The sequence below is a fragment of the Microbacterium sp. F2E genome (assembly GCF_020905435.1).
Taxonomy (GTDB): domain Bacteria; phylum Actinomycetota; class Actinomycetes; order Actinomycetales; family Microbacteriaceae; genus Microbacterium; species Microbacterium lacticum.
Window position 1 is genome coordinate 55,834 of the sequence record NZ_JAJJIB010000002.1, and the last position, 109,923, is coordinate 165,756.

Annotated in this window: 115 protein-coding genes, 1 tRNA gene and 3 pseudogenes (2 of these 119 cut by a window edge); 65 read left to right on the plus strand and 54 right to left on the minus strand. The window is 71.8% G+C overall.

What is annotated here, in order from left to right; translation table 11 throughout:
• A protein-coding gene (locus LOK55_RS02435) for an ATP-dependent RecD-like DNA helicase (RefSeq protein WP_229934090.1) crosses the window boundary here: on the plus strand, nt 1-120 show its final stretch. Its footprint begins 1,284 nt before the window's first position; the window shows 120 of its 1,404 coding nt (coding positions 1,285-1,404); its start codon lies beyond the left edge, outside the window; its stop codon occupies nt 118-120.
• 28 nt (nt 121-148) lie between these two features.
• Here the strand turns inward: LOK55_RS02435 and LOK55_RS02440 are convergent, their stop codons facing one another.
• Together LOK55_RS02440 and LOK55_RS02445 are read right to left on the minus strand one after the other, a co-directional pair.
• A complete protein-coding gene (locus tag LOK55_RS02440; protein WP_229934091.1) occupies nt 149-814 on the minus strand; it encodes a heme oxygenase (biliverdin-producing) in 666 nt (221 codons plus the stop codon).
• A 127-nt stretch (nt 815-941) separates the two neighbouring features.
• Complete coding sequence (locus tag LOK55_RS02445) at nt 942-1,253, minus strand: DUF2470 domain-containing protein (RefSeq protein WP_196324563.1); 312 nt, start codon at nt 1,251-1,253, stop codon at nt 942-944.
• Nucleotides 1,254-1,360: 107 nt separating this feature from the next.
• Between LOK55_RS02445 and LOK55_RS02450 the strand changes: the two genes are divergently transcribed.
• Nucleotides 1,361-2,632 (plus strand): serine hydrolase, encoded by a 1,272-nt coding sequence (locus LOK55_RS02450; RefSeq protein WP_229934092.1) that lies wholly within the window; start codon nt 1,361-1,363, stop codon nt 2,630-2,632.
• Nucleotides 2,632-3,522, plus strand: coding sequence for a DMT family transporter (locus LOK55_RS02455; RefSeq protein ID WP_229934093.1), 891 nt, complete (start codon nt 2,632-2,634; stop codon nt 3,520-3,522). The genes LOK55_RS02450 and LOK55_RS02455 overlap by 1 nt, the downstream gene beginning before the upstream one ends.
• A 226-nt stretch (nt 3,523-3,748) precedes the next feature.
• Here the strand turns inward: LOK55_RS02455 and LOK55_RS02460 are convergent, their stop codons facing one another.
• The 4 genes from LOK55_RS02460 to LOK55_RS02475 all read right to left on the minus strand — a co-directional run bounded on the left by LOK55_RS02460 (nt 3,749) and on the right by LOK55_RS02475 (nt 4,663).
• Nucleotides 3,749-3,901, minus strand: coding sequence for a hypothetical protein (locus LOK55_RS02460; RefSeq protein ID WP_229934094.1), 153 nt, complete (start codon nt 3,899-3,901; stop codon nt 3,749-3,751).
• A gap of 9 nt (nt 3,902-3,910) precedes the next feature.
• The gene (locus LOK55_RS02465; RefSeq protein WP_229934095.1) at nt 3,911-4,186 is read right to left on the minus strand and encodes a hypothetical protein; all 276 of its coding nucleotides are present in this window, start codon (nt 4,184-4,186) and stop codon (nt 3,911-3,913) included.
• Between the two features lie 153 nt (nt 4,187-4,339).
• Nucleotides 4,340-4,413, minus strand: a tRNA-Gly gene (locus tag LOK55_RS02470).
• Nucleotides 4,414-4,462: 49 nt separating this feature from the next.
• A complete protein-coding gene (locus tag LOK55_RS02475) occupies nt 4,463-4,663 on the minus strand; it encodes a hypothetical protein (RefSeq protein WP_229934096.1) in 201 nt (66 codons plus the stop codon).
• A gap of 157 nt (nt 4,664-4,820) precedes the next feature.
• On the opposite strand from LOK55_RS02475, the gene LOK55_RS02480 reads away from it, so the two are divergent.
• Together LOK55_RS02480 and dcd are read left to right on the plus strand one after the other, a co-directional pair.
• Complete coding sequence (locus tag LOK55_RS02480; protein WP_229934097.1) at nt 4,821-5,234, plus strand: NADPH-dependent FMN reductase; 414 nt, start codon at nt 4,821-4,823, stop codon at nt 5,232-5,234.
• Between the two features lie 68 nt (nt 5,235-5,302).
• Entirely contained in the window at nt 5,303-5,908 is a 606-nt protein-coding gene (dcd, locus tag LOK55_RS02485; protein WP_141380438.1) for a dCTP deaminase, read from the plus strand.
• A 15-nt stretch (nt 5,909-5,923) separates the two neighbouring features.
• On the opposite strand, the gene LOK55_RS02490 is transcribed toward dcd, so the two are convergent.
• Nucleotides 5,924-6,127 carry a hypothetical protein gene (locus LOK55_RS02490; protein ID WP_141380439.1) on the minus strand — a complete coding sequence of 68 codons (204 nt, stop codon included), beginning with the start codon at nt 6,125-6,127 and terminating at the stop codon, nt 5,924-5,926.
• A 242-nt stretch (nt 6,128-6,369) separates the two neighbouring features.
• On the opposite strand from LOK55_RS02490, the gene LOK55_RS02495 reads away from it, so the two are divergent.
• Nucleotides 6,370-8,094 carry a BCCT family transporter gene (locus LOK55_RS02495; protein WP_308066627.1) on the plus strand — a complete coding sequence of 575 codons (1,725 nt, stop codon included), beginning with the start codon at nt 6,370-6,372 and terminating at the stop codon, nt 8,092-8,094.
• 13 nt (nt 8,095-8,107) lie between these two features.
• Here LOK55_RS02495 and LOK55_RS02500 read toward each other — a convergent pair whose 3' ends face one another.
• Nucleotides 8,108-9,568 carry an MFS transporter gene (locus LOK55_RS02500; protein WP_229934098.1) on the minus strand — a complete coding sequence of 487 codons (1,461 nt, stop codon included), beginning with the start codon at nt 9,566-9,568 and terminating at the stop codon, nt 8,108-8,110.
• 100 nt (nt 9,569-9,668) lie between these two features.
• Between LOK55_RS02500 and LOK55_RS02505 the strand changes: the two genes are divergently transcribed.
• Nucleotides 9,669-11,432, plus strand: coding sequence for a DEAD/DEAH box helicase (locus tag LOK55_RS02505; protein ID WP_229934099.1), 1,764 nt, complete (start codon nt 9,669-9,671; stop codon nt 11,430-11,432).
• 76 nt (nt 11,433-11,508) lie between these two features.
• On the opposite strand, the gene LOK55_RS02510 is transcribed toward LOK55_RS02505, so the two are convergent.
• Both LOK55_RS02510 and LOK55_RS02515 read right to left on the minus strand, forming a co-directional pair.
• A complete protein-coding gene (locus LOK55_RS02510; RefSeq protein ID WP_229934230.1) occupies nt 11,509-14,319 on the minus strand; it encodes an FAD-binding and (Fe-S)-binding domain-containing protein in 2,811 nt (936 codons plus the stop codon).
• A 59-nt stretch (nt 14,320-14,378) separates the two neighbouring features.
• Nucleotides 14,379-15,740: an L-lactate permease gene (locus LOK55_RS02515; protein ID WP_308066631.1), complete on the minus strand. Its 1,362-nt coding sequence runs from the start codon at nt 15,738-15,740 to the stop codon at nt 14,379-14,381.
• Between LOK55_RS02515 and LOK55_RS02520 the strand changes: the two genes are divergently transcribed.
• The 8 genes from LOK55_RS02520 (at nt 15,658) to LOK55_RS02555 (ending at nt 23,840) form a co-directional block, all read left to right on the plus strand.
• Nucleotides 15,658-16,326 (plus strand): GntR family transcriptional regulator, encoded by a 669-nt coding sequence (locus LOK55_RS02520; RefSeq protein WP_229934232.1) that lies wholly within the window; start codon nt 15,658-15,660, stop codon nt 16,324-16,326. The two genes, LOK55_RS02515 and LOK55_RS02520, sit on opposite strands and share 83 nt — an antisense overlap.
• A gap of 154 nt (nt 16,327-16,480) precedes the next feature.
• The gene (dnaK, locus tag LOK55_RS02525) at nt 16,481-18,349 is read left to right on the plus strand and encodes a molecular chaperone DnaK (protein ID WP_229934100.1); all 1,869 of its coding nucleotides are present in this window, start codon (nt 16,481-16,483) and stop codon (nt 18,347-18,349) included.
• A gap of 8 nt (nt 18,350-18,357) precedes the next feature.
• Nucleotides 18,358-18,930: a nucleotide exchange factor GrpE gene (locus LOK55_RS02530; RefSeq protein ID WP_141380458.1), complete on the plus strand. Its 573-nt coding sequence runs from the start codon at nt 18,358-18,360 to the stop codon at nt 18,928-18,930.
• Between the two features lie 8 nt (nt 18,931-18,938).
• Complete coding sequence (locus LOK55_RS02535; RefSeq protein ID WP_196382834.1) at nt 18,939-19,931, plus strand: DnaJ C-terminal domain-containing protein; 993 nt, start codon at nt 18,939-18,941, stop codon at nt 19,929-19,931.
• Nucleotides 19,932-19,933: 2 nt separating this feature from the next.
• Complete coding sequence (locus tag LOK55_RS02540) at nt 19,934-20,374, plus strand: heat shock protein transcriptional repressor HspR (RefSeq protein WP_279073291.1); 441 nt, start codon at nt 19,934-19,936, stop codon at nt 20,372-20,374.
• The gene (locus LOK55_RS02545; RefSeq protein ID WP_229934101.1) at nt 20,371-21,279 is read left to right on the plus strand and encodes a ribokinase; all 909 of its coding nucleotides are present in this window, start codon (nt 20,371-20,373) and stop codon (nt 21,277-21,279) included. Before LOK55_RS02540 ends, LOK55_RS02545 begins: the two co-directional genes overlap by 4 nt.
• 44 nt (nt 21,280-21,323) lie before the next feature.
• Nucleotides 21,324-22,268, plus strand: a complete 945-nt coding sequence (locus LOK55_RS02550; protein ID WP_229934102.1) for a hypothetical protein — start codon at nt 21,324-21,326, stop codon at nt 22,266-22,268.
• Between the two features lie 150 nt (nt 22,269-22,418).
• A complete protein-coding gene (locus tag LOK55_RS02555; RefSeq protein ID WP_229934103.1) occupies nt 22,419-23,840 on the plus strand; it encodes an HNH endonuclease signature motif containing protein in 1,422 nt (473 codons plus the stop codon).
• A 78-nt stretch (nt 23,841-23,918) separates the two neighbouring features.
• On the opposite strand, the gene LOK55_RS02560 is transcribed toward LOK55_RS02555, so the two are convergent.
• Nucleotides 23,919-24,527, minus strand: coding sequence for a hypothetical protein (locus LOK55_RS02560; RefSeq protein WP_229934104.1), 609 nt, complete (start codon nt 24,525-24,527; stop codon nt 23,919-23,921).
• Nucleotides 24,528-24,769: 242 nt separating this feature from the next.
• On the opposite strand from LOK55_RS02560, the gene LOK55_RS02565 reads away from it, so the two are divergent.
• Both LOK55_RS02565 and LOK55_RS02570 read left to right on the plus strand, forming a co-directional pair.
• A complete protein-coding gene (locus LOK55_RS02565; protein WP_229934105.1) occupies nt 24,770-25,993 on the plus strand; it encodes a glycosyltransferase in 1,224 nt (407 codons plus the stop codon).
• A gap of 4 nt (nt 25,994-25,997) precedes the next feature.
• Nucleotides 25,998-27,086: a glycosyltransferase family 1 protein gene (locus LOK55_RS02570; protein WP_229934106.1), complete on the plus strand. Its 1,089-nt coding sequence runs from the start codon at nt 25,998-26,000 to the stop codon at nt 27,084-27,086.
• A 79-nt stretch (nt 27,087-27,165) separates the two neighbouring features.
• Here the strand turns inward: LOK55_RS02570 and LOK55_RS02575 are convergent, their stop codons facing one another.
• Nucleotides 27,166-27,633, minus strand: a complete 468-nt coding sequence (locus LOK55_RS02575; protein WP_196382839.1) for a hypothetical protein — start codon at nt 27,631-27,633, stop codon at nt 27,166-27,168.
• A 248-nt stretch (nt 27,634-27,881) separates the two neighbouring features.
• Here LOK55_RS02575 and LOK55_RS02580 point away from each other — a divergent pair, with 248 nt between their 5' ends.
• Nucleotides 27,882-28,868 (plus strand): GlxA family transcriptional regulator, encoded by a 987-nt coding sequence (locus LOK55_RS02580; protein WP_229934107.1) that lies wholly within the window; start codon nt 27,882-27,884, stop codon nt 28,866-28,868.
• A gap of 10 nt (nt 28,869-28,878) precedes the next feature.
• Here the strand turns inward: LOK55_RS02580 and LOK55_RS02585 are convergent, their stop codons facing one another.
• Nucleotides 28,879-29,217 carry a hypothetical protein gene (locus tag LOK55_RS02585; RefSeq protein ID WP_229934108.1) on the minus strand — a complete coding sequence of 113 codons (339 nt, stop codon included), beginning with the start codon at nt 29,215-29,217 and terminating at the stop codon, nt 28,879-28,881.
• 219 nt (nt 29,218-29,436) lie between these two features.
• On the opposite strand from LOK55_RS02585, the gene LOK55_RS02590 reads away from it, so the two are divergent.
• Nucleotides 29,437-31,662, plus strand: coding sequence for an ATP-dependent Clp protease ATP-binding subunit (locus tag LOK55_RS02590; RefSeq protein WP_229934109.1), 2,226 nt, complete (start codon nt 29,437-29,439; stop codon nt 31,660-31,662).
• Nucleotides 31,663-31,767: 105 nt separating this feature from the next.
• On the plus strand, nt 31,768-32,655 hold the full coding sequence (locus tag LOK55_RS02595; RefSeq protein WP_229934110.1) for a UbiA family prenyltransferase: 888 nt from the start codon (nt 31,768-31,770) through the stop codon (nt 32,653-32,655).
• A 30-nt stretch (nt 32,656-32,685) separates the two neighbouring features.
• Here the strand turns inward: LOK55_RS02595 and LOK55_RS02600 are convergent, their stop codons facing one another.
• From LOK55_RS02600 to LOK55_RS02615, 4 genes are all read right to left on the minus strand, one after another.
• Entirely contained in the window at nt 32,686-33,894 is a 1,209-nt protein-coding gene (locus LOK55_RS02600) for an NAD(P)/FAD-dependent oxidoreductase (protein ID WP_229934111.1), read from the minus strand.
• Nucleotides 33,891-34,652 carry a methyltransferase domain-containing protein gene (locus tag LOK55_RS02605; protein ID WP_229934112.1) on the minus strand — a complete coding sequence of 254 codons (762 nt, stop codon included), beginning with the start codon at nt 34,650-34,652 and terminating at the stop codon, nt 33,891-33,893. The genes LOK55_RS02600 and LOK55_RS02605 overlap by 4 nt, the downstream gene beginning before the upstream one ends.
• 23 nt (nt 34,653-34,675) lie before the next feature.
• Nucleotides 34,676-36,097, minus strand: coding sequence for a type III polyketide synthase (locus LOK55_RS02610; protein ID WP_229934113.1), 1,422 nt, complete (start codon nt 36,095-36,097; stop codon nt 34,676-34,678).
• 136 nt (nt 36,098-36,233) lie between these two features.
• Nucleotides 36,234-36,800 (minus strand): nitroreductase family protein, encoded by a 567-nt coding sequence (locus tag LOK55_RS02615; protein WP_229934114.1) that lies wholly within the window; start codon nt 36,798-36,800, stop codon nt 36,234-36,236.
• A gap of 172 nt (nt 36,801-36,972) precedes the next feature.
• Between LOK55_RS02615 and rraA the strand changes: the two genes are divergently transcribed.
• From rraA to LOK55_RS14005, 3 genes are read left to right on the plus strand one after another with little or no spacing between them, the layout of a single operon-like run.
• Entirely contained in the window at nt 36,973-37,443 is a 471-nt protein-coding gene (rraA, locus tag LOK55_RS02620) for a ribonuclease E activity regulator RraA (protein WP_196324026.1), read from the plus strand.
• Between the two features lie 54 nt (nt 37,444-37,497).
• Nucleotides 37,498-38,205 (plus strand): hypothetical protein, encoded by a 708-nt coding sequence (locus tag LOK55_RS02625; RefSeq protein ID WP_229934115.1) that lies wholly within the window; start codon nt 37,498-37,500, stop codon nt 38,203-38,205.
• On the plus strand, nt 38,193-38,318 hold the full coding sequence (locus LOK55_RS14005; RefSeq protein ID WP_268252209.1) for a hypothetical protein: 126 nt from the start codon (nt 38,193-38,195) through the stop codon (nt 38,316-38,318). Before LOK55_RS02625 ends, LOK55_RS14005 begins: the two co-directional genes overlap by 13 nt.
• Nucleotides 38,319-38,322: 4 nt before the next feature.
• Here LOK55_RS14005 and LOK55_RS02630 read toward each other — a convergent pair whose 3' ends face one another.
• From LOK55_RS02630 to LOK55_RS02645, 4 genes are all read right to left on the minus strand, one after another.
• Entirely contained in the window at nt 38,323-39,465 is a 1,143-nt protein-coding gene (locus tag LOK55_RS02630; protein ID WP_374107606.1) for an ABC transporter permease, read from the minus strand.
• Nucleotides 39,462-40,346 carry an ABC transporter ATP-binding protein gene (locus tag LOK55_RS02635; RefSeq protein WP_229934116.1) on the minus strand — a complete coding sequence of 295 codons (885 nt, stop codon included), beginning with the start codon at nt 40,344-40,346 and terminating at the stop codon, nt 39,462-39,464. The genes LOK55_RS02630 and LOK55_RS02635 overlap by 4 nt, the downstream gene beginning before the upstream one ends.
• 171 nt (nt 40,347-40,517) lie before the next feature.
• The gene (locus LOK55_RS02640) at nt 40,518-41,291 is read right to left on the minus strand and encodes a response regulator transcription factor (RefSeq protein ID WP_229934117.1); all 774 of its coding nucleotides are present in this window, start codon (nt 41,289-41,291) and stop codon (nt 40,518-40,520) included.
• Entirely contained in the window at nt 41,288-42,682 is a 1,395-nt protein-coding gene (locus LOK55_RS02645) for a sensor histidine kinase (protein ID WP_229934118.1), read from the minus strand. The genes LOK55_RS02640 and LOK55_RS02645 overlap by 4 nt, the downstream gene beginning before the upstream one ends.
• A gap of 153 nt (nt 42,683-42,835) precedes the next feature.
• On the opposite strand from LOK55_RS02645, the gene LOK55_RS02650 reads away from it, so the two are divergent.
• Nucleotides 42,836-44,230, plus strand: a complete 1,395-nt coding sequence (locus tag LOK55_RS02650; RefSeq protein WP_229934119.1) for a hypothetical protein — start codon at nt 42,836-42,838, stop codon at nt 44,228-44,230.
• 4 nt (nt 44,231-44,234) lie between these two features.
• The gene (locus LOK55_RS02655) at nt 44,235-44,789 is read left to right on the plus strand and encodes an NADPH-dependent FMN reductase (protein WP_229934120.1); all 555 of its coding nucleotides are present in this window, start codon (nt 44,235-44,237) and stop codon (nt 44,787-44,789) included.
• Nucleotides 44,790-44,806: 17 nt separating this feature from the next.
• On the opposite strand, the gene LOK55_RS14195 is transcribed toward LOK55_RS02655, so the two are convergent.
• Genes LOK55_RS14195 through LOK55_RS02675 form a run of 4 tightly spaced genes read right to left on the minus strand, consistent with a single transcriptional unit; the run spans nt 44,807 to nt 49,177 of the window.
• Nucleotides 44,807-45,241 (minus strand): helix-turn-helix transcriptional regulator, encoded by a 435-nt coding sequence (locus LOK55_RS14195; RefSeq protein ID WP_229934121.1) that lies wholly within the window; start codon nt 45,239-45,241, stop codon nt 44,807-44,809.
• Between the two features lie 41 nt (nt 45,242-45,282).
• The gene (locus LOK55_RS02665) at nt 45,283-46,122 is read right to left on the minus strand and encodes an exodeoxyribonuclease III (RefSeq protein WP_196324021.1); all 840 of its coding nucleotides are present in this window, start codon (nt 46,120-46,122) and stop codon (nt 45,283-45,285) included.
• Between the two features lie 59 nt (nt 46,123-46,181).
• On the minus strand, nt 46,182-47,630 hold the full coding sequence (gene pntB, locus LOK55_RS02670; RefSeq protein WP_229934122.1) for a Re/Si-specific NAD(P)(+) transhydrogenase subunit beta: 1,449 nt from the start codon (nt 47,628-47,630) through the stop codon (nt 46,182-46,184).
• The gene (locus LOK55_RS02675; RefSeq protein WP_229934123.1) at nt 47,627-49,177 is read right to left on the minus strand and encodes a Re/Si-specific NAD(P)(+) transhydrogenase subunit alpha; all 1,551 of its coding nucleotides are present in this window, start codon (nt 49,175-49,177) and stop codon (nt 47,627-47,629) included. The genes pntB and LOK55_RS02675 overlap by 4 nt, the downstream gene beginning before the upstream one ends.
• A gap of 133 nt (nt 49,178-49,310) precedes the next feature.
• Between LOK55_RS02675 and pyrE the strand changes: the two genes are divergently transcribed.
• On the plus strand, nt 49,311-49,898 hold the full coding sequence (gene pyrE, locus LOK55_RS02680) for an orotate phosphoribosyltransferase (RefSeq protein WP_141380598.1): 588 nt from the start codon (nt 49,311-49,313) through the stop codon (nt 49,896-49,898).
• A 95-nt stretch (nt 49,899-49,993) separates the two neighbouring features.
• Here the strand turns inward: pyrE and LOK55_RS02685 are convergent, their stop codons facing one another.
• Both LOK55_RS02685 and LOK55_RS02690 read right to left on the minus strand, forming a co-directional pair.
• Nucleotides 49,994-50,140 (minus strand): hypothetical protein, encoded by a 147-nt coding sequence (locus tag LOK55_RS02685; protein WP_229934124.1) that lies wholly within the window; start codon nt 50,138-50,140, stop codon nt 49,994-49,996.
• Nucleotides 50,137-50,454 carry an SRPBCC family protein gene (locus LOK55_RS02690; RefSeq protein ID WP_229934125.1) on the minus strand — a complete coding sequence of 106 codons (318 nt, stop codon included), beginning with the start codon at nt 50,452-50,454 and terminating at the stop codon, nt 50,137-50,139. The genes LOK55_RS02685 and LOK55_RS02690 overlap by 4 nt, the downstream gene beginning before the upstream one ends.
• Nucleotides 50,455-50,470: 16 nt before the next feature.
• Between LOK55_RS02690 and LOK55_RS02695 the strand changes: the two genes are divergently transcribed.
• Nucleotides 50,471-50,806 carry a helix-turn-helix transcriptional regulator gene (locus tag LOK55_RS02695; protein ID WP_229934126.1) on the plus strand — a complete coding sequence of 112 codons (336 nt, stop codon included), beginning with the start codon at nt 50,471-50,473 and terminating at the stop codon, nt 50,804-50,806.
• A 15-nt stretch (nt 50,807-50,821) separates the two neighbouring features.
• On the opposite strand, the gene LOK55_RS02700 is transcribed toward LOK55_RS02695, so the two are convergent.
• The 4 genes from LOK55_RS02700 to LOK55_RS02715 form a co-directional block, all read right to left on the minus strand.
• Nucleotides 50,822-51,670: a universal stress protein gene (locus tag LOK55_RS02700; RefSeq protein WP_229934127.1), complete on the minus strand. Its 849-nt coding sequence runs from the start codon at nt 51,668-51,670 to the stop codon at nt 50,822-50,824.
• A 155-nt stretch (nt 51,671-51,825) separates the two neighbouring features.
• Nucleotides 51,826-52,005, minus strand: a complete 180-nt coding sequence (locus LOK55_RS02705; protein WP_229661546.1) for a hypothetical protein — start codon at nt 52,003-52,005, stop codon at nt 51,826-51,828.
• Nucleotides 52,005-52,166 carry a hypothetical protein gene (locus tag LOK55_RS02710; RefSeq protein WP_170214238.1) on the minus strand — a complete coding sequence of 54 codons (162 nt, stop codon included), beginning with the start codon at nt 52,164-52,166 and terminating at the stop codon, nt 52,005-52,007. The genes LOK55_RS02705 and LOK55_RS02710 overlap by 1 nt, the downstream gene beginning before the upstream one ends.
• Nucleotides 52,163-52,972, minus strand: coding sequence for an HAD-IIA family hydrolase (locus tag LOK55_RS02715; RefSeq protein ID WP_229934128.1), 810 nt, complete (start codon nt 52,970-52,972; stop codon nt 52,163-52,165). The genes LOK55_RS02710 and LOK55_RS02715 overlap by 4 nt, the downstream gene beginning before the upstream one ends.
• Nucleotides 52,973-53,013: 41 nt before the next feature.
• Between LOK55_RS02715 and LOK55_RS02720 the strand changes: the two genes are divergently transcribed.
• A complete protein-coding gene (locus LOK55_RS02720; RefSeq protein ID WP_229934129.1) occupies nt 53,014-53,970 on the plus strand; it encodes an SDR family NAD(P)-dependent oxidoreductase in 957 nt (318 codons plus the stop codon).
• Between the two features lie 388 nt (nt 53,971-54,358).
• On the opposite strand, the gene LOK55_RS02725 is transcribed toward LOK55_RS02720, so the two are convergent.
• Together LOK55_RS02725 and LOK55_RS02730 are read right to left on the minus strand one after the other, a co-directional pair.
• Nucleotides 54,359-55,003: a metal-dependent transcriptional regulator gene (locus LOK55_RS02725; RefSeq protein WP_141380592.1), complete on the minus strand. Its 645-nt coding sequence runs from the start codon at nt 55,001-55,003 to the stop codon at nt 54,359-54,361.
• Between the two features lie 10 nt (nt 55,004-55,013).
• A complete protein-coding gene (locus LOK55_RS02730; protein WP_229934130.1) occupies nt 55,014-56,333 on the minus strand; it encodes an Nramp family divalent metal transporter in 1,320 nt (439 codons plus the stop codon).
• Between the two features lie 164 nt (nt 56,334-56,497).
• Here LOK55_RS02730 and LOK55_RS02735 point away from each other — a divergent pair, with 164 nt between their 5' ends.
• Complete coding sequence (locus LOK55_RS02735; protein WP_229934131.1) at nt 56,498-57,139, plus strand: RNA methyltransferase; 642 nt, start codon at nt 56,498-56,500, stop codon at nt 57,137-57,139.
• A gap of 21 nt (nt 57,140-57,160) precedes the next feature.
• On the opposite strand, the gene LOK55_RS02740 is transcribed toward LOK55_RS02735, so the two are convergent.
• On the minus strand, nt 57,161-58,597 hold the full coding sequence (locus LOK55_RS02740) for an ATP-binding protein (protein WP_229934132.1): 1,437 nt from the start codon (nt 58,595-58,597) through the stop codon (nt 57,161-57,163).
• Nucleotides 58,598-58,649: 52 nt separating this feature from the next.
• Nucleotides 58,650-59,969: an MATE family efflux transporter gene (locus LOK55_RS02745; RefSeq protein ID WP_229934133.1), complete on the minus strand. Its 1,320-nt coding sequence runs from the start codon at nt 59,967-59,969 to the stop codon at nt 58,650-58,652.
• A gap of 101 nt (nt 59,970-60,070) precedes the next feature.
• On the opposite strand from LOK55_RS02745, the gene LOK55_RS02750 reads away from it, so the two are divergent.
• The 3 genes from LOK55_RS02750 to LOK55_RS02760 are packed head-to-tail and all read left to right on the plus strand — an operon-like array spanning nt 60,071 to nt 65,088.
• A complete protein-coding gene (locus LOK55_RS02750) occupies nt 60,071-61,888 on the plus strand; it encodes a lipase family protein (protein WP_229934134.1) in 1,818 nt (605 codons plus the stop codon).
• 60 nt (nt 61,889-61,948) lie between these two features.
• On the plus strand, nt 61,949-63,949 hold the full coding sequence (locus LOK55_RS02755) for a M13 family metallopeptidase (protein WP_229934135.1): 2,001 nt from the start codon (nt 61,949-61,951) through the stop codon (nt 63,947-63,949).
• Nucleotides 63,946-65,088 (plus strand): serine hydrolase, encoded by a 1,143-nt coding sequence (locus LOK55_RS02760; protein ID WP_229934136.1) that lies wholly within the window; start codon nt 63,946-63,948, stop codon nt 65,086-65,088. The genes LOK55_RS02755 and LOK55_RS02760 overlap by 4 nt, the downstream gene beginning before the upstream one ends.
• Nucleotides 65,089-65,213: 125 nt before the next feature.
• On the opposite strand, the gene purU is transcribed toward LOK55_RS02760, so the two are convergent.
• The 3 genes from purU to LOK55_RS02775 all read right to left on the minus strand — a co-directional run bounded on the left by purU (nt 65,214) and on the right by LOK55_RS02775 (nt 69,203).
• Nucleotides 65,214-66,095, minus strand: a complete 882-nt coding sequence (gene purU / locus LOK55_RS02765; RefSeq protein WP_229934137.1) for a formyltetrahydrofolate deformylase — start codon at nt 66,093-66,095, stop codon at nt 65,214-65,216.
• 112 nt (nt 66,096-66,207) lie between these two features.
• Entirely contained in the window at nt 66,208-67,398 is a 1,191-nt protein-coding gene (locus LOK55_RS02770; RefSeq protein ID WP_229934138.1) for a cobalamin-independent methionine synthase II family protein, read from the minus strand.
• Between the two features lie 323 nt (nt 67,399-67,721).
• Complete coding sequence (locus LOK55_RS02775; protein WP_229934139.1) at nt 67,722-69,203, minus strand: peptide MFS transporter; 1,482 nt, start codon at nt 69,201-69,203, stop codon at nt 67,722-67,724.
• A gap of 378 nt (nt 69,204-69,581) precedes the next feature.
• Between LOK55_RS02775 and LOK55_RS02780 the strand changes: the two genes are divergently transcribed.
• The 3 genes from LOK55_RS02780 (at nt 69,582) to LOK55_RS02790 (ending at nt 70,998) form a co-directional block, all read left to right on the plus strand.
• Nucleotides 69,582-69,977 (plus strand): hypothetical protein, encoded by a 396-nt coding sequence (locus tag LOK55_RS02780; protein WP_229934234.1) that lies wholly within the window; start codon nt 69,582-69,584, stop codon nt 69,975-69,977.
• A gap of 92 nt (nt 69,978-70,069) precedes the next feature.
• Nucleotides 70,070-70,519 carry a MarR family winged helix-turn-helix transcriptional regulator gene (locus LOK55_RS02785; protein WP_229934140.1) on the plus strand — a complete coding sequence of 150 codons (450 nt, stop codon included), beginning with the start codon at nt 70,070-70,072 and terminating at the stop codon, nt 70,517-70,519.
• A 56-nt stretch (nt 70,520-70,575) separates the two neighbouring features.
• The gene (locus LOK55_RS02790; RefSeq protein ID WP_141381048.1) at nt 70,576-70,998 is read left to right on the plus strand and encodes an organic hydroperoxide resistance protein; all 423 of its coding nucleotides are present in this window, start codon (nt 70,576-70,578) and stop codon (nt 70,996-70,998) included.
• A 52-nt stretch (nt 70,999-71,050) separates the two neighbouring features.
• Here the strand turns inward: LOK55_RS02790 and LOK55_RS02795 are convergent, their stop codons facing one another.
• Nucleotides 71,051-72,562 carry a flotillin family protein gene (locus LOK55_RS02795; protein ID WP_229934141.1) on the minus strand — a complete coding sequence of 504 codons (1,512 nt, stop codon included), beginning with the start codon at nt 72,560-72,562 and terminating at the stop codon, nt 71,051-71,053.
• Nucleotides 72,563-72,627: 65 nt separating this feature from the next.
• Between LOK55_RS02795 and LOK55_RS02800 the strand changes: the two genes are divergently transcribed.
• On the plus strand, nt 72,628-73,005 hold the full coding sequence (locus LOK55_RS02800; protein ID WP_229934142.1) for a DUF4870 domain-containing protein: 378 nt from the start codon (nt 72,628-72,630) through the stop codon (nt 73,003-73,005).
• On the opposite strand, the gene LOK55_RS02805 is transcribed toward LOK55_RS02800, so the two are convergent.
• Both LOK55_RS02805 and LOK55_RS14200 read right to left on the minus strand, forming a co-directional pair.
• Nucleotides 72,998-73,255, minus strand: a complete 258-nt coding sequence (locus LOK55_RS02805; protein ID WP_229934143.1) for a DUF5996 family protein — start codon at nt 73,253-73,255, stop codon at nt 72,998-73,000. The genes LOK55_RS02800 and LOK55_RS02805 overlap by 8 nt on opposite strands.
• 79 nt (nt 73,256-73,334) lie before the next feature.
• Nucleotides 73,335-73,793 (minus strand): annotated as a pseudogene (locus LOK55_RS14200) (DUF5996 family protein); the annotation flags it as partial.
• Between LOK55_RS14200 and LOK55_RS02815 the strand changes: the two are divergent.
• The gene (locus tag LOK55_RS02815) at nt 73,762-75,150 is read left to right on the plus strand and encodes a glycine--tRNA ligase (protein WP_229934235.1); all 1,389 of its coding nucleotides are present in this window, start codon (nt 73,762-73,764) and stop codon (nt 75,148-75,150) included. The pseudogene LOK55_RS14200 and the gene LOK55_RS02815 overlap by 32 nt on opposite strands.
• Nucleotides 75,151-75,229: 79 nt before the next feature.
• Here LOK55_RS02815 and LOK55_RS02820 read toward each other — a convergent pair whose 3' ends face one another.
• From LOK55_RS02820 to LOK55_RS02840, 5 genes and pseudogenes are all read right to left on the minus strand, one after another.
• On the minus strand, nt 75,230-75,778 hold the full coding sequence (locus LOK55_RS02820; protein WP_229934144.1) for a GNAT family N-acetyltransferase: 549 nt from the start codon (nt 75,776-75,778) through the stop codon (nt 75,230-75,232).
• Nucleotides 75,779-75,972: 194 nt separating this feature from the next.
• Entirely contained in the window at nt 75,973-76,815 is an 843-nt protein-coding gene (locus tag LOK55_RS02825; RefSeq protein ID WP_229934145.1) for a hypothetical protein, read from the minus strand.
• Nucleotides 76,816-76,976: 161 nt separating this feature from the next.
• Nucleotides 76,977-77,543 (minus strand): HhH-GPD-type base excision DNA repair protein, encoded by a 567-nt coding sequence (locus LOK55_RS02830; protein ID WP_229934146.1) that lies wholly within the window; start codon nt 77,541-77,543, stop codon nt 76,977-76,979.
• A 37-nt stretch (nt 77,544-77,580) separates the two neighbouring features.
• On the minus strand, nt 77,581-78,330 hold the full coding sequence (locus LOK55_RS02835; RefSeq protein ID WP_229934147.1) for a uridine kinase: 750 nt from the start codon (nt 78,328-78,330) through the stop codon (nt 77,581-77,583).
• Between the two features lie 8 nt (nt 78,331-78,338).
• Nucleotides 78,339-78,434, minus strand: a pseudogene (locus LOK55_RS02840) (Fe-S cluster assembly protein HesB); the annotation flags it as partial.
• Between LOK55_RS02840 and LOK55_RS02845 the strand changes: the two are divergent.
• Nucleotides 78,433-78,981, plus strand: a complete 549-nt coding sequence (locus LOK55_RS02845; RefSeq protein WP_229934148.1) for a GNAT family N-acetyltransferase — start codon at nt 78,433-78,435, stop codon at nt 78,979-78,981. The pseudogene LOK55_RS02840 and the gene LOK55_RS02845 sit on opposite strands and share 2 nt — an antisense overlap.
• A 10-nt stretch (nt 78,982-78,991) precedes the next feature.
• Here the strand turns inward: LOK55_RS02845 and LOK55_RS02850 are convergent, their stop codons facing one another.
• The 3 genes and pseudogenes from LOK55_RS02850 to LOK55_RS02860 form a co-directional block, all read right to left on the minus strand.
• The gene (locus LOK55_RS02850; protein ID WP_229934149.1) at nt 78,992-79,249 is read right to left on the minus strand and encodes a type II toxin-antitoxin system RelE/ParE family toxin; all 258 of its coding nucleotides are present in this window, start codon (nt 79,247-79,249) and stop codon (nt 78,992-78,994) included.
• Between the two features lie 9 nt (nt 79,250-79,258).
• Nucleotides 79,259-79,507: a type II toxin-antitoxin system Phd/YefM family antitoxin gene (locus LOK55_RS02855; RefSeq protein ID WP_229934150.1), complete on the minus strand. Its 249-nt coding sequence runs from the start codon at nt 79,505-79,507 to the stop codon at nt 79,259-79,261.
• 53 nt (nt 79,508-79,560) lie between these two features.
• Nucleotides 79,561-79,659: pseudogene (locus LOK55_RS02860) on the minus strand (Fe-S cluster assembly protein HesB); the annotation flags it as partial.
• A 104-nt stretch (nt 79,660-79,763) separates the two neighbouring features.
• Between LOK55_RS02860 and LOK55_RS02865 the strand changes: the two are divergent.
• The 7 genes from LOK55_RS02865 (at nt 79,764) to LOK55_RS02895 (ending at nt 84,679) form a co-directional block, all read left to right on the plus strand.
• Nucleotides 79,764-80,171, plus strand: a complete 408-nt coding sequence (locus LOK55_RS02865; protein WP_229934151.1) for a GNAT family N-acetyltransferase — start codon at nt 79,764-79,766, stop codon at nt 80,169-80,171.
• Between the two features lie 176 nt (nt 80,172-80,347).
• Entirely contained in the window at nt 80,348-81,979 is a 1,632-nt protein-coding gene (locus LOK55_RS02870) for an NAD(P)/FAD-dependent oxidoreductase (protein WP_229934152.1), read from the plus strand.
• Between the two features lie 96 nt (nt 81,980-82,075).
• Nucleotides 82,076-82,471: a hypothetical protein gene (locus tag LOK55_RS02875; protein ID WP_229934236.1), complete on the plus strand. Its 396-nt coding sequence runs from the start codon at nt 82,076-82,078 to the stop codon at nt 82,469-82,471.
• A 1-nt stretch (nt 82,472) separates the two neighbouring features.
• The gene (locus tag LOK55_RS02880) at nt 82,473-82,883 is read left to right on the plus strand and encodes a phage holin family protein (protein WP_229934153.1); all 411 of its coding nucleotides are present in this window, start codon (nt 82,473-82,475) and stop codon (nt 82,881-82,883) included.
• Nucleotides 82,873-83,145, plus strand: a complete 273-nt coding sequence (locus LOK55_RS02885) for a hypothetical protein (RefSeq protein WP_229934154.1) — start codon at nt 82,873-82,875, stop codon at nt 83,143-83,145. Before LOK55_RS02880 ends, LOK55_RS02885 begins: the two co-directional genes overlap by 11 nt.
• Nucleotides 83,146-83,334: 189 nt before the next feature.
• The gene (locus LOK55_RS02890; RefSeq protein ID WP_141380056.1) at nt 83,335-84,138 is read left to right on the plus strand and encodes a uroporphyrinogen-III synthase; all 804 of its coding nucleotides are present in this window, start codon (nt 83,335-83,337) and stop codon (nt 84,136-84,138) included.
• A gap of 85 nt (nt 84,139-84,223) precedes the next feature.
• Nucleotides 84,224-84,679, plus strand: a complete 456-nt coding sequence (locus tag LOK55_RS02895) for a hypothetical protein (RefSeq protein ID WP_229934155.1) — start codon at nt 84,224-84,226, stop codon at nt 84,677-84,679.
• A 48-nt stretch (nt 84,680-84,727) separates the two neighbouring features.
• Here LOK55_RS02895 and LOK55_RS02900 read toward each other — a convergent pair whose 3' ends face one another.
• Together LOK55_RS02900 and LOK55_RS02905 are read right to left on the minus strand one after the other, a co-directional pair.
• On the minus strand, nt 84,728-85,567 hold the full coding sequence (locus tag LOK55_RS02900; RefSeq protein WP_229934156.1) for an ABC transporter permease: 840 nt from the start codon (nt 85,565-85,567) through the stop codon (nt 84,728-84,730).
• Nucleotides 85,564-86,718, minus strand: coding sequence for an ATP-binding cassette domain-containing protein (locus tag LOK55_RS02905; RefSeq protein ID WP_229934157.1), 1,155 nt, complete (start codon nt 86,716-86,718; stop codon nt 85,564-85,566). Before LOK55_RS02905 ends, LOK55_RS02900 begins: the two co-directional genes overlap by 4 nt.
• 114 nt (nt 86,719-86,832) lie before the next feature.
• On the opposite strand from LOK55_RS02905, the gene LOK55_RS02910 reads away from it, so the two are divergent.
• From LOK55_RS02910 to LOK55_RS02925, 4 genes are read left to right on the plus strand one after another with little or no spacing between them, the layout of a single operon-like run.
• On the plus strand, nt 86,833-87,924 hold the full coding sequence (locus tag LOK55_RS02910) for an enoyl-CoA hydratase/isomerase family protein (RefSeq protein WP_229934158.1): 1,092 nt from the start codon (nt 86,833-86,835) through the stop codon (nt 87,922-87,924).
• A gap of 29 nt (nt 87,925-87,953) precedes the next feature.
• Entirely contained in the window at nt 87,954-88,196 is a 243-nt protein-coding gene (locus LOK55_RS02915) for a hypothetical protein (protein ID WP_229934159.1), read from the plus strand.
• The gene (locus LOK55_RS02920; RefSeq protein ID WP_229934160.1) at nt 88,193-88,531 is read left to right on the plus strand and encodes a hypothetical protein; all 339 of its coding nucleotides are present in this window, start codon (nt 88,193-88,195) and stop codon (nt 88,529-88,531) included. Before LOK55_RS02915 ends, LOK55_RS02920 begins: the two co-directional genes overlap by 4 nt.
• Nucleotides 88,532-88,539: 8 nt before the next feature.
• The gene (locus tag LOK55_RS02925) at nt 88,540-89,517 is read left to right on the plus strand and encodes a DnaJ domain-containing protein (protein WP_229934161.1); all 978 of its coding nucleotides are present in this window, start codon (nt 88,540-88,542) and stop codon (nt 89,515-89,517) included.
• Between the two features lie 21 nt (nt 89,518-89,538).
• Here LOK55_RS02925 and LOK55_RS02930 read toward each other — a convergent pair whose 3' ends face one another.
• The gene (locus LOK55_RS02930; RefSeq protein WP_229934162.1) at nt 89,539-90,270 is read right to left on the minus strand and encodes a TetR/AcrR family transcriptional regulator; all 732 of its coding nucleotides are present in this window, start codon (nt 90,268-90,270) and stop codon (nt 89,539-89,541) included.
• Nucleotides 90,271-90,348: 78 nt separating this feature from the next.
• Between LOK55_RS02930 and LOK55_RS02935 the strand changes: the two genes are divergently transcribed.
• Nucleotides 90,349-90,888 (plus strand): YaeQ family protein, encoded by a 540-nt coding sequence (locus LOK55_RS02935; protein WP_229934163.1) that lies wholly within the window; start codon nt 90,349-90,351, stop codon nt 90,886-90,888.
• Nucleotides 90,889-90,984: 96 nt separating this feature from the next.
• On the opposite strand, the gene LOK55_RS02940 is transcribed toward LOK55_RS02935, so the two are convergent.
• Nucleotides 90,985-91,398, minus strand: coding sequence for a hypothetical protein (locus tag LOK55_RS02940; protein WP_229934164.1), 414 nt, complete (start codon nt 91,396-91,398; stop codon nt 90,985-90,987).
• Between LOK55_RS02940 and LOK55_RS02945 the strand changes: the two genes are divergently transcribed.
• The 15 genes from LOK55_RS02945 (at nt 91,333) to LOK55_RS03015 (ending at nt 109,445) form a co-directional block, all read left to right on the plus strand.
• Nucleotides 91,333-92,022 (plus strand): SDR family oxidoreductase, encoded by a 690-nt coding sequence (locus tag LOK55_RS02945; protein WP_229934165.1) that lies wholly within the window; start codon nt 91,333-91,335, stop codon nt 92,020-92,022. The genes LOK55_RS02940 and LOK55_RS02945 overlap by 66 nt on opposite strands.
• Entirely contained in the window at nt 92,019-92,534 is a 516-nt protein-coding gene (locus LOK55_RS02950; RefSeq protein ID WP_229934166.1) for a glutaminase, read from the plus strand. Before LOK55_RS02945 ends, LOK55_RS02950 begins: the two co-directional genes overlap by 4 nt.
• Before the next feature lie 177 nt (nt 92,535-92,711).
• Nucleotides 92,712-94,922, plus strand: a complete 2,211-nt coding sequence (glgX, locus tag LOK55_RS02955; protein ID WP_229934167.1) for a glycogen debranching protein GlgX — start codon at nt 92,712-92,714, stop codon at nt 94,920-94,922.
• Nucleotides 94,923-94,927: 5 nt separating this feature from the next.
• Nucleotides 94,928-97,474: a malto-oligosyltrehalose synthase gene (gene treY, locus LOK55_RS02960; protein ID WP_229934168.1), complete on the plus strand. Its 2,547-nt coding sequence runs from the start codon at nt 94,928-94,930 to the stop codon at nt 97,472-97,474.
• Nucleotides 97,475-97,599: 125 nt separating this feature from the next.
• Entirely contained in the window at nt 97,600-99,255 is a 1,656-nt protein-coding gene (locus LOK55_RS02965; RefSeq protein ID WP_229934169.1) for a TIGR04028 family ABC transporter substrate-binding protein, read from the plus strand.
• Between the two features lie 6 nt (nt 99,256-99,261).
• Nucleotides 99,262-100,326: an ABC transporter permease gene (locus tag LOK55_RS02970; RefSeq protein ID WP_229934170.1), complete on the plus strand. Its 1,065-nt coding sequence runs from the start codon at nt 99,262-99,264 to the stop codon at nt 100,324-100,326.
• Entirely contained in the window at nt 100,323-101,195 is an 873-nt protein-coding gene (locus LOK55_RS02975; protein WP_229934171.1) for an ABC transporter permease, read from the plus strand. The genes LOK55_RS02970 and LOK55_RS02975 overlap by 4 nt, the downstream gene beginning before the upstream one ends.
• The gene (locus LOK55_RS02980; RefSeq protein ID WP_229934172.1) at nt 101,192-102,943 is read left to right on the plus strand and encodes an ABC transporter ATP-binding protein; all 1,752 of its coding nucleotides are present in this window, start codon (nt 101,192-101,194) and stop codon (nt 102,941-102,943) included. Before LOK55_RS02975 ends, LOK55_RS02980 begins: the two co-directional genes overlap by 4 nt.
• A complete protein-coding gene (locus LOK55_RS02985) occupies nt 102,940-104,022 on the plus strand; it encodes a putative FMN-dependent luciferase-like monooxygenase (protein ID WP_141380071.1) in 1,083 nt (360 codons plus the stop codon). The genes LOK55_RS02980 and LOK55_RS02985 overlap by 4 nt, the downstream gene beginning before the upstream one ends.
• On the plus strand, nt 104,019-104,699 hold the full coding sequence (locus tag LOK55_RS02990; protein ID WP_229934173.1) for a CMD domain protein: 681 nt from the start codon (nt 104,019-104,021) through the stop codon (nt 104,697-104,699). The genes LOK55_RS02985 and LOK55_RS02990 overlap by 4 nt, the downstream gene beginning before the upstream one ends.
• Nucleotides 104,696-105,310, plus strand: a complete 615-nt coding sequence (locus LOK55_RS02995; RefSeq protein WP_141380073.1) for an alkylhydroperoxidase domain protein — start codon at nt 104,696-104,698, stop codon at nt 105,308-105,310. Before LOK55_RS02990 ends, LOK55_RS02995 begins: the two co-directional genes overlap by 4 nt.
• Nucleotides 105,311-105,376: 66 nt before the next feature.
• The gene (locus tag LOK55_RS03000) at nt 105,377-106,024 is read left to right on the plus strand and encodes a VOC family protein (RefSeq protein ID WP_229934174.1); all 648 of its coding nucleotides are present in this window, start codon (nt 105,377-105,379) and stop codon (nt 106,022-106,024) included.
• Nucleotides 106,021-106,722 (plus strand): hypothetical protein, encoded by a 702-nt coding sequence (locus LOK55_RS03005; protein ID WP_229934175.1) that lies wholly within the window; start codon nt 106,021-106,023, stop codon nt 106,720-106,722. Before LOK55_RS03000 ends, LOK55_RS03005 begins: the two co-directional genes overlap by 4 nt.
• 53 nt (nt 106,723-106,775) lie before the next feature.
• Nucleotides 106,776-108,560, plus strand: a complete 1,785-nt coding sequence (gene treZ / locus LOK55_RS03010; RefSeq protein WP_229934176.1) for a malto-oligosyltrehalose trehalohydrolase — start codon at nt 106,776-106,778, stop codon at nt 108,558-108,560.
• A gap of 63 nt (nt 108,561-108,623) precedes the next feature.
• Nucleotides 108,624-109,445 carry a tryptophan-rich sensory protein gene (locus LOK55_RS03015; RefSeq protein ID WP_229934177.1) on the plus strand — a complete coding sequence of 274 codons (822 nt, stop codon included), beginning with the start codon at nt 108,624-108,626 and terminating at the stop codon, nt 109,443-109,445.
• 15 nt (nt 109,446-109,460) lie between these two features.
• Here LOK55_RS03015 and LOK55_RS03020 read toward each other — a convergent pair whose 3' ends face one another.
• Nucleotides 109,461-109,923, minus strand: partial view of a GMP synthase gene (locus LOK55_RS03020; protein WP_229934178.1) — the 3' portion only. The gene runs 263 nt beyond the window's last position; the window shows 463 of its 726 coding nt (coding positions 264-726); its start codon lies beyond the right edge, outside the window — the gene reads right to left on this strand; it ends in the stop codon at nt 109,461-109,463.

A 109,923-nucleotide genomic window follows, 5' to 3' on the forward strand; every position in this document is an offset into this window, starting at 1 on the left:
CTCTCACGGCTGACCTCGCTGGACGGCCTCTACCTGACGCGTCCGCTGCGGCCGAGCGACATCCTCGTCGACGCCGACGTCCGCCGCTTCATGGCCGGCGTGCGCGCGTCGGGGTTCTGACCCGGGGCATCCCCCGCGTGGGCGCGGGTCAGGCGACGGTGGCGGTGGATGCCTCGGCCTTGGCCGCGGCGAGGTCGACGAACAGGTCGGTGTTGAACTGGTACGCCAGGAGCACCTCGTCGATGACGCGCTCGGCCTCGACGGCATCCCACGGCGCGGCGTCGAGCTGCTCGCGGTAGACGTCCTTGAACGCGGCCGGGTCGGCGATCTCGTCGAAGACGTAGAACCCGATGCCGTTGGAGCCGAGCTCGAACTGGCGCGCCATGATCTTGCCGATGAACTGGCCGCCCGAGAGGTCGCCGAGGTAGCGGGTGTAGTGGTGTGCGACGAAGCCCCCGGGCCAGGTCGAGGCGACCTCCTCGATGCGCGCGACGTAGCGCTCGGTGGCCGGCAGCGGGGTGATGCGGCTGCGCCAGTCGTCGCCGATCAGGTAGGCGAGGTCGGCCTCGAGGGCCGGGAGGCGCGTCAGCTTCTCGGTGATGAACGGGGCCGCGATTGGGTCATCCCGCATCGCGTCGGCCGCCGTCTCGAGCGTCTCGTAGATGAACCAGTGCTGCGCGACGAGGGCGACGTAGTCGTCGCGGGTGCCGTTTCCGCGCATGAGATCGCTCATGAAACCGGCGCCTTCGCTGCCGGAATGGGCGTTGCGCGAGCGCTCGCGCAGGGCGGTCGAGAACGGGACGAGCTCAGCCATGACCGTCAGCATAGCTGAAACTAAGGCTCAACTAACCTGAAGGTTTCGAAGGAAAACGCCCAGGGTCGCCGAGGGGCCCGGGGTCGGCGGCCGGGGCGGCCCCCGGCGCACGGATCAGCGCACGAGGTCAGTCGTGCGGACGGGGCTCCACGCCGAGCCGCGCGCAGGCGGCGTCGTAAAGGGCGACGATCTCTCGGCGCACCTCGCGGCGTTCGGTGATCTCGCCGCCGGGCCACGGCACGCGGATGACGTCTTCGGCGCCGTCGGCGGTGATCACATGCCACTGGCCGGCGGCGCCGTCGAAGGTCGTCATCGTCGAGGAGATCACGTCGGGCAGCGGCGAGAAGGCGCGGGCGATCAGCAGGTTGTCGTCGGTGTGGTCATCGTTCATGTGGCCGAGCACGCCCGCGAGGGCGGCGTCGTCGAAAGTGTGCGGCATCCGCTCAGCCTATGCACCCCGCCGGCGGCGGGACCGCGCCGGGCACCCCGGATGCACGGTCGCGGCGCGGGCATGATCTACGCTGGTGAGGACTATCGGGGGTGAGGATGGCGGGCTCTTTGCGCGTGCGGCGGTGGACCGCTGCGGCGTGTGCGGCGATCGTCGCTCTGTCGCTGGTGGCGTGTGCGCCCGAGGCATCCGAAGGTCTCGATCTGCCGACTCAGGTCGACGCCTCCTTTTCCGACGAGGCGCAGGCGCAGCTGCAGGGAGCGGTCGATCTCGCGGTCGCCGCATCGGGCTCGACGGGCGCGATCGTCGGCGTCTGGGCGCCGTGGGCGGGCACGTGGCTGAAGGGCGTCGGCACGGTTGCGCCCGAGGGCAAGGACACGAGCACGAGCAACTCGTTCAAGGCGGGCGCGGTCACGCGCGCGATGACCTGCGATGTGCTCTACGGCCTGGTCGAGCAGGGCACGGTCGCCCTCTCCGACAGCGTCACCAAGTACGTTCCGGGGCTGCCTGACCACGAGGCGGTCACCCTCGGCCAGCTGTGCGATTCGACGAGCGGATTCGGCACGTACAGCGACCGCCTGAACGGCCGCTTCATGGCGAACCCGACGCGCACATGGAGCCCGCGCGAGCTCGTCGCCTACGGCACGGGGTCGTCTGCGGCGGCGCAGCCGGGCGCGGCGTTCGCCGACTCCGACACCGGGTACGTGCTGCTCGGCCTCGCGCTGGAGCACGCCACTCGCAAGTCGGCCGCGGAGCTGCTCGACGAGTTCGTCTTCACGCCGACCGAGATGGATGCCACGGCGCTGCCCGCACCCGACGCGAGCGCGTCGTCGGCCGGCGTCCAGCTCTCCGGCCTCTGGTCTCCGAACGCCGAGGACGGCAGCGTCGCGTGCGCCGCGCCGGTCGACATCACCGACCTGTCGCCGAGCGCCGGGTTCACCGCGTGGGGTGTCGTCTCCGACCTCACCGACCTCGGCCGGTACACGCAGGCGCTCGCCACCGGCGCGCGGCCCTACGACACCGACGCGCGGTTCGAGAACCCGATGCCGGCGGCGGCGGATGCCCCGTCGTGGTTCACCGCCAAGGGCGGCACCTACCAGGCGGGGAGCCTCGTCGGCCAGTACGGCTCGATCCCCGGCTACCTCACGGCGGCGTTCGCCGATCGCAACACCGGCATGACCGTCGTCACCGTGCTCAACAACTCGCGCGCATCGAACACGCTGGTGCGGAGCCTCGCCTGGCAGCTGGCGGCGATCGCGTCGAAGCTGCCGGCGGCGCCCGGCGAGACCGCGCCCGACGCCGGTCTGCCCTGGACGGCCGAGGACATGGGCGCTCAGGTCGCCGCGGCCGCCGTCTGCCCGCTGCCGTGATGACCGGCCCCCGCGCGGGGGCGAGCGCGACGCCGGCGCCCGCGGTGATGCTCGTCGTCGCGGGGCTCGTGTGTCAGGAGGTCGGCGCCTCGATCGCCGTGCTGCTGTTCCCCGAGGCGGGGCCGCTCGGGATGGTGCTGCTGCGGCTCGGCTTCTCGGCGCTGATCCTGCTCGCCGTGACGCGCCCGCGTCTGGGCGGGCACTCGCGGCGTGACTGGGGTGCCGTGGGCGTATTCGGATTCGTGCTGGCGGCGATGAACGGCCTGTTTTACCTCGCGCTCGAGCGGCTGCCGCTCGGCGTGACGGTCACTATCGAGGTGCTCGGCCCGCTCGCCCTCGCGATCGCGACGGGGCGGCGCGTGTGGTCGCTCGTCTGGGCCGCGCTCGCGTTCGCCGGCGTCGCCGCGCTCGCGGGCGGCGGGTGGGACCGGCTCGACCCGCTCGGCGTCGCGTTCGCCCTCGGCGCCGCCGCGATGTGGGCGCTGTACATCCTCTCGTCGGCGCGGGTGGGCGCCGCCTTCGCGAAGCTCGACGGCCTGGCGTGGGCGATGGTCGTCGGCGCGATCGTCGCGCTGCCCTTCGGGGTGATCGATGCCGGGGCGACGCTCCTCCGCCCCGACATCCTGGCGCTCGGCGCGGCGGTCGCGCTGCTGTCGTCGACGCTGCCGTACGCGTTCGAGCTGATCGCCCTGCGGCGGCTGGCGGCGTCGGCCTTCGCGATCCTGATGAGCCTCGCCCCGGCGATCGCGGCGCTCGCCGGGTTCGTTCTGCTCGGGCAGCACCTGTCGTGGCTCGAGCTCGTCGGTATCGCCCTCGTCATCGGGGCATCCATCGGAGCCATCCGCGGCGCCGGCCGCGCCGCCGCGGGCGCCGCCGAGCCCATGGCCTGAGGGCGGCGAGGTGGCGATGGTGCCGGCGGTGGCGACGTGCATCTCGCGGCTGTGCCGCACGGGGCGGTGCGTAACGCGGCTGTGCCGCACGGGGCGGTGCGTAACGCAGGAGAAGCGGCGGGGTCAGTGAGCGGCGGCCGCGGAGTTCCGGGGTTCACGCCGGGCGGCGGGCGCGGATCTCCTGAGTTGTGAACGCCCCGGCGGGGGCCGCGACGCGGCGGCGCGGTCAGCGCGGCGGTGCGGTGGATGCCCGGGGGATCAGCGTCGGGAGGGCGAGCCGCGCGGTGCCGGCGGGCGGAGCCGGTTCGGCGAGCAGCTCGACGGCGGCGGTGGCGATCTGCTCGAATGCGGCCGAGGTGAAGGCGGGCGCCTCCGTCACGTCGATCGCCTACGGCGTGCGGGTCGTGCCGGTGGTGTTCTCGGCGACAACGATGGGGGTGAAGCTGCCCGCAGCCGTCGGGATGCCCGTGACGCGCGCCGTGCCGTCGCGGTTGTCGACGAGCGTGAGCCCGGCGGGCAGGTTCTCGACGGCGATCGACGGGATCGGCCAGCCGGATGCCGTGATCGTGGCATCCACGGCCACGCCGATCGGCGCGGTGAGGGGCGTCGCCGTGACGGTCGGCGCGAGGAGCGGGCGCAGGGTGATCGGGGTGACGGCAGGCATCTCTCCGGTCGCGTGGGCAGGACGCAGAGAGTGAGCGTGCACGAGTGAGCCTTTGTGGGCCAGGCGCGGGGGGATGCGCAACGGGTACCCTCTCCCCAGATGAGAGGACTCTCATACCGTAGTGGGTCGGCCGTCGGCTCGGCGTGAGCTTGGTGGAGGGGCTGACGGGAATCGAACCCGCGCTGTCTGCTTGGGAAGCAGAAGTTCTGCCATTGAACTACAGCCCCAGAGCATCCCGCAGGATGCCTGAGAAAGCCTATCAGGCGGCTCTCGCGATCACGGCGCCGGCGGGCCCGAGTAGGGCGGCTGTGCCGGCGGGCCCTGGTACGGCGACGCGGGCGGAAGGTAGCCGCCCGGGGGGAACTGCTGACCGCTCTGCTGCATGGCGAGGAGCATCCCGTTCTTCACTGCGGTGCGCATGATCAGGTAGTTGATCCACAGCGCCAGGGCGAGGATGCCGAGGTAGATGACGATCATGATGAGGAAGAATCCGATGCCGATCCCGGCTCCGTAGTCAGGGTTTATGGCCGCTACTGTAGGGCGACACGGCCGCACGCACGAGGAAATATTCGCGCGAATAGATACGTGGACCACCGTGCGTCCCCAGACCGGGCGCGCTTCGGAAGGAACGTCCATGACCGGCATCCGCTCCCGCATCGCGATCATCGTCGGCAGTGCGCGTCCCGTGAGCATCGGCGACCAGCTCGGCGCCGAGATCGCGCGGGTCGTCGAGGCATCCAGCGATGCCGATGTCCGCACGCTCGACCTGCGCGAGATCGGGCTGCCGATGCTCGACGAGCCGCTCATGGCGGCGCTCGGCCAGTACGCGCACGCGCACGCCCGGGCGTGGGCCGCGCAGGTCGCCGATGCCGACGCGGTGATCTTTCTCACCCCGCAGTACAACGGCGGCTATCCCGCGTCGCTGAAGAACGCGATCGACTATCTGGGCGCCGAGTGGCGGGGGCTCCCCGGCGCGATCGTCAGCTACGGCGGTCGCGGCGGTCCGCTCGCCGCGGATCAGCTCGCCGGCGGGCGCCGCGCGGCCTGAGGGGCCCCCGCCGGAACCGAACCCCGGCCGCCGCGGCGCGGCTGCGCTCGCGCCGCTAGGCTGGCCGCGTGCTGCTCAGTGACCGCGACATCCGCGCCGAGATCGACAAGGGCCGGGTGGCCCTCGACCCGTGGGACCCGGCGATGGTGCAGCCGTCGAGCGTCGACGTGCGCCTCGACCGCTACTTCCGGCTGTTCGACAACCACAAGTATCCGTTCATCGATCCGGCGGAGGATCAGCCCGATCTCACGCACCTGATCGAGGTGCGGCCCGACGAGCCGTTCATCCTGCATCCGGGCGAGTTCGTGCTCGGCTCGACGTTCGAGCAGGTGACGTTGCCCGACGACATCGCCGCGAGGCTCGAGGGCAAGTCATCCCTCGGTCGCCTGGGGCTCCTTACGCACTCGACCGCGGGTTTCATCGACCCCGGGTTCTCCGGCCATGTGACGCTCGAGCTCTCGAACGTCGCGACGCTGCCGATCAAGCTGTGGCCGGGCATGAAGATCGGGCAGCTCTGCTACTTCCGGCTGTCGTCGCCGGCCGAGAACCCCTACGGCACCGGGCCGTACCTGAACCGGTATCACGGCCAGCGCGGGCCGACGGCATCCCGCTCGTTCCAGAACTTCCACCGCACCGACGTCGGGGCGACGGACGCCGGCGCGCGCGGCAACTGACCCGCTCCCGCGGCGTCAGCCCATCGTCGCGTCGAAGTCGTCCTGCGTCCGCACGCGGGTGACGCGGACGCCACCGCCGTCGACGGGCGCCTCGGGAAAGCGCGCGGCGATCTCGGCCGCGCGGGCCTGATCGGCGACGTCGACGAGGCAGCAGCCGGTGACGACGTCGGCTTCGCCCGCGGGCGTTCCGCCCCGGGGCCGCGGGCGCCGAGAACGCACAACAGCACCTCTCCGAGGTCGAAAGAGGTGCTGTTGTGCGTTTTCGATGGGGTGGTGGATGCCCCGGGAGGCTTGTGCCCGAGGGGGGACGGGTCAGTCGCGCGGGGCGCCGCCGCGCTGGAACCCGGCCTCGCCCGCCGCGAGCTCGCGCGACTGCTCACCAAGCTCGCCGCCGCCTGGCCGCAGCTCTGACCGGCCCGACCGTCTCCGACGAATCCCCCGTCAGCGGGTGAAATGCCGGGGTGAACGCCGACACTCCCGACTCCTCCGCGCTCTTACCCTCCCCGTCCGCGGAGACCCCCGCGAGCGCATCCGCCGCCAAGACAACCGCCAGCGAGACCGCCGCCCCCACCCGCCGCACCGGCCCGGGCCTCTGGGTCGTCGGCCCCGCTGCGGCCGTCGCGCTGCTGTTCAGCGCGTTCGCGATCTTCTTCCCCGCGCAGGCCGAGCTCTTCTTCGGCACGATCCAGGCCGCGATCGTCGACGGGTTCAGCTGGTACTACGTCCTCATCACGGCGTTCTTCGTCGCGTTCTGCCTCTTCCTCGGGTTCAGCCGCTACGGCGACATCAAGCTCGGCCGCGACGACGACGAGCCCGAGTTCTCCAACACGGCGTGGTTCTCGCTGCTGTTCGCGGCGGGCATGGGCATCGGCCTCGTCTTCTACGGTGTGAGCGAGCCGCTCAGCCACTTCGTCGCCCCGAAGCCGGGCGTCACCGGACCTCCCGCCCAGCTCGCCCAGTCGGCGCTCACCCAGACCTACCTGCACTGGGGCGTGCACGCGTGGGCGATCTACGTCGTCGTCGGGCTCGCACTCGCCTACGCGATCCACCGCCGTCGCCGTCCGCTGTCGATCCGCTGGGCGCTCGAGCCTGTGCTCGGCCGCCGGGTGCGCGGCGGCTGGGGCAACGCGATCGACTCGATCGCCCTCGTCGGCACGCTGTTCGGCGTCGCGACGAGCCTCGGCCTCGGCGTCATGCAGCTCAGCTCGGGTCTCGACTCGGCCGGGATCATCGAGAACCCCGGCATCCTCGAGCAGATCGTCATCATCGTGGTCATCACGGGCGGCGTGCTGTTCTCGGTGCTCTCCGGCGTCACGCGCGGCATGAAGTGGCTCTCGACGACCAACCTCATCCTCGCCGCACTGCTCCTCCTCTACGTCCTCTTCGTCGGCGACACGGTGTACCTCCTGCGCGAATGGGTGCAGTCGATCGGCGCGTACCTCCAGAACTTCATCGGGCTCAGCTTCAGCGTCAGCGCGTTCCAGGGTCAGGCCGGTCAGGAGTGGCAGGCGGCGTGGACCGCGTTCTACTGGGGGTGGTGGATCTCGTGGGCGCCCTTCGTCGGCGTCTTCATCGCGCGGGTCAGCCGCGGCCGTACCGTGCGCCAGTTCGTCATGGGCGTGCTGATCGTGCCAACGCTCCTCGGCATCCTGTGGTTCGCCGTCCTCGGCGGGTCGGCGCTTAAGCTCGAGATGGACACGCCCGGATCGATGACGGATGCCTCCGGCGGGGTCGATCTGCAGGGCGCGCTCTTCCAGCTGTTCCAGCACCTCCCCGGCACGATGGTGCTCACGATCGGCGCGCTGATCCTCATCGCGATCTTCTTCGTGACCTCGGCCGACTCGGGCGCGTTCGTCATGGGCATGCTCGCCACCGGCGGCAACCCCGAGCCCTCGCGGCCCGTGAAGGCGCTGTTCACGTTCGTGACGGCGATCCTCGCGATCGCGCTCCTCATCGCCGGCGGGCTCGTCGCGCTGCAGACGGCGGCGATCATCATCGCGCTGCCGTTCAGCATCGTGATGCTGCTCATCTGCTGGTCGACGATCGTCGCCTTCCGCCGCGAGCGCGCCGCCTACGACCGCGCCCGCCGGGCCGAGTTCGTCGACGAGATCGGGGAGCGCTACGGGCTCGAAGTCGAAGAGCCCAACGAGCGAGGCATCCGCCTGCCGTGGATGCGGCGCCGCTGAGCATCCGCTCCCGTCAGCTGCGCACGTGCGGCGGCAGCTTCACGAACAGCAGCAGCACGAGACCGATGAGCAGCACGACCCCGATCCCGAGCACGCCGTAGACGATGCCGCCGAACCACGCGAGCGACAGCGACCAGGCGAGCGGTGACAGGAACGACGCGACGCGCCCCGTCGTGGCGTAGAGGCCGAAGATCTCGCCCTGCATGCTCGGCGGGGTGATGCGCGTGAGCATGCTGCGGCTGGCGGCCTGCGCCGGCCCCACGAAGGCGCACAGCAGCAGACCGCAGATCCAGAACACGATGCTCCCGAAATCGCGGAGCGCGAAGACGACGAAGGCCATCGCGACCAGGCCGACAAGGGCGATGATGATCAGCTTCCGCGCCCCGATCGCGTCGTCGAGCCGGCCGGCGAGGATCGTGGAGATACCCGCGACGAGGTTCGCCGCGAGGCCGAAGGCGATGACTTCGAGGAACGAGAATCCGAAGCCCTGCGCCGCGAGCACCGCGCCGAAGGCGAAGACGCCGGCGAGGCCGTCGCGGTAGACGGCGGCGGCGAGGAGGAAGGAGAAGGTCGGCCGGTTCACGCGGAACAGATTCACCAGGTTCTTGCCGAGAGCGACGTACGAACCGAGCGGCCCGACCTTCTCGGGCCCGCCGTACGAGGGCGACTCGGGTACGTTCCGCAGCAGCGGGATCGAGAACACGAGGGTCCACACCGCGCACAGCACGGCGACGAGCTTGTACGCGAGCGGGTTGTTCTGCCCGACCCCGAACAGGATCGGGATGCACAGGATCAGCGCGACGACGCCACCGATGTAGCCAAGGCCCCAGCCGAGACCCGACACGCGACCGACGGTCTTCGGCGTCGAGACCTCCGAGAGCATCGCGTAATAGCTGACGTTCCCGATCTCCGAGATGACCGCGCCGAGCGCGACGGCGAAGGCGCCGAACCAGAAGTAGCGCGGATCGGCCTCGACGAAGAACAGCGCGAACTGCACGAGGGCGACCGCCACCGTCGCGCCGAGGACCCACTTCTTCTTGCTGCCGCGCGCGTCGGCCTGCTGGCCGAGCACCGGTGCGAGCAGGAGGATCAGGATGCCCGCGGCGAAGTTCGCCCAGCCCCAACATTCCGAGAGGTCGGTGAGGCCTTGGCAGTACGCCGTCGCGATGTTCTCCGAGGTGTTGCAGTTGAGGTACGAGCCGTCGGCGAGGCGGCCGGACTCCCGCACGGCGGGGTCGAGGAACTGGCGCGAGGTGAGATAGAGGGCAACCCAGACGAAGGTCAGGATGACCGTGTTGAAGGGCTGCATCGCCCAGTCCCACATCGCCCACGAGATCACCCGGCGCCGCGGGATGTCGCGGTCGGGGACGGAGTTCTGGAACGCCTCGCCGATCGCGCCGAGCGCGCGTGTGTCGGCGGGCATGGGGGGCACGGCGCGGGGCGCGTCGGGGCTGGGCTGGTCGGGCAGCGGCATGCTCGTCACGCTAGGGCGCGCGGGTGAACGGGCGGTGGCGCCACACCGCCCACCCGGGCGGGCGCCCGCGCGGGTCAGGGCGGGCGACTACCGTAGGAGGATGACTTCCGACACCGCGCCTGACGAGGCCCCGGCGACCCCCACTCTCACGTTCGCCGACCTCGGTCTCGACGACGCCGTTCTGAAGGCGGTAAAGGACGTCGGCTACGAGACGCCGTCGGCGATCCAGGCGGCGACGATCCCGCCGCTGCTCGCCGGCCGCGACGTGCTCGGCACGGCGCAGACCGGCACCGGAAAGACCGCCGCGTTCGCGCTGCCGATCCTGTCGCAGCTCGACCTGTCGCAGAAGACCCCGCAGGCGCTCGTGCTCGCCCCCACGCGCGAGCTCGCCTTGCAGGTGTGCGAGGCGTTCGAGTCGTACGCCGCGCGGCTGCGCGGAGTGCATGTGCTGCCCGTCTACGGCGGACAGGGCTACGGGCAGCAGCTGTCGGCGCTCCGCCGCGGCGTGCACGTGGTCGTCGGCACCCCCGGTCGCATCATGGACCACCTCGACAAGGGCACGCTCGACCTCTCCGAGCTGCGCTTCCTCGTGCTCGACGAGGCCGACGAGATGCTCAAGATGGGCTTCGCGGAAGACGTCGAGACGATCCTCGCCGAGACGCCCGCCGGCAAGCAGGTCGCGCTCTTCTCGGCGACCATGCCGGCGCAGATCCGCCGCCTCGCGGGCACGTATCTGAAGGATCCCGACGAGATCAACGTCAAGGCCAAGACGACGACGTCGGCGAACATCACGCAGCGATACCTCGTCGTCTCCTACCCGCAGAAGGTGGATGCCCTGACCCGCATCCTCGAGGTCGAGCCCTTCGAGGGCATGATCGTCTTCACGCGCACGAAGAACGAGACCGAGACGCTCGCCGAGAAGCTCCGCGCCCGCGGCTACACCGCCGCCGCGATCAACGGCGACATCGCGCAGGCCCAGCGCGAGCGCACCGTCAACCAGCTGAAGAACGGCAAGCTCGACATCCTGGTGGCGACCGACGTCGCCGCCCGCGGCCTCGACGTCGACCGCATCAGTCACGTCGTGAACTTCGACCTGCCGATCGACACCGAGTCGTACGTCCACCGCATCGGCCGCACGGGCCGCGCCGGTCGCACCGGCGACGCGATCAGCTTCGTCACTCCGCGCGAGCGGCGGATGCTCGCATCCATCGAGAAGGCGACGCGTCAGCCGCTCACGGAGATGGCGCTGCCGAGCGCCGACGACGTCAACGCGACCCGCCTCACGCGGTTCGACGACGCGATCACGACGGCGCTGTCGGAGACCGAGCGGATCGACCGTTTCCGCGACATCATCAACCACTACGTGCGCCACCACGACGTGCCCGAGGCCGACGTCGCCGCGGCGCTCGCCGTCGTCGCGCAGGGCGAGACACCACTGCTGCTGGATGCCGCGGACGACGCCCCCGTGCGCCGCGACCGCGAGCGGTTCGACCGCGACCGCGACCGGGAGGGCGGGCGTGACCGGTTCGACCGCGGCGACCGCTCGGACCGCGACGACCGGCCGCGGCGCGGATCGTCGGGCCCGACCGCGACGTACCGCATCGAGGTCGGCCGGCGGCACAAGGTCGAGCCGCGCCAGATCGTCGGAGCGCTCGCGAACGAGGGCGGCTTCCGCCGCGAAGACTTCGGCGCGATCCAGATCCGGCCCGACTTCTCGCTCGTCGAGCTTCCCGCCGACCTCCCCGCCGACACCCTGAAGCGGCTCGAGCAGACCCGCATCAGCGGCCGGCTGATCGAGATCAAGCCCGACCGCTTCCAGCGTTCGGCGAAACGAACCGATCGTCCGTCGCGTCCGCGCGACTGACCGGCCGACGGGATGTCCGGAGTTGTGAACGGCGGAGCGTGAGGAGGGCGACCCGGCCGGACGGCGGCCGGGACCGTCAGCTCAGCGGCCGGGTCGCCTCTTCGAGCAGTTCGAGGACGTGCCGGTACTCCGCACCGGTCGCACGGGTCATCCCGATCTCGCACGTGCGGTTGCACGACGCGTGGGCGTCGGCGCCGAGGCGGGCGACCTCGGCCGCCTCGGCCGCGGTCGCCGCGGCCGTCAGTTCGGGATGGAGCATCCCGCGGTCGCCGGCGAAGCCGCAGCAGTTCCACGCGTACGGCACGGTCACCTCGCGGGCGACGACCGCGCCCACCGCCAGCAGAGCGGGATCGAGCCCCATCTGTGTGGACGAGCAGGTCGGATGCAGGACGAGCGAGTCGACCAGCGGCGTGATCTCCCCGAGCGCCGGCAGCACCTCACGGGCGACGAAGTCGACGGCATCCTCGGTGCGGAAGGGCAGCTTCCGGTCCTCGAAGATGTGCGCGAACCCCTCCGTGCAGCTGGAGGCGTCGCTGATCACGGGCAGCGCGCCGTCGCGGGAGGCGACCCGCACCGCCTCGACGACCCGATCGGCCATCACGTCCCGCCCGCCGGCGTACCCCTTCGAGGTCCACGGCGTGCTGCAGCACAGGGCTTCGATGCCTTCGGGCACCACCACACGCACGCCGGCGCGTTCGAGCAGCCGCGCGAACGCGGAGGTCGCGCCGATGCCCTCCCCCGCGGCTCCGAACATGGAGTTCACGCAGGCGGGCAGGTAGACGGCGACCGGATCGCCGGGGCCGGACCCGAGGCATCCGGTCAGCGGCCCCCGCGCCGAGCCGCCCGCCGGGAGGTCGGCGCTGTACTCCGGGACCGTGTCGGCCCCCAGGAGGGCCCGCCCCACCGTCGTCGCGGCCTTCACGAGTCCCGCGGGCACGTGATCGGCGACGGTCAGGGCCGCCGCTGCGCCGCGACTGACGGCGCCCCACCCGTGCGCGGCGGCCTTCCACCCGGCCGCCAGCACCGGATTCTGATCCTCTCGGCGCAGCCTCTTGACGAGCGCGCCGGTGTTGATGAGGACGGGGCATGCGGTGACGCACATGCCGTCGACGGCGCAGGTGTCCACGCCCGCGTAGTCGTAGTCCCGGTCGAGCTCACGAGCGAGGGCGTGATCGCCCGCCGCCTCGGCGCGCTTCATGCCGCGACGCACGACGATCCGCTGCCGGGGCGTGAGCGTGAGGTCCTTCGACGGACACACCGGCTCGCAGTACCCGCACTCCACGCACCGGTCGGCTTCGGCCTCGATCGGCTCGGCGAGCTTGATGTTGCGCAGGTGCGCCCGCGGATCGTCCTCGATGATCACGCCGGGGTTGAGCATGCCGGTCGGGTCGCACAGCCGTTTGAGCTCGCGCATCACCTGGTACAGCTCCTCGCCGTACTGCCGCCGGACGTAGGGCGCCATGACGCGACCGGTGCCGTGCTCGGCCTTGAGGTTGCCGCCGGCGCCCAGCACGAGGTCGACCATCTCCTCCGTGAACGAGGTGAAGCGCCCGAGGGCCGCGTCGCCCTCGAAGCGGTCGGTGAGCATGAAGTGGATGTTGCCGTCCTTGGCGTGCCCGAAGATCACGCTGTCGCGGTAGGAATAGGTGGCGAACAGGTCCTGCAGCGAGGCGCAGGTGGGCGCGAGCTGCGGCACGGGCACGACGATGTCCTCCAGGAGGGCGGTCGTCCCGGACGGACGCGCACCCGCGACGCTCGTGTACAGGCCCTTGCGCAGCTTCCACGCCAGGGCGCGCTCGCCGGCGTCGCTGGACAGCGCAGCCGGCGTGATCAGCGGCAGCTCGCGCAGCAGAGCAGTGCCCGCCGCGGCCAGCGCGGCGAGTCCGGCCTCGTCCATCGCCTGGTACTCGATCAGCAGCGCGGCCTGGTCGGTGACCTCGAAACCGCGGATCTGCGGCGGCGCATCGGCGAAGGACTGACCCACGCGCAGACTGGTCGCGTCCATGAGCTCGAGGGTCGCGGCACCGGTCGCCACGAGGGCGGGGAGCGCGCGGGTCGCCTCGACGATGTCCGGGAAGACCGCGAGCGCCGTGGTCACCCGGGGCTTGATCGGGACCGTGCGGTAGGTGGCCTCGGCGACGAAGGCGAGAGTGCCCTCACTGCCGATCACGAGGCGGGTGAGCACCTGCGCGGGGGACTCGTGGTCGAGGAACGCGTTCACCCCGTACCCGATGGTGTTCTTCATCGCGAACTGCCGCTCGATGAGGCGGACCGAGTCGGGATTCGAGCGGACGCGCGCCGTGAGGCGGCGCAGGCCTTCGAACAGCTCCGGCTCGGCGGCCTGCAGCGCGGCATCCGCGTCGAGCGCCGCGGAGTCGACGACCGTGCCCGAAGGCAGCACGAACACCATCGACTCGAGCGTGCGGTAGGTGTTCTCGACCGTCCCGCACGCCATGCCGCTGGAGTTGTTGGCGATCACCCCGCCGATCGTGCATGCCGCCTCGCTGGCCGGGTCGGGGCCCAGTCGATATCCGTGCCGGAGCAGACGGGCGTTGACCTGCCGGACGGTGGCACCCGGCTGCACCCGCACGCGGCGGCCTCCGTCGAGCACGTCGATCCGCCGGAAGGAGCGCCGCGTGTCCACGAGGATGTCCTCGCCGGACGACTGCCCCGACAGGCTCGTCCCGCCCGAGCGGAACGTGACCCTGGACCCGCTCGCGGTGGCGGCGCGCATGATCGCCCCGACCTCGGCGGCGTCGTCGGCGATCACCACGGCGCGCGGTGTGTGCAGGAAGTGCGAGGCGTCGCTCGCGTACGCGACCCGGTCGATCGCCCGCAGCCTGATGCGCTCCGCCTCGCCGACCGCAGCGGCGACGGCGGGGTCGATCCATCCCTGCCGCGGGATGTCGTGGTCGGCGTGCGGGAGGGGATGCCGGGCTGCAGCGGTCACGGCGTGGGGACCATCCAGCCGAGGATCGGGGTGGACTGCAGGTAGACCAGGCCCGTGAAGACGATCAGCAGGCCCAGGCTCCACCAGAGGAGCTTTCGGAACAGGTCGCCCTCCTTGCCGGCCATTCCGGCCGCCGCGGCGGCCACGGCGAGGTTCTGCGGTGAGAGCATCTTGCCGAGCACGCCGGCGGACGAGTTGGTGGCCGCCATGAGGACGGGGTCGAGCCCGACTTTCTGGGCCGTCGTTGCCTGCAGCAGGCCGAACAGCGCGTTCGAGGAGGTGTCCGATCCGGTGATCGCCACGCCCAGCCAGCCGATGGCCGGCGACAGCAGGGCGAAGAAGCCGCCGGTCGCGGCCAGCGCCGCGCCGAGGGTGTGCGTCTGACCGGACAGGTTCATGACGTAGGCGAGGGCGAGGACCGACACGACGGTGACGATGGTGAAGCGCAGCTGGTGGAGCGTCGCCCCGTATGCCTCCAGCGCCCGGCGCGTCGGCAGCCGGTACAGGAGGGCGACGATGATGCCCGACAGCAGCAGCAGCGTGCCGCCGGTTCCGATGTAGCCGAGCTTGAAGACCGTGGCCACCGCCTCACCCGAGCTGTCGGAGACGTCCAGACCGGGCCAGGCGAAGGTCAGCGTCGCATGCTCGGCGAGGAAGGCCTTCACCGGCGGCAGCTGCGAGATCGAGAACACCGCGATGATCACGACGTAGGGCATGACCGCGTTCCAGGTCAGGTTCGCCGGCGTGCGCCCGCTGCGGTCGATCCTGGTCGCGTCGGCGACCTTGACGACCGTCGTGGCGGTCTTGCCGCCGGTCGTGGGGACGGTTACGCCGACGGCCGAGCCGGCGTTCGCGTCGGCGATCGCCGGCTCGAAGGCGACGGTGCTCCTGGGCGTCCAGAACTTCAGCGTGACCAGCACGGCGATCACGGTCACCACGGCGGCGACCACGTCGGTGATCTCGACCGCGATGAAGTTGGAGGTGATGAACTGCGACACGGCGAAAGCGACACCGGCGACGATCGCGACCGGCCAGGTCTGCCGCACGCCGCGCCATCCGTCGACGATGAACACGAGGATGAGCGGAACGAAAACCGCCAGGAACGGCGTCTGGCGGCCCGCCATCTGCGAGAGCAGATGGATGTCGATGCCGGTCACCCCCGACAGCGCGATGATCGGCGCGGCCATCGCGCCGAACGCGACCGGTGCCGTGTTGGCCAGCAGTGACACCACGGCCGCTTTGACCGGCGCCATCCCCGCGGCGATGAGCATCGCGATGGAGATCGCGACCGGCGCGCCGAACCCGGCGAGGGACTCGAGCAGCGCACCGAAGCAGAAGGCGATGATGATGGCCAGGATCCGCTGGACCGACGTGGCCGAGACCTACGACGTGGCGCGGCCCACGGCGAAGATGGCGATCGAGAACCTGGTGCGCGAGAACCTGCTGCAGCGCAGTGCGCACAAGACGGCCCGCGTCGTGCGCCTGTCGCCGGACGACGCGCGCGACATCTACCTGTCCCGCGAGGTGGTCGAAGCCGAGGTGCTCCGCCGGCTCGCGCGCAAACGCCTCGCGCCGGAGCGCGCCCGCAAGGCCAACGCCGAGATCGCGATGCTGATCGATGCCTCGCCGGGGGAGGTCGTCGAACCGGACATGCGCTTCCACACGGCGCTGATCGACGCCATCGGCAGTCCCCGGCTGAGCCGCACCTACGGATCGCTCGCCTCGGAGGTCGTCTTCTGCATGTCGCAGGTGCAGGGGGCCTCGCTGCTGCCCACCGAGCTGATCGCGGCCGAGCACGAGCGCATCCTGGAACTGATCGAGGCGGGGGACGAGGACGGTGCGGCGGCTCTTCTCGCCATCCACATCGGTCGCGCCCGCGAGCGCCTCGCCGAACGGCTGGGCGGCGTGGCCGGGCCCGAGGCGTTCGTCCCGCCCACCGTATGACCGCGCCGGCATCCTGAAAACTTGATATGTCCTGTATCAAGTTCATTTGACACCGGCGCCGCCCCTGCGTATCGTGGAACCCGGATGAAAGTTGAGCCATCAGGACTCAACGTCCGCAGATTTCTTCAGATCCGTTTCGGGAAAGGAAACACACATGGCACGTGCAGTGGGTATCGACCTCGGTACGACGAACTCGGTCGTCTCCGTCCTCGAGGGTGGCGAGCCCAAGGTCATCACCAACGCCGAGGGCTTCCGCACCACCCCGTCGGTGGTCGCGTTCACCAAGGACGGCGAGGTGCTCGTCGGCGAGACCGCCAAGCGCCAGGCCGTCACCAACGTCGACCGCACCATCTCGTCGGTCAAGCGCCACATGGGCACCGACTGGACATTCGACGTGGACGGCAAGAAGTGGACGCCGCAGGAGATCTCCGCGCGCATCCTCCAGAAGCTCAAGCGCGATGCCGAGTCGTACCTCGGTGACACCGTGACCGACGCCGTCATCACGGTGCCGGCGTACTTCAACGACGCCGAGCGTCAGGCCACGAAGGAAGCCGGGGAGATCGCCGGCCTCAACGTGCTGCGCATCATCAACGAGCCCACCGCGGCGGCCCTGGCCTACGGCCTCGACAAGGGCAAGGAGGACGAGCTCATCCTCGTCTTCGACCTCGGTGGTGGCACGTTCGACGTCTCTCTGCTCGAAGTGGGCAAGGACGACGACTTCTCCACCATCCAGGTGCGCGCCACCGCCGGTGACAACCGCCTCGGCGGTGACGACTGGGACCAGCGCCTCGTCGACTACCTGATCAAGCAGTTCAAGGAGACCACCGGCGTCGACGTCTCGGGTGACAAGATCGCCCTGCAGCGCCTCAAGGAGGCCGCCGAGCAGGCCAAGAAGGAGCTCTCGTCCTCGACGAGCACCTCGATCAACCTGCCGTACCTGTCGCTCACCGACTCGGGCCCTGTGTCGCTGTCGGAGACGATCACGCGCGCGAAGTTCGAGGACCTCACGAAGGATCTGCTCGACCGCACGAAGAAGCCGTTCAACGACGTCGTCGCCGAGGCGGGCATCAAGGTCGCCGACATCGACCACGTGGTCCTCGTCGGCGGCTCGACCCGCATGCCGCAGGTCACCGAACTCGTCAAGCAGCTCACCGGCGGCAAGGAGCCCAACAAGGGCGTCAACCCCGATGAGGTCGTCGCCGTGGGTGCCGCCCTGCAGGCCGGTGTCCTCAAGGGCGAGCGCAAGGACGTGCTGCTGATCGACGTCACCCCCCTGAGCCTCGGTATCGAGACCAAGGGTGGCATCATGACGAAGCTCATCGAGCGCAACACCGCCATCCCGACCAAGCGCAGCGAGACGTTCACGACCGCCGACGACAACCAGCCGTCGGTCGCGATCCAGGTGTTCCAGGGTGAGCGTGAGTTCACGCGTGACAACAAGCCGCTCGGCACCTTCGAGCTGACCGGCATCGCGCCGGCTCCCCGGGGCATCCCGCAGGTCGAGGTCACGTTCGACATCGACGCGAACGGCATCGTGCACGTGTCCGCGAAGGACAAGGGCACCGGCAAGGAGCAGTCGATGACGATCACGGGCGGCTCGAGCCTCCCGAAGGAGGACATCGACCGCATGGTGCGCGAGGCTGAGGAGCACGCCGCGGAGGACAAGAAGCGTCGCGAGTCGGCAGAGGTGCGCAACCAGGCCGAGACGCTCTCGTACTCGATCGAGAAGCTCATCAAGGACAACGAGGACAAGCTGCCGGCCGAGGTCAAGGACTCCGTCCAGGCCGACGTCGACGCGCTGAAGTCCGCGCTGGCCGGTGAAGACGAGGATGCCGTGAAGACGGCCTTCGACAAGCTGAACGCGTCGCAGTCGCAGCTCGGCGAGGCCATCTACGCCGCGTCGCAGGCCGAGGGCCAGAGCGCCGACCCGTCGGCGACCGACCCCGGTGCCGGCGAGGTGCCGAACCCCGAAGAAGACGTCATCGACGCCGAGGTCGTCGACGACGAGGACGAGAAGAAGTAAGAAAGCGGATCATGACCAAGGACTTCGAGAACGAGGTCCCCGGTGACGAGGGGTCGGATGCCACGGCATCCGGCCCCGACTCGCAGGAGGACTCCCTGACGGTCGACGACATCCTGGGCGCCGAGCAGACCGACGACGCTGCCATCGCCGAGGCATCCGATGAGGACAAGGATCTGCTGCTGGACCTCAAGCGGGTGCAGGCGGAGTACGCCAACTACCGCCGGCGCACCGAGGAGCAGCGCGAGGTGGAGATCGCCCGCGCCACGGGGTCGGTCGCGAAGGGGCTGCTGCCCGTGCTCGACGACCTCGACCGCGCCGAGAAGCACGGCGATCTCGCCGATGGGTCGCCCCTCGCGGCTATCGCCGAGAAGCTCCGCGCCGTCGTGTCGCGGCTCGGTGTCGAGACCTACGGCACCGCCGGTGAGGCGTTCGACCCGCAGCAGCACGAGGCGATCTTCCACGCGCCCAACCCGGGTGGCGTGGCTGACGGCACGATCCTCGACGTCGTCGAGGTCGGCTACCGCCTCGGCGACATCGAGTTGCGACCGGCGAAGGTCGTCGTGGCCGGCTCGGCCGAGTAAGGGGAGCGATGGCCAGTCAGGACTGGTTCGACAAGGACTTCTACAAGGTGCTGGGGGTGTCCAAGGACATCTCCGACGCCGATCTGAAGAAGGCGTATCGCAAGCTGGCGCGCAAGTACCACCCCGATTCCAACCAGGGTGATGCGGCCGCCGAGGCGAAGTTCAAGGAGATCAGCGAGGCGTACTCGGTGCTCTCCGACAAGGATCAGCGCGAGGAGTACGACCAGATCCGGGCGATGGGGTCGGGCAGCGCCCGCTTCCAGGCGCCCGGTTCGGGCGGCGCGGGCGGGTTCGAAGACGTCTTCAGTCGGTTCGGCCAGTCGCGCGGCGGGTCGTACCAGCAGGCCGACTTCGACGACCTGTTCTCGATGTTCGGGCAGCAGGGCGGCGGGTTCGGCTCGGGCCGGTTCGGCCAGTCGACCGGCGGGTTCCGCGGCTACGGCGGTCCGCAGCGCGGCGCGGATGTCACCGCGCGCACGACGCTGGACTTCCAGACCGCGGTCAAGGGCGAGACGATCAGCCTCGCCGGCGAAGACGGCAAGCCGTTCAAGGTGAAGATCCCGGCGGGCGTGTCGGACGGGCAGAAGATCCGTCTGCGCGGCCGTGGGCGGCCCTCTCCCGACGGCGGCGAGCCCGGCGACATCGTCGTGCAGGTGACGGTGCGGCCGCACCCCGTGTTCACCCGAGATGGGCTGAACCTGCGGGTGACGGTGCCGGTCACCTTCACCGAGGCAGCGCTCGGCGCCACCATCGAGGTGCCGACGCTCGGCGGTGACCCGGTCAAGCTGCGGGTCGCTCCGGGCACACCCTCGGGGCGCGTGCTCCGGGTGAAGGGGCGCGGCGTGCAGTCGTCGAAGGGCACCGGCGACCTGCTCGCCGAGGTGCAGGTCGCCGTGCCGGCACACCTGGATGACAAGGCGAAGGAAGCTCTCGAGCGCTTCCACGAAGTGGAGCCGAAGGAGAACCCGCGCGCCGAGCTCATGGCGAAGGCCCGGGAGTAGCCGTGGCGACCGACGTGACCCCCGACGAGGAGGAGCCGATCTTCGCGATCGCCGTGGCCGCCGAGCTCGCGGGCATGCACCCGCAGACGCTGCGGCAGTACGACCGACTCGGCCTCGTCACGCCGGGGCGCACGCAGGGCGGCTCGCGCCGCTACTCGCTGCGCCACGTGAAGCAGCTGCGCGAGGTGGCGGCGCTCTCGGCCGAGGGCATGAGCCTGCCCGCCATCTCGCGACTCGTCGAGCTCGAGAACACCGTGCGCTCGCTCCGGCGTCAGGTCTCCGAGCTCGAGGGACGGCTGCGGCGCGAGGTCGACCTCCGTTCGCGGGTGTTCGCGGCGGGGCCGACCGGCTCGGTCGTCCCGCTCCGCCACGGCACGCGCGTGCGCGGGGCGACCGAGGTCGTCGTGTGGCGCCCGGACGGCGCGGAAGAACAGGTCGGATGACCCTCGCCGCCGCCACGACGCCCCGGATCGTGGTGCTCGGCAGCGCCAACGTCGACCTCGTCGTGCGGCAGCCGCGCCGCGCGGAGCCCGGCGAGACGGTGTTCGGCACGTCGTTCCAGACCGGCCCCGGCGGCAAAGGGCTCAACCAGGCGGTCGCGGCGGCCCGTGCCGGCGGCGGCGTCGCGTTTATCTGCGCGGTCGGCGACGACGCGTTCGGCGCGCAGCTGCGCGCGACGCTCGAGGCGGAGCGCATCGACACGCGCGCCCTGCGCACGACCGCCGCACCCACCGGCATCGCCCAGATCACCGTGACCGACGACGGCGAGAACTCCATCACGGTGGTCGCCGGCGCGAACGGGCTCGCCGACCTGCGCGACGACGAACGAACCCTCATCGCCGAGGCATCCCATCTGGTCGTGCAGCTCGAACGCCCCGAGCCGCTCCTCATCGAGGCGCTGCGGCACGCCCGCGCGCACGGCGTGACGACCGTGCTCACGCCGGCGCCGGCCCGCGCGCCGCTGACCGAGCTGATCGGCCTCGCCGACGTGCTCGTGCCGAACGCCGGCGAAGCCGCGCTGCTCGCCGGCGTCCCGGATGTCGAGGCGGCGGCGGTCTCGCTGAGCCGCGCCGCGCACACCGTGGTCGTCACCCGCGGAGCCGACGGCGCCGTCGTCGCCCAGGAGGGCGAGATCGTCAGCCGCGTTCCGGCCCGGCGGGCGACCCCGATCGACACGACGGGCGCCGGCGACACATTCACCGGCGTGCTCGTCGCGGGGCTCTCGCAGGGCGCACCGCTCGGCGAGGCGCTCGCCGCCGCGGCGGCCGCCGCGTCGATCACCGTCACCCGACCGGGGGCCGCCGACTCGATGCCCACCCGCGCCGAGATCGACGCCGCCCTGGCCTGACCCGCGCCCTGTCGTCGCGCACGCCGGGCCGCTGCTTTGTGTGCATGGAGACCCTGCCCGCGCACCGTGACCGCAGCGCTCTGAGCGTGGATGCCTCGAGCCAGCGCTCCCTCGAATCGCTCGCCCTCGGCGCCGGCACGGTGGCGTCCATCGCGAGCGCGTTCGTCGCCCTCCTCGTCTTCCAGCTGCGGAGCGTCCCGATCTCGGGGCCGGGATCGCTCGGCCAGTACGCCGCGATCGCCGGCGCGGTCGTCGCCTTCGTGGCGTTCGTCGCCGGCCACTACGTCGTGCGCACGCCCGGCCGGCCGATGACGGCGCTCGACATCCTCGACGTGCTGCTCGCCACGATGCTCGCGGTGTTCCTCGTCGAGGGTGTCGTCGCGAGCATGCTGACCGCGAGCGACCCGCACTGGTGGAAGATGAACCTCTCCGCCCTGGGCATGACCGACGACATCTCCGCCCTGGCGTTCAACCTCACCCTCATCGTCGCGGGCTTCATCGTCACCACGCTGGCGCGCTACGCCACGGCATCCATCCCCCGCACCACTCCGCACGGCGTCTCGCGGGCGCGCACGTGCCTGATCATCGTCGGCGTCTTCCTCGCGCTCGTCGGCGTCTTCCCGGTCGACCCGTTCTTCGTGCTGCACACGAGCGTCGCGTCGGGCATGGTCGTCGCCTACGGCGTCCTCGTGATCCGTCTGCACGCCTGGATCCCCGGGATGCCGAAGGCGTTCATCGCGCTCGGCAGGCTGTTCCTGGCGATCGTGCTGGTGCTTGCGGTGCTCTTCGCGGTCGGGTTCTACACGCTCACCGCGGTCGAGCTCGTCGCGGGCATCCTCGCGCTGACGCCCGCGGGGGTTGACGTGCTCGCCGACGCCGAGGTGCGGGTCGACCGCGTGCGGGCCCGGATGCTGTCGGGCCTGTCGGGTGACGAGCAGGATGCCTTGGCGGCGGGCCTCGCCGCCTGCGCCACTGCGCTGTCGGACTGATCGATCGGCTCTCGCTTCACGGGGCGGCGGCGCGTCGGGAGTGGGGCGGAGTCGCAGATCAGGGGTCACTTCTATGGACCCGGGTGACGGGTCGCGCGGTCCGGAGCAGGGGCCATTCCAATGTCCGACCCCCTTCATACACTCGAAGATATGGACGAGTACTCGGGATCGATGGGCAGCGACGCAGACGTCGCCGCTTTGGCGTCGATCGTGGGTGAGGTCGAGGCGGCGGTGGTGTTGCTGACGGCGGCGCAGGTCGCCGAGGTGCGGGCGCTCGCGGCGGCGGGGCAACTCGCGGCACGGCAGGCGGCGGGGTCGCCGGCGGCTATGCGGGCGCACGATATGGCGTTGCGGTCGGTCGCGGCGGAGCTCGGCGGGGTGTTGCGGGTGACGGATCGGACCGTGCAGTCCCGGATCGATGAAGCTCGGGATCTGGTCGAGCATTACGCAGCGACTTTGGCGGCGTGGGAGTCGGGGCGGATCACGCGCGGCCATGTCCGGGTGATCACGGATGCCGGGTCGGTGCTGGTCGACGCGTCGCCCGAGCGGCGGGCGGAGTTCGAGGCTGCCGCTATTGTCCGGTGTGAGCGGGATACGCCGAATCGGGTGCGTTCGGAGGTGGAGATCCTCGCGGAACGGTTCGCGGAGCGGTCGTTCACCGACCGGCATCGGGATGCGGCGGCGGAGCGGCGGGTGCGGGTCGTGCCCGGGGTGGCGGGGATGTCGGATCTGATCGCAACGCTGCCGACGGTGATCGCCGATGGGATCCTCGACCGGCTCACCCAGCAGGCGCAGATCATCGTCGATGCGCGCGAGCCCGGGAACGCGGGTAGCGCGTTCGGCGCACGTGGCGCGGGTGACGCGTCTGATGCGAGCGGCGCGAGTAGTGCGGGTGGCGCGAGCGGTGCGTTCGGCGAGAGCCGTATGGGCGATGCCGAGCCTGATCGGCGTCGGATCGATCAGGTCCGCGCCGACGTGTTCTCCGATCTGCTGCTTGCCGGGGCGCCCGCACTCGATCCCACCGCGTCGGGTGACGGGGAGGGGGCGCTGGGTGCGATTCGCGCGCAGGTGCAGGTCATCGTCCCCGCTCTCACTCTTCTCGGTGTCGATGATGGTCCGGCGGATCTGGTCGGTCGTTCCCCGATCGATGCGGAGACGGCGCGTTGCCTCGCGGGGGACACGCATTCGTGGGCTCGGGTGCTCACCGACCCGGTAGAGGGGACGGTGCTCGCGGTGGACCGGTATCGGACGCCGTGGCCGCAACGCCGGTTCCTCCGGGCGCGGGATCAGCATTGCCGGTTCCCCGGATGCCGGCGTGCGGCGATCCGGTGCGAGATCGACCACACCATCGACGCCGCCAAGGGCGGACCCACCGCGCTGTGGAACCTCGCTCACTTGTGTCAGCGGCATCATTCGATGAAGCAGTTCACCCGCTGGAAGGTGAGACAACTCCCCGGCGGGGTCCTCGAATGGACTTCACCCACCGGACGGATCTACCGCGAAGACGCCCCCGCACCACCCGTGGCATTCGCCCCCGTCATCGTGCCCGACAGTGGGCCGCCACCCTTCTGACGCGTCACTTCGGCCGGCGCCCCCGCGCGTCGGAACCGACGTAGGGATCAGGCGTCGGAGCCCGGCCGGCGCCCCGGCTCAGGCCGGGTCGAGGCGCAGCACGTCGCCGCCGCCGGCGAGCGGAACATCGTCGACGAGGCGGAGCGACCGCGCGAGGTCATCGAGCGCGGCGTCGGCCGTGCCGAAGCTCTCACGATCACCGCCGATCGCCGTCAGGGTGACGAACGCCGTGCCGGTGTCCCACGTATAGGTGACCGTGGGCGGCGGAGGCGGGGCATCCGCGCGAGTGCGCTGCGGGAACGGCACGGCGAGCTTCTCGCCGGCGCCGAGATACGCGGAGCGGAAGTCTTCGGTGTCGTCGTACTCCATCGGCATCATCGCGCGGGCCGTGCGCAGCTGCGGTGTCGCCTGCTGCACCTGCGCGAGCGCGACGACCCGCTCCGGGTCGCCCTTCCACACCCACACGAGCACGCGGCCGTCGGCTTTGCGCAGCAGGGCGGGCGCCGCCTGGCTCATCGCCCACGCGGCGAAGCCGCCGCCCGGCCGCGCCGCCGCGCCCATCGCGGCACTCGCCTGCGTCAGCAGCATCCCGATCGCGCGCTTGCGATGACGTCGGCCGCGCAGCCCGAACGAGCCGGTGACGGGCACCCAGATCGCGGGATCGGCGTCGGCCTGCAGTCGCATCATCACTCCAGGGTAGGCGGCGCCACCGTGCGGTGCGCCGAGCCGAGGTGAACGAGGGGGCTGGAGAGAAACTGAGCGGAGTCTGACATCGAAGGTGGTGTTCGCCTCGACAGAAATGAACACACATGATCTCGTTGTCCGCGGCGTAGCGCTCAGCAGCCCTGCGGAGGCTCTCGGGTAGACTCGCTGAGGGCTCCGCGGTGCTTCGCAGCCCGCCGCCGCCGCACAGATTGGCCCCGCACTCCGTGACCGAATCCGCGACACCCCCCGCAGACCCCGCGGGGGAGTCCGTGCCCGCACGTCCGCTGACGGTCGTGATCGCCGCCGACACCTTCGCGCCCGACGTCAACGGCGCCGCCCGCTTCGCGGAGCGCCTCGCCGCGGGCCTCGCCGGCCGCGGCCACGACGTGCACATCGTCACCCCGAGCGTCGGGCACCGCAACCACGGCGTGTTCACCGAGCACATCGAGGGCCAGGACCTCACCGTGCACCGGCTGCCCGGCGTGCGCTGGCCCCCGCACGACTGGCTGCGCTTCGTGTGGCCCTGGCGCAGCAAGCACTACGCGCGCAAGGTGCTCGACGCCGTCCAGCCCGACGTCGTGCACAGTCAGTCGCACATCGTGATCGGGCGCGGTCTCACCCGCATCGCGCATCAACGAGGCATCCCCGTGGTCGCCACCAACCACGTGATGGCCGAGAACATCATCGACTTCACGACCCTGCCGCCCGTGCTCGACAAGATCGTCGTCAAGCTCGCGTGGGACGACGCCAAGCGCACCTTCGACATGTCGCGCGCCGTGACGACGCCCACCCGCAAGGCGGCCGAGTTCCTCGAGCAGACGATCGACATCGAGGGCGTCATCCCGATCAGCTGCGGCATCGACAAGCGCAACTACACGCCCGACCTCACCCCGCGCGAGCACCACCGAGTGCTGTTCGTCGGCCGGCTCACCACCGAGAAGCACGTCGAGGTCACCCTCGGCGCCGTCGCGAAGCTCGCCCCCGAACTCCCGAACATCACGTTCGACATCGTCGGAGGCGGCGACCAGCGCCGCAACCTCGAGCAGACCGCGCAGCGCCTCGGCGTCCAAGACCGGGTCACCTTCCACGGTCGGGTGGAAGAGGCGGAGCTGCGGGCCTCGTATGGCCGGGCGGATGTCTTCGCCATCGCCTCGATCGCCGAGCTGCAGTCGATCGCGACGATGGAGGCGATGGCCTCGGGCCTTCCCGTGGTCGCGGCGAACGCCGTGGCGCTGCCGCACCTCGTGCACGACGGCGAGAACGGCTACCTTTTCGAGCCGGGGAACGTCGACGACCTCGCCGACAAGCTTCGCCGCGTGCTGACGGCGAGCCCCGAGGAGTACCTGCGCATGCAGCAGGCATCCCTCGACGGCGTCGAGATCCATGACATCGAGAACACGCTCGACACGTTCGAGAAGCTCTACCGCGGCGAACCGCTCGGAGCCTGACACCGTGCGGCTGCTGTTCGACGCGCGATACATCCGCACCGACTTCCACGACGGCATCAGCCGCTACTCGGCCGAGCTCGCCCGCGCCGTGTTCGCCGCCGCGCCCGCACGGGGGGTCGACGTCGTCTTCCTCATCCACGACGAGGCGCAGCGCGCGCTCCTGCCCGCGGGGGCGCGCACCCTGCTCGTGCACGCGCCCACCTCGGCGCTCGAACCGTTCGCCGCGCTGCGGCTGAACCGCTACCGCCCCGACGCGGTGTTCTCGCCCATGCAGACGATCGGCTCGCTCGGCCGTCGCTTCGGGCTCATCCTGACCCTGCACGACACGATCTACTACCGGCACCGCACGCCCCCGCGCGACCTGCCCTGGTACGTGCGCGTCGGCTGGCGCCTGTTCCACCTCTCCTACGTGCCACAGCGCCTGACCCTCAACGCCGCCGACGTCGTCGCCACCGTGAGCGAGACGAGCGCCGCCGAGTTCGCCCGCGTGAACCTCACGAAGCGCCCCGTCGTGGTCGTGCCCAACGCGCCGCAGCGGCTCGCCGAGCTCCTCCCCGAGGGGGCCGAGGTCGTGCCGGGCGCGCAGAACCTCGTCTACATGGGCTCGTTCATGCCCTACAAGAACGTCGAGACGCTCCTCGGCGCCGCGGCCCTCCTGCCGGGGCGCACGCTGCACCTGCTGTCGCGCATCTCACCCGCCCGCCGCGCCGAGCTCGAGGCGCTGATCGACCCCGCCGGCGCGCGCGTCGTCTTCCACGGCGGGGTGACGGATGCCGAGTACGCGGCCCTCCTCGCCGACCACGGCGTCCTGGTCTCCGCCTCGCTCGACGAGGGCTACGGCCTGCCCGTCGCCGAAGCGCTCGAACTCGGCGTCCCCGCCGTCGTCACCGACATGCCGATCTTCCGCGAGGTTGCCGGCGACGGTGCGCTGTACGCACCCGGGATGGATGCCGAGGCGTTCGCCCGAGGCATCCGCGCCCTCGACGACCCCGCTCGCCGCGCCGAGGTGATCGCCGCGGGCACTGCCCACATCGCGCGCTTCGACTGGGGCCGGTCGGCGGACGTGCTGCTCGACGCGCTCGCCGGGATCTGAGCGGTCCGGCGGTCGCGGTCTCCCACACGCGCGCTTTCTCGAAGCAGGCGCGCGGCGCCCGGCGCCCGGGGAGTCCGCGTCAGAGGTACGAGGTGAGGGCGTAGAGGAGCCCGGTGAGCGCGCTCGCGATGAGGGCGACTCCGACGCCGATGCCGATGCCCGCCGGCAGCGGGGCGTCGCGGCGCGAGAGCAGGCCGCAGACGAGTGCGGCGACGCCGAGCACCAGCCCCACGATCCCGAGGGCGGCGCTGATCATCGTGTAGACGGCGTAGCCGCCGCTGGCGACCACGGTGCGCAGCACGAAGGGCTGGAAGAGGTTGCCGACGAGCGGGAGCGCCCCGAGGATCACCGCGGTGAGGGCAAGCCCGCGTCGCGAGCCGTTCGCTGCGGATGCCTGCGGCGCGGGCGACCAGCCCGCCGGTGCGGACGGATTCGGCGCGTACGGATTCGGCGCGTACTGCGGCGGGGTGTAGTAGGCCGGTGGTGCGGCGGCGGCCGTAGGCGGAGTGTCGGGCGTCGAAGCGGCGGACGGGTCGGGCGTCGACATGGCGGCCTCCTCTGGCACGGGCCTCCACTCTCGGTGTCACCACCGACCGAGCGAGGGGTGTCAGGGCAGGCGCGTGCGATCGGTCGGGGTGCGACGGTAGCCGTCGACGTGCACGGTGCGGAAGGTGGCGGCGATCGCGATCGCCGAGATCAGCGTGAGGAGAGTGAGAAGGATCATGGCAGGAACGCTACGCACGTATCCAAACCGCCACTAGTGGCAGAAAAGCCGCCCCTAGTAATATTCCTGCCATGAAGACTGTCGCGTGCGTCGTCCTGCCCGGGTTCGCTCCGTTCGAGTTCGGCGTCGCCTGCGAGGCGTTCGGACTCGACCGCTCCGACGACGGCATCCCGAACTTCGACTTCCGCGTCGTGACACCCACACCGGGCGTCGTGCCTTCGAAGATCGGCTTCTCGATCAACGTCGACGCCGATCTCTCCTTCGCCTACGAGGCCGACCTCGTCGTGATCTCGCCGATCCCGCACGAGTACTGGGACGACGTGGACGAGCGCGTGCGCGACCTCGTCCGGCACGCCGTCGCGCGGGATGCCTGGGTGCTGAGCGTCTGCAGCGGGTCGTTCGTCCTCGCGGCGGCGGGCGTTCTCGACGGTCGCCGCGCCACGACGCACTGGATGTACGCCGAGAAGATGGCAAGCCTCTACCCCGAGATCGACGTCGACCCGAACGTGCTGTACGTGCAGGACGGCCGCATCATCACGAGTGCGGGCACGGCCGCCGGTCTCGACGCGTGCCTGCATCTGCTGCGGCTCGAGCTGGGCGCCGAGATGACCAACGCGATCGCCCGGCGCATGGTGGTGCCGCCGCAGCGCGACGGCGGCCAGGCGCAGTTCATCGCCAAGCCGCTGCCCGAGTCCACCTCGATGTCGCTCACGCCGGTGACCGAGTGGATGCTGGAGAACCTCACCCTCGATCTGTCGGTCGACCAGCTCGCCGCTCGTGCCCACATGTCCCCGCGGACGTTCGCCCGCCGGTTCAAGGCCGATTACGGCACGACGCCGGCCGCGTGGCTGGGCCGCCAGCGCATCATCCACGCGCAGCGCCTGCTCGAGCAGACCGATCTGGGTCTCGACGCCGTCGCCTTCGAGAGCGGCTTCGGCTCGGCGGCGGTGCTGCGCCAGAACTTCACCCGGATGCTGGGGCTGAGCCCCACCGCCTACCGGGCACGCTTCACCTGCACGGCTGCGGCACCGGCGGAGCTGGAGGCGATCGCGTCCTGAGGGGGAGGCGTCAGGCCGGGCGGATCGTGCGCGCCAGCTCGTCGACGACCGGGTCGAGAGCCTCTGCGAGGGGCAGATCGGAGCTGGCCGTCAGGACGACGATGTCGCGCTCAGCGGTGCGCCACACCCAGTTGGTGGCCCGGACTATCCTGTCGGCCTCGGTGCGCACCCACCGGGTGGACTTCACGCCCGCACCGAGATGCTCCGAGTCGAACGGCACGACCTCGGCCTCGCGCACAGCGGGTTCCTGGTTCTCGTGTGTCAGATCGATCAGTGCGACGTCGTCGCGACGCGGCATGTCGTAGACGTCGACGATCGCGTGCGGTGCGGTGATGTTCGGCAGATGCACGAAGGACGGTCGCGAGCTGGTTCGCGAGGTTTCGGAGGTTCTCCGTATTGACGACGAGATCGGCCACGTCGTCACTCTAGGTGAGCCCCGGGACGGTCGCGATGGGGAGGACTGCCCATCGCCGCGAGGCTTGCCGCCGGTGCCACACTCTGATAAAGTTGAGTCCAGATGGCTCAAGTTTGAGCCTCGCAGATTTCTCGCCAGTTTCAAGGAGACACGATGAACGCACAACCCCAGCCCGGGCAAGAGGAGCAGCAGAGCGCCCTCGAGCAGTTCGGCATCAATCTCACCGAGCGGGCCCGGCAGGGAAAGCTCGACCCGGTCATCGGTCGCGACAGCGAGATCCGCCGCGTCAGCCAGGTGCTCACCCGCCGCACGAAGAACAATCCCGTGCTCATCGGCGAGCCCGGTGTCGGCAAGACGGCGGTCGTCGAGGGCCTCGCCCAGCGCATCGTCGCGGGCGATGTCGCCGAGTCGCTCAAGGACAAGGAGCTCGTCTCGCTCGACATCTCCGCCCTGGTCGCGGGCGCAATGTACCGCGGCCAGTTCGAAGAGCGCCTGAAGAGCGTGCTCAAGGAGATCACCGAGTCCGACGGGCGGATCATCACCTTCATCGACGAGCTGCACGTGCTCATGGGCGCCGGCGGCGGCGAGGGGTCGGTCGCGGCATCCAACATGCTGAAGCCGATGCTCGCGCGCGGCGAGCTGCGCCTCATCGGCGCGACGACCCTCGACGAGTACCGCGAGTTCATCGAGAAGGATGCCGCGCTCGAGCGTCGGTTCCAGCCGGTATACGTCGGCGAGCCGTCGGTCGAAGACACGGTCGCGATCCTGCGCGGTCTCAAGGAGCGCTACGAGGCGCACCACAAGGTCGCGATCGCCGACGGAGCGCTGGTGGCCGCGGCATCCCTGTCGAACCGCTACATCCCGAGCCGGCAGCTGCCCGACAAGGCCATCGACCTCATCGACGAGGCCGCGTCGCGCCTGCGCATGGAGATCGACTCGGCCCCGCTCGAGATCGATGAGCTGCGCCGCCACGTAGACCGGCTGAAGCTCGAAGAGCTCGCCCTCAAGAAGGAGAAGGACCCGGCGTCCAAGGAGCGGCTCGCGACCCTGCGCGAGACGCTCAAGACCGAGCAGGCGCGCCTCGACGAGCTACAGGCGCGCTGGGAGCGCGAGCGGTCGTCGCTCAACGCCGTCGGCGAGCTGAAGACCCGTCTCGACCAGGCCCGCATCGAGGCCGAACGCGCCCAGCGCGAGGGCAACCTCGAGAAGGCGTCGCGCCTGTACTACGCCGAGATCCCCGCCCTCGAGCGCCAGGTCGCCCAGGCCGAGCACGCCGAGGCGGCGGACGGAGAGCGGATGGTCAACGATCAGGTCACCGATGAGGACATCGCCTCGGTGATCGCCGCGTGGACGGGCATCCCGGTCGGCAAGCTCCTGCAGGGCGAGAGCGAGAAGCTCGTGCACCTCGAGAGCGAGCTCGGCAAGCGGCTGATCGGGCAGAAGGATGCCGTGAAGGCGGTCTCCGACGCGGTCCGCCGCTCGCGGGCCGGCATCAGCGACCCGAACCGGCCGCTCGGCTCGTTCCTCTTCCTCGGCCCGACCGGCGTCGGCAAGACCGAGCTGGCGAAGGCGCTCGCCGAGTTCCTCTTCGACGACGAGCGCGCCATGGTCCGGATCGACATGTCGGAGTACGGCGAGAAGCACTCCGTCGCGCGCCTCGTCGGCGCCCCTCCCGGATACATCGGCTACGAGCAGGGCGGGCAGCTCACCGAGGCCGTGCGCCGGCGCCCCTACTCGGTGGTGCTCCTCGACGAGGTCGAGAAGGCCCACCCCGAGGTCTTCGACATCCTGCTGCAGGTGCTCGACGACGGGCGCCTCACCGACGGCCAGGGCCGCACCGTCGACTTCACCAATACGATCCTGATCCTGACGTCGAACCTCGGCTCGCCGATCCTCATCGACCCGACGCTCACGGTCGAGGAGAAGCGCGAACAGGTGATGGCGCTCGTGCGCACGGCGTTCCGCCCCGAGTTCCTCAACCGGCTCGACGACATCGTCATGTTCACCGCGCTCTCCGAGGACGACCTCGCGCAGATCGTCGAACTGTCGGTCGACGCCCTCCAGCGCCGTCTCAAGGACCGCCGGCTCACGCTCTCCGTCACCCCCGACGCCCGCGCGTGGCTCGCCGAACGCGGCTACGACCCGATCTTCGGGGCCCGGCCGCTGCGCCGCCTCATCCAGTCGGAGATCCAGGACCGCCTCGCCATGGCGCTCCTGTCCGGCGGCGTGCGCGACGGCGACATCGTGCGGGTCGACGTGGGCGCCGACGGCTCGGGCCTCGTGCTGACCTCGGCCGGTGCCGCGCCGGAGGAGCGGACGGATGCCTCGGCATCCGACCCCGCCGACGACGTCATCGAGGCGGAGCAGCTCGACGACTGATCGTCCACGGTCGCACCGAAAGCGCCGCCGCGCCACGTGCCCGGCGGCGCTTTCGGTGGGCACGGCGGCGCTTTCGCTGTGCCAGGACGGGCTAGGGTGGCGCCCATGACCGCCACCGCCGCGCTGTGGCGGGCGAGTCACCCTGGGCCGACGCTCGTGGTGTCGGCGCTCGCCCTGATCCTCGGGCTGTCGGTGGGGTTGGATGCCCCGCGCCTCGCTCTCCTGGTCGGCGCCGTCTTCGCCGGTCAGCTCTCCGTCGGCTGGTCGAACGACGCGATCGACGCGCGCCGCGACCTCGCCGTCGGCCGCGCCGACAAACCCGTGGCGCGCGGGGAGATCACGGCGCGCGCCGTGGCCCTCGCTGCCGGAGTCGCGCTCGTCGTGGCACTCGCGCTGTCGGCGCTGCTCGGGGCCGGGTTCCTCCTCGCGCACACCGTCGCCCTCGCTTCGGCGTGGGCGTACAACGCGTGGCTCAAGCGCACCGCGGCATCCGTGCTGCCGTTCGTGGTGAGCTTCGGGCTGTTCCCCTCGCTCGCGACGCTCGCCGAGCCGGTGTCGACTCTGGCGGCGGGCTGGGCAGGTATCGCGGGATCAGCGCTCGGGGTCGCCGTGCACTTCTCGAACGTGCTGCCCGACCTCGACGACGACGCGGCGACGGGGGTGCGCGGGCTGCCGCACCGGATCGGCGCCCGCGGCAGCTCCCTGATCGCCTTCGGGGCGCTGCTCGTCGGTGCGCTTGCGGTGCTCCTCGGGCCGGTGCTCGACGGGGCGGCGCTGCAGCCCGTCGCGGTGATCGGCACGATCGCGGTCGTCGTGATCGGGGCGTTCGGGTTGCGGGGAGTGGTCGGGGGCGGGCGTTCCGGCGGAGACGGGCCGGAGGAGGCGGCGGCGGGGGGCAGCGGTCGCGGCGCGGGGCGCGGGGTGTTCCGTCTCGTCATGCTCGCCGCGTTCGTGCTCGCCCTGCAGCTGGCCGCGACCGGGCTGCGGATCTGACCGCGCGCGCCGCGGGGTCGCCGGGTGGACTCAGCGCCGGAAGCGACGCGCGGCGGAATCGAAGCCCATCGCGTACGCGTGCGCCATCAGCCGCGCGGTCGGACCGGCCAGCGCGAGCCGCACGCCGAGGGCGGTCGCCGCGCCGTGCGGACGCCCGAGGGTCGTGTTCGCGGCGGCGAGGCGCCCGGAGAGGTCGGCGGCGCGGAGGCGCGCCCGCTCCCACGCGGCCAGCTCGGGCGGGGCGTCGCCGTTCCGGATCCACCGTGCGAGGAGTGGCGCGAGCGTGACGGCGTCGATGAGCCCGAGGTTCATCCCCTGCCCGCCGATCGGGCTCACCTCGTGCGCCGCATCGCCGATCGCGAGCACGCGCCCGACGCGCAGCGCCGTCAGCCGAGACCGTGCGACGCCGAACGTGGTTGCGTGCGAGACAGTGGATGCCTCGGCATCCGATCCGGTCCGCTCCGCCAACGCGGTGCGCAGCCGCGCCGTCGCCGCGTCCGCCTCGGCCGAGTCGCCCGCCCGCTCGAGCGCCCGGTCGCCCTTCGCCGCGCCGACCCACGCGACGTACCGGCGCCGCCCGCCGGGCAGCGGGAACGACTCGAGCACCCCGCGCGGATCGAGATGCACGACCGCGCGGTTGCCGTCGCCGCTCACGTCGGCGGTGTCGGTCATGAGGTAGCGATCCGGATAGGGCGTCCGCCGCACGCGGGTCTCGCCGCCGAGGGCGGGCAGCAACGCGCGCGAGCGCAGCCCGCCCGCGACGACGACGATGCGGGCGGCGAGCGACTCCCCGGCATCCAGCGTCACCTCGACCGCACCCGCTGCTCCGCCGCGCGATCGCACGGACGTCACGGCCGCGCCGCGCCGCGGCGGCGGTGCGCCCCACGCGGCGGCGGCTCCGGCGAGGGCGGCCTCGGTCGCCGACTGGGGGAGCGTCGCGACGAACGGATGCCGGGCGTGCAGCCGGTCGAACCGCACCTCGCCGAGGGTGCGGCCACGGCGACGTGCCTCGCCGACCCGCACCCGCAGCGCGTCGGCGAGGAGGCGATCGGTCGCCCCCGAGGCCTCCATCGCCGCGAGGGCCGTCGCGTGGATCCCGACGGCGCGTGACCCTCCGCCCGCCTCGGCGCGCTGCTCGATCACCGTCGCGGCGACGCCGAGCCGGGCGAGCTCGGCGGCCAGCAGCGTGCCCACGGGGCCCGCCCCGACGATCGCGACGTCGATCACGGCGCTGGTCACGATGCTCCCCGCGGCTCTGCGCTCGACGTCAGCAGCAGCCGGAACGGCGCGGGGCGCTCGACCCGCCAGCCCGCGTACGCCGGATCGGCGGCGAGGTGCCGCGTCAGCTCGCTCGGAGTCCAGCTGCGGCGGATCGATCGCAGCCCGTCGGTGCGGAGGAAGCTCCCCGGCGCGAGCGGCGTGATCGCAGCCGCGTAGGCCGCGAAAGCGGTGCGCGAGCGCGCGATGTCGGAGTGCAGCACAAGCCCGCGAGAGAGGGCCCGAGAGTCGCCGAGCACCGTGCGCAGCCCGTCGTCGCCCAGGTGGTGCAGCACGTGGTTCGAGATCACGACGTCGAACCGCCGGCCCTCGCCGATGAGCTCGGAGCTGTACGCCTGCCGGTACTCCGCCTCGCCGGTGCTCGCGGCCCGGGCCACCTCGAGCGCACGCTCGTCGGGGTCGATGCCGACGGCGACGACCTCGACGCCGTCGGCGCGGGCGAGGCGAGCGAGGCGGCGCAGCACGTCGCCCCCACCGCATCCGATGTCGAGCACGCTGAGCGAACCGTCGGCGCGGGCCGCCGTGCGCGTGAGCGGTCGGACATGCCGTCGGTACACGCTGCCCCAGCCCGAGATCAGCCGGTTCACGATCGCGAACCGCTCCAGCGTGCGCCGGAGGAGCGCCGGGTCGCAGGCGGGATCGTCCATCAGCTCGCGCAGGTGGGCGTCGCGCCGCGACAGCGAGCGGGCGGGGGCGTCGGTTGATCGGGGCTCCGTCATCGCCGTGCGTTCCGTCGCGCCGGTCAGCGGCGCGCGCTCAGCGCGGGCGCGGGTTCGGGCGTGGTGGTCCGGGTGGGCGCCGCCTCGGGGGTCGATGCGGGCGTCTCGGCCGGCGCGGGAGTCGCAGTCGGCGCGGCGGCGGACGCGGGCGCGGATGCGCGGGTGGATGCCTCCGTCGCGGCCGCGTCCGTGGCATCCGCGTCTGTCCGCCGGGCGCCGGTGTGCACCGACATCCGCGCCGACTCGACGGTGAGGCCGGGCGCGAACGCGACCGCGATGAGCGGGGCGCCGTCGGGCGTCGCCGGGTCGTCGAGCAGCCGCCGCAGGATGAACAGGATCGTCGCCGACGACATGTTGCCGTGGTCGCGGAGCACGCCGCGCGCGTGCGCCAGCGCGTCCGGCGCGAGCCCCAGCGCATCCTCGACCCGGTCGAGGATGCTGCGTCCGCCCGGGTGCACCGCCCAGAGAGTGTCCGGGGCGGGTACGTCCGGCGCCCCGGCGTCGCCCTCCGCTCGCGCGCCGTCGACCCCGGCGTCGATCCCGGCCGCAAGCACCGGGGCCAGGGCGGCGCGCACCTCGCGGCCGACGATGCGGGGCACCTCCGCGGTGAGGGTCATCTCGAACCCGTGGTCGCCGATCGTCCAGCCCATCGCCGTCTCGCCGTCGTCGGTGATGGCGGTGGCGAACGTGCCGAGCTCGATCCGCCGCCGCGGCGAGGCACCTGCCGCCGAGCCGGCCGCGGTGACGACGGCCGCCGCGGCGCCGTCGGCGAAGACCGCCGACGAGACGATCTGGTCGGGATCGCTCGACGCGCGCAGATGGATCGTGCACAGCTCCGCGCAGGCGACGAGCACGATCGCCGACGGGTCGGCGGCACAGATGCGCGCGGCCGAACGCAGCGCCGGGAGCGCCGCCGCACACCCGAGAAAGCCGAGGTGCTCCCGCGACACGGTGGTGCGGAGCCCCAGGTCGCGCACGAGCCGGAAGTCGGGCCCCGGGGCGAAGAACCCCGTGCACGAGGCGGTCACGACATGGGTGACGTCCGAGGCATCCACCCCGGCTCGCGCGAGCGCGTCACGTGCCGCCGCGGCGAACAGCCCGGGCGCCTCGCGCACGTAGACGTCGTTGCGGGCGCCGGTCGGCGGATGCAGGATGCGCCCGTCGGCGTCGACGAACACCGGCGATGCGGATGCCTCGGCGGACGTCCTCGACGCCAGTTCGGGCAGCACGGTGCGGCGCTCCGCGATCGCCGACTGGCCGAACGCCGCGGCGATGAGGCGCCGCGTCAGGCGGTCGGCGCCCGGCTGCCCCGCGAACAGATCGCGCACCGCCGCCTGGGCGAGGCGGGTGGGCGGCACGGCGGTGCCGATCCCGATGATCGAGGCGGCCGCGGCGGAAGCCTCGGCGCCTGCCGGCGGGACGGAGCGTGCAGCGGAACCGGTCATCTGCGCAGGCTAACGCCCCGCAGCCCGCGAGGGGAGGCGGGTTGTCAGGGGCGAGACGCTGTGCTGTGCCGTTCGCGCGCCCGGCGATCCGGTGCCGGTGATCCGGGCGGCCCGGGCGGCGGCTCACCGCCGCGCGTCAGGCGTCGACGACGAGCGACTCCTCGATCGGACGGCGGGTGCGCGGCGCCTGCTCGCGCTCGCGCAGCGTCTCGGGTGCGGCGTCGATGTCGCCGAGGGCGCCGACGGCCATGACGGTGACGGCCGCGAGGTCGTCGCCGAAGCCGAACGCCTCACCGATCTGGTCGCGGTGGAACCCGCCCATCTGGTGCCTGTACAGGCCCGACGCGTGCGCCTGCACGGTGAAGTGGGCGGCGGCCTGGCCGGTGTCGTACGCGGCCCACGGCAGCGGCTTGCCGTCGAGCGAGGCCGACGCGGCGAAGACGATCAGCGCCGCGGCATCCGCCGCCCAGACCTGGTTGAAGCCCATCAGCGCTTCGACGATCTGCGCGTGCTCGGCGGTGCCGCGGCGGGCCACGACGAAGCGCCACGGCTGGGTGTTGTTCGCCGACGGCGCCCAGCGGGCGGCCTCGAGGGCGCTGGCGAGCGCCGCCTCGTCGATCGGCGTCGCGGCGTCGAAGATGCGGGTGCTCCAGCGCTCGGCGAGCACATCGAGGATGGGGGCGGAGGTGACGGCGGGGCTCATGGCGACTCCTGGCGTGACGGGGGTGGCGGAGGGGACGTCGTCGGCCCGGATCATTCAAGGCTATAGAAGACCGATGTTTTCCCGCTGAAAGCCTTTCGTTTCACAGAATGACGGCGAGACTTCTCCTCCCGCCGCCCCGCCGCGTGCGACGCTCGCGGGCTAGCGTGGCGTCATGACCACCATCGCGACGGCCGACCTCTACGACGAACGCGGCGACGAGCTCGACTCCCTCGCCCTGCAGCTGCACGACATCGGCGGGCACGTCGCCTTCGACGGGCCGGTGCGTACGATCCGCTGCCACCGCGACAACGCGCTCGTGAAGGAGCTGCTCGCGACGCCGGGCGAGGGCGCCGTGCTCGTGATCGACGGCGGCGGCTCGCTCGAATCCGCCCTCGTCGGCGACCTCATCGCCGCCTCGGCCGTCGAGAACGGCTGGGCGGGCATCATCGTGCACGGCGCGATCCGCGACCGCGTCGCCATCGGCGAGCTCCCCCTCGGAGTGAAGGCGCTCGGCTCGAACCCGCGCAAGAGCGCGAAGGCAGGCGTCGGCGAGGTCGACGTCCCGGTCGAGATCGCGGGGGTCGTCTTCCGCCCCGGCGCCCACGTGTGGGCCGACGCGGACGGCATCCTCGTCGAGCGCTGACCGCCAGACTGAGCACAGCGCGCGGCGCAGCGCCGGATCGCGGAGCGGGAGTGGATGCCGCTGATCTTCCTGTGCGGGTTCGTCGCGATCGCGCTCTGGTCGCTTGTCGAGCACCGGTTCGAGCGTGACGGCGTCGCCGGGCCGGCGGCGCTCACCCTCGCGGGCGCCGTGCTCGTCTTCATCGACGTGGACGGCTTCGCCGAGGCGGCCGCGGGGGATGCGGCCGAGCATGTCGTCGAGCTCATCCTCGCCGTGCTCCTCTTCGTGGATGCCTGTGAGGTGCGCGGCGGCGTCTTCGGCGGCGAAGGCCGGGCCGTCGCGCGGCTCGTGCTCATCGCACTGCCGCTGTCGCTGCTCGCGGTCGTCCTCAGCGGGGTCTGGATGCTGCCGCAGCTGAACGTCTTCGTGCTCCTCGTGATCGCGTGCGTCGTCATGCCCACCGACTTCTCCCCCGCGGCGACGCTGCTGCGGTCGCCGTGGATCCCGCTCGCCTTCGGCACCGCGACGGTGTCGACGATCGCGGCCAACGGCTTCGTCGCGGCGTTCGTCGCCGGCATCCTGTACCGCCTCATGCGCACCCGCGGCACGGTGGAGCACACGATCCCGCACACCGAGGTGATGCTCGTCGAAGAGGTCGGCACCCTCGGCGCGACCGCACGGCGCTCGGATTCATCGGTCCACGCGGCACCGCGACGATCGTGTTCGGGCTGCTCGCCTTCGCAAAGCTGCCGGAGCCCGAGGCGTACGACGTGCTCGCCGTGATGGTGTTCACGGTCGTCGGCAGCATCGCGCTGCACGGGGTGCTCGCGCCCCAGATCGTGAGACGACGGATGCCGCGGACCGAATCGTCCGCGGCATCCACCGATCACCTCTGAGCCGTCAGCCCGCGAACGCCTCGCCGAGCTTCACGCGTCCGCCCATGCGGAGGATCGAGTTCTCGTAGATCTTCGCGCCGGCCCAGATCGCCAGCACGCACGTGACGAGCAGGATCGCGAGCGAGACGAGCGGCTCCCACCACTGCGCCTGTCCGAGGAAGAGCCGCACGGGCATGCCGACGGGGGCCGAGAACGGCACGTACGACATGATCGTGAGCACGGTCGGGTTGTTCCAGAAGAAGATCACCAGGAAGTACGGCCCGAGGATCAGGAACATCAGCGGCGTCGTCGTGGCGCCGATGTCCTCCTGCCGCGAGACCATCGCCGCCGCCGCGGCGAACAGCGCCGCCAGCAGCACGAAGCCGAACAGGAAGAACACCGCGAACCAGGCGATCGGTCCGCCGACGCCCTGCAGGAACTCGCTCTGACCCGTGACGGTGAGACCGATGACCGCGATGGCGGCGAGGATCGCGACCTGACCCATCGCGAGGATCGTGTTGCCGACGACCTTTCCGGCCAGCAGCGCCCGCGCGGGGATCGCCGAGATGAGCAGCTCGACCACACGGGTCTGCTTCTCCTCGACGACGCTCTGCGCGATCGTCGCGCCGAAGGTCTGCGCGGCGAACAGGAACACGACGCCGAAGCCGATCGCGGCGATGTAGCCGATCCAGTTGGTCGAGCTCGCCGGGTCGAGCACGACCACCGAGGGCGACTGCGACAACGACATCAGCAGGTTCGAGGGCACGTCGGATTCGACCACGACCGAGTAGCCGAGCGGCGAGGCGGTGTCGCCGAGCACCGCGGCATCCACGGTGCCGTCCTTCACGAGCGCCTCGGCGGCGGCATCGTCGGCGACCTCGGTGACCTCGAGTCCGGGCACGCCGTCGACGTACTGCGCCGAGGCGCTCGTGACGGCGACGGGCGTCGTCGACGAGTCCTTGGCGCTGAAGCCCGCCCAGATGACCCCGGCGAGGGCCAGCACGAACAGGATGCCGAAGGAGATGAGGAACGACTTGCTGCGCAGCTTCGACCCGATCTCGCGCTCGGCGACGAGCCAGACGCTCTGCGCGAAGGTGGGCGCGGCCGCGGGCGGCGCGGCGCCGCGCGCGGCGGACTGCGCAGTGGGGGAAGTGGTGGGCGCGGTCACTGGATGACCTCCTTGAAGATCTGGGCGAGCGAGGGATGGCGGGGCGCGAACGTCGTGACGGCGCCCTCGGCGACGGCGCGGCGGAGCACCCGCTGCGCGGTCTCGTCGGTGTCGGCGTCGAACAGGGCGTAGCCGCCGTCGAACGAGACGACCTCGACGCCCGGCTCGTCGCGGAGCCAGCCGGCGTCGCCGGCCGAGATCAGCTCGAAGCGGCGCTGCGCGTGCTCGGCGCGCAGCTGCTCGCGCGACCCGGCGGCGCGGATCCGGCCGCCCGCGATGATGACGAGCTCGTCGCACAGCCGCTCGACGACGTCGAGCTGGTGCGAGGAGAACAGCACGGCGACCCCGGCAGCGGCGCGGGCGTGCAGCACGCCGGCGACGACGTCGACCGCGATCGGGTCGAGACCCGAGAACGGCTCGTCGAGGATCAGCACCTCGGGGTCGTGCACGAGTGCGGCGGCGATCTGCGCGCGCTGCTGGTTGCCGAGCGACAGCGTCTCGATGTTGTCCTGCAGGCGCTCGCCCAGTCCGAGCTCGACGAGCAGCTCCTCTGCGCGCTCGGTGGCGTCGGCCTTGCTGAACCCGTGCAGCCGTGCCAGGTAGACGATGTGGTCGAGCACGCGCATCTTCGGGTAGAGGCCGCGCTCCTCCGGCATGTAGCCGAACCGGCGCCGGTCGGCCGCCGTGACCGCCTCGCCGTTGAGGGTGACCGTGCCCCCGTCGCGGGCGAGCACGCCCAGGATGATCCGCATGGTCGTGGTCTTGCCGGCGCCGTTGCCGCCGACGAACCCGGTCAGCTTGCCCGGCGCGACCTGAAAGGTGACGTCGTCGAGCACCCGGGTCGTGCCGTAGCTCTTCATGATGCCGTTCAGTTCGAGCATCGTTCCTCCTCCTCGGTCGCGGCGACGGTGGTCGCCGCCGCAGTGCCGTCTTCGACGCTACGGGGCCGCGGCGCCGCGCACCTCCGCCTGGCGGCGGAGTTCGGGGAGGGTGCGGGGGCGGAGGGTCGCGCGAGGTCCCCCGCACGGCGGACCCGGGTGGGGCGGGTCCGGTCAGGCGAGGCCGTGGCGGTGGGCGTAGACGACGGCGGCGACCCGGTCGCGCACGCCGAGCTTCTGCAGCACGTTCGACACGTGCGTCTTCACCGTGGCCTCGCCGATGTACAGCGCCGCGGCGATCTCGGCGTTGCTGCGGGCGTCGGCGAGGAGCCGGAGCACCTCGCTCTCGCGCTCGGTGAGCTCGACCCGCACGCCGGGCCCGGGCGGGGGGTCGGTGGATGCCAGGGCGCGGGATGCGCGGGCATCCGGTGCCGGGCCGGGCGCACCCGCGGCGCCGGTGGTACCCGAGGCTTCGGCGGCACCCGATGCTCCGGCGGGCGGGGTGGGGGCGTGCGCGCCGCGGGCGAACCGCTCGATGACCCGTCGTGTGACGGCGGGTGCGAGCAGCGCGTCGCCGGCCGCCGCGACACGTACCGCCTCGACGAGCTGCTCCGGCCCGGCGTTCTTCAGCAGGAATCCGCTCGCGCCCGCGTCGAGCGCCTGGAACAGGTAGTCGTCGCGGTCGAACGTCGTCACGATCACGACGGCGGAGCGCGCCGCCGGGTCGGCGACGATCCGGCGCGTGGCCTCGAGGCCGTCGAGGTCGGGCATCTGCACGTCCATGCAGATCACGTCGGGACGCAGTGTGGATGCCGCGGCCACCGCCTCGAGGCCCGTCGCCGCCTCCCCCACGATCGAGATGTCGGGTTCGGCGTCGAGGATCATGCCGAATCCCGCACGCATGACGGCGTGGTCGTCGACCAGCAGCACGCGGATCGGCGCGGTCACGCGCGGCTCCCGGCGTTCGAGGCACCCGTCGCTGAGCTGTCCGTGGCAGAGACACCCGTGACAGAGACGCCTGTGACAGAGGCATCCGTGACCCGGGCCACCGTCGCCGAAGCATCCGCTGTCGTCTTCGCGTCCGGCAGGCGGAGGGGGAGGGGCACCCGCAGGCGCACGAGGAACCCGCCGCGGGAGCGCGGGCCGGCCTCGAGCGTGCCGCCCGATGCCGTCGCGCGCTCGCGCATGCCGACGAGGCCGAGCCCCGGCCGGCCGACGAGATGCCCGCGGCCCTCGTTCGAGACCTCGAGCTCGATGGCGTCGGTGCTGTAGCGCAGGCGCACGTCGGCGGTGGCGACGGGGCCGCCGTGGCGTCGGGCGTTGGTGAGCGCCTCCTGCGCCACGCGGTAGAGGTTCACCTGCACCAGCTCGGGGATCTCGACGGGCTCGCCGACTACCGCGAACGTCGTCGGCAGCCCGTTCTCGGTCGCGTGCGCGACGAGGTCGGGAAGCGCTGCCAGGTGCAGCGTCGACTCTCCCGGGGTGTCGGCGTCGGGCGTGCGCAGCGTCTCGAGCAGCTGGCGCAGCTCGACGAGGGCGTCGCGCGCCGACTGCTCGACCGTGACCAGCGCACCCCGCGCCGCCGCGGGATCGCGATCGAGCACGGCCCGGGCGGCCCCGGCCTGCACGCCCATCGCCGAGACGTGGTGGGCGACCACGTCGTGCAGTTCGCGGGCGATCCGCACGCGGTCGAGGGCGACCGCCTGTGCGGCGGTGAGCTCGCGCTCGCGCTCGAGCTCGCGGGTGCGCTCCTCGAGCACGGCACGCGAGCGCGCCTGCGCCCACGCGCGCTCGCCGAAGAGGTACGCGCCGCCGAAGAACGCGGCGTTCACGAGGAACTGCAGCAGCATGTACGCGGCGAACGGCGAGAACAGGCCAGCGCGCGAGAGCCCGCCGTCGCCGTCGTCGGTTGCCGCCTGGAAGGTCGTCACGAGCAGCCAGATGAACATGCCCACGATCACGATGAGCCGCACGGCGGTCGCGCGGCGCCGATCGGCGACCCACGCGCCGACGGTGTACATCGCGATGAACACCGCGACGTTCCCGACGTAGACCTCGGGGATGCGCAGCGACACACCGACGAAGAACGCGAATGCCACGAACAGCAGCACCGCCTCGGGGTGGCGGCGTCGCACCGCGAGCGGCAGCGTGAGGGCGGCCGCGTAGACGAGCGCCCAGCCGAACGCGGGCGACTCGTCGCCGTACACCCCGGCGACCTGGCCGAGCCACGAACTGAGGATCGCGCCGACGAACAGCGCCAACGCCAGCCAGAGATCGGCGCGGCGCTCCGACGCGGACACGCGTCGCGCGGTCGGCCGCGCGGTCAGGGGAGCGCTCATGGCATCCACGCTAGGGCAGGGCGGAGACCCGGCGCCTCCCCCGTGCGAGGGACCCGAGGCGTCCGCGCGCGGCTGCGCCCGCTCAGCAAACCCACAGGTGATCGACACATTCCGTCCACCATCCGCACATCGCCAGTCCCTAGACTCAGCCGAGTGACGAGCGCCCCCGCGGCCCGCCGCGCCTCAGACGCGAGCGGCACCACCTCCCTTACCTGGCTGCCCCCGGCGTGGGGTAGGGTCACCCGCCGCGCGCAGGCGCTGCGCGTTCCGATCGGCCGGTTCGCGATGACCCCGCGGGGCCTGCTGACCGGGTTCGCCGTCGTGCACGGGCTCTACCTGCTGGTGCTGCTGCCGACGATCCTCGCCGGCCAGACGCAGGGCGACCTCCCCCTCTACCGGCTCTGGGCCGAGCAGGCCAAGCTCGGCTACTGGCCGGTCATCGACATGCCGTGGGTGTACCCCGCCGGCGCGCTCGCGCCGATCATGGCGGCCATCGCCGCGGGTCCCTACAACTACCAGCTCGGCTGGTTCGTGCTGATGGTCGCGGCGAACCTCTTCGCCATCCTCGCCCTCACCGGCGGTCTGCGCCGCCGCTCCGGCTACCGCGCCGCCTGGTACTGGCTCGCGGTGCAGGTGCTCCTCGCGCCGGTGTCGATGCTCCGCCTCGAGGGCTTCGCCGCGCCGCTCGCCATCGCCGGCCTCGTCCTGCTCCTCCGTCGCCCCGCGATCGCGGGGGCGCTGATCGCCGCCGCGACGTGGATCAAGGTGTGGCCGGCCGCGATCGCCGCCGCGGCCGTCACCGTGGCATCCCAGCGCCTGCGCATCATCGTCGGCGGCGTCGCGGTCAGCGTCGTCATCGCCCTGACGGTCGTCGTCTTCGGCGGCGGCGCGAACCTGTTCAGCTTCGCGACGATCCAGGGCGACCGGTCGCTGCAGCTCGAAGCGCCCGTCGCGACCCCGTGGGTCTGGGCGACGGTGCTGGGGCTGCCCGGCTCGGAGATCCGGCAGAACTACGTGCTCGCCACGCGCGAGGTCGCCGGCCCCGGCGCTCACCTCGCGGGCGACGTCGTGGGTCTGCTCATGCCGATCTCGTTCGCGATCATCGTGCTGCTGCTGTGGCGCGCGCGTCGCCTGGCGGTGCGTCAGGGCCGGCTCACCTCGGCGCTCGAGCAGCGCCTCATCCTCGTGGCGAGCTTCGCGCTCACGGCGGCGCTCATCGTCTTCAACAAGGTCGGGTCGCCGCAGTACATGCTGTGGCTCGCCCCGATCGTCGCCGTCGGGCTCGTCGTCGATCCGCGCGCCTGGCGCCGGGCGGCGGGCTGGCTCGCGGGCGTCTGCTTCGCGACGACGCTCGTCTTCCCTGTGCTTTACATGCCGCTGATCGACGGCGATCCGTTCGCTGCGGGGGTGCTGCTCGCGCGGAACGTCATGGTCGTCGGGCTGTTCGTGTGGAGCGTCGTCGTGCTGTGGCGCGCAGGCTCCGAGACCGTACGCGAGCGGGATGCCGCGCTGCTGCCCGCGCCCGCCGTCGCAATCGCCGGGGTCTGAGGCCGTGGCCGACTACACCGTGGGCCTCATCGTCGGGTCGGTCTCCGAGCCGTCGCTCAATCGGCGCTTCGCCGAGGCGCTGGTGCGTCTCGCGCCCGGCGCGGGGCTCACGATCCGCGACATCCCGATCGCCGAGCTGCCGTTCTACGGCGCGCAGTACGACGCCGACTTCCCGGCCGTGGGCCGGGAGTTCAAGGACGCGATCGAGAGCGTCGACGGGCTTCTCATCGTCACGCCGGAGTACAACCGGTCGATCCCCGGCGTGCTCAAGAACGCGATCGACTGGGCCAGCCGTCCGTCGGGTCAGAGCTCGCTGACGGGCAAGCCGACCGGCGTGACGGGCGCGAGCAAGGGACTCATCTCGAGCGCCCTCGCGCAGAACCACCTGAAGACGATCCTCGCCGACCAGGGTGCGCCGCTCGTCGGGGCGCCCGAGGTGTACATCCGCATCACCGATGATTTCTTCACCGAGGACGGCGCCATCGCGAACGAGGGCACGCGCGAGTTCCTCACCGCGTTCCTCGGCCGGCTGCACGAGCTCATCCGCCGCTGGCAGTGAGGGCGCGCGGCGACGGCTCACGACGAGCCGGGCACCAGGGCCGTGCCCAGATCGCTCCGCAGGTACAGCACAGATCGGCCGTACCGGGTCGATGAGACCAGGCCGGCGTCGCGCAGCGCCCGCAGGTGCTGCCCCACCGCCGACGTGGTCACTTCGAAGCGGACGCCCAGCTCCGTCGACGAGGCCGGCTCACTCAACACGGTGAGCAGTTCGGCGCGCACGCGCCCGAGGATCCCCACAAGAGCCGCAGACGTCGCGACCGGCTGCGGCTCCCACATCGCGCTCTGACCGCGCGCGGGGTAGAGGATGAGCGGCGCCGCGTCGCCGACAGGCGCGATCTGGCGGCCGCGGTGGACGATGCCGGCCTCGAGCACGGCGCGCATGCGCGGCCAGTAGGGGGCGAACGCTGCGTCCCAGACCGCGATCGCGTGGCGCAGCGCGCCGCGGGTCACCGTCTGACGCGGGCTCGGCTCAGGCGGCCAACGGATCGCGGTCAGAAGATCATCGGGCGATCGTCGTCGTCGGGGCCGCCGAGCTCGAGATCGACGGTGACCGGCACGTGGTCGCTCGGGATCTCGCCCTTGCGCTCATCGCGATGGATGGATGCCGCGACGACGGCGTCGGCGAAGGCGTGCGAGCCGAGGATGAAGTCGATGCGCATGCCTTCGTTCCGCGGGAAGCGCAGCTGCTTGTAGTCCCAGTAGGTGTAGCCGGTCGGCACGAGCGGGCGCACGGTGTCGTGCAGTCCCGCGCCGAGCAGCGCCTGGAACGCCTCGCGCTCGGGGGGAGACACGTGCGTCGAGACGCCCTCGACGACGGTCGGGTCGCCGTTGTCGGCGTCGGTCGGGGCGATGTTGAAGTCGCCCGTGAAGGCGAGCGCGAGGTCGGGGTTCTGCCGCAGCGTGTCGGCGGTGTACCCGCGCAGCGCCTCGAGCCAGGCGAGCTTGTAGGTGTAGTGCGGGTCGTCGAGCGAGCGGCCGTTCGGCACGTACAGGCTCCACAGCTGCACCCCGTCGACGGTGCCGCCGATGGCGCGGGCCTCCTGCGGGGCATCCGGGCCGTCGTGCCCCTTCGCGAAGCCGGGCATGCCGGGGAAGCCGATCTGCAGGTCTTCGATCGGCTCGCGGCTCGCGATCGCGACGCCGTTCCACTGGTTCAGCCCGTGCGCCTCGACCGTGTACCCGGCCTCCTCGAACTGCGCGTAGGGGAACTGCTCGGGCTTGCACTTGATCTCCTGCATGAGCAGCACGTCGACGTCTTCGCGCACGCAGAAGTCCACCGTGCGGACGACGCGGGCGCGGATCGAGTTGACGTTCCAGGTGGCGATGCGCATGGCATCCACCCTACGGTCGCCCGCCGACGTCGCGCGCTCGCGGCCCCCGCCGCGCGCGGCTACAGCGCGCCGAGGATGTCGGCGACGCGCTCCTTCGCATCGCCGAAGAGCATCTGCGTGTTGTCGCGGAAGAACAGCGGGTTCTGCACGCCCGCGTATCCCGACGCCATCGAACGCTTGAACACGACGACGTCCTTGGCGTTCCAGACGTGCAGCACCGGCATGCCGGCGATGGGCGAGCCGGGGTCTTCGGCCGCCGCGGGGTTGACGGTGTCGTTGGCGCCGATGACGAGCACGACGTCGGTCATGTCGAAGTCGTCGTTGATCTCGTCGAGTTCGAGCACGATGTCGTACGGCACCTTCGCCTCGGCCAGCAGCACGTTCATGTGGCCCGGCAGGCGTCCCGCGACGGGGTGGATGCCGAAGCGCACCTCGACACCGCGCTCGCGCAGCCGCTGAGTGAGGTCGGCGACCGGGTACTGCGCCTGCGCGACGGCCATGCCGTATCCGGGCGTGATGATCACCGTGCGGGCGTCGCGGAGCAGGTCGGCGACCGACCCGGCATCCGTCTCGTGATACTCGCCGTCCTCGTCGGCGTCGTCCCCGCGGGGAGCCTCGATGCCGAACCCGCCCGCGATCACGGAGAGGAAGGAGCGGTTCATCGCCTTGCACATGATGTAGCTGAGGTAGGCGCCCGACGAGCCGACGAGCGCGCCGGTGACGATGAGCAGGTCGTTGTTGAGCAGGAACCCGGCCGCCGCGGCCGCCCAACCCGAGTAGCTGTTGAGCATGGATACCACGACGGGCATATCTCCGCCGCCGATGGATGCCACGAGATGCCAGCCGAGCGCGAGCGCGAGAGCGGTCACCGCGACGAGCAGCCAGATCGACGGGGTGATGACGTACCAGATCGTGAGCACGACGAACAGCACCAGTGCGCCGACGTTGAGCAGATTCTTCCCGGGGAGCATCAGCGGCTTCGACGACATCCGGCCGGAGAGCTTCAGGAACGCGACGATCGACCCGGTGAAGGTCACCGCGCCGATGAACACCCCGATGAAGACCTCCGCGTGGTGGATGCCGACGAGCTCCGGCGCGATGCCCTCGGCGTAGAGGTGTCCGTTCCAGCCGACGAGCACGGCGGCAAGGCCCACGAACGAGTGCAGCAGCGCGATGAGCTCGGGCATGCCGGTCATCTCGACGACGCGCGCGCGCCACAGTCCGATCACGGCACCGATGGCGACCGCGACCACGAGGAGACCCACGCCGAGATAGAGCGTCACGTCGTCGGGGACGAGCGAGCCGTTCGCGAGCACGAGGATGAACGTCGCGACGAGCGCGATCGTCATGCCGGTGATGCCGTAGGCGACGCCTCGGCGGGCGGAGTCCTGCTTGCTGAGCCCCGCGAGGGCGAGGATGAACAGGAGTGCCGCAACGATGTATGCCGCGGTGGCTATGGACTGCGCGAGGATCAGACCGCTGACGTCGGCGGTCGTGACGATGGTCACTTCTGGTCGCCCTTCTGGAACATCGCGAGCATCCGTCGCGTCACGGCGAACCCGCCGAAGATGTTGATGGATGCCAGGAGCACCGCGATTGCGGCGAGCCCCTGCACGAGTGGGCTCGGCACCACGATCTGGCTCATCGCGCCGACGATGATGATGCCGCTGATGGCATTCGTGATGCTCATGAGCGGGGTGTGCAGCGAGTGCGCGACCTTGCCGATGACGTAGAACCCGATCACGACCGACAGGGTCAGCACGAGGAAGTGCTGCGGCAGGGGCGCAGGCGAGACGGCGCAGACGACGAACAGGGCCGCGATGCCCACGGCGGTGAGCGCCGCCTTCGCGCCGGTGGACAGGGTCTTCTTCGCTGGCGCGGCGGCGGCCGGTGCGGCGGCTGCCGGCGCCGCCGGGGCGGCGGAGACCTGGACGGGCGGCGGCGGCCAGGTCACCGCACCGTCACGGGTGACGGTCACAGCCCGCTGCACGACGTCGTCGTCGTCGATCGTGAGCACGCCGTCCTTGCCCGGAGTGAGCAGGGAGAGGAGGTTCACCAGGTTGGTGCCGTAGAGCTGGGATGACTGCTGCGGCAGGCGCCCCGCGAGGTCGGTGTACCCGAGGATCACGACACCGCCGTCCGTGACGACCCGCTCGCCGGCGACCGAGCCCTCGACGTTGCCGCCCTGGCCCGCGGCCATGTCGACGACGACGCTCCCGGGCTTCATCAGGGCGACGTCGGCCGCGGTCAGCAGGCGCGGCGCCGCCCGCCCCGGGATGAGGGCCGTCGTGATCACGATGTCGACGTCGGCGGCCTGTTCGGTGTAGAGCTTCGCGGCGGCCGTGTCGTACGCGGCGCTCGTCGCCTTGGCGTAACCGTCGGTCGACACCTCGGCGGCCTCGTCGGGCACGACCACGGGCAGGTAGGTGCCGCCGATGGATCCCACCTGGTCGGCGACCTCGGGGCGCGGATCGGTGGCGCGCACGATCGCGCCGAGGCTCGAGGCGGCGCCGATCGCAGCGAGGCCTGCGACGCCCGCCCCCGCGACGAGCACCTTCGCCGGGGGAACCTTGCCGGCCGCCGTCACCTGTCCGGTGAAGAACCGGCCGAACTCGTTCGCCGCCTCGACGACCGCGCGATATCCGGCGATGTTCGCCATCGAGCTGAGCACGTCCATCGACTGCGCGCGCGAGATGCGCGGCACGGCATCCATCGCGAGCGCCGTCACACCACGCTCCGCGAGCGCACTGAGGAGGTCGGGCGAGAGCGCCGGCGCGAGCACGCCGATGAGCACGGCGCCCGGCTGCAGCAGCGCGATCTCCGCGCCGGTCGGGGCGGCGACCTTCAGCACGATGTCGGCGCTCCAGGCGGTGTCGCGGTCGACGATCGATGCGCCGGATGCCTCGTACGAGGCATCCGGGAACGACGACCCGTGCCCCGCGCCCGTCTCGACGGTGATGTCGTAGCCGAGTGCGCGGAGCTTTCCGGCGGTCTGCGGCGTCGCGGCGACGCGTGTCTCGCCGGGCTGCTCGGTCACGATCCCGATGCGGGTCATGGCTCTCCCTCTGTCGTGCGCCCGGTGCGGGCGCCGTTCCCGACTCTAGGGTGCGCGCCCCGACCGGAGGCAGGATTCGCGCGGGAAAAAGGCGACAAGAATCGCGGTTGTTTGCATCCGTAGACTTCTCGACATGACCTCGACCACGCACGAGCCCTCTTCTTCCGACCTGGCGGCCGACCGCCAGGCGCTCATCGCCCTCATCGGCGACGAGGCCGTCTTCCACGGCGACTTCACCCTGTCGAGCGGCAAGAAGGCCACGTATTACGTCGACATGCGCAAGCTCACGCTCGACCATCGTGCGGCGCCGGCGATCGGTCGGCTCGTGCTCGACGCGATCGCCGACCTCGATGTCGACGCGGTCGGCGGTCTCACCCTCGGCGCCGACCCGATCGCGAACGCGGTGCTGCACGCCTCGGTCGCCGCCGGCACCCCGGTCGACGCCTTCGTCGTGCGCAAGGAGCCCAAGGACCACGGCCGTGGTCGCCAGATCGAGGGTGCCGAGGTCGCCGGCAAGCGCGTGGTCATCGTCGAGGACACCTCGACCACCGGCCAGTCGCCGCTGAAGGCCGCCGAGGTCGCGGCCGCCGCGGGCGCCGACGTGGTCGCCGTCGTCACCGTCGTCGACCGCAAGACCGGCGCCCAGGCCGCCGTCGAGGCGGCCGGTTACCGCTGGCGTTCGGTGATAGACCTCGACGACCTGGGCCTCTCCCCGCAGTAGCCGGCATCCTCGCGATCGTCACTCCACCGCTATCTCCTCAGGCGGCTCGGGCGGTTCGGGCGCGGCACGTGCGAAGTCGCGCGCGCGACAGGGCTTCAGTCGTAGAAGCCGTCCCGGAGGTTGATGCCGTGCTCGAGCCACATCTTGAGAGCCGCGAGCATTCCGGTCCACCCCGCGTTGTTTCCGAAGGCGTTCTTCGCCCCGTCGGCGGACACGTGCCACGCTCCCTCGGAGATCGTCACCAGCGTCCGCGCCCCGTCGTCGACCGGCTCGAACTCGAAGGTGGTGGTCGTCTGGGGCCTGAGTGACGCCGTGCCCTCCCACGGATCACGAGCCTGCGCGGCGGGTCCGCTTCGACGACGGTGACGGGGAAGCGACCGGGGGAGTCCGCGAACTCCCACGAGATCGCCGCGCCGTTCTCCAGGCGGCCTCGCGCACCTCCGGTCGTGAAGTAGCGGGAGAGCTGTTTTGGGTCGGCGACCGCCTCGTAAACCTCGGCGGGCGGGCGTGCGATGTAACCGGACACGGTGAAGGACAGCTCATCCAGTTCGTTCATGTTGTAGTTTTTCAACATGAACGTGATGGAGAACAAGGGGCTCGGCGATGACGATCTCGTCTTCAAGGCCCTCGCCTCCCCGTTGCGGCGGCGCATGCTCGACGCCCTGAAGCACGAGTCCCTCACCACGGGACGGCTGTGTGGGTTGTTCCCCGAACTCGACCGCACCACCGTGCTGCAGCACCTGCGTGTTCTCGAACGTGCGGAACTGGTCACGGGGCGACGAGTCGGCAAGGAGCGGCAGCTCGCGCTCGCCCCACTGCCCATCAAACGCATTCATGACCGATGGATCAGCGGCTACGCCGAGGCCGCCGTCGAACTCATCGAGCGGTTGAGCGAGGAGGAGGTCTGACGCTCGGCGGGGCGTTCAGCGAACGACGGCGGTGACGGTGGGGAGCCGGCCGAGGATCTCCTGGCTGATCGAGCCGAGCAGGAATCGAGCCAGCGCCCCGCGCCCGTGCGTGCCGACGACGGCGAGGCGGGCGTCGTGCGCGATGTCGCCGATGACCTGTGACGGGTATCCGCGCTCGGCGCGACGCTCGACGACGAGGTCGGGGTAGTCGGTCGCGATGCCCGCGAGTGCCAGCGCGAGGGTCTCCTCCGTCGCCGCCTGCATGTTCGTCAGGTACAGCTCCGGATAGACGGCGAGCGTGTTGCGCGGCGCGGTCAGCGGCGTCCAGACACTCACCGCCACGAGGGGCTCGCCGAGCCGGTCGGCCTCGGCGGCGGCGAAGCGCAGCGCGTGCTCCGAGGCATCCGACCCGTCGATCCCCACGACGACGCCGCTCCGTCCGGAGGTGTCGAAGTCGGGCACGACGACCACGGGGCACGCCGCGCCCGCCGCGATGCGCACGCCGTGCGCCCCGCGCGCCGGCCCGTCGCCCGGGCCGCGGTAGTCGCTGCCGATGACGAGGAGCGCCGACCGCGTGGATGCCTCGATCAGCACGTGCACCGGGTTGCCCGCCTCGGCGCGCACCGAGACGGGCACCGACGGCGCCTCGGCGCGGATGCGCTCGGCGTGGGCGTCGAGCATGGCGCGGGTCGCGGCGAGCGCGTCGTCGACGACGGCGTCTTCTCCGACCGTGCCGAGTGCTCCGCCGACGACGCCGACGAGTTCGAGCCGCTGCGAGCGGGCGGCGGCGCGGGCGAGCGCCCAGTCGACCGCGCGGTCCGCGGCGGGCGCGCCGGTCACGCCGACGGTGATCGTGTCGTTCATGGGGTCCATCCCTTCGTTGGGAGCGTCCTGTTCCCCACGCTACCGGTCGACGCGCGTGGGTGTCTCGGCTTCGCGCCGTGACAACTCCCGCCGCTGCAGGCGCCCTGCCGGATGGCGCCGCTCACCGGTGCCCGCCGGCTACGACGGCCCGCCGGTCACTGGAAGATCGGCAGTTGCGACGCGAGGGAGAGGATCAGGCCCGCGAAGGTCAGCAGCATGATGCCGCGGCCGTTCGGCAGCGGGGTGCCCTGCGGGGCATCCTTCCGCCCGCGGAGGAAGAGCACGAGCGCGAGGATCAGCAGCGCGAGGCCCGACAGCACGAGGAAGATCGCCATCAGCGGTCGCCCCGATCGCCCCGGCCGTCGCCGCCGGGACCTCCGTCGCCCGGGCCGCCCCGCCGGCGCCCGCGCACGAACTGCACGACGAACACGGTGAGCGTGCCGAGCAGGATGACGATGCTCGTGAGGTAGAGCAGCGTCTGCTCGAGCGGGGTCACAGGATCTCCGGGTCCTCGGACTCGACCGGTTCGTCGGCCAGCAGGTCGGCGACCGAGTCGACGACCTCGTCGGGCCGGAACGGGTAGCGCTCGATCTCGGCGTCGTCGGAGATGCCGGTGCGCACGAGGATCGTGTGCAGACCCGCCTCGATGCCCGCGACGACGTCGGTGTCCATCCGGTCGCCGATCATGCCGGTGTTCTCGGAGTGCGCGCCGATCCGGTTCATCGCCGAGCGGAACATCATCGGGTTCGGCTTGCCGACGACATACGGCGCCTTGCCCGTCGCGTGCGTGATCAGCGCGGCGAACGACCCCGTTGCCGGAACGACGCCGGTCGGGGTGGGTCCCGTGGCATCCGGGTTCGTGATGATGAACCGGGCTCCGGCGTTGATGAAGCGGATCGCCTGCGTGATGCGGTCGAACGAGTAGTTGCGGGTCTCGCCGACGACGACGTAGTCGGGCTGGGTCTCGGTCATGACGTAACCGGCCTCGTGCAGCGCCGTCGTCAGCCCCGCCTCGCCGATGACGAAGGCGGTGCCGCCCGGATGCTGCGACCGCAGGAACTCCGCCGTCGCGAGAGCCGACGTCCAGATGCGCTCCTCGGGCACCTCGAGCCCCGAGATGCGCAGCCGCGCGGAGAGATCGCGCGGCGTGTAGAACGGGTTGTTCGTCAGCACGAGGAACGGCGTCCCCGCGTCGCGCCACTGCGCGAGCAGCTCGGCCGCGCCCGGGATCGGCTTGTTCTCGTGGACGAGAACGCCGTCCATGTCGGTGAGCCAGCATTCGATATCGGCACGTGTCCGCATGGGGCCCAGCCTAGCGGGGTCATCGGGCCTAGTCTCGACCCGTGGCACGCGATGACTGGGACCCCCACCGACTCCCCGATCTGACGGGGCGGCGGTACCTCGTCACCGGGTCGACGGCCGGTCTCGGCTTCTTCTCGACGCTGCAGCTCGCCGCCGCGGGCGGCCATGTGATCATGACCGGACGGAACCCGAACCGTCTGGCCTCGGCGCGCGCCGCGGTGCTGCGCAACGCTCCGGATGCCTCGGTCGAGACGCTGCTGCTCGACACGAGCAATCTGGGGTCGGTGCGCGCGGCGGCCGCGACGGTGCGCGGGCGGGCGGGACTGCACGGGCTGCTGCTGAACGCCGGCATCGTGCATCCGCCCCGGCACCGGGAGACCACCCCCGACGGGCACGAGGTCGTGTTCGCGACCAACGCGCTCGGGCACTACGCGCTCGCCGGCGAGCTGCTGCTGCCCCTCGCCGCCGGGCGAGGACGCATGGTGTGGGTCGGGTCGATGTCGACCTCGATGTGGCCGTACGATCCCATCGACCCCGAGCTCGAGAACGGGTACACCCCCTGGCGCGCCTACGTGCAGTCGAAGGTCGCGACGAGCGCCCTAGGGTTCGAGGCCGACCGGCGCCTGCGCGCGGCGAGCGTGCCGATCGCGAGCCTCGTCGCCCACCCGGGCTTCTCGATCGGCGGCCGCACCCGGGGCATCCTGGGCGTCAACGAGCCCTCGCGTGGCCGGCGCTTCGCCGGCAACCTGCAGGCGCCGATCACCCAGTCGAAGGAGCACGGGGCGTGGCCGCTCGTGCGGGCGCTCGTCGATCCCGAGGCCGAGGGCGGTCAGTTCTGGGGCCCCGCCCGGGTCGTCGCCGGCGCCGCCCGCCGCGCCACCCCCGCCCGGATCACCCGCGATCGCGACATCGCGGCGCGACTCTGGCACTACTGCGAGCACGCCACGGGCGTGCCGTGGCCCTACCTCAAGGCCAGCCGCGCGAGGCGCCGGCGGTGACCAGCACGCCGCAGGGGCCGGGGGTTCCGGGTCCGGGGGTTCCGGGTCCGGGGGCGCCGGGGGCGGGGGCGCCGGGGGAGCCGGTGGCGCCGGCTCGGCCCGGGATCGCGGCGGCGGCGGTGCTGCGCTGGCGCCGACTGCGCGCCGCGCTCACCGATGCGGGCAGTTTCCGCGGCTGGATGATCGACGCCAACGACGGCATCATCGCGGCGGAGCGCGAGGCCGAGCAGCGCCTCGTGCGCGAAGAGTCGGCCGAGCTCGACGCCGACCTGCACGGCGAGATCGACGAGCTCGCCGCGCACTGGCAGGGCAAGGGACTCACGCCCGGCCGGTCTCGTCCTGTTCTGAGCCCCGCGGGTCGCGCCCGCGGCGGCTTTCCGACCCGGCCTCAGGCGGTGATCCAGACGGCGGATGCCGCGCCGGCGGGAAGCTCGACCGTGGCTCCGCCGTCCACCCGCACCGTGCCGTCGCCGGCGGCGGTGACGTGGTGCCCCACGTCGATGCCCGCGCCCTCCAAGGCGCGCAGCAGCGCCGGGTCGCGGTCGCTCACCCGCAGCACCCGGCCGCTGTGACCGGGCTGCGCCTGCGCCAGCAGCACGAACGGTTCGCGGACGACCGCGCCCGAGGCATCCGGGATCGCGTCGCCGTGCGGATCGTGCATCGGGTGGCCGAGCCGCGCCGAGATGCCCTCGAGCAGCCGGTCGCTGATCGCGTGCTCGAGCACCTCGGCCTCGTCGTGCACCTCGTCCCACGCGTAGCCGAACTCGCGCACGAGCCACGTCTCGATCAGGCGGTGCCGGCGGATGATCGCGGCGGCCCGCGCCCGGCCGGCGTCGGTCAGCGACACCGGTCCGTAGGGGCGGTGCGTCACGAGCTGCTGCGCGGCGAGCTTCTGCACCATCTCGGTGACCGTCGAGGGGGCGAGCGCCAGCTCGGCGGCCAGCTGCGACGGCGTGATGGGATCGTCCTGCCACTCGGTGTGGTGGTAGATCGTCTTCAGGTAGTCGTCGATCGCGGCGGAGTTCGCGGGCACGCGCTCCAGGCTATCCGCCCGGCCCACCGCCGAGCACGAGCCACAGCAGCACGCCGTTCAGCACGATGAGGAAGATCGCGGCCAGAACACCGGCGGCGGTCGTCCACCACCGGTTGCGGTAGCGGCCGAGCACGTCGGCGCGCGCCGTGAGGGCGACCAGCGGCACGAGGGCGAACGGGATGCCGAAGCTCAAGACCACCTGGCTGAGCACGAGCGCCCAGGTCGGGTCGACGCCGGCGGCGAGGATCGCGATGGCCGGCACGAGCGTCACGAGTCGGCGCGCGAGCATCGGCACCCGCACCCGAAGGAGCCCCTGCATGATCTCGGCGCCGGCGTAGGCGCCCACGGCCGTGCTCGCCAGGCCGCTCGCGAGCAGGCCGACCGCGAAGAGGGTCGCGACGGCCGCCCCGAGGCCGGCGTGCAGCGCCGCGTAGGCGCCCTCGAGGCTGTCGGTGCCGGGCACGCCGGCGAGGTTCGCCGCGGCCAGCAGCAGGATCGCGAGGTTGACGGTGCCCGCGATCGCCAGGGCGATCGCGACATCCCACCGCGTCGCGCGCAGAAGGCGCGGGATGCCGGCGGGACGGGCGGCTGTCAGAGCGTCGCCGGCGAACCGGTCGCGCGCGAGCGCGCTGTGCGCGTAGATCGCGTGCGGCATGATCGTCGCGCCGAGGATCGACGCGGCCAGCAGCACCGACTCGGTGCCCTCGAAGCGGGGGACGAGTCCCGAGACCACTCCCGCGGGATCGGGTGGCGCGACGAACACGCCGTACGTGAATCCGAGCGCGATGATCGCGAGGAGCGCGATCACGACGAACTCGAACGTGCGCGCGCCGCGTCGCTGCTGCACGACGAGCAGCGCGAGCGAGACCGCGCCGGTCAGCAGGCCGCCCACCGGCAGCGGCACGCCGAACAGCAGCCACAGGGCCACCGCCCCGCCGATCACCTCCGCGATGTCGGTCGCCATCGCGACGAGCTCGGCCTGCAGCCAGTACGCGCGGCGCGCGGTGTCGCTCCGAAAACGGCGGCCGAGAGTCTCGGCGAGGCTCTGCCCGGTGACGACCCCGAGCTTGGCCGAGAGGTACTGGATGAGCCACGCCATCGCGTTGCCGAGGACCACCACCCACACGAGCAGGTAGCCGAACCGCGCGCCCGCGGTCATGTTGCTCGCCACGTTGCCCGGGTCGAGGTAGGCGACGCCCGCCACGAGCGCCGGTCCCAGCAGCCACGCGGCTCGCAGGCGCCGCGGTCGCCGCGCGCGCGGTGCCTGCGGGGGTGCCGGAGCGGCGGCCCGGGGCGGGGGGAGCCGGTGCGGTCCCCGAGTTTTCGGCATGCCGAAAACTGTAGCAGCGGAGTTTTCGGCATGCCGAAAAACCCTCAGCCCGTGACGATTGCAGGAGATTCGGCGGGCGCCGGGCAGTCCGCCCGCCTGTTTCCGCCGGTCGGGTGCGCGCAGCGCGACGGATCTCCTGCATTCGTCACGGCTAACCTGGTGCGATGCCGTCACCCGAGCACGCCGACCCCGCCGAACCGGAGTTGCCGGTCGGCGTCGGGCCATGGCCGGGCGGTGTCGACGAGTGGCCGGACGACCCGCGCTACGACCGCGAGCTGCTCGCCGCCGGCGACCGGCGGAACGTCATCGACCGGTACCGGTATTGGACCATGGATGCCATCGTCGCCGACCTCGACGCGCACCGGCACCCGTTCCACGTCGCCATCGAGAACTGGCAGCACGACATGAACATCGGTTCGATCGTGCGCAGCGCCAACGCCTTCGGCGCCGCCGAGGTGCACATCGTCGGCCGGCGCCGCTGGAACCGCCGCGGAGCGATGGTCACCGATCGCTACCAGCACGTGCGTCACCACGAAGACGTCGCCGCGCTCGCCGCCTGGGCGGAGGATGCCGGTGTGCCGATCGTCGCCGTCGACAACGTGCCCGGGTCGGTGCCCGTCGACCGGGCAGACCTGCCCGAGCGCTGTGTGCTGCTGTTCGGGCAGGAAGGTCCGGGGCTGTCGGACGAGGCGATCGCCGCGGCATCCGGTGTCGTGGAGATCACCCAGTACGGCTCGACCCGTTCGATCAACGCGAGCGCCGCCGCGGCGGTCGTGATGTACGAGTGGTGCCGCCGCTGGGCGTGAGCGCAGGGAGAGGGCGGGCGGTCAGCCGAACCCGCCGGCGATGAAGGCCGCACCGCCGCCCGCGCCGCCCGGGTGAGCGGGGCCGCCGTGCTCGCCGCCGAAGAGGATCCGTGACACGCCTTCCGTGCTCTCGCGCAGTTCGGTGAGGGCGGCGGCGAGATCGTCGTCGGTCACCTCTCGCCCGGCGAGGGTCGCCCGCAGCACGGCGCGGCGGATGAGCTCCTTCGCGAACGACGCCGTCACGCCCTCGGCCTCGTCGGCGGCGGCCTCGAGCGCGGCGGTGCGAAGCGGCAGTCCGGCGGCATAAAGGGCGAACAGCTCGCGGCGGGCGGCGGCATCGGGCAGCGGGATGTCGACGGCGAGGTCGATCCGGCCCGGCCGCGCGGCGAGGGCCGGTTCGAGCACATCGGCGCGGTTCGTGGTCAGCACGAAGGCGACGTCGGCGTCCCCGTCGATCCCGTCGAGGGCATCGAGAACCTCGAACAGCATCGGCTGCAGCCCGAAGGTGCCGCGCTCGGCGGCGACGAGGTCGACGTCTTCGAGCACGACGATCGCCGGGGCGAGCGCGCGGGCGAGCCGCGCCGCCTCGGCGACGAGCCCCAGCGATCCGCCCTGCAGCAGCACGGTGGTCGCCTCCGGCAGTTCATGCAGGAGGTATCGCACCGTCAGCGTCTTGCCGGTGCCGGGAGGTCCGTAGAGCAGCACGCCCCGCTTCAGGTGCTGCCCCCGCGCACGCAGCGCGTCGGCGTTCTCCGTCACGCCCACGACGTGGTCGCGTACCCGTTCGAGCACGCCGGTGGGCAGGATGACCGCGTCGGCCGAGACGTCGGGGCGGTCGAGGAAGGTCATCGGTCCGATGCCCTGCCCGTACTCATCGCGCCCGAAGGTCACGACCTGCCCGCGGACGACACTGAGCGCGTTCATCCGCCGGCGCAGCTCGTCGATGAACGCGGTCGTCGTGTCGACGTCGGATGCCAGGATCTCGAGCTCCGCCGTGGACCGTCCGTATCGCGGGTTGGCGGCGCGCTGGAGCGCGACGAGCGGCTTCCCGCGCCAGCGCAGCAGTCGGAGCCCCATCGCGACGACCTGCCGGGTGCTGCGCGGCCCGTCGGCGACCGTGGCGTACTCGACCGCCGCGTCGGCCGCGAAGCGGGTGTAGGGATTCTGGATCAGCGAAGCGAGATCTTCGTGGTGGCGCGCCTGGCCGCCCGTGACGCCGAGCATCTTCGACGGCGTGCCCGCGGAGACGTCCTCGAGCGCGAGGTCGAGGTCGATGAGCCGGTGCGGCGGTACCTGCTCGACGACGACGGGAAGGTGCCGGGGATCTGTGCCGAGGTGCTCCTGCAGGCGTTCGCCGAGCGGCGTGAGGGTGCCCGGCCGGTCGTCGGGGCGCTCGTTCAGGCGGCGCAGCAGCTGCTGGAACTGAGAGAGGAACGCGTCATCGTCATCGGAGGCCACCACCCCACCCTAGGGTCGCGCGCCGACACCCGTCCAGACCGCGCCCCCCGCGCTACGCGCCCGCCGTCAGCCAGGCGGCGGAGCGGACGCGCCAGCCGAGCGTGCCGAGCCGCGCGAGCATGTAGACCCCGAAGAAGCACACCGCGAGCCAGGCGAGGCCGGTCGCCCCGGTGGGGTGGACCATCCAGACGGCGGCGAGCGTGGGGAAGTAGGGGATGAGGTTGATGCCGCCCGCGATCGCGAGGAACCGCGCATCGCCCGCCCCCATCAGCACCCCGTCGAGCACGAACACCACGCCGCAGACGGGCTGCGCGACCGCCAGCACGAGCAGCGCCGGCTGCACGAGCGCGGCGACGTCCGCCGAACCGGTGAACACGAGCCCGATGACGCCCGACAGGGCGGCGATCACACCGCCGACGAGCACGCCGAACCACGCGCCCCAGGCGACGGTGCGCCCGAGCACGCGCCGCACGAACGGCTCGTCGCCCGCGCCGAGACCCCGGCCGACGAGCGCCTGGGCGGCGATCGCCAAGGCATCCAGGGCGAACGCCGCGGTCGAGAAGATCGTGAACGCCACCTGCCAGCCGGCCAGCTCGTCGGTGCCGAGCGCGGTCGCCACCCACACGGTCGCGAGAAACGCGATGCGCAGCGACACGGTGCGCAGGAACAGCCAGCCGCCCGCGCGCGCCGAGCCGCGCAGTCCGTCGCGCTGCGGGCGCAGGGATGCCTCGTGCCGCCGTGCCAGCCGCCCCACCACGAAGGCGTACGCACCGACCATCGACCACTGCGCGACGACGGTGCCCGCGGCCGATCCGGCGATGCCCCAGCCGAACCCGTAGATGAACAGCCAGTTGAGGAGGGCGTTGAGCGCGAAGCCGAGCCCGGCGATCCACAGGGGCGTGACGGTGTCCTGCATGCCGCGGAGGAGTCCGGTCGCGGCGAAGACGATGAGCATCGCCGGCAGTCCCCACATCGACAGCTGCAGGTAGATGACGGCCTGCTCGGAGACGGCGGCGTCGGCGCCGAACAGCGACACGAGCCACGGCGTCGCGAGCGATCCGACGACGGCGAGCACCACCCCGAGGGCGAGCGCGAGCCACAGGCCGTCGATGCCCGCCCGCACGGCGCCGGTGTGCTCGCCGGCGCCGAACCGGCGCGCCACCGCGGGCGTGGTCGAGTAGGCGAGGAACACCATCAGCCCGACGATCGTCTGCAGCACGGCCGACGCGATGCCGAGGCCCGCCAGCGGCACGACGCCGAGGTGCCCGACGAGCGCCGAATCGACGATCAGGAACATCGGCTCGGCGATCAGCGACCCGAGGGCGGGGAGCGCCAACCGCAGGATGTCGCGGTTGAGCGTCGGCACGGCCATGGGTCCGAGCCTAGGGCTGACCGCCGACGCCGGCCGTCGCCGACGCCCGCCGCCCGGCCGCCGTGAACGGACCCCGCCGCGCGCGCCCGTAGCCTGGAGGGATGGCGCGCACGGGGATCTGGGGGAAGCTGGCGCTCGTGCGCCTGCTCGAGCGCATGCCGGCCTGGGTGCGGATCGCGCTGTCGATCGCCTCGATCGTCTTGGGCGCGGTCATCGTCATCCGCCCGACCACAGCCCTCGACGTGCTGGCGCTCCTCCTCGGCGGCGGCATGGTGCTCACCGGCATCCTCTCGGCGACCGGGCGGGTCGACGAGGGCGAGGGCCGGTGGCGCGGCGTGCTGTCGATCGGCTGGATCGTGCTCGGCGTGTTCGTCCTCGCGTGGCCCGGCCTGACGGTGCGCGCCGTCGCGATCATCACGGGCGTGCTGCTGCTCGTCAACGGCGCCGCCGGCGTCGGCACGGCGCTGCTGAAGGGCCGCGGCTGGGACGATCGCATCGCGGATGCCGCGTTCGGCGTGACCGGCCTCATCTTCGGGGTGCTCGCGCTCGTCTGGCCCGACATCACGCTCCTGGTGGTCGCCGTCGTCTTCGGAGGCTCCCTCATCATCCGCGGCATCGTGGATCTGTGGGGCGCGTGGGCGCGGACCCGCCGCCGACGGCGGGAGGAGAAGGGGGCGCCCGAGGCATCCGTGCCGAAACGGCGCTGGGGTCGCGCGGCGATCGCGATCGTCTCGGTGACCGCGACGGTCGCCTTCGCCCTCGTGACCGCGCCCCTTCGCGAGGGATCCACCGTCGTCGACGACTTCTACGCGGCGCCGCGCTCGATTCCGCACGAGCCGGGCCGGCTGATCCGCGCCGAGCCGTTCACGCGCGACGTGCCGGACAAAGCCGTCGCCTGGCGCATCCTCTACACGACCACCGGCGTCGACGGCCGGGTGCGGGCGGCGAGCGGGCTCGTCGTCGTGCCCGAGGGCGCGAAGCCGGGCGAGCGGTGGCCGGTGATCGACTGGAACCACTCGACCACCGGTTTCGCCGAGCATTGCGCGCCGTCGCTGCAGGCGCGGCCGTTCTGGTCGGCCGGGCTCTACCCGATCAAGAAGGTGCTCACAGAGGGCTGGGCGATCGTGATGACCGACTACATCGGTCTCGGCACCGCCGGCCCGCACCCGTACCTGTTCGGGGAGGCGAGCGCCTACGCCTCGCTCGATGCGGTGCGCGCCGCGCGCGAGATCGGCGAGGCGCAGCTGAGCTCGAGCACCGTGATCTGGGGGCACTCGCAGGGTGGCGCGGCGGCCCTGTGGGCGGGAGCGCTCGCGCGCTCGTACGCCCCCGAGGTGTGGGTGCGCGCAGTGGCGGCGTTCGCGCCGGCGAGCGACCCGACGGCGCTCGTCGACCACGTCGGCGACGTGCAGGGCGGGCTCGTCTTCGCGTCGTACGCCTTCGCCGCGTTCAGCGACATCTACCCCGACATCACCTACCCGCGCTACATCCGCTCGGGCATGCAGCCGGTGCTGAAGGCCATGTCGGAGCGCTGCCTCACCGACCCGTCGATGGCGCTGTCGGTGCTCGCCGTGCTCGGCACGAGCGCCGACCCCGACCTGTTCTCGACGAACCCCGCGTACGGTCCGCTCGGCACGAGGCTGCGCGAGAACTCCTCGCCGACGAGCCTCGGCCCGCCGCTCTTCCTCGGGCAGGGCGGGTCGGACTCGATCGTGCCGCAGACGATGCAGGACGGATACGTCACACGCGTCTGCGCCGACGCGCAGCGCCTCGAGTACCGGCGCTACGCGGGGTACGAGCACGCCCAGGTGATGGAGACGTACTCCCCGATGGTCGCCGATGCGATCGCCTGGACGCACGCGCGCTTCGAGGGCGAGTCGGCCAACGCGGAGTGTTCGATCACCGACGTGCCGCGCTGACGCGAGGCATCCTGTGACGGTCACAGGGCGAGCGTCAGACAGGGCGCCTATTGTGGAGCCATGACCGAGAACCCCCTCCGCTCGGGTATCGAGCTGTCCGAACTCAGCCCCGGCGTCCGCCCCCAGGACGACCTCTTCCGGCACGTGAACGGGGCGTGGCTGGAGCGCACCGAGATCCCCGAGGACAAGGCGCGGTGGGGCTCGTTCCACCTCATCGCCGAGCAGGCCGAGCACGACGTCCGCACGATCATCGAAGAGTCGACGGATGCCGAGGCGGGCACCGAGGCCCGCAAGATCGGCGACCTCTACACGAGCTTCATGGACACCGCGCGCATCGAGGCGCTCGGCGCCACGCCGCTGCGCGAGCAGCTCGCGCGGATCGACGCGATCGACTCGGTGCCGGCGCTGCTGCGCACCGTCGGCGAGCTCGAGCGCGAAGGCGTCGGAGGCCTCTTCGGCACCTACATCGAGCCCGATCCCGGCAACCCCGAGCGCTATGTCGTCTTCATCGTGCAGAGCGGCCTGTCGCTGCCCGACGAGAGCTATTACCGGCTCGAGAACTTCGCGCACACCCGCACCGCGTTCCGCGAGTACGCGTCGACCATGCTCGGCCTCGCGGGGCTGACGGATGCCTCGGACGCCGACCGCATCCTCGCGCTCGAGACCGAGATCGCGAGCTACCACTGGGACAACGTGCGCTCGCGCGACGCCGTCGCGACCTACAACCTCATGTCGTGGGACGAGGTGCGCGAGCTCGTCGGCGTCGACCTCGACCCGTGGCGCGACGCCGTCGCCCCGGGCCACGAAGACGGCTTCGCCGAGATCGACGTCAACCAGCCGAGCGCGCTCGCCGGGCTCGGCACCCTCCTCACCGAGGAGCGCCTCGACGACTGGAAGGCGTGGCTGCGGCTGCACGTCATCCGGGCATCCGCCGCGTTCCTCTCGAGCGACTTCGTCGACGCGAACTTCGCGTTCTACGGCACGGAGCTCACCGGCGTGCCGGTCAACCGCGAGCGCTGGAAGCGCGGCGTGAGCTTCGTCGAAGCGGCGATGGGCGAGGCCGTCGGCAAGGTCTACGTCGAGCGGCACTTCCCGCCGGCGGCGAAGGAGGCGATGGACGAGCTCGTCGCGAACCTCATCGAGGCGTACCGGCAGTCGATCGAGGCGCTCGACTGGATGACTCCCGCCACCCGCGAGCGGGCGCTGGAGAAGCTCGCGGCCTTCACGCCGAAGGTCGGCTTCCCCGCGAAGTGGAAGGACTACTCGGCGCTCGAGATCGACCCCGTCGACCTCATCGGCAACGTGCTGCGCACGAACGCGTGGGAGCACGACCGTCAGCTCGCGAAGCTCGGCCGGCCGATCGACCGCGACGAGTGGTACATGACCCCGCAGACGGTCAACGCGTACTACAACCCGCTGATGAACGAGATCGTCTTCCCCGCGGCGATCCTGCAGTACCCGTTCTTCGACCTCGAGCGCGATGCCGCGGCCAACTACGGCGGCATCGGCGCGGTCATCGGGCACGAGATCGGTCACGGCTTCGACGACCAGGGGTCGGCGTTCGACGGCACGGGAGCGCTCAACGACTGGTGGACCGACGACGACCGCGCGGCGTTCGAGCAGCGCACCGGCGCCCTGATCGCGCAGTACGACGCGCTCGTGCCCCGCGGTCTCGACGGCGAGCGGCTGTCGGACGATCACCATGTCAACGGCGCGCTCACTATCGGCGAGAACATCGGCGACCTCGGCGGGCTCGGCATCGCGCTGAAGGCGTATCGGCTGCATCTGGCATCCGAGTCGGCCGGCGCGGACGAGGGCGACGGCCCCGTGATCGACGGGTACACCGGCATCCAGCGCCTGCTGCTCAGCTGGGCGCAGATCTGGCAGCAGAAGGGGCGCGACGCCGAGACGATCCGGCTGCTCACGATCGACCCGCACTCGCCGAACGAGTTCCGCTGCAACCAGATCGTACGCAACGTCGACGACTTCTACCGCGCGTTCGAGGTCGGCGACGGCGATGAGCTGTGGCTCGACGCCGACCAGCGCGTCACGATCTGGTGAGCGAGCGTCAGGCGACCCGGCGCGGCGGGGCCGACGATCCGCGTGAGGCTCGGGGCGGGCGCGGTGGTCGCGCCGGCCACGGCGGTGGTGGTGCCGGGGGCTCGGGTGCTTCCGGGCCTGTCGGCGGGCGCGCGTCGGCACGGGCCGCGGGCGCGGCCGAGAGCGCGTCGCGGCGTTCGCGGGCGTCCGGACCCGGCGGCGTCGACGGGCATCCGGATGCCTCGGCCGCGCCACTGACCCGGCGCGGCGGTCGGGGCGCGGGCGGTGCGGGCGGCGGCGACACCTTCGCGCCGCGGCGGGCGTCGCTGCGGCAGCGATCGTTCATCGGAACGCTGAAGGCGCTGGATGCGCTCTCGACCTCGGGCGCTCAGGTGTCGGTGCGGGTGTCGGATCTCGACGGCGGCGACGAGGTGCTCTCGGGTGACGACCACCTGACGCTGCCGGTCGTGGGCCTCGGGGTCGTGCCGCTGCTCATCGAGGTCGCCGCGCAGATCGAGTTCGGTCAGCTCGACCCGCTCGAGATCATCGAGCGGCGGTCGGTCGACGAGGTCGCGCTCGCCGGGGTCTGGCAGCACCTCGCGGCCCCGGCGCTGCCGGTGCGCGACCTCGCGGTGCTGGCGGCGGCGGCCTCCGACGCCGCGGCGGCGAACGCGCTTCTCGCGCGGGTGGGGATCGGCGCCGTGCGCTCGCGCATGGAGGACATCGGTCTCGAGAAGACGGCGCTGCTCGACGGGTTCCGCGACGTGCGCGGCCCCGACGATGCGCCGCAGGTGGCGCTGTCGTCGGCGCGGGAGCTGGCCGGGCTGTTCGCGGCGATCGTGAACGCACGGGTCGTGTCTCCGGCCGTGAGCGCGCAGGTCGGCGAGTGGCTGAACCTCAACCAGGACCTCGCCCTGGTGGGCGCGGCGACCGCGCTCGACCCGTTCGCCCATGAGGACGACCGGTACGGGATGCTGTTCGTCAACAAGACCGGCCGCGCCGATGGCATCCGTGCCGATGCGGGCGTGCTCGCCGGTCCGCGCGGCGGCGTCTCCTACGCGCTGGTGGTCTGCTTCGACGACCTGTCGATCGCGCACCGCCTGCGCGCGCACGAGGCCTTCCGTGCCCTGGGCGCCGACCTCATGGAGTACGTGTTCTGACCCGCGCCGCGGCGCGCGTGGCCGGGCTGGCATCCGCGACTTGTGGGCAGTTGTGGAGGCCTCGCCGCACGTGACCCCGCAACGACTGTCAACGAGTTGCCCGGCGCCAAGGCATCCACCCCGCGTCAGAAGATGATGGTGTGGTTTCCGTGGCGGATGACCCGGTCCTGCGCGTGCCACAGCACGGCGCGGGAGAGCACCTGGCGCTCCACGTCGGCGCCGCGGCGGGCGAGTTCGGCGGACGACTCGGCGTGGGTGACCCGCACGGTGTCCTGCTCGATGATCGGGCCCTCGTCGAGGTCGCCGGTGACGTAGTGCGAGGTCGCGCCGATGAGCTTGACGCCGCGCTCCTTGGCCTTCTTGTACGGCTCGGCGCCGATGAACGCCGGCAGGAACGAGTGGTGGATATTGATCACCGGCACCCCGAGCTGCTCGAGGAACTCCGGCGAGAGGATCTGCATGTAACGCGCGAGCACCACGAAGTCGACGTTGCCGACGAGGAGCTTCAGGATATCCTCCTCCGACGCCGACTTGTCGGGTCCCGCGACCGACGGCACGTGGAAGAACGGCACGCCGAAGCTCCGCACGTCCTCGGCGGTCGTCGTGTGATTGGAGATCACCATCGGGATGCTGACGGGCAGGTCGCCGCGGCGGTGCCGCCACAGCAGGTCGAGCAGGCAGTGGTCCTGCTTCGAGGCGAGGATCGCCATGCGCTTGGGGACGGACTGGTCGGTCAGCGACCACTCGAGCGCGAACGGGTCGAGGGTCGTCGCGATGTCGGCCTCGATCGCAGGACGATCGGCCGCGAAGTCGGGCCGGTGGAAGACGACGCGCTGGAAGTACGCGCCCCCGCGGTGGTCGTCGCTGAACTGGTCGAACGCGACGATGTTCCCGCCGATGCGCGTGATCATCGCCGAGACGGCGGCGACGATGCCCGGCTTGTCGCTGCCGTGCACGATCAGACACGCGTGGTCGGCGGGGAGCTGGGGATCGTGCACGGGAGCCATGGATCGATTCTGCCGTAGTCGGTGAACACTGGATGCCGCGGCCCCGGTGCCGCGCCGCGCACCCCGCGGTGGTGCCGGACGGGACGCCGCACCGGGTGGCATCCAGCCTCGGTCAGGCGCGGCGCGCGCCCTCGCCGAGGGAATCGAGCTTCGCCCAGGCGATGTCGGGGTGGATGCGGCCGCCGAGGCCGCAGTCGGTCGAGGCGATCACCCGGTCGGGCCCGACGACGTCGGTGAACCGGCGGATCCGCTGCGCGACGAGGTCCGGGTGCTCGACGACGTTCGTCGCGTGGCTGACGACGCCGGGCACGAGGACGAGATCACTCGGCAGAGCGCCCGCGTCCGAGGCGTCCGCCCACGCCGTGAATTCGTGCTCGTGACGCACGTTCCCGGCCTCGAACGAGATCGAGCCGACGTTCGCCCGCAGGACGACCGGCAGGATGTCCGTCAGCGCGACGTCGGTCGTGTGCGGCCCGTGCCACGACCCCCAGCACAGGTGCAGACGCACCTGCTCCTTCGGCAGGCCCGCGATCGCGTGGTTGATCGCGTCGATGCGGATCTGCGTGAAGGCCTGGTAGTCGGCGATCGAGGGCTCGGGGGTGATCTGGTCGAAGTTCTCGGCGAGCGACGGGTCGTCGAGCTGCACGATGAGCCCCGCCTCGACGATCGCGCGGTACTCCTCGCGGAGGGCGTCGGCCCACGCGAAGATGTGCTCCTCGTCGCTCGCGTAGTACTCGTTGCGCACGCGCGCGGCCGATCCCGGCGCGATCGCCGTGAGGAAGCCCTGCTCGCCGGGGCGGAGCGCGGCGGTGAGGTTCCGGATGTCGGATGCCACGGCATCCTGTCCGCGGTAGACGAGCGGCCCGGTCGTGCTCGGGAAGGCGGTCGCGCCCGCGCCCGTCTCCACCGCCTCGGCGTAGACCGCGGGGAAGCGCTGCCGGTCGCGGCGGTTCAGAAAGCTCGTGAGGCGCACGTCGCCGGGCGACGACTCGACCGGCGGCTCGTTGAACGCGTTCACCTCGGTGAGCGAGAGGCCGCCGACGCGCTGGAACGAGTATCCCCACCATGCCCCGTAATCGACCGCACCGGTCATCGCCTTGCCGAACTCGCCATCGCCGACGAGGGTGATGCCGGCGGCGCGCTGGCGCTCGACGACGTCGGCGACCGCCTGGGCGGTGAGGGCGTCGACCTCGGGCGTCGAGCGCAGGGTGAACCCGTCCTCCTCGAACGTGCGCGCTCTGTTGGCGTCGATGAGCGCCTGCGTGCGCGGCAGGCTGCCGGAGGTGGTGGTCTGAACGGGCATGGGTCTCCTCCTGAGGGCGAGGCCTGCGGCGGGATGCGGGTCGAGGTGTCAGAAGGCTCTTTCCGCGGCGATCGTCGCGCGCGGCTCAAGGCGGAGGCTTCCGGTTTTCGAGCCGGCTCCAGCGTAGGCCCGTGCGGCCGGCGCCGCCGGCGCATGACGACGCATGACGCCCGCGGGTGGTTGGGGGTGCTTGCGCCCCGGTGGGTGTCGGGTCGCTCGCCGCTACAGAAACCGGCATCCGCGCCCGGATAAACCTGTGGCGGATGCCGGTGTGTGTGGCGCGAGCGCAGCAGCGCCGCGCCCGCGCCCGCGCCCGCCCCGCCTCAGCGCACGCCGCGCATGAGGCGCAGCACCGGCTTCACCGAGACGAGCAGCAGCACGCCGATCGCGATCGCGATGAGGCCGAGGGTCGTGAAGTAGGGCACCTCGTCGTCGGGGTTGTAGAGCGAGGCGAGCTGGCCGGCGATCGCGGTGCCGAGCGACACCGACAGGAAGAACAGCGCCACCATCTGGGTGTGGAACGCGTCGGGCGCGAGCTTGGTGGTCACCGAGAGGCCGACCGGCGAGAGCAGCAGCTCCGCGACGGTGAAGACGAACAGGATGCCGACGATCGCGAGCAGCGGCGTCGAGTTCGGCCCGCCCCCCGCGAAGGGCAGGAACATCAGGAACGCGGCGCCCATCACCATCGTCGCGAGCCCGAACTTCACCGGCGTCGACGGCTGACGGGAGCCGAGCTTCGCCCAGATCGCCGCGAACACCCCCGACAGGATGATGATGAAGATCGGGTTGATGGAGTTGACCCACGAGACCGGCATCTCCCAGCCGAACAGGTTCCGGTCCAGGCGCTGGTCGGAGTAGACCGTGAGCACCGTGAACTGCTGCTGGTAGAGCGACCAGAACGCGACCGAGGTGATGAACAGCGGCAGAAAGCCCCACACGCGGCTGCGCTCGTCGGAGGTGACGCGCTTGCTCGTGAGGATGACCGCGAAGTAGGCGACCGCCGCCACGATCACGGCGATGATGACCATGACGGCGAGGTTGTCGGCGCGGATCACGCCGGTGAGCACGAGCACGACGATTGCGGCGATCCCGACGAGGGCCACACCGATGACCATCGGGTAGCGCTCCTTCGGCAGCGGGTTCGGCACCTCGCGCGCGGCGTCGGGCAGGTTCTTGCGTCCGAAGGAGTACTGCACGAGACCGAGCGCCATGCCGACCGCGGCGAGCCCGAAGCCCCAGTGGAAGCCGAGCGTCGACTGCAGGAGGCCGGTCAGCAGCGGGCCGGCGAACGCCCCGAGGTTGATCCCGAGGTAGAAGAGCGCGAAACCGGCATCCCGCCGCGGATCGTCGGCCGAGTACAGCGTGCCGACGACGCTCGTGGCGGTCGCCTTGAGGCCGCCCGACCCGATCGCGACGAGCACGAGGCCGACGCCGACGCCCCAGAATCCGGGCAGCAGCGCGAGCGCGATGTGGCCGCACATGATGACGATCGCGCTGACGAACAGCACGCGCTCCGCCCCGAGGATCCGGTCGGCGACCCACGCGCCGAGGATCGTCGACAGGTAGACCGCCCCGCCGTACGCGCCCACGATCGACAGCGCGGTGCCCTGATCGAGGCCGAGGCCGCCCTGGGTCGCCGAGTAGTAGAGGTAGATCGCGAGGATGCCCTGCATCCCGTAGAAGCTGAACCGCTCCCACATCTCCACGCCGAAGACATTCGCGAGCGCCTTGGGTTGCCCGAAGAAGCGGGTGTCCTGGTCGCCGTCCGATGCGGTGCTGGATGCCACGGGCTTGCGTACCCTCATCCCCCGAGGGTACCGGCGCGGCGCGGCGCGGTGCCCCTTTGGTGCCCTGCGGTGCTGCGGAGATCTGCGCAACTGCGGAGGAATTCTGCCGATTAGATCCGCAGCAGTGCAGATCCCCGCGACACGGATGCCTCGTGTCCGCGCCGGATCCTATGCTGGCGCGGTGACCGACTCGCGTGCGACCCCCACCGGCCCCGACCAGACGACCGACCCGCGGCCGGCGCAGCGCTGCGCGTGGTCGATCTCAGCCACACGATCCGGGCCGGGCTCATCACCTATCCGGGGCTGCCCGCGCCGGTCATCACCCCGCACCTCACGCGCGAGGCGTCGCGCGCGACCTATGCGTCGGGCACCGGATTCGCGATGGACGTCATCACGATGATCGGCCACCCCGCCGACTGGACGGCGCATCGCCGAGACGACGGTGAACTCGTCGGGTGGATCCGGCCCGACGGCGACCACTGGGCGGCGATCGACCTGCTGGGACGCGAGGTGGCGGCATCCGTCGACTGGCTCGACGCCGAGGCGGCGCTCGAGGAGCGCGGGCTCGGCTACCTCGCCGACGTCTGGATGCTCGAGCGCGGCGGCGGGGCCGTGCGTGTGCGGATGGTCGAGGTCACGCCCGCGCGCATCGTCGTGAAAGTCGACGACTTCGGCGACGTCAGCCACGCGACCGAGCGGATCGTGCTGCCGTGGCCGATCCCCGCGCAGCTGCGGGCGCCGCGGCCCGGCGACCCCGACGGGTTCACGGTCGGGCGACCGGCGGTCGGCTGAGACGGCCTCGCTTCGAGGCATCCACCGCGCGAGCGCTGCCGCGTGCCGCAAAAACGGTTGTGCACAACTAGATTGCGTGCAATGCTTGCACCATGACGCCGCAGACCCTCGATGACTTCGTGTGCTTCGCGATGTACACCGCCTCGCACGCGACGACGCAGGCCTACCGCGAGGTGCTGAAGCCGTGGACGCTGACGTATCCGCAGTACCTCGCGATGGTGGTGCTCGCCACGGGCGAGCGCTCGGTCGGCGAGCTCGGCGACGAGCTGAACCTCGACTCGGGCACGCTCTCACCGTTACTGCGCCGGCTCGACGACCGCGGACTCGTCGTCCGTCGCCGCGACGAGAGCGACGACCGCGTGGTGCGGGTCTCGCTCACCCAGGCGGGGCGCGCGGTGCATGACGAGGTGATCGCGGCGGCGGGATGCCTCGTGCCCGCCTTCGTCGACAGCGGCCGGAGCCTCTCCGACCTCCTCGCCCAGCTCAGCGCGATCACCGCGAACATGCGCGCGCTCGCCGCCGACCTCCGCACCGCCGCCTGACCCGCGCCGCGCGCCCGGACCATCCACCCAGGAAGACCCCACGAAAGGACGACCCCATGGACATTCTCTACACCGCCGAGGCCCTCGCCACCGGAGACGGCCGCAACGGACACGTGCGCACGGCCGACGGACTCGTCGACACCGACGTGCGCGTGCCGAAGGAGATGGGCGGCGCCGGCGGCGCCCCGAACCCCGAACTGCTGTTCGCCGCCGGCTACGCCGCGTGCTTCCACAGCGCGCTGCAGGCCGTCGCCCGCGCGCAGAAGGTCGCCATCGACGGGTCGTCGGTCGGTTCGCGCGTCGGCATCGGCTCCAACGGTCAGGGCGGATTCGGCCTCGCGGTCGAGCTCGAGGTCAACATCCCGGGCGTCGACCCCGCGGTGGCCCAGCAGCTCGCCGACGCCGCGCACCAGGTCTGCCCCTACTCGAACGCGACCCGCGGCAACATCGAGGTGACCGTCACCGTCGTCGACGACTGATCGCCGCCGCGCGGGGCCCGGCGGTGAGCACGCCGGGCCCCGCGCCGGAGGCTCAAACGGTGGATGCCTCGTCGGCGGGAGCGCCGGTCGCGGTGGCATCCACCGTGGCGCCCTCCGCCGAAACCGCCCGCACGTCCCGCGCACCGGAGCCGCCGCGCCCGCCGGAGCCGCCGCGCCCGCCGGAGTCGCCGCGCCCGCCGGAGCCGCCGCGCCCGCCCGTGTCGCCCTGCAGCCCCTGCGCCATGCCGCGGCCGGTCGCCTGGCCCTGGATCACCTGGCGCAGGTCGATGCCCGTCGCCGCCTCGATCGCGTCGAAGCTGGCCCGCATGCTCGAGGCCGACTCGGCCGCCATGTGCGACGACGCGCCCTCGCCGCCGAGCACCGTGATCTGGCCGACCTTGTCGAAGCCGCGGGCGAACTCGGTCATCATCGGCACGAGCGCCTCGAGCGCCCGCTGGGCGAGCAGCGCCTCCTGGTTCTTGGACAGCGCCTCGGCCTCGGCCTCGATCGCCGCGGCGCGCGCCTCGCCGACCAGGCGCACCGATTCGGCCTCGGCCTGGGCGCGCAGGCGTGTCGCCTCCGCCTCCTGCGCGGCGATCTGGGCGCGGGCCTCGGCGGCCTTCACCTCGCCGTAGGCGGCGGCGTCGGCCGCACGCTGACGCTCGTAGAGCGAGGCATCCGCGACCTTCTTGATGTCGGCGTCGAGCTGCGCCTGCTTGTTCTCGGCGCCCTGCAGCAGCACCGCCTGCTCGCGCTCGGCGCGGGCGAGGGCCTCGGCCTGATCGGCCTCGGCGCGGGCGCGTCCGACCTCGGCCGCCGCGGCGGCGGAGTTCTTGTCGAACGCGGTCTGCTCGACGAGGTTCGCCTCGTCGGTCGCGATCTGCCGGGCGCGCACCTCGCGGGCCGCGTTGATGCGGGCGACCTCGGCCTCGCGGCGCACGCGCTCGACCTCGGTCGCGCCGAGCGCGTCGATGTAGCCGTTCTTGTCGGTGACGCCCTGGATCTGGAACGAGTCGAGGATGAGCCCCTGCGCGAGCAGGTCGCTCTTGATGCCCTCGGCGATCTGGTCCGACAGCTTCTGCCGGTCCTTCATGAGCTGCTCGACCGTCAGCGTCGCGACGACGCCGCGCAGCGCGCCCTCGAGCTGCTCGGTCGTGAACTGCTCGATCGCGCCGTCCTGGCTGAGGAAGCGCTCCGCGGCGCGGCGGACGAACTCCGGGTCGGAGCCGATCTTCACGAGCGCGACGCCCGACACGTTGACCGTGACGCCGTTGGATGCCTGTGCCGTCGGCTCCATCTTGATCTGGCGGGCGCGCAGCGAGATCATCTCTGCCCGCTGCGTGAGCGGGTTCACGAGCGCACCGCCCCCGGTGATCACCGAGATGCGCGAGGACTCCCCGGAGGCGTTCTTCTGGCTCTTGCCGACCACGACGAGCGCCTGGTCGGCCTTCGCGACCTTGTACCAGGCCCGCACCATGACGAGCAGGAAGATCAGGAGGATGATGGCGGCGACCACGGCGATCGAGACGATCACGAGCGTCCCACCGGCGGCGAAGATGTCCACGGAGCGAACCCACTTCCTTGTCGATGTCCTTCGACCGTATCGGGTGGGCCGCGTAGGCTGGTGCGATGACGACGCCTCCCTACCAGCCGCCGCAGTATCCCGCCGCCGCCCCGCAGCCGATGAACCCGGCCGACGAGCGCCTCTGGGCGACGCTCGTGCACGTGGGCGGGATCTTCTTCAGCTTCGTCCCCGCGCTCATCGGGTATCTCGTGCTGAAGGACCGCGGCCCGTTCGTGCGCGCGCACACGGCGACGGCGCTGAACTTCCAGCTGACGCTGCTCATCGCGAGCTTCGTCGGGTGGGTCCTCACGATCGTCGTCATCGGCTTCGTGATCCTCGCCGCGGTCTGGGTCGTGAACATCGTGTTCTCGATCATCGCCGCCATCGCGGCGAACAAGGGCGAGTGGTACACCTACCCGATGAGCATCAAGTTCGTCAGCTGACCTCTCGGCGGCCCCTCGACGAGCTCGGTGACCGGGCGGGCTCGGCCGAGGCATCCACCTGCGGCCACCCGCCGGTCTCGGCGCCGGCGCGGTAGGTCGCCCGCAGGAAGTCGAGCAGCAGGGCCTCGGCGTGCTCCGCCTCGCGCACCGTGCGGTACGGCACCACGAACTCGCCGAGCGCCGCGTCGAAGTACGCGCCCGGCACCCCGAGGTCCGCCTCGTACATCACCCAGTCGGGGCAGTTGGGCACGCCGCCCGGGTGCTGCGGCGAAGGTGGAACGCACCTCGAGGCCGTGCGCCGCGCACGGCATGAGTGAGGTGGTGAGGCCCCGGGCATCCACGTACAGCGGCACGTTCCACCAGTGGTTCACCCTCGGGGTGAGCGCGAGCCGCAGCTTGCCGACCATCTGCGTCCACAGATGCAGGGTGTCGCGGGTGTCCTCCCAGTCCGCGACGAGCAGGGCCGGCCAGGCCGGTTCGCGCGTGTCCATGGCCTCACCCTGGCGCACCCTCGTCGGCGCCGCCCGCGACGCCGGCATCGCCGGCATGCAGGTCGTCCTCGGCACGACCACCCCGCAGCGCGTCACCGACGCTGCCCAGGGGTCGGACATCCCGCTCACGCGCCCGGAGTGGTACGAGCTGTTCCGCGCCGCGCGCGTCGGTGACCGACACGGTGGCGCGGATAGAATCGAGGGATGCCGCGTCGCGGCATCCCTCTTCTTCGCGCCCTCCGCGCACGCGACCATTGGAGCCACCGTGGCCGAGCAGTCCCGCCTCGACAAAGTCATCGCCCTCGCCCGTCACCGCGGGTTCGTGTTCCAGGCGGGTGAGATCTACGGCGGCTCCCGGTCGGCGTGGGACTACGGCCCCCTCGGCACCGAACTCAAGGAGAACATCCGGCGGCAGTGGTGGCAGACGTTCGTGCGCGGCCGTGCCGACATGGTGGGCCTCGACTCGTCGATCATCCTGCCCAAGCGCGTGTGGGAGGCATCCGGTCACGTCGCGACCTTCACCGACCCGCTCGTGGAGTGCCTGCACTGCCACAAGCGCTTCCGCGCCGACAACCTGATCGAGGACTTCGAGGCGCGCAAGGGCCGGAAGGCCGAGAACGGCCTCGCCGACATCCCGTGTCCGAACTGCGGCACGAAGGGCCAATACACCGAGCCGAAGGCGTTCTCGGGTCTCGTGAAGACCTACCTCGGCGTCGTCGACGACGAGTCGGGGCTGTACTTCCTGCGCCCCGAGACCGCGCAGGGCATCTTCGTGAACTTCTCCAACGTGCTCACCGCCTCGCGCAAGAAGCCGCCGTTCGGCATCGGTCAGGTGGGCAAGGCGTTCCGCAACGAGATCACGCCCGGCAACTTCATCTTCCGTACCCGCGAGTTCGAGCAGATGGAGATCGAGTTCTTCACCCCGCCCGCCGAGGCGCAGGAGTGGTTCGAGCACTGGGTCGCCGCGTGTTGGAACTGGTTCGTCGACCTCGGGATCGACCCCGAGAACATGCGCCAGTTCGACGTGCCCGAAGACGATCGCGCGCACTACTCGGCCGGCACGATCGACGTCGAATACCGGTTCGGGTTCCCGGGCAAGGAGTGGGGTGAGCTCATGGGCGTCGCCAACCGCACCGACTACGACCTCAACTCGCACACCGAGGCGTCGGGTCAGTCGCTGACGTACTTCGACCAGGCATCCGGCGAGAAGTACGTGCCGTACGTGATCGAGCCGTCGTTCGGTCTCACGCGCTCGATGATGGCGTTCCTCGTCGACAGCTACCGCGAGGAGGAGGTGCCGAACGCGAAGGGCGGCACCGACACCCGCACCGTGCTGCGCCTCGACCCGCGTCTCGCGCCGGTGAAGGTCGCCGTGCTGCCGCTCTCGCGCAACGAGCGGCTCTCGCCGCTGGCCCGTTCGGTCGCCGACACGCTGCGCGCGCAGGGCTGGAACGTCGACTTCGACGACGCCGGCGCGATCGGCCGCCGCTACCGCCGACAGGACGAGATCGGCACGCCGTTCTGCGTCACGGTCGATTTCGACTCGCTCGACGACGACGCCGTGACCGTGCGCGACCGCGACACGATGGCGCAGGAGCGGCTGCCGCTCGACGGGCTCGTCGCCTTCTTGAGCGAGCGGCTGAGCGGGGCCTGAGGGTCGGGCGCGCGTCACGGGCGGGCGCGGTCGGCGCGGACGGGCGCGGTCGGCGCGGACGTCACGGACGCAGGAGAAATCACGCAGGCAGGATGGATGCCCCGGTAACCGTCCTGCCTCGGTGATTTCTCCTGCCTCGGTGATGCGCCGCGGCGACTTCTGGGGCTAGTTGTGCAGGATGACCTGGTGGAGGCTGTGGAGAAGCGGTGTTGTGCACCAGCGTGCTGGCCTCGGTGCGGTGCAGACGAAGGGTTTCGCGGGCTTCCGCCACGATCGCACCGACCGCCGCGGGGGCGAGGCCTCTGCCCAGGTGGTTCCGGTCGGCCCAATAGCCGAGGCCGGCGCTCTGAAACGGGCCGCGGCTGATCGCGGCGAGGTCGAACCGGCCGATGATCTCCGTGCCGTCGACGAGGGCGAGGGGATATCCCTCGCCGGCCGCCGTGGCGATGAGTCTGCGTTCGATGTCCTCCCGTTGGAAGCGCTCGCTGAAGAACTCCTCGTCGCGGAGCGGCTCCCACGGAGCGAGGTGCTCCCTGTTGCGCCGATAGGCCTCGGCGAGCACGGCGGCGTCGCCCGGCTGGACGATCCGCAGGGTCACATCCGGCGTGATGCTTCGGGTCTCGAACACTCGTCGATGCTAGCCGCCGCCCGTCCCGGTGCAGGGAAAGAGCGCCTGAGGCATCCCGCGCCGTGCCTCACCAGGCCTGACCGGGCATCACCGACGCAGGAGATATCTCGCACGCAGGACGGAGACCCCGGCAACCGTCCTGCCTCGGTCATTTCTCCTGCCTCGGTGACGCCGCCCGCGGCGCGGGTCGGCGATCAATCGAGCGCGAGAAGACTGGGGTGACGCGCCAGCCCGTCGCGCCCGTGCGTGGCGAAAGTCGTCATGATGGCGGCGAGGGGAGAATGAGATCCCTGCAAGAGCAGCGGGGAGCTGTCGGGGAACTGGCAGACCAGCGTGAGCTCGCGGACCTCCGGAAAGACCGCGGTGATCGCGCCGTAATCGAAGCTCAACCACCGACCTGACGCGTTGACGACCAGGCGCCGGTTGCTCACGAGTACGTGCGCCGTCTGCCAGTCTCGCCATTGCTCGGCTGCCTGAGCGCGGGCGTTCGAGCGGGCGATCCCGTTCGCGATTCCGCTCACCGCCATCGCGCCGATGACGAAGGCCGGATGCCCGTAAACGAAGCCGCCGCCGCTCGAGTAGTGCACGTCTTGGCCGTAGTAGCGGGCATACGTCATCGGGACGGCGGCGAAGAACCGTTCTCCGGCATACGGCGGCACATTCCACTGGTCGACGGACGCCGGGACGTTGCCGGAAAGAAGCGTTCGACGAAACGCGCGCGCGTTCTCCCACGCTTGAGCGTGCGCTTGCTTTTCGCCCATCTGTGAGAGCTCCGCTCGAGTGAAATGGCCTTTCCGCCGCCGTGCGCGGCGGTGCACAGAGATGCCTTGCCCGAGCGCGATCACCAAGAGGATGAGGGGCACGGCGGCCCCCAAAACAAGGAGACCCAGTCCGCCGAGTGCCGCGCCCGGTGGGATCGTGCCGGAGGAAGACGCGTCCCTCGCAGGCGTGGTGATCACCTGCGCACCCCACACGCACAGCACGTACACGAGCGGCGCGAGCGCGAGCGGGATGAGCCATCTCAGGTGAGTGCGCATGCCCCGACTCTAGCCATGGCATCGCGCCAGGCATCACGGACGCAGGAGATATCACGGAGGCAGGACCGAACCCCAGGCATCCGTCCTGCCTCCGTGATTTCTCCTGCCTCGGTGAGGCGGCTGGCGCCCCGCGGCGCGGGCAGGGCCGAAGCCGCCGGGGCTCAGCCCTTGACGGCCGCCTTCGCGGCGCGCTTGAACTCGCGCACCTTCGTCAGCGACTCCGGCGAGGTGATGTCGGCGACCGACCGGAACGACCCGTCTTCGCCATACGGGGCGGATGCCTCGCGCCAGCCTTCCCCGGTGAAGCCGTACTGTTTGCCCAGCAGCGCGAGGAAGATCTTCGCCTTCTGCTCGCCGAAACCGGGCAGCGCCTTGAGCCGCTTCAGCACCGTCGCCCCATCCGGGTCGCCCTCCGTCCACAGCGCCGCGGCGTCGCCACCCCAGTCGTCGACGAGCGCCTGGCACAGCGACTGAACCCGCGCGGCCATCGACCCGGGAAAGCGGTGCACGGCCGGCGTCTCCTTGAAGACGGATGCCAGGGCATCCGGATCGTACGCGGCGATCGCCGCGGCATCCATCGACCCGGTGCGCTGCTCGATCTTCAGTGGCCCGGTGAACGCCGTCTCCATCGCGATCTGCTGGTCGAGGAGCATGCCGATCAGGAGTGCGAGGGGGTTCTCGGTGAGGAGGGTGTCGGCCGCGGGGTCTCCGGTGATGTGAAGCGCCATGCCTCTATCTTCGCGTCAACGGCGCACCCGGTGGGAATCAGTCGGTTGTGACCGGCGAAGTGGCGCCTCGCCCATTCCTACTTCGCAGCTGCGGTTGCGCAAGGTCGGTGTTGTCGAAAACCCAGGTCGCGTGGGATCGAGGGTCGGCCTCCTGCAGGTAAAGACGCTGCCCCCCGACGTAGCGGGAGTTCGACGGGGCTTCAGGGTCGGGATCATGCGCGCCTGCGAACCGCGCGTTCCCGCGCGGCACGCTGACCGCGAAGGGCACCTCGATCCAGACCGTTGCGTCCCAGAGATCTCTGAGCTCGGGCCGGTGCAGGAAGATCCCGTCGACGAGCACCACGCCGCGAGGCGGGACCACGACCGGGTCTGGGGTGATCGACTCGTCGCGGGCGACATCCCAGATCACCGGCATGATTGGCTCGCCGCTGCCCAGCGGCTCGACCACGCAGCGGCGGAAGTCTGAGTATCGGTAGGAGCCACGATAGAACCCCTCCGGGCCAGGTCCCGCCGCCCGGCGAAAGCGGCGGGGATGGTGAAAGCCATCAATGCTGACTTGCACGAGAGGACGGCCGACCGAGGCGCGAGCGTGCGCCGCAATCTCATCGGAGAGATGTGACTTGCCTGCGCCATCGAATCCATCGAGAGCGACCAGGATGCGCGATCCCGAACGCACCTGCTGGATCTCGTGCCAGAGCCGCGCGATGGCCTTCAGCCGCTCACCAGACGGGACGAGTCCAGGTTTCCCGTCTGACTCTCCGTTGCTGGCGAAGCGCCGCGTGCCCATGGTCAGCGCACCTGCTGGTCGAGGAGCATGCCGATCAGGAGTGCGAGGGGGTTCTCGGTGAGGAGGGTGTCGGCGGCGGCGTCGCCGGTGATGTGCAGGGCCATGCGACCAGTGTGCCAGTCGCGCCGCGTGCTCGAGATCGCTAGTGTGGCCGATGTGACGAGTCTCCGGGAGTTGCAGGAGGGCGATGCTGACCGGGTGCGCGACGCGTTCGTATCGGATGCCGTCGAGATGAGTCGTCAGGGTGACGTGCGAGACCTCGCCTCAGCCCGCGCCTACGTGGATCGGATGCTGGACAACGCCGATCTGCGCACGCTCGTCGCTGTCGACGATGCCGATCGGCTGCTCGCTTTCGCCGCGGTTTCCGTCGATCGTGCGAATGCGAATGGCTGGGTGTTCTACTGGGCGCATCCCGATGCCCGACGCCGAGGCATCACATCACAGGTGGTGCGTGCGCTGGCAGACCGGGAGCTCGGCGAGGGCGGGCTGTACCGGCTCGAGCTCGGCTACCGTGCGAACAACCCTGGATCGGCCGCTGTCGCTCGTGCTGCCGGATTCGTTCGGGAGGGCCTCGAGCGTGAGAAGTTCCTTGTGGACGGGGAGCGCATCGATGTCATCACGGCCGCCCGGCTCAAGACGGATCCGGCGTGACAGGGGCTCCTCAGCGATAGATCTCGCGACGGTGGCCGACTGCCAAGACGAGGACCACGACTTCGCTGTCATTCACCTCGTAGATGATGCGGTAGTCGCCGACGCGGATCCGCATCTCGCCGCTGCCGCCTTTGAGTTGCAGGCATCCGGGAGGGCGAGGATCCTGCGCGAGTGCGCCGGTGGCTGTGAGGATGCGCCGCGCAACGCCGCCGTCCAGCTTGCGCAGGGACTTCAGCGCTGAGTGCGCGTAGGTGATCTCGTACTGCACGTGTCGCGGTCAGAGTCCGAACTCGGCCATCACATCTGCGTGAGATACGCGCGGTTCGATCTCGTTGCGAGCGGCCGCGGCGGCGAGAACGTCTGCCTGATCTTCTAGAGCTTCCAGAGCCCGGTCGAAGAAGTCCGGTGAGACCACCACTGCTCGACGTCCGACGCCGCGTGACGTGATCTCGACAGGCTCGCGCTGCGCTGCGGCGATGTAGTCGCTCTGGCGCGCACGGAACTCGGAGAGAGTGATAGAGGTCATGGCTCAATGCTACATCTTGTACAAGATGTGCGCACGGCTGTACGTGGTTAGTCAACATGCTGATCGAGCAGCATGCCGATCAGCAGCGCCAGCGGGTTGTCGGTGAGCAGCGCGTCGGCAGCCGCGTCGTCGGTGATGTGCAGTTCAGGCATGCGTTCAGTCTCGCAGTGCGGCGTCTCGTCGCGCCATCACGCTGCGGGCGCGGTCCCCGCGACCGGCATTGGCACGGCCGACGCCCGTGGGCGAGACTTGCGGGATGGACTACGACCTCGACGATGATCCGTCTCGCATCCAGCCCGACGTCGTGTGGGGCTGGCTCTCGACCGAGGCCTACTGGGGTCGGCAGCGCAGCCGCGCCGACGTCGAGACCCAGATCGCGGGTGCGTGGCGCGCCGTGGGAGCCTACCGGCGCGACACCGGCGAGCAGGTCGGCTTCGCGCGGGCGGTGTCCGACGGCGTCACCTTCGCCTACCTCGCCGATGTCTTCGTGATCGACGGTCACCGTGGGCACGGGCTCGGCAAGCGCCTCGTGAAACTCATGGTCGACGACGGCCCCGGATCGGGCTTCCGCTGGATGCTATTCACCAGCGACGCGCACGGGCTGTATCGACCGTTCGGCTTCGGGGCACCGGATCACACCGCCCTGGTCCGGCCCGCGCGCTGAGCTCGCGACGCTCCTGCGGTCCGACGGCGGTCAGGCGTCGGTCTTCGGCCACGACGTCGTGCGCCGTCCGCGCACGGGAAGCGCACCGGCCTCCCACGCCGGCCCGCCGAAGCAGGTCAGCCGCACGCGACAACTCTGGGCCGCTGTCGGCCGCGGAGCCCTGCGAGGATGGAGGCATGGCCGATTCGACCGAACCCGCGCGGGGAGCCGACGCGCTGCTGCGTGCGCGGCGCACCCGCGTCGTCGTGGTCGGCGGGGGCGTGGCGGGGCTCGTCTCGGCCCTCGAGTGGGCGAAGATCGGCGCACAGGTCACCGTGCTCGACGCCGCGGGACGCCTCGGCGGGTCTCTCGAGACCGCGCTGCTCGACGGCATCCCGGTCGATCTCGTCGCCGATGCCTTCCCCGCGCAGGCACCCGCGCTCGCCGGTGTCATCGACGAGCTGCGCCTGCGCGCCGACGTCGACGAGGCCGCGCCGCTTCCCGTCTGGATCGCCGGCCCGGCAGTCGCCGGGCGCGCGTCGAACGCCGCACCGCTCCCCGAGGCGACGGTGCTCGGCATCCCGTCGAACGCCTGGGCCGACGACGTGCGCCGGGTGATCGGCTGGCGCGGAGCGTGGCGCGCCTATCTCGATCGCCTGCGACCGCCGCTCACGATCGGGCACGAGCGCAGCCTCGGCCGGCTCGTGCGACAGCGCATGGGCGACCGCGTCGTCGACCGCCTCGTCGCCCCCGTCACGCGCGGCCTCTACGGCCTCGATCCCGACGAGGTCGACGTCGAAGCCGCCGCGCCCGGCCTCAGCACCGCGCTCACCCGCACCGGCTCGCTCGCCGGAGCCGTGTTCGACCTGCTGGCGCCGGACGGCGACGGCTCGGCGACGGCCCCCGCGACCCGTGCGACGCTCCGCGGCGGCTTCGGCCGGCTCGCGACCGCGCTCACCGAGCGGCTGCTCGACCTCGGCGCCGACCTGCGCGTCGATCACCGCGTGACCTCCCTCGCCGCCGCGCCAGACGGCACGTGGACGGTCCGCGCGCCGGCGCCGGATCAGGCGAGGGATCAGGCGCCGGATCAGGCGACGGATGCCGCGGCCGCCGTCCCGAGCGCGGCCAGCCCTCCGGGCGAGGTCGTCGTCGAGGCGGACGTCGTCGTGATCGCGACCGGCGCGCGGGTCGCGGCGGCGCTGCTGGACGGCGCGGGCATCCGGGTCGGCGCCGATGCGCCCGCGGCTCCCGTGCGCGACGTCGTCGACCTGGTGGTCGTCACGCCGGCTCTCGACGGCGCGCCGCGCGGACGCGCCGTCTATCCGGTCGTCGCGCCGGGCCGTGCCGCCCCGGGCGCGGCGGGGGCTGACACAACGCCCGACGTGGCGTCCGCCGCGCTGTCGGTCACTCTGCCCTCCGCCGAGTGGCCCTCGCTCGCCGCTGCGGCCGGTCCCGGCCGGCACGTGCTGCGCGTCACGCTCGACGCCGACGCCGCCCGCTCGGATGAGGCGACGATCGACCTCGCCCGCGGCGCGGCCGCCGCCCTCCTCGGCGTCGACCTGCCCGCACCGCACGCCGCCGGCCGGCGGACGGTCGTGCTCGAGCCTCCGGCATCCCGCCTCGGGCACGCCGAACACGTGACCGCGGTTCGCGGGCTGACGTCCGCCCACCCGGGCCTCGCGGTGGTCGGTTCGTGGGTCGCCGGCTCCGGCGTCGCCGCGATCGTCGCCGACGCGCTGGCGGAGAACGACCGCATCCGCAGCGCCGTGCTGTGGCCGGGCGAGGGCGCCCCGACGTCCGATGCGGGCGACGAGAGCGCCGGGCGCTAGCAGTGCCACCACCTCAGCGCAACCGCGGATGCCGGAATCGGCATACGGGGCTAGTCTGAGACGACATCACCATCGCTTTCGACCGTGAGGGGCAGCATGAAGGGCAAGATCGGGATCGTCGTGGGGCTCGCCGCGGGGTACGTTCTCGGCGCACGCGCCGGCCGGGAACGCTACGAGCAGATCAAGACGGGGTTTCTGAAGGTCTCGAACACCGACCCCGTGCAGAAGCAGGTCACCAAGGCGAAGGAGCTCGGCAAGTCCGCCGCGTTCGCCCTGCCGAGCGCGCTGTGGGACGGCGCCGTCAAGGTGACCAAGGCCGCCTCGAAGTCGGGCACACCCGGGCAGAAGCTCGACTCGGCCATCAAGGCCGGGAAGGACTCGTCCGACGAGGTCGCCCGCGGCGCCGAGACGACCGCCGCCGAAGTGAAGAAGACGGCCGACAAGGCCGTCGCCGACGCGAAGCGCGAAGCGAAGAAGGCGGCGGACAGCTGAGATGACCACGCCCCGCGGATTCCGTGACCGCTCCGACGACAGCCTGCTCACGCTGATCGGAGAGGTCCCCGAGCTCGTTCGCAACCTGATCGTCGCCGAGATCGACTCGGCGAAGAAGTGGGTGAAGTTCGCCGGCAAGCAGGCGGGGCTGGGCGGCGTGTGGTTCATCGTCGCGCTCTTCTTCCTGTTCTGGCTGATCCCCGCGCTCGGCGCCTTCACGATCATCGGGCTGTCGTCGTGGATGCCGGCGTGGGTGGCATCCCTCATCGTCGTCGGCGTCGTCGTGGTCGTCATCGTCGTCGCGGCCCTCCTCGGCCTGCAGCGGTTCAAGAAGCTCTCCAAGAGCGAGAGCCCCGCCAAGTCGATCACCGTCGACGCCCGCATCGTGAAGGACGTGGCAGATGAGTATTGAGTCCCCCGTGCCCCGCACCGCCGTGCCGCTCGGCATCACCGATCCCGTCGAGAGCGCGCGGGCGGAGTTGAAGGCGGCGCTGTCGGCGATCGAAGAGAAGATCAACGTGCCCAAGCGCGTCGCCCGCAAGACCGACGAGGCGGTGACGTCGGTGCGCAGCTTCGCCCGCACGAACCCGACGGGCGCCAAGGCCGCCGCCGTGGGGCTCGCCGCAGCGGTGGGGCTCGTCGTCTGGGGGATCGTGCGGCTGTACACGCGGTGACGGCCGCCGCCGTGATACCCCTGGCAGGCCGGGGGTATGCTCGTGTACCAGGCAGTGGCGATGACGCGCAGCTGCCGGCCCGCCGACCCGATCAGCACGGCGCCGTCCTGCACCGCAGACGGCCCGCGGCTACGGCAGGGCCGGACGCGCGAATCCCGTGCGCCCGACGGAGCACCACGAGAGTCGAGCATGAACACAGATCTGCAGGCCGCGACGGCCGCGAAGCCCCTCAAGGGCTGGCGCGTGCTCGTGCCGCGGGGCGGTCCGTGGGGTGACTCGGTGGCGGCGACGCTGCGGGCGCAGGGCGCCGTTCCAGTGATCGCTCCGCTCATCAACTTCGCTCCGTCGACCGATCAGGCCACGCTCGAGGCGGCGCTGGCCGATCTCGCGGCGGGCGCATTCGACTGGGTCACGCTCACGAGCGCGACCACTGTCGACGTGCTCTACGCGTACCGCGCCGAGATCCCGGCGACGACCCGCGTCGCCGCCGTCGGCGAGACGACCGCAGCCGCCCTGTCGGCCGTCGGCTACCGCGTCGACCTCGTGCCCGACGACGACAACTCCGCCGCAGGCATGGCCGACCAGCTGCTCACCCTCGAACCCGAGCCGCGGCGCATCCTGACCCTCCGCAGCGAGATCGCTAAGCCCGTGCTCACCCGCCGGCTGAGCGAAGCCGGCCACGACGTGCGCAGCGTCGTCGCCTACCGCACCGTCGGAGTGCCCGTCACCGAACGCATCGCGCACGACGTCGAAAGCGGTCGTATCAACGCGATCCTCGTCACGAGCGGGTCGGTCGCCGAGCAGGTGCGCCTGCAGTTCCCCGACATCCCGGCATCCACGATCATCGCCGCCATCGGGCCCCGCACCGCGAAGGATGCCCGCAAGGCGGGTCTCGGCGTCAACGCCGTCGCGCGCGAGCAGACCGTCGACGGGCTCATCGCCGCGGTGCAGAAGTTCCCCCTGCCGCACGCCACGGACGAGTTCGCCGTCTGAGACCGTCTCGCGCCGGATCTTCGCGCGCCGGATCGTTGCGGGTCTGTGAGCTTCGCGGCATACGGACGCTGGCAGACTGAAACGCATGGTGACGCTGCTGTTGGATGCCACGCGGCTGGAGGTCGTGCTCTCACCGATCGAGCGTGCGCTCGCGAGGCGCAGCGACCCGGTGCACGTCGACCGGTCGCACATCACCAAGGTGCAGCTCACCGACGACGCGTGGACGTGGCTGCGCGGGGTGCCGAACCCGGGCACGCACATCCGCGGCACGGTCGCGATGGGCACGTGGCGCTCGGCCGGCGCCGCCGATTTCGTCGTGGTGCGCCGGAAGCTGCCCGCCGCCGTCATCGACCTCGAGGGCGATGACGAGTTCACGCGCCTGGTGCTCACCACCGGGCACGGGCTCGCCCTCGTGCAGGCGCTGCGCCTGGAGGGGGATGACGCGGCGACCGAGGTCACCGAGATCGTCGCCTCCGCCCACGCGGGGACGGTGCCGAGGCGCGCACGCCCGCGGAGCGCGCCCCGACCCGCGACCGCGTAGGTCCGGGCGCGACGAGCTCCGCGCGGGCGACGCCGCTCTCGCGCGCGCTCAGGTGATGTCGCGGCGCCAGCTGACGAGCCAGCCGAGCAGCAGGAACACCACCGCGTAGCCGAGCATCACGAGGCCGCCGACCCACCATTCCAGGCCGGCGGTGCTCTCGCCGCCGAGGTTCGTGTAGATGCTGGCGCCGACGAGGGAGTCGGATGCCGCGCCGGGCAGGTACCTCGTCACGTCGGAGAGCCCGTCGACGAAGCCGCCGACGGTGCGGAGGATCGGCTCGATGAACTGCGTGAACGCGAGCACCCCGACGACCGCGGCGACCTGGTTGCGCACGAGCGTGCCGACGCCGATGCCGATGAGCACCCACAGGATGAACGAGAGCGCCATCCGCCCGATGAGCGCCCACGTGTCGGACGAGTCGAGCTGCGTGTCGACGTCGAACGCGGCGAGCACCGCCGCGCCGATCCCGACCGCCGCGACGATCGCGAGCGCCGCGTAGAGCGCGCCCATCACGATGCCGGCGACGACCTTGCCGGCGAGGGCGAGTCCGCGGCGCGGAGTCGCGAGGAACGTCGGCGTGAGGGTCTTGTGGCGGAACTCGCCGGTGACCATCAGCGTGCCGATCAGCAGCGGGAAGACGTAGCCCACCGCCGTGGCGATGCTGTAGATCACCGGCGGCAGGATCTCGGCGGGAAGCGCCGGGCCGTTGGCCATCTCCGGCGAGAGGGCGCCCGAGGCCAGCGCGCCGAAGGTGCCGGCGAGCCCGCCCGCGGTCAGCCCGATGTAGAGGAACAGCACGAGCCCGAGGATCCACCACATCGAGGTGGTGAACTGCTTGGTCAGCTCGGAGCGGGTCGCGTTCGTAAGCGACGTGCGATCGCGGGTCATCGCTGCTCACCTCCCTCGGCGGCGTCGCCCGGTTCGGACGGCGGCGCCGCCTCTCCGGCGGGGCTCGGCGGATCGTCTGCCGATGGCGGTTCCTCGCTCGTCCCGGCCACGGCGGGCGCGACGGCATCCGTTGCCGGGGCATCCTGCTCGGCAACGTCGGGCGTGGCGTCCACAGCCTCGGCATCCACCACAGCGGCATCCACCGCCGGGGGATCCCCCGCACCGTCCGCGGCCACCGTGCCCACCGAGGCGTGCACGCGCACGCCGTTGACGAGGTCGAGGAACACCTCTTCGAGCGCCGGTCCCTTGCGCTGCAGGTTCGACAGCGCGACGCCGGCCGACGCGGCGAGCGCGCCGAGCTGGGCGGGGTCGGCGCTGCGCACGGTGAAGCCGGTGCGCAGCGGCTCGTAGGCGATGCCCGCGGCATCCAGCGCCGCACCGAGCGCCGCGCGGTCGGGCGAGTCGATGACGGTGGCGTAGTCGCTCTCCTGCGTGAGCCCGGCCATGTCGCCCTGGTAGACGAGGCGGCCGTGGGAGATGATCAGCAGCGACGACACCGTCTGCTGCACCTCGGCGAGCATGTGCGAGGAGACGAGCACCGTGCGCCCCTCGCGGGCGAGCTCGCGCAGAAAACCGCGCAGCCACTTGATGCCCTCGGGGTCGAGACCGTTCGCGGGCTCGTCGAGCACGAGCACGCCCGGGTCGCCGAGCAGTGTGTACGCCAGGCTCAGGCGCTGGCGCATGCCGAGAGAGAACCCGCCGACCTTGCGGCCCGCGACGTCGGCGAGTCCGACGAGTCCGAGCACCTCGTCGACCCGGCTGGACGGCAGCCCCGCGGCCTGCGCGTACACCTTCAGGTGGTTCGCGGCGGTGCGCCCGGGGTGGAAGCTGGATGCCTCGAGCGCCGCCCCGACCGTCTGCAGCGGCCTCGTGAGGTCGGCGTAGCGGCGGCCGGCGATCGTCGCGGTGCCCGAGGTGGCCGTCACGAGGCCGAGCAGGATGCGCAGGCTCGTCGTCTTTCCGGCGCCGTTGGGGCCGAGGAATCCGGTGACCGTTCCGGGTTCGACGCGGGCGGTGAGTCCGTCGACGGCGGCGACGGATCCGAAGCGCTTCGTCACGTCGGTGAACTCGAGGACATGTCCTTCGGGCATGGGGGGCCTCTCGTCGGCGGGGGCGGTGAGTCCATCCTGGCCGAAAAAGGCCCCGGACCGGGGGAGGCCGCGCCCATCCGGGGCGGAGAGGCCACCGCGGGTAACGTGGGGCGGGTGAGCACCCTCGACGTCACTGCGCCCGAGCCGACCGTCCTCGCGCGCGCCGAGCGCGGCGTCGGGCACCTCACCCTCAACCGTCCGCGCGCGATCAACGCGCTCGACCTCGACATGATCCTGCAGCTGAGCGCGGCACTGGATGCCTGGGAGCACGACCCCGACATCGACGTCGTGCTGCTCGACGGCGCCGGCGAGCGGGGCCTGTGCGCCGGCGGCGACGTGCGCGGCCTGCGCGAGCAGATCGTCGAGGGCCGGGGGAGCGAGGTCGCGGTGTTCTTCCGCGCCGAGTACGCGCTGAACGCCCGCATCGCCGAGTACCCGAAGCCGATCGTCGCGATCGCCGACGGCGTCACGATGGGCGGCGGCATCGGCCTCGCCGGCCACGCCGCGGTGCGTGTGGTGACCGAGCGCTCGCGCCTGGCCATGCCCGAGACCCGCATCGGCTTCACCCCCGACGTGGGCGGCTCGTGGCTGCTCGGGCGGGCGCCTGGCCGCACGGGGGAGTACCTCGCCCTCACCGGCGGCACGATGGATGCCTCCGACGCGATCTACGCCGGCTTCGCCGACGCGCTCGTGCCGAGCGACCGGCTCACCGACCTGTGCGATGCGCTGCTCACCCGCGCCGACCCCGCGACGCCCGCCGAACTGGTGCTCCTGTTCGACGAGACGCCCGCGCCCTCGCGCCTCGCCGCGGCCCGACCGTGGATCGACGACGCGTTCTCCGCCGACACCGTCGCCGAGATCGTCGCGCGCCTGCGCGCGCGGCCCGAGGCCGAGGCATCCACGACCGCCGACACGCTCGAGGAGCTCTCGCCGACGGCGCTGACCGTGACCCTCGCGGCCGTCCGCGCCGCGCGCGAGCTGCCCGACCTGCGCGCCGCGCTCGCGCAGGAGTACGGCCTCGTGCTGTGGTTCGCCGGCACCCAGTCCGACCTCGTCGAGGGCATCCGCGCGCAACTGGTGGACAAGGACCGCGACCCGCACTGGAACCCGGGCACCCTGGATGCCGTGGCGCCGGACCTCGCCGCCGACGCGCTCGCCGCGGCGCCGACCGACCCGCTCTGGGGCGTCGACCGGGACGCGGACTGAGCGGGGACCGAGCGCCGGGTGGGAACGCGATGAGCGAGGGAACGGGCCGTCGCGCACGGCGCTGGTCGATCGGCACGGCCGTCGACCAGTTCTTCTTCGTCTTCGCGGGGCTCGCGGCGATCTGGCTCGCCTACCTCAGCTTCACCGAGACGTTCGCGATCGGATGGTGGGGCATCGCCGCGGGCATCGTCTTCTGGGTGCTGCTGGCCTACCTCGTGCTGCCGGGCGGCCGGCGCCTGCCGATCGTCGACGTGCGGCAGGTGACGGCATGAGTGCGGATGACGTGGGCGCGGGCGCGCTCGTCAGCGTGTTGACGATGCGCGACGTGGCGCTGCACTGGCGCACCCACCTCGAGGGCCTCAGCCGCGACATCGACGGGCTCAGCCCCACCGCCGACGTGTACGACGCGTCGCTCTGGGTCGTGCTCGTCGGGTTGGGCGTCGTCACGGTGATCTCGATCTCGACGGCGTTCGTCAGCTGGTGGGCGCGCGATCAGGAGATCACGCTGCAGACGACGCTCCTCTCGCTCGCCGTCGACATCCTGGTGCTGCTGGCGCTGTCGAGCCGCAGCGCTGCCGCCTATGCCCGTCGCGCCGAGAAGCACTGAGGCCCGCCATGTTCGACAGTCCGCTCTCCGCCTCGGCCTACGAGGTGCTGCAGATCGATGCGGATGCCTCGCACGAGGATCTCCGCAAGGCGTATCGGCTGCGCCTGCGTCAGACGCATCCCGACACCGGGGGCGACGCCGTCGTGTTCGTGCAGGTGCAGCGGGCGTGGGAGCTCGTCGGCACGGTCGAGGCGCGCGCCGCCTACGACCGCGGGCACGGGTTCGCCGACGCGCGGTATGCGCCGGACGGTGCGGGGGGCGCGGGTGGTGCCGGTGCGGGGGGAACCGGTGGTGCCGGTGCGGATGCCTCGTCCGGCTGGCGGCCTCGCCCCGCCGACACGCGTCCGCGGGCACGATCGTTCGGCCACCCGGGCGGGTGGCGCCGGGAACGCTACCTGACCCTCATGCGCGAGTGGGCGGGCCGCGGGACCGAGCTCGCCGACCCGTACGACCCGGCGCTCGTGCGCACGGCGCCGCGCGAGCTGAAGCGGCTGCTCGCCGACGCGCTCGCCGAAGAGGCATCCGCGCGCATCATCGCCGACCTCGGCATGGGCTATACGGTCTGGCACGACGTCGCCGCCGACCCGCGCGATGCGGCGCTCAAGCTCGATCACATCGTGCTCGGTCCGAGCGGGCTCTACGCGGTGCTCAGCGAGGACTTCGGCGGGCCCGCGCGGGTGCGCCGCGGCGAACTGATCGGCGACGGGGTGACCGGCGCGCCCATCGGCGACCTGGTTGCCGCGACCCGCGCCGTCGCGCGCGCCGCGCGGGTGCGCTTCAGCGGCGTGGTCGTCGTGCTCCCCGACGAAGACCTCGCGACCGCGATCGACGAGATCGGCAAGGTGCGCGGTCAGCCCGTCGCGATCGTGCGGCGCTCAGCCCTGTCGACGGTGCTGCGACGCGGCCTCACCGGCGCGCGCGACATCGGCGGCAACGAGCTGTTCGACGTGCGCACCCGGCTGCAGTCGGTCGTGCGTTTCGTCTGAGAGGACGCCCCGGCGGCCGGGTCACACCGCGGGCGGCGCCAGCAGTCGGTCGAGCAGTGCGAGAGCGGCCTCGTGGTCGACGCTCGCGTCGAGCAGCCACTGCGTCTGCAGTCCGTCGGAGGCCGCGATGACGAGCGCCGCGACGAGCGCGGGGTCGAGGTCGGCGCGGAGAGATCCGGACGCCTGCAGCGCGCGCACCCGCGCGGCGAGCTCGTCGCGCAGGCGCGAGAAGCGGTCGGTCGCGAAGGCCTGCGCCGCGGGGTGCGCGCCGTCGAGAGCCGACGCGACGAGCGTCGAGTACAGCTGCACCATGCCCGGGATCTCACGGTTCTCGGCCGCCGAGACCCGCATCGCCTCCGCAGGGCTGATCAGCGCGTCCGCGTCGCCGGCCCTCCCAGCATCGTCGGCCGGATCGGCGCCGCCGCGCGTGTCGTCGGCCGGATCGCCGCCGCGTCCATCGGCGCCGCCACGCGGATCGGCGCCCCCGTCGTTGTCGCGGCTGGCAGCCGCCTCCTCGAGGCGCTGCGCCGACTCGCGATACACCGCGACGAGCAGTTCGTCGAGCGAGCCGAAGTAGTGGGTGAGCGCCGCGTGCGTGACCCCGACCTCCTGCGCGATCGCGCGCAGGCTCGTGCGGCTGCCGCCCCGCTGGGCGAACACCTCGATCGCCCGGTCGAGGATCTCCTGCCGCCGGGCGACGCCCTTCGCGTACGTCCCGCGGGAGCGCGGGGTCTCGGCGCCGGAGGGACTCATGCGCAGAGCCTATCGGCGGGCTCGAAAACCTCCAAGCGGAGGTTCTGCGTGGCATCCGTGCCCGGTTAGGCTCAGAGAATGGCGATCGGCGTTGTGATGCACACCTTCGACGTGCAGCTGGCCGATCTCGACCGCGGCGTCTACGACGACCTGACCCTGCGTCTCGCGCAGCACCCGTCGGAGACGGCGGCGTTCATGGTCACGCGGCTCCTCGCCTACTGCCTCGAGTACGCCGAGGGCATCGCGTTCAGCGAGGGCGTCGCCGCGACGAACGAGCCGGCGGTGCTCGTGCGCGATGCGACCGGCGCGCAGACCGCGTGGATCGAGGTCGGCGCCCCCGACGCCGAGCGGCTGCACTACGGCAGCAAGCTCACCGGCCACGTCGCCGTCTACACGCACCGCGACCCGGCGCGGGTGCTGCCGCAGTGGGCGGGCAAGAAGATCCACGACGCCGAGAACATCGCGCTCACCTCCTTCGACCCCGGGTTCGTGGATGCCGTGGCCGACGCCGTCACGCGCCGGAACACCGTCACGCTGTCGGTGACCGAAGGCCAGCTCTACCTCGACGTGAACGGCACGAGCCTCACCTCGGCACTGCACCGGCACCCGATCGCCTGAGCCGGCGCGACCGCTCCCGATCCGCCCCGCGCCGCCGCCGCGGACGACGAAGGCCCCGCCGGGCGGATGCTCGGCGGGGCCTTCGAGGCGTGGGTCTTACGTGTCGTCGCCGTGGTGGAACGTGGCCTTCAGCTTGTCGAGACGCTCTTCGCGCGAGGCCTTGCGCTCTTCGTGACGCTCCTCCTTGAGGGCCTTGTGCGCGGCGCGCGAGGCCTCCTCCGCGGCATCCTGCTGCGCGTCGAGCGCATCGAGCACCTCGTCGAGCGTCCAGCGCACGACCGTTCCGCCGCGCTCGGCGACCGCGTTGTTGAGGATCGAGACGTCCTCCTCGACCGTCTCGGCGATGATCGCGTTCGTTCCCGGGGGAACCGTCTCGGCGAACTGCGACAGTGATCCCTCGGCGGACGCAGAAGAGCCGCTGGGCGCGGTGCGAGGATGGATGCCATGTCCACCTACGTCCTCACGGGGGCCGGCTCGGGGATCGGCCGGCTCGTCGCCGAGCGGCTGCACGCCCGCGGCGACACCCTGATCCTCATCGCCCGCGACGACCGCCGCGCCGCCGACCTCACCGCCGCGTTCCCGGGTGCCGTCGCCGTCGCGAGCGACCTGGCTGACCCCACCGCCCTCGCGGACGCCGTCGCCGCCGCGCTGCCGGAGGCGATCGACGGCATCGTGCACGCCGCCGGCATCGTCGAGCTCGGCACCGTCGCCGAGCTGCCGGTGGATGCCTGGACGAGCCAGCTCACGGTCAACCTCGTCGCGCCCGCCGAGCTGACGCGGCTCCTCCTACCGCGCGTCCGCGCCGCGCGCGGGCAGATCGTGTTCGTCAACTCGGGCGCGGGGCTCACTGCGCACGCGGGATGGGCCGCGTACGCGGCATCCAAGCACGGCCTCAAGGCGCTCGCCGATGCCCTCCGCAGTGAGGAGGCGGAGCACGGCGTGCGGGTGACGACCGTCTACCCCGGCCGCACCGCCACCCCCATGCAGGAGACCGTGCACGCGCAGGAGGGCGCCGCCTACCACCCCGACCGCTGGATCGACCCGGAGTCGGTGGCGACCGTCATCCTCACCGCGCTCGACCTGCCGCGCGACGCCGTGATCTCCGACCTCGCGGTGCGCCCCGGCCCGCGATGAGCGGTGCGGCGGGCGAGACCGACGCCGCAGGTGAGAACGGCGAGCGTCCGACGATCGACGCCCTGCTCGAGGACGCGCGGCGACGGCTCGCCGGGTCGCGGCGCGAGCGGCGGGGCGACTGGGTGCAGGCGCGCCGACTGCTCGGATTCGGGCGCGCGCCGCGCATCGTGCCCGTCGGAGACGTGTGGCACGTGGGCGTGCTGCTGATCGCGGATGCCGAGGTCTACGCCACGGGCGAGGTGCTGCGCGCCCGCACCGAGGCGCCGCGTGGCTACACCGCCGAGGCCCAGCGCGAGCGGTCGGAGCGCGCTGCCGCGGCGGCCCGCGGCGGGTTCGCCGACGGAGAGGTGGTGCATCTCGGAGCGGAGCCGCTCGACCTCGGGGCACTCCGGCGGGGCGAGGCATCCGGCCCGCTCTCGGTGGTCGCGGGTGTCGTGCATGTGCGCTGGAGCGCGTCGGGCGCCCCGCGCCCGCTCGCGGACTACCTCGACGAGCAGTTCGCGCTGCGGTGAGTGCGCGGAGCGTGCCGGCCGCGCCGAATCGCATAGCAAGCGATGGGCCCCCTCGTCCAGCCCTGCCGCACGATATCCCCGGGGTGAGGCGAGAGCCTAGGCTGATGTCGTCCGCCGGTGAATCCGGCGGACTGATCGATCAGCGTCATCCAGTGTCTTCAACCAGGGGAGTCTCGCATGCAGGTGTGGCCCGGATCCGCGTACCCCCTCGGGGCGACCTTCGACGGCAGCGGCACGAACTTCGCGCTGTTCAGCGAGGGCGCCGAGCGGGTCGAGCTGTGCCTGTTCGGCGACCGCGGGAAGGAGACCCGCGTCGAGCTGCGCGACGTCGACGCGCACGTCTGGCACGCGTACCTGCCGACCGTGCAGCCCGGGCAGCGCTACGGCTACCGCGTGTACGGGCCCAACGATCCCGAGAACGGGCAGCGGTTCAACCCGCACAAGCTGCTGCTCGACCCGTACGCCAAGGCCGTCGATGGCCAGGTCGAGTGGGGCCAGTCGGTGTTCGGCTACAACTTCGGCGATCCCGACTCGCGCAACGACGACGACTCCGCGAAGGCGATGATGAAGGGCGTCGTGATCAACCCGTTCTTCGACTGGGCGGGCGACCGGCAGCCGAAGACGCCCTACGCCGAGAGCGTCATCTACGAGGCGCACGTGAAGGGCCTCACCGAGCGGCATCCGGACATTCCGGAGGAGATCCGCGGGACGTACAGCGCGATCGCGCATCCGGTCATCATCGAGCACCTCAAGCGGATCGGCGTGACGGCGATCGAGCTCATGCCGGTGCACCAGTTCGTCAACGACTCGACGCTGCAGGAGAAAGGGCTGTCGAACTACTGGGGCTACAACACGATCGCCTTCCTCGCACCGCAGAACACCTACTCCTCGGCCGGCCAGCTGGGCCAGCAGGTGCAGGAGTTCAAGGGGATGGTGCGGGCTCTGCACGCGGCAGGCATCGAGGTCATCCTCGACGTCGTGTACAACCACACCGCCGAAGGCAACCACCTGGGCCCCACCCTGTCGATGCGCGGCATCGACAACGAGGCCTACTACCGGCTCGAAGGCGACGACAAGCGTTACTACACCGACTACACCGGCACCGGGAACAGCCTCAACGTCGGCAACCCGCACACGCTGCAGCTCATCATGGACTCGCTGCGCTATTGGGTGCTCGAGATGCACGTCGACGGATTCCGGTTCGACCTCGCGGCGACCCTCGCGCGCGAGTTCTACGAGGTCGACCGCCTCGCGGCGTTCTTCGAGATCGTCCAGCAGGATCCGGTGATCAGTCAGGTCAAGCTCATCGCCGAGCCGTGGGACCTCGGCCCCGGCGGCTACCAGGTCGGCAACTTCCCGCCGCAGTGGACGGAGTGGAACGGCAAGTACCGCGACACCGTGCGCGACTTCTGGCGCGGCGAGCCTTCGACGCTCGGCGAGTTCGCGTCGCGACTGACGGGATCGGCCGATCTCTACGAGCACGACGGCCGCCGCCCCGTGGCATCCATCAACTTCGTGACGGCGCACGACGGCTTCACGCTGCGCGATCTGGTGTCGTACAACGAGAAGCACAACGAGGCCAACGGCGAGCAGAACAACGACGGCGAATCGCACAACCGCTCGTGGAATTGCGGCGTCGAAGGCCCGACCGACGACCCCGCCGTCTTGACGTTGCGCGCCCGGCAGCAACGCAACTTCCTCGCGACGCTGCTGCTCAGCCAGGGCGTCCCGATGATCAGCCACGGCGACGAACTCGGCCGCACGCAGGGCGGCAACAACAACGGCTACGCGCAGGACAACGAGATCACGTGGGTCGACTGGGAGCACATCGACCAGCCGCTCATCGAGTTCACCGCCGCCCTGGCCCGCCTGCGCCGCGAGCACCCGACGTTCCGGCGCAGCCGCTTCTTCAACGGGCGGCCGGTGCACCGCGAGGCGGGGGCGCCCGTCCCCGACATCGCGTGGCTGCGGCCCGACGGCACCGAGATGCAGCCGGATGACTGGGAGTCGGGCTTCGGGCGCGCGATCGGGGTGTTCTTGAACGGCGACGGCATCCGCGAGCGGGATCGGCGGGGCCAGGAGATCCACGATCAGCACTTCTTCGTGCTGTTCAACGCCGGCGACGACGACGTGCAGTTCACGATCCCGAAGGCGGAGTTCAACCCCGAATGGGAAGTGCTCGTCGACACGGCGGGTCAGCGCACGGACAAGGCGCCACTGCGCGGCGGCGACGTGGTTGACGTCGCAGCGCGATCGCTCATGGTGCTGTGTGAGCACGAACCGGACGTGCCTGAGGTCGACCACTCGGTCGCCGCCTCGCTCACGGCGCTGACAACGCCCATCGACATCGTTCCCGCTCCCGCCCCGCAAGCCGAACTGGCCCACTGATCCCCGTGAGCCCTCGACGGGAGAGTGCGCCCGCATCGACCTATCGCCTGCAGGTGCGCGCGGAGTTCGACCTGGATGCCGCGGCGGACGTCATGCCGTACCTGCGCGACCTCGGCGTCGACTGGGCGTACCTGTCGCCGATCCTGCAGGCGACCGAGGGGTCGGACCACGGCTACGACGTCGTCGATCCCACCCGCGTGGATGCCTCGCGCGGCGGCCCCGAGGCTCTCGCCCGGTTCTCCGCCGCCGCCCGCGCCGCCGGGCTCGGCACGCTCATCGACCTCGTGCCCAACCACCAGGGCGTCGCCGCACCGGAGCAGAACCCGTGGTGGTGGGACGTGCTCACCTTCGGCCGCGCCTCGCGCCATGCCGAGTCATTCGACATCGACTGGGACCACGGCGACGGTCGCGTCGTGCTCCCGGTGCTCGGCGCCGAGCTCGACGAGGTGATCGCCGCGGGCGAGCTTGTCGTCGCGCCGCCGGGGGGCGGGGGCGGGGTGTCGGATGCTGAGGAGATGGCGGATTCTGAGGACGCGACCGCGCCCAGGCATCCTCAGCAACCTCCTCCTCCTCAGGAACCGGCGGCAGACGAGGAGACCTCGCCGGCGGAAGCCCCGTACGGCACGGCACGGTACGACGACCTGGTGCTGCCGCTCGCGCGGGGCACGGCGCCGCTGCGGGAGACGTCGGATGCCTCTGCCGTGCGCGACGTGCTCGCCCGTCAGCACTGGCAGCTCGCGTTCTGGCGCCGCGCCGAGGACGTGCTCAACTACCGGCGGTTCTTTACCGTGACCTCGCTCGCCGGGGTGCGCGTCGAAAGACCCGAGGTGTTCGACGCCAGCCACACCGAGGTGCTGCGCTGGGTGCGCGAGGGCCTCGTCGACGGGTTGCGCATCGACCACCCCGACGGGCTCGCCGATCCCGGCGGCTACCTCGACCGCCTCGCCGCCGAGACGAGCCGCGCCGCGGCGGCCACCGCCGAGACGGCCCGCGCCGAGACGAGCCGCGCCGCCGCGGCGATGCCGATCTACGTCGAGAAGATCCTCGAGCCGGGCGAGCAGCTGCCGGGCTGGTGGCAGACCGACGGCACCACCGGATACGACGCCCTCGGCGAGATCGACCGCGTGCTCGTCGACCCCGACGGCGAAGCGCCCCTCACCGACCTCGACACCGCGCTGCGCGGGTACGCCGAGCCCTGGGCGGAGCTCATCGCGACGACCAAGCGCGAGATCGCCGACACGTCGCAGGCCGCCGAGGTCGGCCGGCTCATCCGCAACCTGCCCGCGCCCGTCCGAGCGGGCCTCGGCGACGACCTCGCCCGAGACGCGCTCGCCGAGCTGCTCGCCGCGTTCCCGGTGTACCGCGCGTACCTCCCCGCCGGCACCGATCATGTCGCGCACGCCGCGGCCGAGGCATCCACGCGCCGCCCCGACCTGGCCGCCGCGATCGACGCGCTCGCGCCCCTCGCGGCCGAGGCGGGCACCGAGTTCTCGCGCCGGTTCATGCAGACGACCGGCCCCGTGATGGCCAAGGGCGTGGAGGATCGCGCGTTCTACCGGTACAGCCGGCTCACCTCGCTCACCGAGGTCGGCGGCGATCCCGCGCACTTCTCCGCGTCGGTCGACGAGCTGCACGAGGCGTTCGCGCGCCGCCAGGCGGCGTGGCCGCACGCCCTCACCGCGCTGACGACGCACGACACGAAGCGCTCGGAAGACACCCGCGCGCGCCTCGCGGTGCTCGCCGAGGTGCCGGAGCGCTGGACGGCGGTGCTCGGCGATCTGCGCGAGGTCGCCTCGACCGGCGACGGCCCGCTCGACGCGCTGCTCTGGCAGGCGGTCGTCGGCGCGTGGTCGGACGCCCCCGATCTGGCCGATCGCCTGCACGCCTACGCCGAGAAGGCGGCGCGCGAGGGCGGCGTCGGGACGACGTGGGAAGACCCGGATGCCTCGTTCGAGGGTCGCGTGCACGCGCTCGTCGACACGGCCTTCCGACATGCGCGCCCGATCGTCGAGGGGTTCGTGGGCGAGATCGCCGACGCCGGCCGCTCGAACGGGCTCTCCGCGAAGCTGCTGCAGCTGACCGGTCCGGGCGTCCCCGACGTCTACCAGGGCACCGAGTTGTGGGACCACTCGCTCGTCGACCCCGACAACCGCCGGCTCGTCGACTTCGACGCACGCCGGGCGCTCCTCGGTCGCCTCGACGAGGGGTGGATGCCGGCGGTCGACGCCACCGGCGCCGCGAAGCTGCTCGTCGTGACCCGCGCGCTGCGGCTGCGGCGCGACCGACCGGAGCTCTTCGCGCGGTACACGCCGCTGCCCGTCGTCGGCGAGGCATCCGCGCACGCCCTCGCGTTCGACCGGGGCGGCGTGATCGCCGTCGCGACCCGGCTGCCGGTGGGGCTCGCCCGCCGCGGCGGCTGGGGCGACACCGCCGTGCTCGTGCCGACGGGCCTGTGGCGCGACGAGCTCACCGGCGCCGAGGTCGCCGGCGGCGCCGTGCCGCTCGCGACGCTGCACGACCGCTACCCGGTCGCGCTCCTCACGCGTGTGTGACGTTCCGTGACGGTTGCTTACGAACCGTGACCGACGAGTGGTGTCGTCGTGGGTGCCGTGATGGGCTGAGGCATCCCGCACACCGCAGCGCGCCCGTGAGGGCTGCGCAGTCCAGGAGACGGCCCATGTCCCGCTTCACTCGCACGGCCCTCGCCGGGGCATCCGCCCTCGCGGTCGCCGCCCTCATCACCGCATGCTCCTCCGGCGGCACCGCACCCGCCGCGTCGGACGCCGCCGCCGAGCCGCAGCAGGGCGGCACGCTCAGCTACCTCGAGCCGCAGGCCTGGTCGACGCTGTACCCGCCGTCGGCCGGCTTCTACCCCAACGGCGGCCTCGTCAACAACATCACCGACCGCCTGCTCTACCAGAACCCCGAGACGCTCGAACTCGAGCCGTGGATCGCGACCGACTACACGGTCAACGACGACGCCACCCAGTACTCGTTCGACCTCCGCACCGACGTCACCTACTCCGACGGCACGAAGCTGACGGCCGCCAACGTCGTGAAGAACATCGACCTGTACGGCAAGGGCGACAAGGACCGCGCGCTCCCCGTCTCCGAGGCGATCAACAACTACGACCACGGCGAGGTCGTCGACGACGACACCGTCGTCTTCCATTTCACCACCCCGTCGCCGGGCTTCGCGCAGGCGGTGTCGACGATCAACTCCGGACTGCTGTCGGATGCCACGCTCGACCGCGCGAGCGAAGGCTTCGGTCCCGGCAACGCGAAGGACATCATCGGCAGCGGCCCGTTCGTCGTCTCCGCCGAGGAGATCGGCACCAAGACCTCCGTCACGGCGCGGAAGGACTACGACTGGGCGCCGCCCTCGCTCGCCCACCAGGGCGCCGCCTACCTCGACGGCATCGACTACGTCGTCGCGGCTGAGGACAGCGTGCGCGTCGGCACGGTCGTCGCCGGGCAGGCCGATATCGCCCGTGGCATCGAGGCGCCCGACGAGGCGCAGTTCTCGGCATCCGGTCTGTCGCTGCACGCCGCCGCGACCAACGGCGTCAACAACGGTCTGAGCTTCCGCTTCCGCGAGCCGCGGCTCGAAGATGTCCGGGTGCGCCAGGCGCTCATCGCCGGCATCGACCGCCAGCAGATCGTCGACACCCTGTTCACGAAGAACTACCCCCTCGCCACCGGCGCGCTCGCGACCACCGCGCTCGGCTACGTCGACACCTCCGAGTACTACGCCTACGACCCCGACAAGGCCGAGAAGCTGCTCGACGAGGCCGGCTGGAAGCGCGGCAGCGACGGGGTGCGCGAGAAGGACGGCGAGAAGCTCTCGCTCACGTTCAACGAGGCGCTGCCGCAGCCGCGGTCGAAGGAGGTCGTGACCCTCATCCAGGAGCAGCTCGGCAAGCTCGGGGTGGAGGTGTCGCTCTTCGCCGGCGACATGGCCGCGCAGACCAAGGCATCCACCGATCAGTCGACGATCCAGGTGTACCACTCGATGGTGGGGCGCGCCGACTTCGATGTGCTGAAGTCGCAGTACTTCTCGAAGAACCGCAACACGCTGCTGAACCTCAACCCTGCCGACCAGAGCGTGGGCGACCCCGAGCTCGACGCGCTGCTGCTCGCGATCGCGTCGGAGGCGACCACGCCCGAGCGCCAGGCGGCCTCGGAGGCGGCGCAGCGCTCCCTCGCCGACAAGGCGTACATCCTGCCGATCTTCGAGGAGCCGCAGGTGTTCGGCCTCACCGCGAAGGTGCACGGCTTCGCCACCGAGTCGGTCGGGCGCCCCTCGTTCTACGCGACCTGGCTGGCGGGCTGACCTGTCATGACGTATGTCCTCCGTCGTGTGGGCCAGGCGATCCTCGTGCTCGTCCTGGCCTACACGGCGGCCTATCTGCTCCTGGCCGCGCTCCCCGGCGACGCGATCATCGCGCGCTACGCCAGCCCCGAGCTCGGGCTCACCCCCGACCAGATCCAGGCGATCCGCGAATCGCTGGGCGCCGACCAGCCGCTGATCGTGCAGTACGCCCGCTCGATCGCGGGCTTCGTCACGGGTGACTTCGGCTCCTCGGTCGCGAGCGGCGCGGCCGTCTCCGACCTCATCGCCACGGCGCTGCCGCAGACGCTCGTCCTCGCCGTGCTGGGGCTCGTGCTCGCGATCATCCTCGCCGTCACGATCGCCTTCACCGCGACCTACGGCGCGACCCAGCCGCTGCGGCGCGCGTTCCGGGGCATCCCGCCGCTGTTCGTCTCGCTGCCGGTCTTCTGGATCGGCATCATCCTCATCCAGATCTTCTCCTTCCGCCTCGGCTGGGTGCCGGTGATCGGCGCCGATCCGGCGCAGGCGCTGATCCTGCCGGTGATCACGCTGGCGATCCCGATCGCGGCGCCGCTCGCGCAGGTGCTGATGCGCTCGATCGACGAGGTGCGCGAGCAGCCGTTCGTCACCGTCGTGCGCGCCCGCGGCGCGTCGACCTCGTGGCTGCTGTGGCGGAACGTCGCGCGGAACGCGCTGCTGCCCACCCTCACGATGGCGGGTCTGCTGTTCGGCGAGCTCGTCGGCGGCGCCGTGGTGACCGAGACCGTGTTCGCGCGCGCCGGCATCGGCCAGCTCACCGCGCAGGCCGTCGCGAACCGCGACACCCCGGTGCTCCTGGCCGTCGTCGTGATCTCGACCGTCGCCTTCGTCCTGATCAACCTGATCGTCGACCTCCTCTACCCCGTGCTCGATGCGCGGCTGCGCGGCCCCGGCCGGGCGACGCGCCACGCACCCACCACCGTCGCCAGCGAGCTCACCTCGGCGTCGGAGCTCGACGGCGACGTTCCCGCCGCCCAGCCGGACCTCGCCGCGGTCGTCACCGCCGGCATCTCGGACGGAGACCGCCGATGACCCTCGTCGCCCCGGGCGCTGCCACCCGCGTCGCCCCGTCGCCGGGCCCCTCCTCTTCGGGTTCCGGCGCGCGCACCCTCTCCCGCGTCGGGCTCGCGCTGCCGGTGCTCGTCATCCTGCTCGCCCTCGCGTGGGCGCTCTTCCCGGCCCTGTTCACCGGGCAGAGCCCGACCGACACGGTCGCCCCGTCGCTGCAGGCGCCGAGCGCAGAGCACTGGTTCGGCACGGATGCCACGGGGCGCGACCTGTACGCCCGCGTCGTCTACGGGGCGTCGCAGTCGATCGTCGGCGCGCTGGTGGCGGTGCTCGTCGGCCTCGTCGTCGGCACGGCGATGGGCCTCGCCGCGGGCGCGATCGGGGGCGCGGTCGACGAGGTGCTGATGCGCGTCGTCGACGTGCTGCTGGCGATCCCCGCGCTGCTGCTGTCGCTCAGCGTCGTGATCCTGCTCGGATTCGGCACGACGAGCGCGGCGATCGCGGTCGGAGTCACCTCGATCGCGGTGTTCGCCCGCCTGGCCCGCTCGCGGGTGGTGAGCGTGCGCGTCACCGACTTCGTCGAGGCGGCGTACGGCTCGGGCGGCACGTTCTTCGGCGTGCTGTGGCGACACATCCTGCCGAACTCCCTGACGCCCGTGATCGCGCTCGCCGCGCTCCAGTTCGGCTCGGCGATCCTGCAGATCTCGACCCTCGGGTTCCTCGGCTACGGCGCCCCCCCGCCGACTCCGGAGTGGGGCCTGCTCATCGCCGAGGGCCGCAACTACGTCGCGACGGCGTGGTGGCTGACGGTGCTGCCGGGCATCGTCGTCGTGCTGGTCGTGCTCGCCACCAACCGGCTCAGCCAGGCGCTGCGCGGAGGGGATGCCTCATGAGCACCGACACGACGACGGGCGCGGCCACGCCCGGTGCCACGACCACCGCGCCGCTCTTGTCGATCCGCGATCTCGCGGTGCAGTACCGCACCCGCACCGGGGTCGTCGAGGCCGTCCGCGGCGTCTCGTTCGATGTCGAGGCGGGCGCCGTCACCGCTCTCGTCGGCGAGTCGGGATCGGGGAAGACCACCGTCGCCCAGTCGGTGATCGGCCTGCTCGCCGCGAACGGGCACGTCTCGGCGGGCAGCATCGCGCTGAACGAGCGCACCGACGGCCTCACCGAGCTCGTCGGACTGTCCGAGCGGCGCTGGCGGCGCCTGCGCGGCCGGTGCATCGCCCTCATCCCGCAAGACCCCGGCAACTCGCTGAACCCGGTCGCGACGATCGGGTGGAGCGTCGGCGAGTCGCTGCGCATCCACGGCTGGACAGACCGCGCCGCGATCCACGCGCGCGTGATCGATCTGCTCGGCCGGGTCGGCATCGACGACCCCGAAGCGCGGTCGCGGCAATACCCGCACGAGCTGTCGGGCGGCATGCGGCAGCGCGTGCTCATCGCCGCGGCCATCGCGCTCGAGCCCGAGCTGATCATCGCCGACGAGCCCACGAGCGCCCTCGATGTCACCGTCGCCCGCACGGTACTCGACCTGCTCGACGATCTGCGTGCCGAGTCGGGCACGGGCATCCTGTTCATCACGCACGATCTCGCCGTCGCGGCCGACCGCTCCGACCGCATCGTCGTCATGCGCGGCGGCCAGGTGCAGGAGCAGGGCGAGACTGCCCGCGTGCTCGCCACTCCGACCTCGGAGTACACCCGCACCCTGCTCGCCGACGCCCCCTCGCTCGCCCGCGTCGTCGAGCGCCGCGCGCCGGATGCCTCGGCCGCCGCCGCGGCGGAGCGCCCCCTCGTCGAGGTGACCGCGCTCACGCAGGAGTTCCGCCGCCCCGGCCGGCCGCCGCTGCGCGCCGTCGACGACGTGAGCTTCACCGTCGCGCGCGGCACGACGCACGCCCTCGTGGGCGAATCGGGATCGGGGAAGACGACCACGGGGCGCTCGATCGCCGGGTTCAACCGCCCGACGAGCGGGACGATCCGCGTGGGCGACACCGACGTGACCGCGCTCACCGGGGCGCGGGAGCGGCGGGCGTTCCACCGCCGCACGCAGCTCGTCTACCAGAACCCGTACGCGTCGCTCGACCCGCGCCAGCGCATCGCCGACATCCTCGCCGAGCCGCTGCGGAACTTCTCCCTCGGCACCCGCGCGGAGCGCGCCGACCGCGTCGCGCACCACCTCGAGCTCGTCTCGCTCGCGCCCGAGCTCGCGTCGAGGCATCCGCGTGAGCTCTCCGGCGGGCAGCGCCAGCGCGTCGCGATCGCGCGGGCGCTGATCGTCGAACCCGAGCTCGTCGTGCTCGACGAGGCGGTGTCGGCGCTCGATGTCACCGTGCAGGCGCAGATCCTGCGCCTCCTCGCGCGACTGCAGGAGGAGCTCGGTCTCACCTACGTGTTCATCTCGCACGACCTCGCGGTCGTGCGGCAGATCTCCGACACGGTGTCGGTGCTGCAGCGCGGCCGCCAGGTCGAGCACGGCACGGCCGAGGACGTCTTCACGCATCCGCAGCACCCGTACACGCGGCAGCTGCTCGCCGCGATCCCGGGACGGTCGCTCCGCGCCGGTGCCGAACACGCCGCCGAACCCACCCCCGACCCCACACCCGACGAGCTCCCATCAGAAGAGGTGCACGCATGACCGGACCCCGTCTCGGGTTCTTCACCCGCCTGCTCGAAGAGGCCTCCGCCGCCGACCGCTACCGGTTCGCGCTCGAACAGATCGAGCAGGCCGAGCGCAGCGGCTTCGCCTCCGCGTGGGTCGCGCAGCACCACTTCGGCGAGCACGAGGGCGGTCTGCCCTCGCCGTTCGTGCTGCTCGCCGCCGCCGCCGAGCGCACCTCGCGGATCGGGCTCGGCACGGCCGTCGTGACCCTCCCGATCGACGACCCGCTGCGGGTCGCCGAAGACGCCGTCGTGCTCGACCAGCTGAGCGACGGGCGCGTGCAGCTGGGGCTCGCCACCGGCGGCACCCCATCGTCGTTCGCGGCGTTCGGGCGCGACTCCGACCGCCGACGCGAGATCTTCGCCGACCATGTCGAGGTGCTCCTCGACGCGCTCGAAGGACGGGGCATCCGCGGCACGTCCTCCCGCATCTACCCCGCCGCCGGCGATCTCGGCGAACGCGTCTGGCAGGCCACGTTCTCGGTCGACGGCGGTCGTCGCGCGGGCGAGCGCGGCGACGGACTGCTCCTCTCGCGCACGCAGCCGCGACCGGCGGATGCCCCGGACGCGCCCCTGCACGACCTGCAGCTGCCGATCATCGCGGCCTACCGCGACGCGCTGCCGGACGGCGCCCCCGTGCGAGTGCTCGCCTCGCGCACCGCGCTCGTCGTCGACCCCGAGAACCGCACCCGCGCGCTGGAGCTGGCCGACGCGGGCCTGCGCCAGCTCGCCCGCACGATGTTCGGGCTCGACACCGACGGCCTCTCGATCGACGAGCTCGCCCGCATCACCGACACGCACGTCGGCACCGTCGACGAGGTGGTCGCCTCGCTCGGCGCCGACCAGACCCTCGCCGCCGCGACCGACGTCTCCTTCCAGGTGCACTCGGTCGCCGCGACGCACGAGCTCACCCTGCGCTCGCTGCAGCTGCTCGCCGACGAGGTCGCGCCGCGCCTCGGCCTGTCGACCGGCCCCGAGGCCGCCGACGCACTCCGCCACGCCCACCGCCCGCTCGTGACCGCGCGCCCGGGCGACACCCCGAGGGAGATCTCATGACGACCGCGTCCGCCGACATCATCGACCTGCTCGCCGGCATCGCCCCCGGCGACGCGCTCGCCGCCGTGCGCGACCAGCGCGCCCAGGCCCGCGAGAACGCGCAGCGCAGCTTCGAGGCGCTGCTCGAACCCGCCGAGCCCGGCACGTTCCCGCTCGCCGAGCGCTACGCCGTCGCCGCTTTCGTCGCCCGGCTGCACGGCTTCGACGCGGCCGCCGACTTCTACGACGACCTGCTCGCCGACGAGGCGGCCGAGCTGGCGACCCGGGTCGCCGCGGCGGCCGCGTCGGGTCGTGCGGACGGACCCTACGGCGCGTACCGCGAGCCGAACCTCGCCGGCGAATCGGTCGAGGGACCGCGCTGGGAGCCCGAGCCCGAGCTCACCGCCGCCCTCGGTGGCCGACTCGCCGCGGCCTTGACGCACGCGCACCTGCTCGTCTTCCGCCCTCGCGAGGCGCGGGCTGCGGCGCTCCAGGCGCTCGTGGATGCCGGGTGGTCGGCCGACGACATCGTCTCGCTCTCCCAGCTGATCGCGTTCCTCACCTTCCAGCTGCGGGTGGCGTGGGGGCTCCGCGTGCTGGCCGCGGCGCCGGCATCCGCCGCCACCGTCCCGACGGCATCCGCCGCCACCGTCCCGACGGCATCCGCCGCCACCGTTCTGGAAGGAGCCGACCGATGACCGCGATCATCACCGAGTACGACGAACTCGCCCGCCCCGAGGCGTTCACCCAGCAGGGTCTCGGCTGGGTGCCCTGGCTCGCGCCCGTCGACGAGGACGCCCTCACCGACCTGCAGCGCGACGCGCTGATCGAGCCGGCGCGCGCGGCGATGCCGTACTTCCGGCTGCTCGCCCGCGACCCCGAGGCACTGCGAGCCCGCACCCTCACCGACCTCGACATCTTCTACAACGTCTCGGGCGGCCTCGGACGGGCCGAGCGCGAGCTCGCCGCAGCGGCCACCTCCCGACGCAACGGCTGCGTCTTCTGCGCCTCGGTGCACGCCGCCGCCGCGACCCGCGAGTCGGGCCGGGAGGCCGACGTGCAGCGCCTGCTCGACGAGGGCACCGGCGCCGATCTCGGCGACGATACCTGGAACGCCGTCGTCGAGGCATCCGTCGCCCTCGCCGACACGCCCCTCGACTTCGGCCCCGACCACATCGCGCGCCTCCGCGCCGCGGGGCTCGGCGACGCCGAGATCGTCGACGTCATCGGCGGTGCGGCGTTCTTCAACTGGGCGAACCGGCTCATGCTCTCGCTCGGCGAGCCCGAAGTGCCCGCCCGGCGCCACTGAGCGCGCCACGGCATCCTCTCCCCTTCCCGATCCCTTCTTCCCGACCCTTCAGCAGACAGGCATCCCGTGAGCATCCCCACCCTCCTCGACCACGTCGTGATCGCCGGCCCCGACCTGGGCGCCCTGATCGACTGGTTCGCCGAGCGCACCGGCGTCGTCGCGGCGCCCGGTGGCGCGCACCCGACCGGCACCGCCAACGCTCTCGTCGCCCTCACGATCGACGGCGAACGGGGGCCGCAGTACATCGAGCTCATCGGCCCGAACCCCGACCGCCCCGAACCGGAGCTGCCCGAGACCTTCGGCATCGCGACCCTCGAGAGCCCGAGCGTGCAGGCGTACGCCGTGCATCCCGCCGACATCGAGGCCACCGTCGCCGCGGCGCGCGCGGGCGGATACGACCCCGGCGACGTCAGCGATCTGTCGCGACGCACCCCCGACGGCACGCTGCTCGAATGGCGTCTGACGCGCGGCGAGTCGCGGCGGCTCGACGTGCCCTTCCTCATCGACTGGGGCGGGACGCCGCAGCCGGGGCTGAGCGACATCCCGTCGATCGAGCTCGTCTCCCTCGTGCGCACCGAGGCCGACCCGGCGCCGCTTCGGGCCGTGCTCGACGCGTTCGACCTCGGCGACGGCGTCGCCGCCGTCGAGCAGGCGGATGCCTCGGGCTATCGCCTCACGCTCCGCCGCGCCGACGGCGAGCTCGTCGAGCTGTGACCGGAGCGGCGAGCGTCGACGCCGAGGTCGCGGCGACGCTGGAGACCCTACGCCCCGAGCTCGCCCGCCTCGCGCGCGAGCTCTACGACGAGCCGGAGATCGGGTTCGCCGAGCACGCGTCGGCCGCGCGCCTCGCGGCGCTGCTCACGAGCCACGGCGCCGAGGTCGAGGTCGGCGTGTTCGGGCTGCCGACCGCGCTCCGCGCGACGTTCCCCGCCGCCGACGGCGGGGCGCCGGCCGCGGAGACATCCGACGTCGAGGCATCCGACGTCGAGGCATCCGACCCGGAGGCATCCGCCCCGCACTTCGCGATCATCGCGGAGTGCGACGCGCTGCCCGGCATCGGCCACGCGTGCGGGCACAACATCATCGCCGGAGTGGCGGTGGGCGCCTTCCTCGCCGCCCCGCCGCCCCCGGCCGTGGTGCCGCAGGGCGGACCCTCGACCGACATGGGCAACGTCAGTCGCATCGTCCCGTCGATCCATCCCTCGATCGGGCTCGGCGGTCCCGACGACGTGTTCCCGCACAACGCCGACTTCGCCGGTCTGACGGTGCTGCCGCCGGCGCTCGACGCCCTCGTCGATGCGGCTGCCGCGCTCGTCGCGACCGCCGTGGACGACGTCGCCGACCCCGACCTGCGCGCCGCGGCGGCGGCGGAGTTCGAGGCGTCCGGCGGTCCGTTCCGCGGGGAGAGCTGACCGGCACGCACCCGACCCGCGCGCGGCACGGCTCGCCCGGGCAGGATGGACACATGGGTATCGAGGTGTGGGCGCCGCGCGCGGCGCGAGTACGACTGCGGCGGCCGGGGCACGACGACGTCGAGCTGACGGCGGGGGATGCCGGGTGGTGGAGCGTCGACGTGACTCTCGAAGGCGGCGACGAGTACGGCTTCGTGCTGGGGGACGCGGAGGCGGCCCGGCCCGATCCGCGCTCGCGGCGCCAGCCCCGCGGCGTGCACGAGCTCTCGGCGTGGGACGACGGCACGTCGTTCGCCTGGACCGACGGCGAGTGGACCGGGCGCGACCTGGCAGCTGCTCTGATCTACGAGCTGCACCTCGGCACGTTCACCCCCGAGGGCACGCTCGACGCCGCGATCGGCAAGCTGCCGCACCTCGTCGAGCTCGGGGTGACCCACGTGGAGCTCCTCCCCGTCAACGGCTTCAACGGTACGCACAATTGGGGCTACGACGGCGTGCTCTGGTACACCGTGCAGGAGGAGTACGGCGGGCCGGAGGCCTACCGGCGCTTCGTGGATGCCGCGCACGCGGCCGGCATCGCCGTGATCCAGGACGTCGTGTACAACCACCTCGGCCCCTCCGGCAACTACCTGCCCGAGTACGGTCCGTACCTGCGCGACGGGCAGAACACCACGTGGGGCGCGAGCGTCAACCTCGACGAGCGGGCCGTGCGCGACTACATCACGGACAACGCCCTGATGTGGCTGCGCGACTACCACGTCGACGGTCTGCGGCTCGACGCCGTGCACGCCCTGCATGAGTCGGCGGGGAGCCCCACGCACATCCTGCAGGAGATCGCCGAGCGCTCCGATGCGCTCAGCGCCGAGCTCGGGCGACCGCTCAGCCTCATCGCCGAGAGCGACCTCAACGACCCGGTCATGATCCTGCCGCGCAGCGCCGGCGGATACGGCCTCAGCGCGCAGTGGGTCGACGACTGGCATCACGCCGTGCACGTCGCGCTCACCGGCGAGACCGCCGGGTACTACGCCGACTTCGCCGACCCGCAGGCGCTGCCGAAGACGTGGGCGGGCGGTTTCTACCACGACGGCACCTACTCGTCGTTCCGCGGCAAGAACTGGGGGGCGCCGGTGCCGCCCGAGGTGCCCTCGACGCGGTTCGTCGAGTTCGCGCAGGACCACGACCAGATCGGCAACCGCGCCGCCGGCGACCGGCTCAGCCAGAATCTCTCGTTCGCGCGGCTGCAGATCGCCGCGGTGCTGACGATGACGGCGCCGGGCACGCCGATGCTCTTCATGGGCGAGGAGTGGGGCGCCTCGACCCCGTGGCAGTTCTTCACCTCGCACCCCGAGCCCGAGCTCGCCGAAGCCACCCGCAAGGGGCGCACAGCCGAGTTCGCCGCGATGGGCTGGGACGAGTCGCTCGTGCCCGACCCTAACGACCCGGCGACGTTCGAGCGCTCGAAGCTCGACTGGGCCGAGGCGACCAGCGGCGACCACCGCCGGCTGCTGCAGGGCTACCGCATGCTCGCGCGGCTCCGCCGAGAGCGCCCCGAGCTCACCGATCCGGACCGCGCGGGCCACACCGGCGAGCACGTCGCGCCGGGGCGCTGGGTGCTCCACCGCGGCGCGGCGGCGGTGTACGTCAACCTCTCCGAGACCGACTGGGCGGTCGAGGTCGGCGACGACCAGGAGATCTGGCTGGCGACCACGACCGCGCACGACGGGGCACCGGTCGAGGAGGGCCCGGTGACGCTCTCGCCCGACTCCGTCGCCGTCATCGGACCGCGCCTCACCCCGCCGATGTCGCGGGGGCACGCGGAGTACGTCCAGGCCGAGTGACGCGCACGCCCGGGACTGTCAAGGGTCTGCCGCGAGACGGCCCCGGCGCATACCGTTGAGGGCATGAACGCCGCGGCCCGCTCAGGATCAGACCTCGCCCGCCAGATCGTCGTCATCTCGGCGGTGGTGTTCATGATCATCGCCGCGATGGTCGGGGTGGGCCTGTTCGGCGGCACGAATGTGCGCGACCTGCAGGGCGGGGCGCTCGATGCGGATGCCACGGTGCTCGCGCCGGGCCGGTCGGCGTTCTCGATCTGGTCGGTGATCTACATCCTGATGATTGCCTACGCCGTGTGGCAGGCGCTGCCCGGGCAGCGGGCGCGCGATCGCCAACGCCGGGCCGGGTGGTGGATCGCCCTCACCGCCGTGCTGAACGGGGGCTGGCTGCTCGCCGCGCAGTTCCTGACCCTGCCCGCCACGGTCATCGCGATCGTCGTGCTGCTCGTCGCGCTTGCCGCGACGTACCGCCTGCTCGTGATCGTGCCCGCCGCCGGGTGGGGCGATCGACTGCTGATGGATGTCACCGTCGGCATCCATCTCGGCTGGGTGTCGCTCGCGACCGTCGCGAACGTGACCGCGTGGCTCGCCGCCGACATCGTGCCCGCCGTCGACGAGCGAACGCAGGTGCTGTGGGGCGTGATCGTGCTGATCGTCGTGGCGCTGGTCGGTGTCGGCATCGCCGTCGGAACCCGCGGCGCCGGCCTCGTGACGCGGCTCGCGCCCGCCCTCACGATGGCGTGGGGCCTCTTCTGGATCGGCGTCGCCCGCCTCACCGGCGAGCCGCACACGGTCGGCGTCGCCGTGACCACGTTCGTCGTCGCTGCGGTCATCGTCGTGGCGCCCTGCGTGCGCGTTCCCGCACGCACGCCCGCCCTCGTGCGCTGAGGCCGGCCGCCCGCCTCAGAAAGTCTGGGCGAAGGAGCGGAGGATGCGCGGGGGCTCGCTCAGCGAGGCGGCGAGCACGCGCGCGGCGATCGCGTCGTAGTCGCCGCGGTCGAAGTAGCCGTCGTCGCGGTAGACGGCCATGCGCTCGGTGAAGGCGCGCCCCGTCGGCTCGGGGTGGAACTGGGTCGCGTAGAGGGTGTCGCCGACCCGGTACGCCTGCACGGGGCATCCGTCGTTCTCGGCGAGCAGCACCGCTCCGGCGGGGAGGGTTCCGGTGCCCTCTTTGTGCGCCGTCAGGGCGGTGAAGGTCGTCGCGAGCGCGCCGAACAGCCGGTCGCGGCGCCCGTCGGCGGTCAGGGTGATCGCGGCCGGACCGGTGTCTTCGGGGTAGGCGCGGGTGACCTCGCCGCCGAGCGCCCGGGTCGCCACGCCGATGCCGTAGCACGTGAACAGCGCAGCCGTCTCGCCGGATGCCGCG

Excerpts from the sequence above, each read along its gene's own strand:
- LOK55_RS02440 (WP_229934091.1), bottom strand. The coding sequence starts at position 814 with ATGGCTGAGCTCGTCCCGTTCTCGACCGCCCTGCGCGAGCGCTCGCGC.
- LOK55_RS02445 (WP_196324563.1), bottom strand. The coding sequence starts at position 1,253 with ATGCCGCACACTTTCGACGACGCCGCCCTCGCGGGCGTGCTCGGCCAC.
- LOK55_RS02450 (WP_229934092.1), top strand. The coding sequence starts at position 1,361 with ATGGCGGGCTCTTTGCGCGTGCGGCGGTGGACCGCTGCGGCGTGTGCG.
- LOK55_RS02455 (WP_229934093.1), top strand. The coding sequence starts at position 2,632 with ATGACCGGCCCCCGCGCGGGGGCGAGCGCGACGCCGGCGCCCGCGGTG.
- LOK55_RS02465 (WP_229934095.1), bottom strand. The coding sequence starts at position 4,186 with ATGCCTGCCGTCACCCCGATCACCCTGCGCCCGCTCCTCGCGCCGACC.
- LOK55_RS02475 (WP_229934096.1), bottom strand. The coding sequence starts at position 4,663 with ATGATCGTCATCTACCTCGGCATCCTCGCCCTGGCGCTGTGGATCAAC.
- LOK55_RS02480 (WP_229934097.1), top strand. The coding sequence starts at position 4,821 with ATGACCGGCATCCGCTCCCGCATCGCGATCATCGTCGGCAGTGCGCGT.
- LOK55_RS02500 (WP_229934098.1), bottom strand. The coding sequence starts at position 9,568 with ATGCCGCTGCCCGACCAGCCCAGCCCCGACGCGCCCCGCGCCGTGCCC.
- LOK55_RS02505 (WP_229934099.1), top strand. The coding sequence starts at position 9,669 with ATGACTTCCGACACCGCGCCTGACGAGGCCCCGGCGACCCCCACTCTC.
- LOK55_RS02520 (WP_229934232.1), top strand. The coding sequence starts at position 15,658 with ATGGAGATCGCGACCGGCGCGCCGAACCCGGCGAGGGACTCGAGCAGC.
- dnaK (WP_229934100.1), top strand. The coding sequence starts at position 16,481 with ATGGCACGTGCAGTGGGTATCGACCTCGGTACGACGAACTCGGTCGTC.
- LOK55_RS02535 (WP_196382834.1), top strand. The coding sequence starts at position 18,939 with ATGGCCAGTCAGGACTGGTTCGACAAGGACTTCTACAAGGTGCTGGGG.
- LOK55_RS02545 (WP_229934101.1), top strand. The coding sequence starts at position 20,371 with ATGACCCTCGCCGCCGCCACGACGCCCCGGATCGTGGTGCTCGGCAGC.
- LOK55_RS02550 (WP_229934102.1), top strand. The coding sequence starts at position 21,324 with ATGGAGACCCTGCCCGCGCACCGTGACCGCAGCGCTCTGAGCGTGGAT.
- LOK55_RS02555 (WP_229934103.1), top strand. The coding sequence starts at position 22,419 with ATGGACGAGTACTCGGGATCGATGGGCAGCGACGCAGACGTCGCCGCT.
- LOK55_RS02560 (WP_229934104.1), bottom strand. The coding sequence starts at position 24,527 with ATGATGCGACTGCAGGCCGACGCCGATCCCGCGATCTGGGTGCCCGTC.
- LOK55_RS02575 (WP_196382839.1), bottom strand. The coding sequence starts at position 27,633 with ATGTCGACGCCCGACCCGTCCGCCGCTTCGACGCCCGACACTCCGCCT.
- LOK55_RS02580 (WP_229934107.1), top strand. The coding sequence starts at position 27,882 with ATGAAGACTGTCGCGTGCGTCGTCCTGCCCGGGTTCGCTCCGTTCGAG.
- LOK55_RS02590 (WP_229934109.1), top strand. The coding sequence starts at position 29,437 with ATGAACGCACAACCCCAGCCCGGGCAAGAGGAGCAGCAGAGCGCCCTC.
- LOK55_RS02595 (WP_229934110.1), top strand. The coding sequence starts at position 31,768 with ATGACCGCCACCGCCGCGCTGTGGCGGGCGAGTCACCCTGGGCCGACG.
- LOK55_RS02605 (WP_229934112.1), bottom strand. The coding sequence starts at position 34,652 with ATGACGGAGCCCCGATCAACCGACGCCCCCGCCCGCTCGCTGTCGCGG.
- LOK55_RS02610 (WP_229934113.1), bottom strand. The coding sequence starts at position 36,097 with ATGACCGGTTCCGCTGCACGCTCCGTCCCGCCGGCAGGCGCCGAGGCT.
- LOK55_RS02615 (WP_229934114.1), bottom strand. The coding sequence starts at position 36,800 with ATGAGCCCCGCCGTCACCTCCGCCCCCATCCTCGATGTGCTCGCCGAG.
- rraA (WP_196324026.1), top strand. The coding sequence starts at position 36,973 with ATGACCACCATCGCGACGGCCGACCTCTACGACGAACGCGGCGACGAG.
- LOK55_RS02625 (WP_229934115.1), top strand. The coding sequence starts at position 37,498 with ATGCCGCTGATCTTCCTGTGCGGGTTCGTCGCGATCGCGCTCTGGTCG.
- LOK55_RS02635 (WP_229934116.1), bottom strand. The coding sequence starts at position 40,346 with ATGCTCGAACTGAACGGCATCATGAAGAGCTACGGCACGACCCGGGTG.
- LOK55_RS02645 (WP_229934118.1), bottom strand. The coding sequence starts at position 42,682 with ATGAGCGCTCCCCTGACCGCGCGGCCGACCGCGCGACGCGTGTCCGCG.
- LOK55_RS02665 (WP_196324021.1), bottom strand. The coding sequence starts at position 46,122 with ATGCGCATCGCCACCTGGAACGTCAACTCGATCCGCGCCCGCGTCGTC.
- LOK55_RS02675 (WP_229934123.1), bottom strand. The coding sequence starts at position 49,177 with ATGACCCGCATCGGGATCGTGACCGAGCAGCCCGGCGAGACACGCGTC.
- pyrE (WP_141380598.1), top strand. The coding sequence starts at position 49,311 with ATGACCTCGACCACGCACGAGCCCTCTTCTTCCGACCTGGCGGCCGAC.
- LOK55_RS02690 (WP_229934125.1), bottom strand. The coding sequence starts at position 50,454 with ATGAACGAACTGGATGAGCTGTCCTTCACCGTGTCCGGTTACATCGCA.
- LOK55_RS02695 (WP_229934126.1), top strand. The coding sequence starts at position 50,471 with ATGAACGTGATGGAGAACAAGGGGCTCGGCGATGACGATCTCGTCTTC.
- LOK55_RS02700 (WP_229934127.1), bottom strand. The coding sequence starts at position 51,670 with ATGAACGACACGATCACCGTCGGCGTGACCGGCGCGCCCGCCGCGGAC.
- LOK55_RS02705 (WP_229661546.1), bottom strand. The coding sequence starts at position 52,005 with ATGGCGATCTTCCTCGTGCTGTCGGGCCTCGCGCTGCTGATCCTCGCG.
- LOK55_RS02715 (WP_229934128.1), bottom strand. The coding sequence starts at position 52,972 with ATGCGGACACGTGCCGATATCGAATGCTGGCTCACCGACATGGACGGC.
- LOK55_RS02730 (WP_229934130.1), bottom strand. The coding sequence starts at position 56,333 with ATGCCGAAAACTCGGGGACCGCACCGGCTCCCCCCGCCCCGGGCCGCC.
- LOK55_RS02735 (WP_229934131.1), top strand. The coding sequence starts at position 56,498 with ATGCCGTCACCCGAGCACGCCGACCCCGCCGAACCGGAGTTGCCGGTC.
- LOK55_RS02745 (WP_229934133.1), bottom strand. The coding sequence starts at position 59,969 with ATGGCCGTGCCGACGCTCAACCGCGACATCCTGCGGTTGGCGCTCCCC.
- LOK55_RS02750 (WP_229934134.1), top strand. The coding sequence starts at position 60,071 with ATGGCGCGCACGGGGATCTGGGGGAAGCTGGCGCTCGTGCGCCTGCTC.
- LOK55_RS02755 (WP_229934135.1), top strand. The coding sequence starts at position 61,949 with ATGACCGAGAACCCCCTCCGCTCGGGTATCGAGCTGTCCGAACTCAGC.
- purU (WP_229934137.1), bottom strand. The coding sequence starts at position 66,095 with ATGGCTCCCGTGCACGATCCCCAGCTCCCCGCCGACCACGCGTGTCTG.
- LOK55_RS02770 (WP_229934138.1), bottom strand. The coding sequence starts at position 67,398 with ATGCCCGTTCAGACCACCACCTCCGGCAGCCTGCCGCGCACGCAGGCG.
- LOK55_RS02775 (WP_229934139.1), bottom strand. The coding sequence starts at position 69,203 with ATGAGGGTACGCAAGCCCGTGGCATCCAGCACCGCATCGGACGGCGAC.
- LOK55_RS02780 (WP_229934234.1), top strand. The coding sequence starts at position 69,582 with ATGATCGGCCACCCCGCCGACTGGACGGCGCATCGCCGAGACGACGGT.
- LOK55_RS02785 (WP_229934140.1), top strand. The coding sequence starts at position 70,070 with ATGACGCCGCAGACCCTCGATGACTTCGTGTGCTTCGCGATGTACACC.
- LOK55_RS02790 (WP_141381048.1), top strand. The coding sequence starts at position 70,576 with ATGGACATTCTCTACACCGCCGAGGCCCTCGCCACCGGAGACGGCCGC.
- LOK55_RS02800 (WP_229934142.1), top strand. The coding sequence starts at position 72,628 with ATGACGACGCCTCCCTACCAGCCGCCGCAGTATCCCGCCGCCGCCCCG.
- LOK55_RS02825 (WP_229934145.1), bottom strand. The coding sequence starts at position 76,815 with ATGCGCACTCACCTGAGATGGCTCATCCCGCTCGCGCTCGCGCCGCTC.
- LOK55_RS02830 (WP_229934146.1), bottom strand. The coding sequence starts at position 77,543 with ATGGCGCTTCACATCACCGGAGACCCCGCGGCCGACACCCTCCTCACC.
- LOK55_RS02835 (WP_229934147.1), bottom strand. The coding sequence starts at position 78,330 with ATGGGCACGCGGCGCTTCGCCAGCAACGGAGAGTCAGACGGGAAACCT.
- LOK55_RS02845 (WP_229934148.1), top strand. The coding sequence starts at position 78,433 with ATGCGACCAGTGTGCCAGTCGCGCCGCGTGCTCGAGATCGCTAGTGTG.
- LOK55_RS02855 (WP_229934150.1), bottom strand. The coding sequence starts at position 79,507 with ATGACCTCTATCACTCTCTCCGAGTTCCGTGCGCGCCAGAGCGACTAC.
- LOK55_RS02865 (WP_229934151.1), top strand. The coding sequence starts at position 79,764 with ATGGACTACGACCTCGACGATGATCCGTCTCGCATCCAGCCCGACGTC.
- LOK55_RS02870 (WP_229934152.1), top strand. The coding sequence starts at position 80,348 with ATGGCCGATTCGACCGAACCCGCGCGGGGAGCCGACGCGCTGCTGCGT.
- LOK55_RS02875 (WP_229934236.1), top strand. The coding sequence starts at position 82,076 with ATGAAGGGCAAGATCGGGATCGTCGTGGGGCTCGCCGCGGGGTACGTT.
- LOK55_RS02880 (WP_229934153.1), top strand. The coding sequence starts at position 82,473 with ATGACCACGCCCCGCGGATTCCGTGACCGCTCCGACGACAGCCTGCTC.
- LOK55_RS02885 (WP_229934154.1), top strand. The coding sequence starts at position 82,873 with ATGAGTATTGAGTCCCCCGTGCCCCGCACCGCCGTGCCGCTCGGCATC.
- LOK55_RS02890 (WP_141380056.1), top strand. The coding sequence starts at position 83,335 with ATGAACACAGATCTGCAGGCCGCGACGGCCGCGAAGCCCCTCAAGGGC.
- LOK55_RS02895 (WP_229934155.1), top strand. The coding sequence starts at position 84,224 with ATGGTGACGCTGCTGTTGGATGCCACGCGGCTGGAGGTCGTGCTCTCA.
- LOK55_RS02900 (WP_229934156.1), bottom strand. The coding sequence starts at position 85,567 with ATGACCCGCGATCGCACGTCGCTTACGAACGCGACCCGCTCCGAGCTG.
- LOK55_RS02905 (WP_229934157.1), bottom strand. The coding sequence starts at position 86,718 with ATGCCCGAAGGACATGTCCTCGAGTTCACCGACGTGACGAAGCGCTTC.
- LOK55_RS02915 (WP_229934159.1), top strand. The coding sequence starts at position 87,954 with ATGAGCGAGGGAACGGGCCGTCGCGCACGGCGCTGGTCGATCGGCACG.
- LOK55_RS02920 (WP_229934160.1), top strand. The coding sequence starts at position 88,193 with ATGAGTGCGGATGACGTGGGCGCGGGCGCGCTCGTCAGCGTGTTGACG.
- LOK55_RS02925 (WP_229934161.1), top strand. The coding sequence starts at position 88,540 with ATGTTCGACAGTCCGCTCTCCGCCTCGGCCTACGAGGTGCTGCAGATC.
- LOK55_RS02930 (WP_229934162.1), bottom strand. The coding sequence starts at position 90,270 with ATGAGTCCCTCCGGCGCCGAGACCCCGCGCTCCCGCGGGACGTACGCG.
- LOK55_RS02935 (WP_229934163.1), top strand. The coding sequence starts at position 90,349 with ATGGCGATCGGCGTTGTGATGCACACCTTCGACGTGCAGCTGGCCGAT.
- LOK55_RS02945 (WP_229934165.1), top strand. The coding sequence starts at position 91,333 with ATGTCCACCTACGTCCTCACGGGGGCCGGCTCGGGGATCGGCCGGCTC.
- LOK55_RS02950 (WP_229934166.1), top strand. The coding sequence starts at position 92,019 with ATGAGCGGTGCGGCGGGCGAGACCGACGCCGCAGGTGAGAACGGCGAG.
- glgX (WP_229934167.1), top strand. The coding sequence starts at position 92,712 with ATGCAGGTGTGGCCCGGATCCGCGTACCCCCTCGGGGCGACCTTCGAC.
- LOK55_RS02965 (WP_229934169.1), top strand. The coding sequence starts at position 97,600 with ATGTCCCGCTTCACTCGCACGGCCCTCGCCGGGGCATCCGCCCTCGCG.
- LOK55_RS02970 (WP_229934170.1), top strand. The coding sequence starts at position 99,262 with ATGACGTATGTCCTCCGTCGTGTGGGCCAGGCGATCCTCGTGCTCGTC.
- LOK55_RS02975 (WP_229934171.1), top strand. The coding sequence starts at position 100,323 with ATGACCCTCGTCGCCCCGGGCGCTGCCACCCGCGTCGCCCCGTCGCCG.
- LOK55_RS02980 (WP_229934172.1), top strand. The coding sequence starts at position 101,192 with ATGAGCACCGACACGACGACGGGCGCGGCCACGCCCGGTGCCACGACC.
- LOK55_RS02985 (WP_141380071.1), top strand. The coding sequence starts at position 102,940 with ATGACCGGACCCCGTCTCGGGTTCTTCACCCGCCTGCTCGAAGAGGCC.
- LOK55_RS02990 (WP_229934173.1), top strand. The coding sequence starts at position 104,019 with ATGACGACCGCGTCCGCCGACATCATCGACCTGCTCGCCGGCATCGCC.
- LOK55_RS02995 (WP_141380073.1), top strand. The coding sequence starts at position 104,696 with ATGACCGCGATCATCACCGAGTACGACGAACTCGCCCGCCCCGAGGCG.
- treZ (WP_229934176.1), top strand. The coding sequence starts at position 106,776 with ATGGGTATCGAGGTGTGGGCGCCGCGCGCGGCGCGAGTACGACTGCGG.
- LOK55_RS03015 (WP_229934177.1), top strand. The coding sequence starts at position 108,624 with ATGAACGCCGCGGCCCGCTCAGGATCAGACCTCGCCCGCCAGATCGTC.